This is a genomic window from Idiomarina aminovorans (assembly GCF_023155095.1).
In the GTDB taxonomy this organism is placed as follows: Bacteria; Pseudomonadota; Gammaproteobacteria; order Enterobacterales; family Alteromonadaceae; genus Idiomarina; species Idiomarina aminovorans.
In genome coordinates this window covers 630062-745404 of the sequence record NZ_JAKNDA010000001.1, presented here as the reverse complement: position 1 = coordinate 745404, position 115343 = coordinate 630062, and the positions used below count along the sequence as shown (strand labels likewise).

The following is a 115343-nucleotide window of genomic DNA, read 5'->3' as shown; positions in this document are numbered from 1 at the left end:
AAATGAAACCGGTACCGGGTTCCGTTATCCAACGTTTCCCAGCGCTTCGCCAGAGCCGGAATAAACTGTTGTTGTTCGGCATCATAATCAATTAAGCGGTCGTAGAGTTGGGCGGCCGTGGCATCAACGGTGGTGCCAGAAGTCACTAGTTGGGGATTAAATGTGTCCGGGTTTCCTTCCGAGCAGTATATAATTCCGTTAGCCAATGGGGCAGGCTCGGGCTCTTCCGACTGACAGCCAGATACCAGCAATGCAGAAATTGCTGCTATAGTGACGTATGCTTTAATCATTAGCCGCTGAAGCCCCTTCCAATAACTGATACTTTTTTAAGTAACCTCGTAACTGATGATAAGTCAGCCCAAGAAAGTTTGCCGTTTTCTTCTGATTAAACTGACACAAACGCAATGCTTGTGACAAGACATCGACTTCATACTCTTGAGACTTTTGCTTGAAGTCTATTGGCTGGTCAGCGTTGAGCTGAGGTCTATCGAGAGACTCGCTGCTATCAGTAGTGTTCTGTTCGTTCTGAATCGGTTCTGGCATAGCGACATTGGTAACGGATGTTTTTGGCCGGAACGGACTGTTGAACGGGTCAAGCACAATATCATGGATGGGAACATGACCACTCCCCAATCTATACAAACTGCGCTCGACGGTATTTTTTAGTTCGCGTACGTTACCAGGCCAATGGTAGTCCAGCAATGTCTTACGCGCTTTTTCAGAAAAGCCACTAAACAATTCCAGTTCCATCTCCCGAGCCATGGCAATCGCAAAGTGTTCAGCCAGTAACATGATGTCTTCGCGGCGCTCGCGTAACGGAGGTAAGGTAATAACATCAAAGGCAAGGCGATCGAGTAAATCCCAACGAAATTGACCGCTGGCAGCAAGAGAAGGAAGATCTTCGTTAGTGGCGGCAATGAGTCGGGTATCCACTTTTACCGGGTGACGGCCACCAACGCGTTCAAACTCTCCATATTCAATAACGCGCAGCAGCTTTTCCTGAACCCGCAGCGAGGTATTTGCTAATTCATCCAGAAACAATGAGCCGCCGTCGGCGCGTTCAAAGCGACCTTCGTGTTTTTTAGCGGCACCAGTGAAGGCCCCGGCTTCGTGTCCAAAAAGCTCACTGTCCAGCAGGTTCTCATTCAGAGCTGCGCAGTTGAGAGTTATATATTGTTGTTGCCAGCGTTTAGAAAGGTAATGACAACGCGCGGCGATAAGCTCTTTACCGGTACCCCGTTCCCCAATTATCAAAACGGGCTTATTGAGCGGCGCAATTTGCGAAACTTGTTCCAGCACATCGGAAAAACTATTAGATTGTCCAATGAGATTATCGGGTTTTCGCTCAGGGCGCATGGGGAATGCCTTATATTATAGTTATTTTTGCTAATTATTAGTTTATTTTACGAACGCGTGCAAGAGCTAAAAGAGCGTAAAATCAAAAAAACTTTTATAAAACAGCTTGTTGTAAAACAAATAAAAGTTGGCTCGATACTTGAATGATAAATAACTGAATCGTTTATTAAACCAGTATGAGGTTATTATTATGGGTATTTTTTCACGTTTTAGCGATATCGTGAACTCCAATATCAACTCTTTATTGGATAAAGCAGAAGATCCGCAGAAAATGGTACGCCTGATTATCCAGGAAATGGAAGATACGTTGGTAGAAGTGCGTTCCACTTCAGCGCGCTTGTTAGCTGAAAAGAAAGACATTCAGCGTCAGCAGCAACGCATGAAGAACGACGTTGAGGAATGGGAAAACAAAGCTGAGCTGGCGTTAACCAAAGAGCGTGAAGATTTAGCCCGCCAGGCATTGATTGAAAAGCAAAAAGCACAGCAGGGGGTTGATGCGTTACAGCAAGAAATGGATCGCGTTAATGAGAATCTGGACAAACTCAATGACGAAATTGGCCAGCTGCAGGAAAAACTGGCCGACGCCAAGTCCCGTCAAAAAGCCATTCTTATGCGCCAGAAAACAGCAAACAGCCGTTTGCAGGTTAAGCAACAAGTCGATAATGGCAAAGTGGATGACGCCATGCAACGTTTCGACCGTTATGAAGCGAAAATTGATGATTTGGAAGCCCAGGTTGAATCTTATGATATGGGTAAAAGAACCTTGCGCGATGAATTTGCAGAGCTTGAAAACGAGAGTAAAGTTAATGACGAGCTGGAAGCGTTGCGCGCTCGTATGAGTAAAAAAACCAAACAAGACTCTTAAAGCAGGCTGAACACAATGGATATGGAAGCAATTTTAGGGATGTTGATGGCGCCTATTATTCTGTTTGTTTTGGTGGTCGCGCCTATCTGGATCATCCTTCATTATCGCAGTAAACGACAAATGAATCAGGGACTGAATCAAGATGAACGGGAGTCTTTGGCGTTACTGGCCGATCAGGCCAAACGGATACGTGAGCGCGTGCAGACACTGGAACGTATTCTGGATGCTGACGATCCGGGCTGGAGGGACAGACAATGAGTGTACAATTTCCAAAGCGGGAACTACGTCGCGACTCAGAACGAGGCAAAATTGCCGGCGTTTGCGCCGGGCTTGGTGACTACCTGAACCTGGAACCCTGGTTGGTTCGGGTGGTATTTTTCACTGGACTCATTTTTTCCAGCGGCTTTTTTTTCGTGCTTTATATGGCTGGGTGGTTAATTTTGGATAAAAAGCCAGCTAATAGTGGTCACCACAACGTTGATGTAAAAACCAAGGTCTGGCAAGGCGGAGAGCCGCCAAGAGAGGCTTTCCGTGATATTAAGCGCGAGTTTGATGAGTTGGAAGAACAGTTGCAATCAATGGAAAAATACGTAACCTCGAACCACTATAATCTTCAACGAGAATTCAATCGTCTGTGAGCCGTTTTCAAAAGCTACAACATCAAACCCGCGATGTTATTCACCGCGGGTTTGATCGCCATATTCGTCTTGCGGTAACGGGGCTCAGTGGTGCCGGTAAAACGGCATTAATTACCGGTATACTGGAGCAACTGCTTTACGCGAATGAAACACAGCAGCTGCCTTATTTTAAAGTAAGACAGCAACAACGGCTGAACGGCTGTCGATTACACACCAGCAGTAACTGGCAGGTGTCACGCTTTGACTACGAAGGATCTATAGACTGTTTAACCGGGGAAACATCAAAGTGGCCGCAGTCCACCCGAGATGTCAGTGAAATACGCGTAGAAATAAAATATCAGCCACGCCGGGGCTTGGCCAGACGCGTTCTTGATACCCGCCGTTTAACGCTGGATTTAATTGATTATCCTGGTGAATGGTTGTTGGACTTACCGTTGTTGCAACTGAGTTACGACCAATGGAGTCGGCAACAACAGCGTTTATTGAAAGCGGAATTGCGGCATAAATTGGCAAGCGCCTGGCTGGATCAAGTTGAAGCTACGGCAAAGGTAGCGTCAGAAGAGAAAGCTGAGCAGCAGTTACGTGACTTAGCTGTTGGTTACCGTTGTTTTTTACGTCAGTGCAGAGAACGCAAGTTACTGATATTGCAGCCGGGCAGAATGGTGTTACCTGGCGAGCTTGAAGGGGCTCCGGCTCTTGAGTTTTTCCCCTGGCCGCTATCAGAGAAAATTCCTGAGGCCTGGGCGAAACGTCTGCAGGAGAAATATCGTTACTATCAGCAGTCTGTTATTGCTCCATTTTATCAAAAATATTTTAAGCATTTTAATCGTCAGCTGGTTTTGGTTGACGTGTTGCAGGCTTTACAAAATGGTGAACATCACTTTGCCGAGTTACAGTTGGCGATTAACGAACTGATGAAGAGTTTCTCTTATGGTAATAACAGCTTACTCAAGCGCTTGCTGTCGCCCGTTATCGATAAAGTAGCTCTGGTTGCCACCAAAGCAGACAATATTGCTCCACAAGATCATCAAAAACTGACTCAGCTGTTGCAATTAATGACACAAAAGCAACGCCAGGAGTTGCAGTTTGACCAAATTCCGCATCAGGTGTTTAGCGTTGCCGGTATTGCGACCAGCCAAATTAAAAAACTGAATGACGGTACCAAGGTACTGGATGGAGTGAATGAGCATCGGGAGTTTGTTCGGGTTGGTGCGCCTGATGTACCGGAAAGGATACCTTCCTCCACAGACTGGCAACGCGGTTATGTTTATCCGAAATTTCAGCCTGATTTTAATTTGCAGGACTCGCCGCTGCCGCATATTAGATTGGATCAGCTACTTGAATACGTATTGGGAGACAAACTGAAGTGACTGATTCGCGTAAGTTAACCTATTATTCTATGGATGAACCGGCGGTTGAAGTTTCAGATAATAAAGAAGCTTCTGAGGTACCCGGGCATGAAACCGATTCTTCGCAACGAACGGCTAGGGTAAAGTCAGGGCGTTGGGGCAAGTGGCTGGTACTTGGTTTGGTTTTTGCCTTATCGGCTGCGGTTATTGAGTCGGTATTGATAGTGGCTGAACGGTTTCAGCAAAACATTTTTTTAGGCAGTTTATGGGCTCTTGGCTTCGGGATAATTGCGCTGGCATTCTTGAGTTTCATGGTGCGCGAAATCTGGCTACTACAAAAGTTAAAAAGGCGCTGGAAGAAACAAGCCGGGGAGCCAAAGCCTGAACAACAATTGAAACTTCTGCAACACCCGGATTTAGAACACCGCTGGCAACAAATAAAGCAACCCTACTGGTCTGCGGATGAAGAGCGTGAACGCTTTGAGGTGGATGTTTTAAGCCGGGTTGATCAGCAGGCCACGCGAGTTATCAGTCGCTGGTCAGCAGAAGCAGCAGCCATGGTAGCGGTTAGCCCATTTGCCTTGCTGGATATGCTGATTTTGGTGTGGCGTAACCAACGCATGATATCGCGCATAGCTGAGCTTTATGGCGTCAAACTCGGCTATTGGGCCAGAGTGCGTTTATGGCGCCAGGTATTTGCGAATATTGTTTATGCCGGACTGAGTGAAGTTGCCGTTGATTTGGGCGCACAGTGGGTGAGTGCTGAATTATTAACCCGTTTATCAACCCGCGCGGGGCAGGGTTTAGGTGCCGGTTTGCTTACTGCGCGGTTAGGCTATCAAGTGATAGAATTGTGCCGACCCATGCCCTTTGAAAAAGTAAAAAAGCCGGGTTATTTAAAACTGCAAAAAGATTTACTGAGCCAATTAAAAAACGTTTTACCTTTTGTCTATAAGTCTCGTCAGGCAAAGGCTAAAGCAGCTACGGAACAAGAAGTGGAAAACTAGCGTTACAGCTCCCCCTAACGTTGACGCAGCGCAAATATTGCTAATGAAGGTAAGCTCGTTGCACTCTGTTACTCGTTAACAAAATTCTGACAAACGAGCAAAATTGTATGTCTTCTGATCGAAAAGCACATAACAAAAACAATTGGCAGTCAGCTACTCAGGTGATTCATGCCGGTTCATTGCATGATGACCCTCATGGTGCGTTAACAACGCCGCTTTATCAGACATCGACGTTTTGTTTTTCTTCTGCTGAGCAGGGGAGTCGCCGTTTTGCCGGCGAAGAAGAGGGCTATATTTACAGCCGTTTAGGGAACCCAACTACCGCAGAGCTTGAGCGCCGTATGGCTACCCTTGAAGGTTATGATGCAGCGGCTGCAGCTGCAACCGGTATGGGAGCTATTGCCGCTGCGACTATGGCCTTTGTGCGAAGTGGTGACCATATTGTAGTGTCCGATGCTATTTATGGCTGTAGTTTTGCGTTATTCAGTGAGCTGTTTGAACGCTTTGGTGTAGAAGCTGACTTTATCGATTTAAATGAAGACGGTCTGCTGGAAAAAACGTTAAGAGAAAATACCCGTCTGGTATTTCTTGAGACCCCGGCTAACCCGCAATTAAAAGTCGTGAATATTGAGAAAATTCATGCGGTAATCGTTGATCGAAATATCCGTCTGGTGGTTGATAATACCTTTATGACACCATTAATGCAGCAGCCCAAACGTCATGGCGCTGATATTGTTGTGCACAGCGCGACTAAATTTCTTAATGGCCATGGTGATGTGGTAGCCGGTATTATTTGCGGTAGTGAAGACGATATAAATACCATTAAAAGTACAACCTTAAAAGACATGGGCGCGACCATCAGTCCGCACGATGCGTGGTTAATACTACGCGGGCTAAAAACGTTGCATGTTCGTATGCAGCGCCACTGTGAAAACGCGGACACGGTTTACCAATTTCTGGCCGGGCGCAGTGATATTAAAACGATCTACTATCCGGGCGCACCGGACCATGAAGCGCAAGCTTTAATGGGTAAGCAGATGAGTCGTCATGGTGCAATTATTGCGTTTGAACTGGAAGGCGATGAAGCAAAAGCGCGTTATTTTTTGAATCAGTTACGCATGATTGCTTTGGCAGTCAGTTTGGGCGATGCTGAAACCTTGATCCAGCATCCGGCCTCAATGACGCACTCTCCCTATACACCTGAAGCAAGAGCTGAAGCCGGAATTTCTGATACTTTAATCCGAGTTGCTGTCGGTTTAGAGGCAGCAGACGATATTGTAGCGGATCTTGAACAAGCGTTGGAAGCGTGTCGCGTGCAGTGGCAGCAATCTGCGTAATTTGAACGAATAATAACAATAACGATCTTACACTAATGAGAAAGTAACAAGGCTGAATTATGGGTAAACAAAGTCAATACGTATCAAAGCAACCGGATGAAAACGGCATTATTCACTGGAGTGACGAAGAAAACCAAATCTGGAAAGACTTGGTCGAGCGTCAACTGGAATGCATACCAGGTAAAGCTTGCGATGAGTATATGAAGGGACTGGAATTACTCGACTTGCCGAAGGACCGCTTGCCACAAATGCATGAAGTCAACGATGTATTGGAACGTGAAACCGGATGGCAGATGGCAGCTGTTCCTGCATTAATTCCGTTTGATGAATTTTTCCGTTTACTGGCAAACAAGCAATTTCCAGTCGCTACTTTTATTCGCACGCAGGAAGAGTTTGATTACTTGCAGGAACCGGATATTTTCCACGAAATATTTGGGCATTGCCCGTTATTAACCAACCCGGCATTTGCACACTTTACGCACCAATACGGTAAATTAGGCTATGCGGCAACGCCAAAAGAACGGGTGTATCTGGCTCGTTTATACTGGTTTACTGTAGAGTTTGGGTTGTTAAAAACCGAAGAGGGCATCCGCATTTATGGCGGCGGCATTTTATCGTCACCTGCGGAAACCGAATATGCTGTTAATAGTGATACGCCAGAGCGGAAACCGCTGAAAGCACTAGATGCACTGCGTACACCTTATCGAATTGATATCATTCAACCTATCTACTACACCATAGAGAGTGTGGACGAACTGTTCCAGATATCCGATATGGATATTATGGCATTGGTTCACGAAGCCATGGAGCTAGGGTTGTTTGAACCGAAATTTCCACCAAAAGATGCAGCTTAAGGCAAAGGAGTATTAAAATATGTCAAACTTGGAAAATGCACGTTGTGAAGCGTGCCATGCTGACGCACCACAAGTCAGCGACGACGAATTAAAAGAATTGATGCGTGAAATCCCGGACTGGACGCCGGTGACAAAAGGTAGCGTTATGATGCTACAGCGCGAGTTTAAGTTTAAGAACTTTAAACAAGCGTTGGCTTTTACCAACCGCGTTGGGGAGATTGCTGAAGAAGAAAAGCATCACCCTGAAATGACTACCGAATGGGGGAAAGTAACAGTCACATGGTGGACTCACGCCATTGATGGTCTGCATAAAAATGACTTTATTATGGCGGCAAAAACTGACGGCGTGCTTGACGCATAACTGGCTTTTTGTCGATGAACACCATAAAACCCCGGTCTGCTGACTGGGGTTTTTGTTTTGTCAGCGATAACAATGGTGTATTATTTGCTTTACATTTAGTTCGAAGCAGTTGGGTTTATGCGACTTGAGATAACGTGTGATGACCGCTTGGGTATCTGTCAGGATGTTCTGCAAATTTTACGAGATCACGAAATTGATTTGCGTGGTATTGAAGTCGATCCTGCCGGTAAAATCTTTCTCAACTTTCCCGAGGTTGCTTTTGACGACTTTCGGCATTTAATGCCTCAAATTCGTCGCATCCCTAATATTATTGATGTTAAAACCATTCCCTACATGCCGTTTGAGCGTGAGCATTACGAGTTCAGTTTGCTATTGAGTACCTTACCGGACCCGGTGTTGTCAATTGACAATAAAGGTTACATTGACATCATTAATGACGCAGGATTCCGCTTGCTGGCTGGACACGAGGACAGTTTAAAAGGTGAACCTTTGATGCATTATGTACATGGTATCTCTTTGCAGCGATGGCTGGATAAAAAACCTCAGGACCCAATTTATGAAGCGGTCACTATTGGTAATTCTGAATATTATGCCCAGCTTTTGCCTATTTGGGTGAATGACGAAGTGGGCAGTACTGCGTTTGCAGGTGCTGTAATGACCTGTAAATCAGAGCCGGTTACGGCAACCTGGCAGAGTCAAAGTAATGAAAAAGCCTTTGAACGCTTATTGACTGACAACAGCACCATGAAACGGGTTATTAAAGATGCGCAACGCATGGCGGAGCTTGATGCACCGCTTTTGATTGAAGGCGAAACCGGTGTTGGAAAAGAACTATTAGCAAAAGCTTGTCACTTAGCCAGTCTGCGTAAAGACAAGCCTTTCTTGGCGATAAATTGTGCAGCACTGCCGGATAATGTTGCTGAAAGCGAATTATTTGGCCACGGAGAAGGGAGCTTAAGCGCACAAAATACTCGTAAAACCGGTGTTCTGGAGCAGTCTGCAGGCGGTACCGTGTTATTAGATTCGGTCAGTGAAATGTCGATTGGCTTGCAGGCAAAATTGCTTCGTTTTCTTGAAGACGGTGTTTTTCGCCGTATTGGCGAAGAGCTCGAAGTCAGTGTGGATGTGCGGGTTATTTGTACGGCACAGGGCAATTTGTATGAACTGGTTGAAAATGGCGAGTTTCGTGAAGATTTGTATTACCGCTTGAATGTGTTGGCGCTTAGTGTCCCTCCGCTGCGTGAGCGGCAAAGCGATATTCTGTTGCTGGCAGAGTATTTTATCGGGCAGGCTTGTAAGAAACTGGGACGCAGTATGGTGAGCTTAAGCCGGGCGGCAAAAGAACGACTAAAGCGTTATCAGTGGCCGGGTAATGTGCGCCAGTTGGAAAACACCATGTTCCGTTCTGTCTCTATGATTGAAGGCTATACTTTGGAGCCAGCGGATATACGCTTACCTGAGTTGAATCAGGAAGATGATCAACTGGCACTGGATATCGACGATATGAGCCTGGATGATGCCGTACGTCGTTTTGAAAGCCATGTTTTACGTCGACTTTACCCAAGCTTTCCGAGCACTCGTCAGTTAGCTAAACGTTTAGAGCTTTCACATACTGCGGTTGCTAATAAACTGCGCGATTATGGTATTGGCAAGCAACGCAAAGGACATATTCGTAAAGCAGAGCGGACAAAAAAATAACTTTGTAACAGAAAATTTACACTTAATAGGGGCTGTACCTTGATTCAAAGCAAGCATGCAGCCTGTATCATTAACTTTACGTTTACATGATAAATTTCACCGTTACCTATCTTCTGTTCAGATTCGCCTTTTACCCACAAGTACCGCTACAGTCATGGTGTTAATAACCGAATAATAAGAGGAAATAACCATGACAGATAAAATGACTAATCCGTTAAATACAGACGGTTTTGAATTTGTCGAATACACCGCTCCAGATCAAAATGGCATTGATGCTTTGAAAGATTTGTTCGACAAGCTCGGTTTTACCGAAGTGGCTAAGCACAAAAGCAAACAAGCCTGGTTATACAAACAAAATGACATTAATTTCATCATTAATGCTGAGCCGGGCGGTCAGGCAGAAGAATTCGCTAAAGATCACGGGCCGAGCGTTTGCGGTATGGCATGGCGGGTTGAAGACGCAGCTCATGCGTTACAGCATTCGCTCGAGAATGGCGCTAAAGCTTTTCCGGCCGATAAAGGTGTTGCGGAGGACGTATCAGCTGTATTTGGTATTGGCGAAAGTGCTCTGTACTTTGTCGATAATTACGAAAACCATGAAATTTATAATCAGCATTTCAATTTTTACGAAAATTGGGAAGCGAAAATGGGCGACCACGCGGCCGGACTTTTTGAAATTGACCACCTGACGCACAACGTATTCCGCGGCAACATGGATACCTGGGCTGGCTTTTATGAGCGTATCGGCAACTTCCGCGAAATTCGTTACTTTGATATTGAAGGCAAGCTAACCGGCTTACTAAGTCGGGCTATGACAGCTCCTTGCGGTAAAATTAAGATTCCAATTAACGAATCTCATGATGAAAAATCGCAAATTGAAGAGTATCTGAAAGAATATAAAGGCGAGGGCATACAGCACATTGCCTTGACCAGTGACAATATTTACAAAACTGTAAAAGACCTTCGCTCTATCGGTATGGATTTCATGGAAACACCAGAAACGTACTACGAGAAAGTGAATGACCGTGTTGAAGGCCATCAGGAAGACTTAGAGGCACTGCGCGAACAACGCATTCTGATTGATGGCGCGCCGACAAAAGATGGTATTTTGCTGCAAATTTTCACGCAAACGGTAATTGGTCCGGTATTCTTTGAAATTATTCAGCGTAAAGGCAATGAAGGTTTCGGCGAAGGCAACTTCAAAGCGTTATTTGAAAGCATTGAAGAAGACCAAATTCGCCGGGGAGTGTTAAGCGATGCGTAAATGGATCAGCTTTCCGAAGCAGGTGGGTAAGTCTTCCCGACAAGCTCACGCTGACTTTCCGGAGCAAGCCATTTATGAACGTGAAGCTGGCCGTAGTGGCTTTTTTGGCCCGGCCACGCATTTTCACCATCAGCATGCTCCGACCGGTTGGTCGGAGTGGCGTGGGCCGTTGCGCCCACGGGCTTTTGACTTTAATAAGCTAGAAGCCATAGCTCCGGGAAATCCCTGGTTAACACCGGATTTACTGCACAACAATAACTGCCGTTTTCGGTTATGGCACTGCCATAGCAAAATGGACTATCTAGTGCGTAACGCCGACGGCGACGATCTGCTTTTTGTGCATGAAGGCAGCGGCCATTTGTATTGTGATTACGGCCATATTCATTTAGTTAAAGGGGACTATTTTCTGATCCCCCGTTCTACGAATTGGCGCCTCGAGCCGGATGAAACCATGCAATTACTGATGATTGAAGCAACCAATGGTTCTTACGGTTTGCCAGAGAAAGGTTTGGTCGGTAACCATGCCATTTTTGACCCCGCTGTACTGGACACGCCAGATATCGATGAGGCGTTCCAGGCGCAATACAGCGAGGATCAATGGCAGGTGTATGTAAAACGTCACCAGCAAGTGTCGGTCATTACCTACCCCTACAATCCGTTGGATGCCATTGGCTGGCACGGTGAACTGGCACCGGTTCGTCTCAATTGGCGCGACATCAGGCCGCTGATGAGCCATCGTTATCATTTACCACCGTCGGCGCACACGACTTTTGTTGCCGAGCGTTTTGTAGTTTGTACGTTTGTACCGCGTCCTATTGAATCGGATCCGGGAGCTTTAAAAGTACCGTTCTACCATAATAACGACGATTACGACGAAGTCTTGTTCTATCACGAAGGAGACTTTTTCAGTCGTGATAATATTGACCGCGGTATGGTAACCTTCCATCCGGCAGGCTTTACTCATGGTCCACACCCGAAAGCGTTTAAAGCCGGGCGTGAACACAAAAAGAAATTCACTGACGAAGTTGCGGTTATGCTTGATACTCGCGATGCCTTACAAGCAAGTGACGAGGCATTAGCGGTTGAAAACCCGGACTACGTTTACAGTTGGCAGGAGAAATAACAACTTATGAAACTCGCCACTTATAGAAATGGTACTCGTGACGGCCAATTAATGGTTGTCAGCAAAAACTTAAGTTTAGCAGTAGCCGTTCCGGCTATCGCTTCCTGTATGCAGGAGCTGCTGGATGACTGGGAAGGCATTGCCCCTAAACTGGAAAAAATCTATCAGCAACTTAATGATAGCGGTATTGATGGCAGCGTTCAGTTTGATGAAGCCTTATGTGAATCACCTTTACCGCGTGCTTATCAGTGGGCCGACGGCAGTGCCTATGTGAACCATGTTGAGTTGGTTCGTCGCGCGCGAGGCGCTGAAATACCAGCCAGCTTTTGGGAAGATCCTTTAATGTATCAGGGCGGTTCGGATGACTTTTTAGCCCCGTATGATGACATTGAAATGGCCAGCCCCGATTGGGGCATCGATTTTGAAGGCGAAGTTGCCATTATTACTGATGATGTGCCCATGGGCGTTGACGCTAAAAGTGCCGGCCAGCATATTAAATTACTGATGTTGGTCAACGATGTGTCATTGCGAGGTTTAATTCCGGGCGAACTGGGTAAAGGCTTTGGCTTTTTCCAGAGTAAGCCATCGTCTTCTTTCTCGCCGGTAGCGGTAACACCGGATGAGCTGGGCGATGCCTGGAAGGCGAATAAAGTCCATTTACCGTTATTGTCAGAATACAACGGCAAGACGTTCGGCAAACCAAACGCTGGTGAAGACATGACCTTTGACTTCAGTCAGTTGGTGGCTCACGCGGCGAAGACTCGTCACTTAGGTGCCGGGGCTGTTATTGGCTCAGGTACAGTGTCTAATAAGCAAGGTACTGACCACGGAACGTCAATTGATGAGGGTGGTGTCGGCTATAGCTGTATTGCTGAAGTTCGTATGATAGAAACCATTCGTGATGGCAAGCCAGCAACTCAGTTTATGCAATTTGGTGATACCATCAAAATGGAAATGAAAGATGACGGCGGCCAGTCAATATTCGGTGCCATTCATCAAAAAGTTGTTCAATACGAAGGTTCAGACAAGTGATGAAACTTTACGGCTACTGGCGCTCAAGCGCCAGTTACCGGGTTCGTACTGCTTTAAATTTAAAGGGCTTATCTTACCAGTATGAACCCGTTCATTTAGTGAAAGATGGCGGGCAACAGCACAGTGAAGCTTATCGTAAGCTTAATCCTGCACGGCTGGTTCCTACGTTTTTAGATGGCGATGTTAAGTTAAATCAGTCATTAGCCATTATTGAATACCTGGAAGAGTGCTATCCGGAAAAACCTTTACTGCCCAACGACCCCGTTGATAAAGCACGAGTCAGAGCATTGTCTTATGACTTAGCCTGTGAGCTGCAACCGGTTACCAATTTAAGAGTATTGCAGTATTTAACCGGTGAGCTCAATTGCAGTGACGAGCAACGCTTAGAATGGATTGCTAACTGGGTTGAGCGAAGCTTCACCGCATTTGAACAGCGGCTGACCGAATATGCAGGTGATTATTGCTACGGTAATTCGGTAACATTGGCGGATATCTGTTTGATACCTCAGGTGTACAATGCGCAGCGCTTTAATTTGAATATATCGCCTTATCCAACATTGGTGGCAGTGTACGAACGTTTGCAAGCGCTTGACGCGGTACAGCAATCACGGCCTGAAAATCAAGCGGATGCACAATAATTCAGGACTCCTAAAAAGGAAAATAATAATATGGTGAAATCACGTCTGGTGATGGCCATTGGGGCGACATTGTTTGTCGCCTCTTGCGCATCGACCTCTCCTCAGAACACAACAGCTACCAACACGCAGAAAAACACAGCAACCTTACAAGCGGACTCTCTTGCCAGCGCGCAAGGAACAGCCGAATTAACCATGGAACAAATCATGGCTGATCCGGACTGGATGGGGCGCTTTCCGGAACGAGCGTTTTGGAGCATGGACGGCGACGATGTTCTTTTTTATCAAAAGCGCGAAGGCAGTGACATTCGTGATTTAATGATGCTGGAAAACGGTGTCGGTGAACCACAAAAAGTCGCCGTAGAAAACCTGCACCAGTATGTTGCCGATGAAAAAGTGCATGCTGCTGATGACACTTTTTTAGCTTATACCTTTGAAGGCAATGTTTTTGTTCGCTTTAATGACGGGACTGTTCGCCAGTTAACTCGTGATGACGCTAAACAACATAATTTACAACCGATGACTAATGGTCGGTTGAGCTACCAGCAGGGCCATAACTTTTTTGTTATCGATGTGAACTCCGGCTTAAGCCGTCAGGTCGCAGCTTTAGCTTTTAAAGACCAGCCTAAAGCAAATGAAGAACCAAAGGATTATTTAGCGCGAGAAGAGCAACAGTTAATTCAGTATGTTCAAAAGCAGCGGAAGGCGTCAGAAGAGCGCTTTGCCGAGCGCTCTGAATTACAAAATCGAAACTCTACCCTTGCGCCAGAGCCGTTTTACTTGCCCGAAAATAAAGAGCTGGTATCGGCGAGTTTGTCACCAAAAGGTGACTTTCTGTTAGTAGCTATCACCGATCCACAAAGCTGGCGTGACGAAGGCGATATTATGCCGAATTACATCAGCGAAGACGGGCGCGTAAAAAGTGAAAATGTCCGGCGCCGTGTGGCCGATGCTAAGCCAGTGGAACATCAGCTGGTACTGTTAAATTTAGCCGACGGCAGTCAGTCGACGCTGACCTACAATACTTTACCGGGTTGGAACGAAGATGTCCTGGCTGAGGTAAAACGTGAAAACTATGAAGCGCGTGGTGAAACTTATAGCTCTGAAGAAAAACCACGTGCAATTACGCTAATGGCTGACTGGGGCTGGGATAACGGCGCTATTCAGTGGAATGCAGAAGGTAGTGAAGTTGCAGTAATGCTGGAAGCCTGGGACAACAAAGATCGTTGGCTGGTCACTGTTGATACCGCCGCTAAAAAGCTGGTTTCACAGGATCGCTTACACGATGATGCGTGGATCAATTATACCCACAATGAATTTGGCTGGTTAAATAGCAGTGAATTGTGGTTTATGTCAGAAGCCGATGGCTATTCTCAGCTGTATGCAAAGAGTATTGAAGGCAATAGGCGGCAACTAACCCAAGGCAGTTATGTTGTCGAATCGGCTAAATTAAATAGTAGCGGCGATTATTTATATTTTCAGGCGAATATCGAACACCCGGGAATATACGAAGTATATCGGGTGAAAACCGATGGTCGTGGTGAACCGGAAACGTTGACCGATCTTGATGGCATGACAGCATTTGCGTTAAATCCAGAAGATAACGAGTTATTATTGACTCATTCAACGCCGCTTATGCCGCCAGAGCTTTACCATAAGGCGGTTGGATCTTCTGACACGGCAAAACGTCTGACTCATACCGTTTCGGAAAAATTCCTGAGCATTGACTGGACTGCGCCTGAATTGGTTGGTGTTGATTCTTCGCACGTTGATGAGCCAATTTATACGCGTATCTATAAGCCTGAAGGTTTTGATGAGAGCAGAGCCAAAGAATACCCGGCGGTTGTGTTCATTCATGGCGCAGGTTATTTGCAGAATGCGCACATGGGGTGGTCAGGCTACTTCCGGGAGTTTATGTTCCATAGCTTGCTGAATAAACACGGTTACGTTGTGGCGGACTTAGACTATCGCGGTTCCAAAGGTTACGGACGTGACTGGCGCACAGCTGTTTACCGTCAAATGGGAACGCCGGAAGTTGAAGATCTGGTCGATGTTGCCGGTTATTTAGAGAGTGACTTAAATGTCGATGGCGACAAACTGGGTACTTATGGTGGTTCTTATGGTGGTTTCCTGACCTTTATGTCGTTGTTTAAAGAGCCCGGATTATTTGAAGCCGGTTCGGCTTTGCGTCCGGTTACCGACTGGGCTCATTACAACACCGGTTACACTTCGAATATTCTGAATCTGCCACAAGATGACGCCATTGCGTATCGTCGCAGTTCACCTATCTACTTTGCGGAAGGCTTAGAAGATGCGTTACTGATCAATTCACCAATGGTTGATGACAATGTTTTCTTTCAGGACAGCGTGCGCCTTGTGCAACGCTTAATAGAGCTGAAGAAAGAAGACTGGGAAACAGCGGTTTATCCGGTGGAGCCGCACGGTTTTCGCCAGCCAGAAAGCTGGCTGAACGAATACCGTCGCATTTTTAAGTTATTTGAAGAAAACCTGAAATAAAGGTTATTTCGATTCACCATCAATAACGGCGTCGCTAATGCGGCGCCGTTCCAATTTATAAAGCGCTAACGAACTGAGCAAGCCTGCGGCATGAATGTAGCTGACATGCTCACCGATAAAATGCGCCGGTTGCCAGCCCACCAACTCAACAACCACTTTTGCGATAAGGGCCGCCAGTATTAACCACATCCACTTTTTACCTGAGCGAATATCCTTAATAAGACAATAAGCCAGCAATCCGTGTAAAACGCCTGATAAACCGACAAAACTCAAATTGACGGGAATGATCCAGAGAGCGACGGATGTTAGGACGCCGCTTATTAATAAAGCGTTTACCAGCCAACGTGTGCTCCAGTATTCCCGCCAAATGAGAACAACAAGTGCCAAACCGATAAAATTAAACAGCGCGTGCCACCAGTCTAAATGAATAAAGTGGGTACTGATTAGTGGCCAACCTTCAGCCATGACATTGCTTGAATTAAAAGTCAGCAGGGGGTGCCATTGAGGCATCAGTTGCAGAAATGCCGAGAGCATCAGAACCAGAATAAGCCCTGCCCAGTATCGATTAAACCTCTCCATTCGGGATCCTTTTCATTGCGTCATTGGTTTGTGCTTCGTATGATAGGGTAAATTGTTCCTAATATGAATGAGGCCTTATGAAGTTCTGGCTACCCACAATAATTGCTGCAGGCGTACTGAGTGCATGCTCTCCTGTTTCAGAACAAGAAGTTCGTGAACCCGAAGCAGCGACCGGATTTTCTGATAAAGCCGCTGTTACCACCAATAAATTTATGGTTGCTGCGGCTAACCCGCATGCGGTTGACGCGGGCTATGAGGTCTTAAAACGCGGTGGTTCGGCCGTTGATGCAGCAATTGCTGTGCAGGCGATGTTGGGGTTAGTTGAACCTCAGTCATCAGGGCCTGGCGGCGGCGCTTTTATTCTGTACTGGGATAACGATGATAAAAAGTTATACAGCGTAGATGCGCGGGAAACCGCCCCGATGGCTGCAACAGAAAAACTTTTTTTAGACGAAAAAGGCAATGCACCTCAGTGGATTGATGCTGTAGTCGGTGGTCGTTCGGTAGGAACTCCGGGCGTGTTACGGGGATTAGAACTGGCGCATAAGCGTTGGGGTAAAGCAGATTGGGAGTCACTTTTTAGTAACGCTATAGCGTTGTCAAAGCAGGGCTTCGAAGTGTCTTCGCGACTGGCTAAGCTGGTTGAAATGGAGATTAACCCCGGGGTCAGGAAAATGCCGGCTGCCAGTAATTACTTCTTCCCTGATGGCGAGCCGCTTCAGGCGGGAAGCCTGCTAAAGAATCCGGAATATGCAAAAAGCCTGAGCTTAATTGCGGAGCAAGGTGCGGATGCTTTATACACCGGTGAATTGGCAGATAAAATTGTCAATGCCGTGCAAAACAGCGCTATTGAACCAGGAGTATTAAGCCTTAAAGATTTAAGTCAGTACCAGGCGAAGTTGCGCAAGCCCGTCTGTAATGGTTATCGCGAATATCAAGTGTGTGGTATGGGTCCTCCGAGCTCTGGTGGTATTACTACCTTGCAAACCTTAGGTATATTAGAAAACTTTGATTTAAGTGAGCTTGAACCAAATTCAGAACAGTTTGCCCATCTATTCAGCCAGGCGTCACGATTGGCTTACGCCGACAGGAACCAATGGATAGCAGACCCTGACTTTGTCGGCATACCGGTTGAAGCCATGCTGAAAAAAGCGTATTTATCGAGTCGGGCAAACGAAATTTCTGATAACGACATGGGTAAAGCCCAGCCCGGTATTCAGTTACAACCAGAGTATGAACAAGATATTGCTTATGAGCTGCCGAATACCAGCCATGTTTCCATTGTCGATGCTGACGGTAACGTATTGTCTATGACAACCAGTATTGAAATGGGCTTTGGTTCGACTGTTATGGTTGGCGGTTTTCTGCTTAATAATCAGCTGACCGATTTTTCTCTGGCGCCGGGTAATGGTAAGGAAAAATTTGCTAACAGAGTAGAGCCGGGAAAACGGCCTCGTAGCTCAATGGCTCCGGCTATTGTACTGAATGAAAGTGGCGAACAGGTTCTGCACGCAGTGGGCTCTCCCGGTGGTAGCCGTATTATTAATTATGTGACCCAGACGCTGATTGGTTTGCTGGACTGGAACCTTAACGTGCAAGAAGCGATTAACCTTGGTCATGTGACCAACAGAAACGATTATACGTCGCTGGAAAAGGGTCGGGAAATAAGTGAACTTAAAGTTAAACTGGAAAAGCGAGGGCATGAGGTAAAAGTTATCAATTTAAACAGTGGTTTACACGGAGTAAGTATCAATCCTGACGGCATCTTAATTGGTGGCGCTGACCCACGTCGTGAAGGCGTGGCAAAAGGAGAATAAAGGATTATGGTAATAGTAAGGATGTTTTTGTTGGTTTTGGTGGCGGCAGCTGTTTCAGCCTGTGGCAGTGAAGATCCGACTGACTTTTCAAACGCAAAGCCTGCTGAGATTGTCACTAGTTTTTACAATGCTGTGTACGAACAAGATGACTTAGACAAAGCCAAACAACTCTCTTCAACCCGAATGGCTAATTTAATTACGCATTATGGTGCAGTCAGTCAGGTACAACGCTATGTTCTTGGACGTTATTTTGACACGGTTGAAATTGAAGTAGCCAGTGATTCCCTGACTGACTACTTAAACAATTCGAATGAATTACGGGCGACGGTTATTTTCGAAGGAACTTACAACGGAGATAACATTAAGGACCGCCGCGACGTGGTACTTATTCAGCAGGACGGTCGCTGGGTTGTCGATAAAATTCTTGATGCCAGGTACCGCCCTTAATTATTCAGACTTGTTTTAATTTATCCGTATAAGGTGGCCAACCGAGCTTTTTACCAGCCAATACGTGCAGGTGAATGTGATACACGCTCTGGCCACCGTATTCGTTACAGTTCATAACCAACCGATAGCCGTCCTCAGCAAAGTTATGTTCAACGGCTAATTTAGCCGCTATTACATACAAGTGACCGACCAAAGCTGCGTTGTCTTCGTTAATATCGTTTGCCGTTGCAATGGGGTCTTTGGGAATAACCAAACAGTGGAACGGGGCTTGCGGATTAATGTCTTTAAACGCCAGCGCCTGGTCATCCTCGTAGATAATCTCTGCGGGAATATCACGGTTTATAATTTTGGTGAAAATTGTTTCTTCTGCCATTTTCGATCCCTCATTGTATGGTTCTATTCTATGGTAACCATAGTAACGGGTATCGGCAAATTTAGTTAAGATTCTCTGACAGCTTATATTGACTGGCTGACTTTCCTGAAAACAGCAAGTCGATCATAGGGTGCTGAATTTCTTGTTCTGAAAAGTCGGCTTCTAAACTGCTTTCACTGACATAAGTCTGAATGGACGAGTTATTGACGAGAATATGGTACCAAGGCTGGTCTTTCGCCGGCTTAGAGGTTGCCATTTTGTCGTACCAACTGTCAGACAATGTGAAGCAGGGGTCAGCATCAATAATTACACCACGATAACCGTAAAGACTGTGAGTAATAAGTTGACCTATTGAAAATTTAGCTTCTACCATGACGACGGTTCCTTGTTATCCGATACTGTTTTTTTATCGGCCAAGACGTGCTAAAACTGAAGTAATATTTACACTTTATAAGAAAAATAGAGGGCAACATGCTGGAATCGCCAGAAAATCGACACTTTATGCGAATGGCTGTTAATGCGGAGGTAAAAGTTACTCTGAAAAGTGATAAGGGTAAACAGCAATTGGCCGGTGTGTGCCAGGACTTAAGCGCAGAAGGCGTTTCGTTGCAGTTGCCTGAACGTTTAGAGACAGGCGATAAGCTGTTTGTCGAAATTCTCTCGTCGGGTTCAGTTGCACCGTTAAAAATAGACGCTGAAGTCGTTCACAGTCAGCGACTGGACGACAACAGCGGAAATTCTATTTTAGGCTGTCGTATTATTTCAATGGACTGACAGCCTGGCCATTACATAATTCGCATGCCCGGTTTTGCTCCGTCGTGTGGGTTCAGAATATAAATTTCATCTTTACCCGGGCCCGCCGCAAGCACCATGCCCTCGGATAACCCAAAGCGCATTTTACGAGGAGCTAAGTTTGCCACCATAACGGTTAACTGACCTTTTAAGGTTTCAGGGTCATAGGCTGATTTTATACCAGCAAATACCTGACGGGTCTGACCACCAATATCTAGTGTCAGTTTCAGTAATTTATCTGCACCTTCAACATGCTCTGCATTAGCAATCAGAGCGACCCGTAAGTCGACTTTAGCAAAGTCATCAAAGTTGATTTGCTCTGCAATGGGCTCTTTTTTCAATTCATCATTGGCTTCGACAGCAGGGGCTTGTGAAGCTTGTTCTTCTTTTGAAGCGTCAATCATGGCGTTTACATCATCCATTTCAACACGCTGCATCAGCGCTTTGAATTTGTTGATTGGGTGATTGGTTAGAGCGGTTTTATGGCTTTCCCAGGTAAAGGTGTCGTTCAGAAAGTGCTGCACTTCTTCGGTCAGCTTAGGTACGACCGGCGCTAAATACACCATTAAAGTCCGGAACAGGTTGATACCCAGTGAGCAAATTTCATGGACTTCCTGTTCACTGCCTTCTTGCTTTATTAACTGCCACGGTTCTTTATCGGCAATGTATTGGTTTGCCCTATCAGCCAACGCCATAATGTCGCGCGTAGCCCGGGAGAACTCACGTTTCTCATAAAGCTCGGCGATATTATCACCAGCTAACTGAAAGTCCTCCAATAAAGCGGAGTCTGCGATATTAGCTGAAAGTTTGCCATCGAATTTTTTCTGAATAAAACCGGCGCAACGGCTGGCAATATTAATGACTTTACCAACAAGATCAGAATTTACTCGCTGAGCAAAATCCGTCAGGTTCAAGTCCAGATCGTCGATGCGGCTGGTCAACTTAGCCGCAAAATAATAACGCAGATATTCTGGGTCAAGATGCTCAAGATAGGTACGAGCTTTAATGAATGTCCCTTTGGACTTGGACATTTTAGTACCATTCACCGTAATAAACCCGTGTGCCCAAACATTGGTCGGCTGGCGGAAGTTTGCGCCTTTTAACATGGCAGGCCAGAACAAACTGTGAAAGTAGATAATATCCTTACCAATAAAATGATAAAGTTCAGCTTCACTATTGCCTTGCCAGTATGTATCCCAGTCGGCTTTTCCGGTGGTCTCGCAATAGTTTTTAAAGCTACTCATATAACCGATTGGAGCATCCAGCCAGACATAAAAATATTTGTTTTCAGCGCCAGGAATTTTAAAGCCAAAATAAGGCGCGTCGCGAGAAATATCCCAGCGCTGCAAGCCTTGCTCAAACCATTCGTTAAGCTTGTTTGCCATTTCATTTTGTAATGACCCCGAACGAGTCCAGCTTTTGAGCATGTCGCCAAATGCCGGCAGGTCAAAGAAATAATGTTCTGACTCCCGCAATTCCGGTTCAGCGCCAGAGACGACCGACCTTGGATTTTTTAGATCGGTAGGCGCATAAGTTGCACCACAAACGTCACAGTTGTCGCCGTATTGGTCTTCTGCGCCACAATCCGGACACTCGCCTTTAACGAAGCGGTCCGGCAGAAACATTTCTTTTTGCGGGTCGTAAAGTTGTTCGATAACTTTGGTTTTAATGTGTCCGGCTTTATCAAGACGCGTGTATATTGTCTCAGCCAGCTCTTTGTTCTCGTCACTGTGGGTGCTGTAATAGTGGTCAAAACCCACTAAAAAGTCGCTGAAGTCGGCTTCGTGTGACTGCTGCATGTCGCCAATCATTTGCTCCGGTGTTATGCCCAGCTGTTGGGCTTTCAGCATAATGGGCGTGCCGTGAGCGTCGTCGGCGCAAACGAAGTGGCATTCGTTACCACGCAGCTTTTGAAAGCGTACCCATATATCGGCTTGAATGTAACCGAGCATATGACCGATATGGATAGGACCATTAGCGTATGGTAATGCGTTAGTAACCAGTATTTTACGTGCGGATTGGCTCATGCGAAAATCTGCTTCCGTTTGGTTGATAAATTGGATCTAAATCCCAAAGTTTTATGTGGGCCATGTTAGCATAGGTGTTGGCTGATACACAGATCCCAGAGGTTGATGATGACAGATTTTACTCACGCCTTATTGCCCCATGGCATTCCCGATGACTGGGTAACAGGTTCCGGTAAACAACGAGTACTAAACTTGCCATTCACGGCGGGTGAAAGCCTGCTTGAAGCTATTCGGAAGGATGCTGAACTAGGGCAGTTTGATTGGCAGCTTAATTGTCAGGTTAAAAAGTTAAAAAATTCTCAGCCCGAATTGCCGCTAACGACCGGTAACGTGATTGTGGTTTCGTCCGGAAAAGGCGGCGTCGGTAAGTCTTCGGTGAGTGTCAATTTAGCCTTAGCGCTGTCTCAGTCAGGAGCCCGGGCCGGATTACTCGATGCGGACATTTACGGGCCGTCTATTCCGACCATGCTGGGTGGCAGCGATTTGCCAATGGAGCTGACCAAAAACAATAAAATGCAGCCTTTACAGCGCCATGGGCTTTATGTGCACTCGCTCGGTTATTTAGTCGACGATAACGACGCAACCATATGGCGGGGACCCATGGCCAGTGGCGCTTTGCAGCAACTTTATAACGACACGGCCTGGCCGGCTCTGGACTACCTTATTGTTGATATGCCGCCCGGCACCGGCGATATTCAACTGACCATGGCACAAAAGCTACCAGTTACCGGCGCAGTGGTTGTTACCACACCACAAACCGTGGCGCTTAAGGACGCAGAAAAAGGTGTTGCCATGTTTGAAAAACTGAATATTCCGCTGGTTGGTATATTGGAGAACATGAGCTATTACCAGTGTCCATCCTGTGGGTATGAGGATTCAGTTTTTGGTAAGAACGGTGGCGCTGTTATGGCAGCAGAGCATAACTTGCCGTTACTCGGCCAATGGCCTTTAAACAGCGAGTTACGCGAAAGCCTCGATGGTGATACGCCGCTGTTATTAGCGCAGCCACAACACCCGTTAAGTCAGCTGATTTTAAATTCAGCGCAACAGGTTGCTGCAAACCTTTATTATCAGCAGAAAAATTCGTTATAGTACGGACAAATGACAACACGGAGATTGAAAAATAATGCGCCTAAACGACACTGAAATAGAACAACACTTGAAAGACGGAATTATAGGTGTCGAACCTGCACCCAAAACCAGCAATATTTCTGGCGTTACGCTGGATATTCACCTGGGCAATGATTTTCGTGTTTTGCAGGACCATGCGGTGCCTTTCATCGACATAAGTGGTTCTCGTGAGGCTATCGAAGAAGCGATTCGAGAGGTAATGAGCGATGAAATTGTACTGAAGGACGATCAGGCACTTTTCATTCATCCCGGAGAGTTTGCTTTAGCGGTAACCCACGAGTCTATTACTTTGCCCGCCGATATAGTCGGCTGGTTAGATGGCCGTTCATCTCTGGCGCGTTTAGGTCTGATGGTACATGTGACAGCCCATAGAATTGACCCGGGCTGGTCGGGGCAAATTGTTCTGGAGTTTTATAACAGTGGGAAACTACCATTAGCACTGAGAGCGGGTATGAAAATTGGTGCTATCAGTTTTGAAAAGCTCAGCAGTCCTTGTGCAAGACCCTATAATAAACGTGAAGATGCAAAATATCGGGATCAACACAGCGTGGTTGCTTCACGTATTTCAGCGGACGGCGGCTAAGCGCTTTCAATTAAGAGCTGGTTTGTTGCCTGTTCCAGTTTCGCCAATAAGTTATTTGTGTTATGGCGGTAGTAGATCTCTTTATCGCTCTCCAGGCCGCCAATAACCGGTAACTTTAGGTTTTTTTCCTGCTTATTACTGAGTACTAAATCGACAATCTGCTGTCCTAATTGCTGCTCTATAAAGGCAACTTTGTCTGCGAGGGTCAGTTCACCGGCTGGACCATTTTCGTCCACCATATTATCAATAAAAACCACTTTGGCCTGAGTTGTCAGTAAAGCATCGCGAATACCATTGACCAGCAAAGGTGGCATCACCGAGGTCAGGAAACTGCCTGGACCCAATAAAATTAACTGGCTATTTTGAATGTGGCGTATGGCTTCTGGTGTTGCGGTTACCGTACCCGACAAATAGAGTTTGCGGGGCATAATGGGCAGTTTATCAATGCGTATTTCACCGTGGCACTGGATGCCATCATTGGTGGTAGCGATAAGATCGGTCGGGCATTCGGACATCGGCAGAATGCGGTTGTCGACATTTAATAAGCGACTGAGAAGTTGAATGCCATCTAACGGCCGAGCGCTGAGCTGATCCAGTGTGTATAGCAATAAGTTGCCAAAATTGTGACCATGCAGTGATGAAGAGCAGTCAAATCGATAGTTTAATACTTCGGCGGCAAGTGGTTGTTCAACAAGCTGTGACAGGCAATTGCGAATATCGCCCCAGGCAATGCAATGCTGAGACTCCCGTAACAGGCCGGTAGCACCGCCATTATCTGTGGTTGCTACAATACCAACTAACTTATGTTTCATAAACGACAGAGTCGACAGTACTCGACCGAGTCCGTGACCACCGCCTATTGCGGTGATACGTCGTAGCGAATGCAGTTGCATGCGGCTTCCTTTGCTGCCAAAGACCAAACGTTGCGACCTTAGCTGATTTATTATGAGTTATGCAAGCCTCGCTGACTGTGTAACAATCTAAATAACAGGAGGATGTATGCCAATAAATTTTGATAACCGCTTTGCCCGTAAGTTCCCGGAAATAATAACCCATCAACCGATACAGCCCGACGGTAAAGTAAAACTGTTGTGGTTAAATACCGATTTATGGGCTGAGTTGTCAGCGGGTGAACAACCACCGGATAACCTCGCTGACTGGCTTGGCGGCTTAGAGCCGTGGCCAGGTGCAGAGCCGATTGCACAAAAATATGCGGGTCACCAGTTCGGGCATTTTAATCCATATTTAGGGGATGGCCGCGGGCTCTTAATGGGGCAGGTCGCAGTAGGCGATAAATTACAGGATATTCACGTAAAAGGGGCCGGGCCAACGCCCTACAGTCGGGGCGCTGATGGTCGAGCCGTATTGCGCTCATCGATTCGTGAGTTGCTGGCGAGTGAAGCCTTGCACGCACTTGGCATTCCCACAACCCGGGCCCTGGCGCTGATTAAGACAGAAGGCAAAATACAGCGGGAGCGGGTTGAGCCTGGCGCAATGCTGGCCCGTACTGCCGCTACGCACGTTCGCTTCGGTCACTTTGAACACTGCTTTCATCGTGGCCTGGAAGAGACCATGAAGAACCTATGGCAAGACACCATAGAAGTGGTTTGGCCACACTTAGCTGGCGCCAGTATTGCGGATCAGTTTTCTGCGGTGGTTAAAAGCACGGCTGAAATGATAGCGGCCTGGCAGGCTTATGGCTTTATTCACGGCGTGATGAATACCGATAATTTGAGTTTAGCAGGAGAGACCTTTGATTTTGGGCCTTACGCATTTTTGGATGAGTATGAGCCGGAGAAAATTTTTAATCATACTGACGCGGGTGGACGCTATGGCTTTTTGCAGCAGCCGGGCGTAGGACTCTGGAACTTGAGGAAACTGGCTCAGGCTATTAGTCCGTTAACTAAAGCCGGCGAGCTTCAACCCGCACTGGATAATTATGAAGCAGAGCTTCGAAGTGCCTATTTAAATTTGATGGCCAAGCGTCTGGGGATACCGTCTGTACCGGCCGATCAGAGAATGTCTTTAATTGGCGGTTGGTTGAGCTTGCTCGAGGTCAATAATGCCGATTATCAATTGTCGTTCCGTGATCTTATCGACTCTATTGAATCAGGAGAGCCTAAAGGCCTGCTGTCTAATAGTGGCGAAAGCTGGTGGCAAGAATACAAAGCCGCGATTGGAGAAAATAGTGAAGTGACCCTTATGAAACAGGTGAACCCCTGGGTGATTGTCAGAAACCATCATGCACAACAGGTTATAGAAGCTTCTGAAGCGGGAAACGATGATTTACTGCGTGATTATATTGCTGCGTTATTCAATCCATTTTCGGACAGCTTACGTGAAAGCCGATGGGCTAAGCCGCCCGCAGCTGAGGAAAAAGTGTCACAGCTGTCCTGCTCTAGCTGAGGTTTAAATTGCGATTTCCCGCTGGATAGGACAAAATCGGAGACAGTGATTATGACAAGGTTAATCTAATGAAGCATCAACGACTTTTTATCCTGTTAAGTGTCATATCTTTTAGTGGTGTAGCTCAGCAATGGAATGTCCCTGAGCCACAGGAATTCGATAAAACCGAAGTTTGCCTGGGAGATATTCAGCAACCGTTGAAGGTTGAGCTGGCTGATTCTCAAGCGCAGCAGGCACGGGGGTTAATGCAACGTGAATCGCTGGGTGCCTACGAAGGTATGTGGTTTCGATACGGTAATGAGCGCCCTGGCTACAGTGGTTTCTGGATGTATCAGACCTTGATGCCGTTAGATATTGCTTACCTTGATAAAAATCGCCGTATTGTTAAAACTTTTACGATGCGTCCGTGCAAAAGTGAAGATCCGCGCAATTGCCGAAGCTATTCTCCGGGGAAAAGCTATTGGAGTGTGCTTGAAGTTAACGCGGGATTTTTCGCGGAAAATGAAATTCGTATGGGTGATCAGTTAAGAAAAGCAGAAAATGACAATTGCTCGCCAGCAAGCGACAAAAATAATAATAGATAAGAGGAGAGACCATGAAGTACGTCATGATAGGAGCACTTAGCTTAAGTGTTTTAGCGGCCTGTGGACCGGTAAATGATTCAAACAAGGAAGCGGATAAAGCCGTTGCTGACATAAAAGACTCAGCGTTTAACCCAAATTATCGGAACTACCTGAAAACGTTATCTGCTGATGAGTTTGAGGGACGAGCACCAGCATCGGCCGGTGGTGAGAAAACGGTGAGCTTTATCGAAAACCATTTTCGCGAGTGGGGGTTAAAACCGTACGATCAAGAGACTGACAGCTATCGTCAACCGGTACCCTTGGTTAAGTTAATGCCATATAAAGTGACGTCCTTAAACTTTAGCGGTGAGTCAGCTCCGGAGTCAATGGAATATCGCACTGAGATGATGGCCTGGACACCAAGAGTGGTCGACGAAGTAAAGCTTGAAAGTAGTGACGTTGTTTTTGTCGGGTACGGCATTGTTGCTCCAGAATACGACTGGAACGACTACCAGGGTCTGGATGTTGAAGGTAAGACGGTTGTTATGTTGGTCAATGACCCGGGCTACGCGACAGGCGACCCTGATTTATTTAATGGCAACGCAATGACTTACTACGGTCGTTGGACGTATAAGTTTGAAGAAGCTGCTCGTCAGGGAGCAGAGGCTGTTTTTGTGATACATGAGACAGGTCCCGCAGGTTATGGTTGGGGCGTGGTTGCAGGTGGCTCACCAGTGCGCTTTGATTTAAAGCGTGAAAATAAGAATATGGATCGCTCAGCTATTGAAGGTTGGGTGACTGAAGAGAGCGCCAATGCCTTATTTGCGACTGTGGGCAAAGATTTAGAACAAATGCGGGAACTGGCGCTAAGTGGAGAATTTAAGCCTGAACCGTTAGATATAAAGGCATCGTTAACGGTTAATAATAAGTTTGAATACTTAGATACCAACAATGTCATTGGTTATATCGAAGGCTCTAAATACCCGGAAGAACACGTTATTTATATGGCTCACCACGATCATCTGGGTACCGACCCGGTTCGTGAAGACGACCCTATTTATAACGGTGCACAAGATAATGCGTCAGGTACGGCAGCGTTAATGGCTATGGCCGAGCAGTTTGCCAAAGACCCGCAACCGGAACGTTCCATTGTCTTTGCCGCTGTAGGTGCTGAAGAGAGTGGTTTACTGGGTTCTGACTGGTATGCCGCGCATCCTATGTTGCCATTAGGTAAAGCGGTTGGTGGCATCAATATGGATGTCATGAACGTTTATGGCCCTATGAAAGACATGGTAGTGGTCGGTTATGGAAACTCAACCATGGAAAACTACTTGAAACGCTACGTAAAGGCCCAAGATCGTTATGTAGCAGCTGAACCGAATCCGGAAGTTGGATCTTTTTATCGCTCCGATCACTTTAATCTGGCGAAAAGAGGGGTGCCGATGCTGTATGCGAAAGGCGGCAATGACCACGTAGAGAAAGGCCGTGAATGGACGGAAAAACAGCGTGCGATATTCAATCGTGATGCGTATCACAAGCCAGCCGATGAATATAATGAAAACTGGGATCTACGTGGTGTACAGCAGGACATGTCAGTTTTTTATTCAATCGGCAAAGAGTTAGCAAATTCCCGCGACTGGCCTCAATGGGCTCCGGGAAATGAGTTTGAAGCTGCCCGTAAGGCAACCGGGGATGTGCGTAAATAGAGGTTAAGATAACCCTGCCGGAACGGTCTGAGACCGATGTTGTCTTAACATTGTAGTCATTTTTTAGGAGCAGTTATGACTCATAAACGAGATAAAGTTTATGTCCGTTTTAATCAGGGTTCAGGTGCCGGGGGGAAATCCTCCGGCAATTGGCTCAGCCGATTGCTGGGCCTTTTTTTGTTGTTGGTCTTGGTTGGTTTAGGTTTAGCTTTTGGGATGGTTATTGCGGCGGTCTTAGTGCTGCTGGCAATTCCGATGCTATGGCGGCAACGGCATACCATTAAACAAGTTTGGCGTATGCGTAAACAGGCAAAGCAACACTATCAAGAGCAACAACGACAACATCAAAAACAACAAGAACACGATGAAAATACTCAGCAAGATAGTGGATCGGTTATTGATGGAGAATACGAGGTTAAAGAAGATCGGGATAAAAAACCTTAAAAAAGAAGGTTTAGTGCTTGAATGAAAAAAACCGGAGGTTTAAACCTCCGGTTTTTTTGTGTTTATTACTCTTCAGGTTGTTTGGGTGGGAAAATTCGACGCACCGCATAAAAGAACAGTGGAACAAAGAATATTGCCAGTACAGTACCGCCTATCATTCCGCCAATAACGCTGGTTCCGATGGCATTACGGCTTGCGGCGCCGGCACCGTCGCTTAACGCTAACGGCATAACCCCGAATACAAATGCTAATGATGTCATCAGAATAGGGCGTAAGCGCAAACGTACAGCTTCTAAAGTGGCTTCCAGCAGCTCTTTCCCCTGAGCTTGCAGGTCTTTTGCAAACTCGACGATGAGTATTGCATTTCGTGCTGACACACCGACGGTTGTTAACAGACCCACCTGGAAGTAAACATCATTAGAAATATCCCGAAGCATAACGGCAATAACCGCACCTAAAATACCTAAAGGTACAACCAACATGACAGAGAAAGGTATTGACCAACTCTCATAAAGTGCGGCAAGAAACAGGAACACAACAATTAGGGATACACTGTAAAGAATTGGCGCAAAGTTACCAGATTGACGCTCTTGTAGCGAAATACCGGTCCACTCAAAGCCTATTCCGGGTGGTAGCTGTTCGATCATTCGCTCCATTTCAAGCATCGCTTCACCGGTGCTAACGCCCGGGGCAGCTTGTCCCTGAATTTCCATTGCAGAAACGCCATTATAACTTTCAACTCGTTGCGGACCGTAAGTCCACTTCCAGCTTGAGAACGAACTGAAAGGCACCATGTCGCCCTGGTTATTTCTTACATACCATTCGTTAATATCTTCCGGAAGCATCCGCGATTCAGCTTCACCTTGAAGGTAGACTTTTTTCACTCTTCCGCGGTCAATAAAGTCATTGACATAAGAAGACCCCCAGGCGGTGCTTAAAGTGTCATTGATACTCGCAATGGTCAGTCCCTGAGCTTGTGCTTTTTCAAAATCAATATCAATGCGTAACTGTGGTGCGTCTTCCAGCCCGTTAGGACGGACCTGAACCAGTTTTTCATTCTGTGAAGCCATGCCGAGCAATTGATTTCGCGCCTCAACCAGTCCGGTATGGCCCAGGTTACCGCGATCCTGTAAGAACAGGTTAAAGCCACTGGACACCCCAAGCTCAGGTATGGGGGGAAGGTTAAAGGCAAAAACCATGGCTTCTTTGATGGTTGCAAAGAACCCAAAAGCTCTTCCAATAACCGCTTCAACACTTTGACTCTCGTCACGCTCTCCCCAGTCTTTTAACCGCACGAAAGCAATACCATTGGCCTGACTACGGCCGGAGAAGCTAAAGCCAACAACTGAGAATACGGACTGAACTGCATCTTCCTGATTCAGGTAGTAGTCCTCAATTTTATCCATCGTATTCACTGACTGCTCAATGGTCGAGCCAACCGGTAACTGCATCTGGGTTAGAAAGACACCGCGATCCTCATCAGGTAAGAAAGCTGACGGGAGTTGGGTAAATAAATAAGCAAGTACACCTATGATACCCAAATAGAGTAAACCGAAGCGGACAGTACGGCGCAATATTGAGTGAATGGAGTGAGTGTACTTAACCGTCCATTTTTCAAGTGTCCGGTTAAACCAACCCAGCGGCCCCCAGCCATCGTTTTTATCATGCTTAACTGGCTTGAGCAGGGTAGCGCACAATGCCGGTGAAAAAATAATAGCGACCAGAACCGACAGACCCATAGAGGTAATAATGGTTAACGAGAACTGTCTGTAAACGGCGCCGGTAGAGCCGGGGAAGAACGCCATAGGAGCAAATACCGCAGCCATAACGACACCAATGGCAACCAGAGCCCCGGTTATTTGTCCCATCGATTTAATGGTTGCCTGTTTGGGCGATAAACCCTCCTCAGACATTAAACGTTCAACGTTCTCGACCACCACAATGGCATCATCAACCAGCAAGCCTATCGAGAGCACCATACCAAACATGGTTAAGGTGTTAATCGAGAACCCGGCTAACGACATAACGCCCATAGTCCCTAAAATAACGACCGGAATTGCCAGCGTCGGTATTAGGGTGGCGCGCAAGTTCTGTAAGAAAACAAACATTAACAGGAAGACCAGAATAATGGCCTCAATCAGAACCTGAGCAACTTCTGAAATTGAAATTTTAATAAATGGCGTGGTGTCATAAGCCGTCACCAATTCTATTCCATCCGGGAAAAACTCTTCCAGCTCAGCCATACGTGCTTTTACAGCATCCGCGGTTTCAAGCGCATTAGCTCCCGTTTGCAGGTTAACCGCAAGGCCCGTCGCAGGTTTACCATTGTAATTGGCCCGTACTGAGTAGTTTTCAGCACCCTTTTCAACCTCAGCAACGTCTTTAAGGCGCACTTGCGAACCGTCAGGCATCACTTTCAATGTAATATTTTCAAATTCTGACGGATTTGACATGCGTGTTTGCGCAATAATTGTCGAGTTAAGGCGTTGTCCGTCAACCGCTGGCGTACCGCCAAGCTCACCGGCAGCAACCTGAGCATTTTGTGCCCGAATGGCTTGTTTGATATCAGCCATTGTCATGCCGTAGTTAACCAACGAAGACGGATCTACCCAAATTCGCATGGCATAGGGAGAACCAAATAGCTGCACATTACCAACACCGGTAGTGCGCGCTATCGGATCCTGGATGTTAGACGCTATATAATCACTTAAATCGGTTTGGGAGTAACGGTCATCTGTCGCGACAAGTGCCGCAACCATCAGAAATGAGCTGCTTGATTTACTGACCGTAATGCCTTGCGCCTGAACCTCCTGTGGCAACTGCGGGGTTGCCTGAGAAAGCTTATTCTGAACCTGTACCTGCGCAATGTCGGGATCGGTGCCGGAAGCAAAAGTCAGGCTGATAGTGGCATTACCAAAATTACTTTGAGACGAGAAGTAAATCAGGTTATCAATACCCGTCATGTTCTGTTCAATAACTTTGGTCACGGTATTAGAAACCGTTTCGGCGTTCGCGCCGGGATAGTTTACCTGAATTTCAACAGCTGGCGGAGCGATAGTCGGGTACTGTGCTATGGGTAACTGCAACATAGCAATAGCACCAGCCATCATTGTCAGCAGGGCGATAACCCAGGCAAAGATAGGGCGATTAATAAAAAACTTAGCCATGACTGACTTTCCTTACTGCTGCTGTGCGGAGTTAGACGAGTCTATAGTGACGCTGTCGCCCGGGCGAATCTTCTGTAAACCCGAAGTGACTATGGTGTTGCCTTTTTCAAGACCATCAGCTACTAACCAGTTGCTACCCAACGCCCGATCAGTGGTTATCATGCGCTGTTCCACTTTGTTGTCATCAGTAACCAACATCACGTAAGGGCGTCCTCTTGGGTCGCGGGTTACTGCTTTTTGTGGTATCTGAATAGCATCCCGAATGGTTCCTTCACTCACCTCAGCTCGCACGAACATGCCCGGGTAAAGAGTTTTATCTGGATTAGGAAACTCCGCACGTAGTAAAATTGCGCCCGTGTCCTGGTCAACACTCACTTCGGAGAAAAGTAACTCACCTTTCTGATCGTAGTTTAAACCGTTGAGCTTCAGTCGAACTGGCGCGTTACCTTTTTCGTTGGCTTGTATACGACCCGACTTTATATCCGCTTGTAACTTCATAAACTGTTTGCTGGATTGATTAATATCGACATAGATAGGATCTAACTGATTAATACTGACCAGAGATTCAGCTTGTGAAGCGGTAAGTAAGGCACCTTCAGTGAAGTTTGAACGACCAATAATGCCGTTGATAGGTGCATTGACTTTGGTGTATTCCAAGTTGATTCGTGCGTTTTTGAGTTTAGCTTCGGCCAGTGATACCGCCGCTTTATTCTGGTAAAACGTCGCTTCTGCACTGTCAAACTCGTCCTGGCTTACTGCGTTTTCCTCTAAGAGTTCTTGAAAACGCTCGTAGCGTAATCTGGAGCTGTGCAATATCGCTTTGGCGCTTTCGACTTCAGCTTCAGCGCTAGCCAGTTCAGCTTCATAAACAGCCGGGTCAATTTGGTAAAGTTGTTGGCCTTTTTCAACGAAAGTGCCTTCTTCAAACGTTCGTTTCAATAACACGCCACTGACCTGAGGACGAACCTGTGCAACCCGGTACGCCGCTGTACGACCTGGTAAGTCTGCACTTAAACTAATTGATTCCGGCGTTACGGTAATAACTTCAACTTGAGCCGCTTGTTGTTGCCCTTGTTGCTGTTGTGCCGGGTCGCTGCAGGCGGTTAGTGCTCCGGCTAACAGAAAACTCACCGCAAAAATGGGAGTAAACCTTAAACGCGTGTTCATTAAATTACCTCTGGCCTATTAATTAATATCGGAATTATACATACATCCATGTATGTTTGTAAAACGAATCGGCAGCAGTTAAGGCAATTTTTCTATTGGTCTTTTTACTTCTTCAATAACCGTAAAATGGTCATTAAGAAGAAAAACCGGCCTGTTCGAGGTTATTGGCGAAGGCTTCTAGTGCCGGTAATCCCTGAACATCCTCTTCCAGCAAATAAAGGGAGTAATTTGGCCAGGCGTCAAAGCGTTTTGTTATGTCTTCTAAATAAGACTTTTCCTGCGTACGCCGTTTAGCAAGGAAGCTTCCATCGGCTTGTTCGGGCAAAATGCGGTTAATGATCACGCCACCTACCGGTAAATTTTCTGCCGTTAAGGACTGCAGTGCTCGAGCGGTTTCTTGTATCGGCAGGCGCTCTGGCGTTAGCACAAATAGAATCGAGGTGTAGTTATTATCCTGCAATAGCCGTCGGGTTCTCTGAAACAGCCTTTGTCGTTTTAGCAATTGTTCGGTAATTGCCTTGGTCCGGTCAGTCATGCCGTCACTTGCGTTCTCTTTAGGATCTGCCATGGGGTTGTTAATATCTTTACCCGACTTGGGCGATAAATGCTCCAGTACCGAGTCAAAATCTTGCGAGCGTTTTTGCGATCGCAACATTCCTTGTGTCCAGGCGGCCATAGCCTCTGGCAAGGTCAATAGACGTAAAGTATGACCCGTGGGCGCGGTATCAAAAATCAATAAATCATAATCGTTTTCTGCTTCGTCTATGATATTGCAGATTCTCTCTAAAAGCGCCGCTTCCTGAGCTCCTGGAGATTGCTGTGTTAAACGCATTTGACGTTCGATTTCAGGAAAGAGATCGGGGTTGGTAAAACGTTTCATTTGTGAACTGACCCGATCAATATGTTCTTTGACCTCGTGGTCAGGGTCAATTTCTAATGCGGTTAAGTTTTCACGCATCAGTGTTTTGCGGTCTCCAATTTTTTGATCAAATACATCGGCACAGACTGTGCGCCGGATCGGTTGACACTAACAAAACTTTTTTACCATTACGGGCGGCAAGAACCGCTAAAGCAGAAGAGACCGTTGTTTTACCGACACCGCCTTTACCACCAATGAGTAGAACTTTTTTATCGCTTAATAACATGAAAAATGAGCTCTGTTTTTGCGGGCGTTGCAATTAGCAACAGCGGAAATGATCGAGCGGTGAGTGCTCCATTCCCATGCGCTGATGCCACTCGTGGAAACGTTCTAACATCAGCGGTTGAAGTTCCAGCGTGTAATAGGCGGCCGGATTCGGCACGCCCATCATTTCAGAAAAAACCAGTAGCATGAACAAATCGTCTTCATCGCGCTTTGCCCGGGCAATAGCTGAGCGGTAGGGCGCATTGTAAAATTCATTGGCTAAGTCACTTGCCCGACTGAACCAACGGCGAATTGACTGAATGTTCATGCTACTCACTCCTGTTTACTCTTGTTTCTGGGCTTTTTGCGCTTTGCGGAGTTTCGTCAGACCCGCACTGGCTTCTAGTGCAATCCATATAGCGGCAACCAATACCACTAAATCCAGGCCCATTAAGAACCAGTCGCCGCTATCGTAGAAACCTTTCAGCTGCACAATAAGCGCAAATACGGTCATTATCAGCAAGAAGATTAAAGGTAACAGGGTGTAATACATTGGACGACCTAAGCGTACCAGCATTACGGTAATAACCAGCAGCGTTAAACCGGCCAACAACTGATTTGTGGTACCAAATAAAGGCCAGATAACTAAGCCGCCGGCACCGTCTGCGCCACCGGCACCGAAGGCTAATAACAAACAGCTAGCAACCGCTAGCAGAGTTGCTGGTAAGGCCTTCTGCATCCAGTTAATGTTATACAGGTTTCCCCACTCCTGAAAAATGTAACGCTGTAAGCGCAGGCCTGTATCCATAGTTGTGCCGGCAAAAAGCACCGCCATGACCGTAAGCAGGGTTTCTGAAATACCAACATCCAGACCAATACCCTGGCTAATAATATTTGCACCACCCTGGACGAACGCAGAGACGCCCCCTTGCCCGAAAGAAGAATACACTGCTTGCCAATCTGCCAGCGTTGCAAAGCCGGCCGTTGCCGCAATAATAGTTGCCAGAGATAAAGAGCCTTCGCCAATGGCACCAAAGTAACCAACGAAGCGTGCATCGGTTTCTTTATCCAATTGTTTAGAGGTTGTACCGGATGCGACCAACCCGTGGAAACCTGAAATAGCGCCACAAGCTATGGTTACGAATAGCAGAGGTATCATGGAAGGAGTGCCTTCAGGGACGTCACTGTTGAAGGCCGGAGCTGATATTTCGGGAGCCAGTAAAAAAGTCGCTCCGTAAAGCAGAATAAGACCAATAAATAGCTGAAGACCGTTAATGTAATCGCGGGGCTGTAAAAGCACCCAGACCGGCAGTAATGAAGCGATGGCTGCGTAGCCGAATAAAATGAGAACCCATTGAGCGTTATCGCTAACACCCATAACGGTCTCAGGTAACTGGACAGGGAATGACGGGCCGACCCATATAAGGGCATAAAGTGCGAGAACACCAATGATGGATATCACTCCGAGACCCAGCCATTTACGGAAAATAATTTGGCCGATAATAAGTGCGACAAATATGGCGCCCCAAACGGGTACAACCGAGCCTGAGAATTTAATGAGTAAGCCGGAGATGGCTGTGGCAAAAACGGCATTAACCATTAACAGAACAAGGAAAATGACGATCATGAAAAGCGTTTGAGAGCGCTTGCCAACGACATCGCCGGTGAGGTTACCGATTGATTTTGCTTTATTACGGTTACTGGCCCAAATAGCGCCAGCATCATGCACGCCCGCAAAAAAGATGGTTCCGAAGATGACCCATAAAAAAGCCGGCACCCAGCCCCAGATAACTGCGATAGCAGGGCCTATAATGGGTGCTGCGCCAGCAACAGAAGTAAAGTGGTGACCCCAGAGAACGTATTTATTGGTAGGGACGAAGTCAACGCCGTCTTCGAGTTCATGAGCGGGTGTTCTGAAGTTCGGATCGAGCTTAAATATTTTCTCAGCAATGAATTTTGAATAAAAGACATAACCGAGAAACATAGCGCCTAAACCCAGAACCATCATTGCAATTGCGTTCATGGCATGAGCCTCATTGTTGTAGTGTTAGACAGATAACAGAATAATACGAGTTATTGTAGCGTAGATTCAATAACCGATGGCATACGACCAATGTCTAATACCGATTAAGGCTAGTGCCTTTTACCGCCCTGTAATAAGCGAACAACCAGAGAAACTGCGAAAAGAATAATAAAGATCCTAGAAGATAATTTTAGCGATTTCTGCCGCGGCACCAGCTATACCGCTGAATCCCAGAATAGCGGCAATTACTGCAACGACGAGAAAAGTAAGAACCCAACGTAACATATGTACCTCACTGATTATTGATAAGTTTCAATAAGTAAGCTAGATCATGATTGAAGGAATAACCAGTATTTAGAAGTGTAAAAAACTGCTAAGACTTTTTCGTCTTAGCAGTTTGTTGTTGGTTGCATATTAGCAATTAATGGGCTTCAGCTGCCGCATCTGCCGCTGCTTTATCGTCCAGTTTTTTTGCGTAAACCTGAATACGAGGAGCCAGGTAAATTGCGTTACTGAGCAGTTTTGCCGTTCCCCAGAAGTAAGCACGGAAATTTATGTTATCCGCAAACCCAATAACCTGACCGTCGCCGAGGCGGTGTGCGGCAATATTGGTTTTGCCTTTTAATATTTCCCGGTTGCGTTTATCGGTATAACCACTCATAAGCGGTTGTTCTGAATAACGGGCAACCGAAACAAAAGGTGATTCAGGCTCTTCCATGGCTGCCGTTGAGTTTTTAAACACCGGCATTTGCTCACGAGGGAAGCCAAAAAACAGTGGGTGAGAGGTATCTACATCCATTGAAAATATGGCTCCGGCAATACGTTGCTCGGAATAAAAGTCGTCGCGGTCATCGTAGCTTAAACGATTTTTAGCAAACGCATCCTCAAAGACGCTGTCATCGATGAAATGCGTGCGCAGAATTTCATTCTCTGCCAGCCACTCAGCTGCGCCACGTTGGCCAATGATAGTTCCACCTTGATAAACCCATTGTTGGATTTTATTACGCAGCTTTTTATCAATATTACGGTAATGGCCGTCAACCATAATAATATGGCTGTAACGCGTTAAGTCAGCTCTTGCCAGGCGCTCGGTATCGACCATAGAAAGTGGAATGCCTACATGGCGGTCAAGGTAGTACCAGGTTTCGCCTGCTTCATAAAGATTTACCCCTGAGCCGGTTAGCATCATGACACTGGGTTCTTCTACCGGCTGAATATTGCGGCTACCCAGGTCAACGCCCCCGGGTGTTAAACCGGTTTCAATTGAGGTTACGTGAATGCCTTTGGCTTTAGCGGCAGTTGCAAGACGACGCTGTACCTCGTGCCAGTTATGTTGCTGATACGCTTTCGGCACAATAATAGAGCCGGCGGCGAACTGTTGACGACCTTGCTCTGCTTGCACAGTGAAAGGTTTAGTGGTTTGACGAACGTGAATATCTTGTTCTAACAGCTCCTGTAACAGGCCTGGCGCATGGTAATCGTTCCAGTTAAATGCGTAAGCATAGGCGTCGGTTAATGCGGATGTCTTACGTTTTGGCGCATTCCAGGCATTATCAGCGATTTGAATGCGTCCACGGTGAGTCTCAAAGGGCACATTGAACGCCAGTGGCAGAGTCCAGCCTGATACATCATAGAAGGTGTTATTGGGAAAGTTCTTGCGGGTACTGAAAATACCCTGAATCAGGCCATATTGTGGTTGCGCCAAAGGCACGTAATAGCTGCTGCCGGCCTCAAATTGAGTACCATTTTTTTCAATATCTTTCTCTACTCGGTAGGCTTTAATGCCGTGCTGTTTAAATATTTCCAGTAAACCTTCGACCCGGGAGGGATCGCTTGAATCGCCAATTAGGTAGCCTTCAAAGTTGGCTGCTTTAGCGGCTTCCATCCCCTGGTCATAGGCACTTTCCTGAAACTCAATAAAACGGCTCTTGTTTTTATGCGTGCCATAAATAGTACTGAGTGAGGCGACAAACTGGTTACGGATAGTAAACGGGAAGCTGACCTCGCCGTTAACGGAATCCTGTAAGTGTCCGCGGCTGGAAGCTTGTTCGAATAATATGCCGACGGCCCCCTGAATGTCAGGATAAGTGGAGCCTTTGCCGTAGTAAAAGTCATCAAATGATTCTTCGGTGTAATATAGGCTGCCAATATCATCCAGCGAATCAGCGTGTTCAGCGGCTAAAATTTCGGTTAAACGCACGTTTTCATCCGGTGTTAACGGGTTTTTGCGCGAAGGAATGCCGGGCTGAAAGAAATAGGTGCTGTTGGTTCCCATTTCGTGGTAATCGGTCAGTACGTTTGGTTTCCATTTCTGAAAGTTAGCAATACGGGCACGTGATTCTGGGTGCTGCAATAACAACCAGTCACGGTTCATATCAAACCAGTAATGGTTAACCCGACCACGGGTAAAAGGCTGTACGTGCTCACGATGTTGAGGGTCGGCAACCAGGTTTTGACTGCGATGCTGGTTTGCCCATTGTGCAAAGCGGGCTAAACCGTCCGGGTTAAACGCCGGGTCTAGCAAAATAACTGAGTCAGTTAAAAGCTCATCAATGGCTTCGCCTTGAGCAGCCGCAAGGTAGTAAGCGAAAAGTATCGCAGCATTACTGCCACTGGATTCATCACCATGAATGCTGTAACCCATGTACATAACTACCGGCGTGTTGTCCGGGTCAGCATCGCGACTTGGATCGGCAGCCGCCAGGTGACGTTCGCGCACATCATCAATATTGTTATGATTATCTTCGGACGTTACCGTCAGCAGTAACAGTGGGCGTTGCTCATGCGTACGACCTGTCATTTCTAATGTAATGCGGTCTGACTCTTCGGCCAGAACTTCCATATATTTCACAATTTGTTCAGGACGGGCGTGCCACTGACCAACCTGGTAACCGAGTACATCTTTGGGTTTGGTAATTTCAGGGTTGTAACTGACATCTTGTGGCAGGTAATACGACAGGTCTTGTGTTGCTGCCAGAGAGGGCAGTGCAACGGCGACCAATGCGGCCGCGGTAATGCGGCTTAACATTCGCTTCAACATAGATAAATCCTCTTGGTGTTATTATTCCATCACCATAACAAAAGGTGCGCAGGATGACTGTAGTTTTCGGCAAGTCGCAGATTTTTAGCGATGCTTATCGCTTTTTCATTTGGTAGTCGTACATAGGGTCGTAGTAGTCGACCAGTAACCCTTCTATCCATTGTTTATGGAGCGCCTGACTGTTGTGCTTTAAGGCTTGCTGGAGCTTGCTGAATAGCTGGCGGAAACGAAGGTCACCTAAACGTTTACGGGTGCGGCTTAAACTGTCTAATAAGTAGTGCTCGAATTGTTCGCGTGATGGATAGCGGTTCTCTGTTTCAACAACATATTCCTGAAAAATAACGTCAACACGTTGTTCCAGAGTTGACTCAATGGGGTGACGTTCGGCTTTTTGAGTCGCCTGCTGTAAACATTCAGGAATGGAGACAGACCCTATGTGACTGCCTTCATCTTCGATATAAACGGTATTGGCACCCTGAGCTTTGAGTTTGAGAAGTTCAACTGCCAACTGGTTTTCGAAGTCAATCTGGGTCGGTTGTGGCTCGGGGTGCCGTCCGAACGCTGAGCCTCTGTGGTGCGCTAGCCCCTCTAAATCAATGGAGTGAGATTTGCGCTTAATGAATTGCGTTTTTTGACAGCCGGTACGACCGCTAACCACAATCCAGTGAAAACTGCGAACCAGCTTTTCGGTACGTTGAATCAGGTGTTGCCTCAGGGCTTTATACCCGCTTTCAACACGGGGCCGTTCAACGCCTTCGTCGTGTAACCACTGTTGTACTATCTGAGAACGTAGACCGCCCCGAAAACAATAGATTACGCCTTTAGGATGAGTTACAAAAAAAGCTTTCCAGTCATCTATTCTCTGTTGCTTAGTGTCGCCACTGACCAGCTCATGACCCAAAGCAATAGCTGCTTTCTGGCCATGTTGTTTGTAGCAGGTCCCGACTTTTGCGCGCTCGTCATCTGTCATTAAAGGTTTATTGACGGCTGAATGAAAGGCGCCTTTTTTAAACTCTGAAGGCGCCCTCAAGTCAAGCAACGGGGTATTGTCGATAAAAAGTTGGTCAAATTGTGATTGAGTTATCCACTGGTTCGTCATTTATTCAACGACCACCCGATGTTGTTGTGATTCGTGCTGAGATAGCTCACCAATAACGTAAACAGGTTGATTGTGTTCACGGCAAACTTGATAAAGCGTTTCGACGTCTTCTTTAGCAACACTAATGAGTAGACCGCCGGAGGTTTGTGGGTCACAGAGCAGGTTGCGCTGGTGTTCAGGTACCGGCCCAATATGCTGTCCGTAACTGTCGAAATTACGCAAGCTACCGCCGGGAATACACCCCTGGCGCAGGTAATCATGAACATGAGGTAAAGTCGGGATATCATCGAATTGAACGGTTGCATAAAGGTCTGCACCTTCAGCCATTTCAATTAAATGCCCGGCCAAACCAAAGCCGGTGACATCGGTCATGGCATGAACACCGTCTAAATCAGCGAAGACACTGCCAATATGGTTCAGTTGGCACATTGTTTCAATTGCGATGCCGCTATGTTCGGGTAAGAGCTTTTTCTGCTTCTGTGCGGTCGTCAGAATACCAACACCGAGAGGTTTGGTCAGCATGAGTACATCGCCGGCGCGGGCCGTATCATTTTGTTTGAGTTTTTGTTTCTCGACCTGTCCGGTTACTGCCAGTCCGAAAATGGGTTCGGGTGCATCAATACTGTGTCCGCCGGCAAGCATAATGCCGGCATCGGCGCAGGCCTGCCGACCGCCATCAATAACTTGTTGCGCGACTTCGGCTGGCAGTTTGTTGATTGGCCAGCCGAAAATGGCGATAGCCATTAACGGCTTTCCGCCCATGGCGTAAATGTCGCTAATGGCATTGGTTGCAGCGATGCGGCCAAAATCAAACGGGTCGTCACAAATGGGCATAAAAAAGTCAGTGGTACTTAATACCACCTGATTATTACCCATGTCGTACGCAGCCGCATCGTCACGGGTGCTGTTGCCTACTAATAATTTCGGATCGGGTGCTATGTCCAGTTTGCTTTGCAAAATAGTGGATAACACCTGCGGCGATATTTTACAGCCGCAGCCGGCACTGTGGCTGTATTCAGTTAACTTAATGTTGTGACTCATGGTTGTATGTCTCTGTTAATGGGCTGCTGCAATGAAATGAGCGTTTCTGTCGATTGTATTTCATCAATAGCCTGAATTCGGTTAATCAGTGTATGTTGTAATTCGTTAATTGACGGCGTCATAATTTTAATAAAGACATTGTATTGTCCCGTCGTGTAATAGGCTTCTATGACCTCTTCCAGCCTCTCCAGCTTTTCGATTGCGGTTGGGTAATCCCCCGCGCTTTTTAAGGTAATGCCAATAAAGCAACAAACATCGTAGCCTAAGCGTTTGGCGTTTATCTGTAAACGCGTGCCATCAATAATCCCCGTGCGTTTCATCTTTTCAACGCGAACGTGGATGGTTGCAGGGCTTACCTTATAGCGTTTAGCAAGTTCTGCATAGGGAGTACGGGCATCCTCCATTAAGCTCTGGAGTATTGAACGATCTAGATCATCGATTTGATAATTTTCAGGCGATTTTTTCATGTTTTATTAAAGCTTTATTAAATAATGTTCCTATAAACTAACGAAAAACAATAATGAAAGCTATTTTTGTTAAAGCTTATTGAATAAAAAGTCGTTTAAGGTGTTAATTGAATAGTATTTTTCGCTTTTTATTAATGATTGGAGTACTTATGAAATCACAGTACATGTTACAGCAGCAAAAAATTCAATGTGTCAAAAACAGCTTTACCGAAGAGTTGCAGCTGCAACTGGGGCTTATTGAAGTGCAGTCACCACTACTTAGTGAACATGGCAGTGGCGTTCAGGATGATTTGTCGGGCTGGGAAAAAGCGGTTGCGGTTAACGTGAAAGCGGTTCCCGGCAAGAAATATGAAGTGGTGCACTCGTTAGCCAAATGGAAGCGTTACACCCTGGGGCGTTATGGTTTTGGTGCCGGTGAAGGCATCGTTACCCAGATGAAAGCACTGAGACCGGACGAGGAAGATCTGAGTCCTGTGCATTCGGTGTATGTTGACCAGTGGGATTGGGAAAAGGTAATAACCCAACAACAGCGCTCGCTGGAATTTCTAATTCAGACCGTTGAACGCATTTATTCGGCTCTGCAGCAAACCGAGCAGCAGTATATTGAACAATACGGTGGCGCATGCAACTTGCCAGACACAATTAAGGTGGTTCATGCAGAGGACTTGATAAAGGCTTACCCTACGCTGAGCGCCAAACAACGTGAGCGTGAAGTCGTTAAACAGTATGGCGCCGTATTTTTGGTCGGCATTGGCGGGGAGCTCAGTCATGGTTATGCACACGATGTCAGAGCACCGGATTATGATGACTGGAGTTCAGTCAACGAGCAGGGCAGTACCGGACTCAATGGCGATATTCTTGTCTGGCACCCGGCATTAGGTGACGCGCTGGAGCTGTCATCAATGGGCATTCGTGTGAACCAGCAAGCATTAAAGCATCAGTTGGCTATTTGTCAGCAAGAAGAGAAGCTTCAACTACCTTGGCATCAATCATTATTAGCGGGAGAGTTGCCCTTAACCATTGGCGGAGGAATAGGGCAGTCGCGTGTGGTTATGCAAATACTGCAAAGTGACCATATTGCTAAGGTTCAATGCAGCGTCTGGCCGGAACCTATTGCGGAAGCGTTATAATAAGGCCTTAACGGTTTAACTTGAACTTTCTAGACGACTGGTCTAATATTGGCGACATGACAAAGAACGACACACGACAACATATCATTGCAATTGGTGCTGACCTTATCTCAATACACGGGTTCGGCAGCACCGGGCTGAATAAAATCCTAAGCGAAGCACAGGTGCCTAAAGGATCTTTTTATCATTACTTCAAAAGTAAAAATGATTTTGGTCTGGCGGTGATTGAAACTTACGCTCAGGACTATGAAGCGCGCATGAGTGAAACGTTGGCAAACGAAGAACTACAGCCCGTTGATCGTCTGCGTAATTATTTACGCCGCTCGGTTGAGGATTTGAAGTCGTGTGATTTTTCTAAGGGCTGCCTGATAGGCAACCTAGGTCAGGAAATGGCGTCGCAAAGTGCGCTTTTTCGCGAACGGTTAGATGCTATTTTTTCTGACTGGGAACAACGTATTGCACGGTGTCTGAAAGCCGCGCAAGAAGCGGGACAAATTGGGCAGAATGTTGACACCGATCAGATGGGCGCATTTATCCTTTCTGGTTGGCAGGGTTCATTGCTGCGAGCCAAAGTACAACGTTCTATGTTGCCACTATTGCGCTTTGAAGAAATGATTTTAAAGCAGTTAGGGGCAGCTGACTAATAATAGTAACCGGAGATAAAATTATGTCAGAAGTACAAGATAAAGTCGTCATTATTACAGGTGCAAGCAGTGGTCTGGGTGAAGAAACCGCACGTATGCTTGCAGCAAAAGGCGCGAAATTGATGTTAGCGGCACGCCGCGAAGATCGTTTAAAAGAGCTTACCGATTCAATTAATAAAGAGGGCGGACAGGCAGCCTACAGGATTGTAGATGTGACCGATAAAGCCGCTGTTCAGAAATTGACTGATGACACTAAAGCTGAATTCGGTCGCATTGATGTGTTAATCAATAACGCCGGGCTAATGCCGCTGGCGCCGCTCGATGCTCTGAAAGTGGACGAATGGGACACCATGATTGACGTGAACATTAAAGGTGTACTTTATGGCGTGGCGGCGGTGTTACCGACCATGCGTGAACAGCATGTGGGTCATATTATCAACTTGTCATCGGTTGCTGGTCACAAAGTCTTTGCCGGCGGAACGGTTTATTGTGCGACTAAGTTCGCTGTAAAAGCTATTTCTGAAGGTATCCGTCAGGAGTCAAATGGTGAAATTCGTGCAACCAATATTTCTCCCGGCGCTGTTGCTACCGAGCTGACTGATCATATTAGCGACAAAGATGCTAAAGCCATGGCTGATGATATTTATTCTGACGCCATTGACTCAGCAGCAATTGCCCGCGCAATTACTTTTGCCATTGAGCAACCTCAGCAAGTTGATGTGAATGAACTGATCATTCGCCCAACAAAGCAAGAGATGTAATTAGCGATAAAGTATTCGATTCTCGATTTAGCGCCTGTCACGGAAGGCGGGACTTTGGGGAGTCATTGCTTCTGCCGCTACTGCGGCTGCACTCCTTTGAGGTTGCGGCTGAGGTATTACGTGAAAATTAAAATGCCTTTGCTAAAAGACTGACTGTTTGTTCTGAACACGTTAGAATATCGGCATCTTAGACAAGCTGTTTGGTAGTATACTTATGAGAGTGATAATTCGTTATTTTTTCCGTACTTTGCGGCTGGTTTTAACGCCCATTGTTTTGCTGGTTGAAAAATTGACTACGCCAAAAGGGCAAAGTCGTTCTGACGAAGCACAACAAAAAGTGGACGAAGCATGTAAGTCGCTTACTCTGTATCAATTCGCTGCGTGTCCTTTTTGCGTAAAAGTTCGTAAAGAAATAGCCCGCCTTAATTTGAACCTTGAATTGAAAGACGCGAAGAATAATGAACAGCACAGACAAGAGCTGTTAGATGGTGGTGGCAGAGTTAAAGTGCCATGTTTACGGATAAAGCAGGGCGATAACGTGCAATGGATGTACGAATCTGACGACATTAATCAGTATTTACAAAAGCATTTTGCTTAATTCAGTTTAGGCCGATCATTTCCCATCCACTTATCTAAAATACGCTGGAAGTCAGGGTCGGCCTTTAGTTGCTCAATAACTTCATTCATTTTTTTGACAGCATTGTGGCCCCATTGGTTGTTGCTGCAACCAACCGCTCCTTCAATGAGCAAACCGCTGTATTCCTCTATTGGCAAAAAAACTAAACCACTGTCTTCAAACTCTGCTTTAGTTTCGTTGTAGTAAGTCATGATGGCTCTATAGTCAATCGTATAGTCTATGCGATCGTTAACTATCATGGTTAATAGATTAACGTGAGCGTTTTCTCCGCTAATAAAGCTGAAGTTTTCAGAGTCAATAAGGTGTGTCTCAATCAAACTTTGTAACTGCCCGTAACGTCGTTCTGCGGGTTGCGCAAAGCGTAAATCAGAATTTTTAACTAAGGCTAAAAACTTGACGGGTTCACCGTACTTTTCAATGATTTCTGCGGCTATATTCGTGCGGGTGATGATGCCATGAGGCTCATAAAGATGGGTTGTTTCTGTGTAATTGAAGTCAGAATTGTAACTGGTTTTTTTTATTAAACAGGGGAAGCAGAGGTTTTTATTTTTCTTCATTATCATGGTAATGCGGCGCGAAGGTAGTTTTCTTATGCGATGAGACAACTCGGGTAGCTGGCGCTGAAAACTGCTGACTAACGCATCGCAAAAGCCCTGTTCTTTATAGTCTCCATAATAGATGTGAAAAGGCGGCGATGAATTGACTCCCCAGATAATGTCTTCGTCTTCAGCAAAACTGGTTGTGCAAAATAATAGAGCGGTAAACAACCCAACAAGTTGGGTTTTTAAAGTATTCAGGTCTGTTCTCATTGTTCTGACTCACTGAGTTTTGGTCTGTCATTACCTAACCAATAGTCGAGACTCTGCTGAAAGTCATTGTTATTTCGAATATCTGTAATGACTCGATCAATAAGTCGGGTTGCGTTTTTACCCCATTCATTATTACTGCAACCAATAGCTCCCCGAATTCTTTTTCCTTCATATTCTGTTATTGGAATAAAAGCCAGAGATTCGTCGTTTTCGAAATCCTCCTTGTTACGTTCATATGATGGGATCATCATTTCGTAGTCAATGGTATAATCAACTCTGTCAATTTGAATAATTTGCTGAGTATTTGGTAATTCGGCCTGAATAGTTTTTACTAATACATCACAGAATCCATTATTAGCTTCATCGCCTTGAGTAATATGAAAGGGGGGAGATGTATTAACACCAAAAATCAGTGGTGCCGATAGCTCCTCTTCCTGAGCTAGTGTGTTTCCACTCAATAACAAAAAACAGATAATCAGTTTTATGTTGATTGGTTTTACTATCATGGTATTTGTTAACATTATTACCTGATGTTTAACATTTATACTCAATCTATCTAAGCAAAGAACAATAGGCAATTGCTAAATGCAGGTTATTTTTAATCACGGTAAAGAAAGTGGTCCCTGGGGCACAAAGATCAAAGTATTAGCGAAAAGTGCGAACGATCTGGGTATGCAAGTTAATAGTATTGATTATCAGGGAATGAGCGACCCGGATACGCGTGTAGAAAAGTTATTGGAATACGTTAAGCCGTTATCAGAACCCTTTTTGTTGGTTGGCTCTAGCATGGGGGGCTATGTTGCGACAGTCGCGGCCGAACAAAAAGTCTGCAAAGGGTTGTTCTTAATGGCTCCGGCGTTCTACTTGGGTGGCCAGGCTGATTTCGATGCAATAACCCCAGAATGCAAAATACAAATTGTTCACGGGTGGAGAGATACCATTGTGCCGGTTGAAAACAGCTGGCGTTATGCCAAACGAACTCATTCCCAGTTAGATGTGCTGGATGATGATCACCGTTTAGTTGACAGCCTGGACCAAACTAACGCACTGTTTAAAGAGTTTCTTCAAACGTATTAAAGGTAGGTTGTTATGGAATTCAAGTTAGCTCCAGAATTGGCCAGAGACAGTTACCATTTAACAGACTGGCCATTATGTGGGGTCAGAGTCATGAATGATAGACAATTCCCTTGGTTTTTGTTGGTTCCGAAAGTTGCGGACGTGAGGGAAATTATCGACCTTACCGAAGACAATCAATTGCAGCTATTAAATGAGAGTCGCTTTTTAAGCCATTGGTTAAAGGCTGAATATCAGCCTGATAAACTCAATATTGCGGCGCTGGGAAATCACGTGCCGCAACTGCATGTGCATCATCTGGCTCGTTTTCAAACAGATGTAGCCTGGCCTGCGCCGGTCTGGGGAAAGCAGCCGATGCAACCGCTTGAAGAGAGTGAAGTTGCCAGGCTGCAGTCATTATTTGCCGATATTACGTTTTGAATTGCTCAAGCTGACTGCGTAAGCTATCGGCAAGTGATGACATTTGATCACATTCGTTATGACTACTTTTAACCGCCGTTGATACCTGACTAGAGAAGTCAGCAATAGCCTGAATGTTTTTAGCGACGTCCTGACTGACAGAGGCTTGTTCTTCAGTTGCTGTCGCAATTTGAGTGCTCATATCAGCAGTGTCCTGAATTAAGACGACGAGATCATTGAGCTTTTCATTCGCCGATCGAATACGTTCGCTGGTATTTCCCGCTTGAGTGCGATTGGTCTCCATGGCTGATACGGCAGCTTTGGAGCCTTGTTGTAAACGTGAAATTTTCTGACGAATCTCTTCAGTTGACTGGCTTGTGCGCTGAGACAGTGTACGCACTTCATCAGCGACAACGGCAAAACCTCGCCCGGCTTCACCTGCCCGGGCAGACTCAATTGCCGCATTTAATGCCAGTAAGTTGGTCTGTTCTGAAATGCCTTCAATGGTATCGATAACGGTCACTATACTGGCAACCTCGCTGCCAACTTCGGCTGATAATTGGCGGAAGTCTGACAGGCGAGGATGGATTTGAATACGCCCCTCTGCGTCGACCAAATAGGCTACGCCATTCTCGCCGACATTAAAGTCAGAGATGGCGTTCTGCAGCGCCTCAAGACTTTTTCCTATACCGGCGACGCCAAGCATACGCCCGTTATCGCTAATACGAACGTTGATAAATACGGTCGGTATGCCGGATTGTTCATCAATGTCAAAGTTAAGCTCTTGCTCGACATCATTTTTTACAAAATCGAAGAACCACTGATCTTTCTCTTCGTTAGAAGAAACGGTTTTAAACAGACCATCAGCCGTGTAATAGTTGTTACTTTCTGCACTAACAGTAAAGGCTGCAACGGCATTTCTGTGTTGATATATTCGATTAAGAAAACGAACTATCTCATTTTGAGCAGTGGCGGATTCTCCACTTTTAAGAGCATCAATTAAATATTGGTTATTGGCGAGTTCTTGTGAAACTAACATTGGTGTCGCGATGAGTTGACCGACTTCACCACGAATTTCGCCCAGAGTAGCAGGTAACTCTTGCTTCGTTACGCGTTCTTCTATTAAGGAACGCATCATAAAGGTTGATATACCCAAGGCTATGACAAGTAAAGTCGTTAGCGCAATAGCCATACTGAGAGTTAATTTATTCTGTAAATTCATGAGAACCTTAAATAGTTACCGGACCGGTTAGATATGCGTTAAGCTGATAGTTGTTGTATCGGCCTAAAGCTTAAAAATATTAGAATAAATAATGGAGAGTAACCCCATGGTTACTAATGAATAATGGCAGCACCTGATTATTCGATTACCAGTCGATGCGTTAATTTAGTGGCGCAAATTAGTACCGACTTCGGACAATGGTTAGGGTACTTAGAATCTGATAGCAGCAATTTATCAGCCTTTAAAGCCCAACAGATGCCAGTCAAGGTTCTTGCATCTGTCGGTTTTGAAGAACAGCCAGAACAGTTACAAAAAGTTCGTTTAGAAGAGGCTTACCGAAAACTGGGCGAATGGCGGTTTGGTTCGGAAAGTGATTTAAAACATGCTCATCAGCTAATTTGCGCTGCAGTAACCTCCAGTGCAGGGGATTATCGGGCAACAGGAATGGGTGTCTACCGGAACAATAAACTGGTTCATATGACGGCACCTGCAGGCCAGGCCGGAAAGTCAGTCCGGGCATTACTTGCATGGCTACAACAAAGTCATGAACATCCTTTACTAAAAGCTTCCATTTTTCTTCAACAGTTTGAGTTTATCCAGCCGTTTTCAGTTGCCAATGGTTGCATTGGCCGACTCTGGCTCAGTCTCATTCTGGCTGAATGGCACCCGGCTATTGCCTGGTTAACCTTTGAGGAAGCGTTTAAAGCTAATAAAGATGAGTATCTTGATTGCTTACGGCGCTCAATTAGCGAAAACGACAGAGTTCCTATGGTGGAGTTTATTCTTCACTGTCTGCAATTGACGATTTCTCAGACATTAGAAGAGGAAAAAAACACGGCCCGGGCCAGTGTCGCAGAAGCTGGTTCTGATACTTCAACGAATAGACAAGAGTTAGGTTCGGTAAAAAGTTCGTTATTAGGTTCGGTTAATGGTTCGGATAAGAAGGTTTTTTCGGGAATTAGTACGCGAAAGATGGTTCTTCGACTGTTAAATGAACAACCAGACTGGAGTGCTGCAAAAGTAGCGGAGGTGATTAATATTTCTTCCCGGGCCGTCGAAAAGCACATTTCCAAATTGAAGGAACAAGGGCTATTAATTCGAGAAGGCTCTGCCAGAGGAGGTTACTGGAGAGTAACTACTGAAATAGGGGAACAGTTGAGTTTGCCCGAGTAGCGCTAAATGCTACTTTGCCAGGAATTGAGAGAGTAAAGAATTGGTCGGCGTGAGAGGATTTGAACCTCCGACCCCTGACACCCCATGACAGTGCGCTACCAAGCTGCGCCACACGCCGACCGAGGACTGCTATGTTACTCGATTAGCCTCAATTAGCAAGCAGGAACACGCTTTAAAGCGCTTAACTGCTGCTATTTTCAACAATTAGTTGTTTTCTTCAGTATTACTAAAGCGTTTTAAATCTTTAAGTGCGTCAATAAGCACCGGAACCGGCGGCTCTGCCTGTTTCTTTAACTTAAAATCAGAACTGCTATACACACTAAACTGTCCGCTGTTGTCCAAAATAGTAATTTCTTTTTCATCGTAAATCACAATATAAGGACTGTAAGTTTCAACTAACGGCCAGCGACGTTTGAGCGTTTGTAAATTCTCACCATTAGTATAATTTTTATGAGAACCGGCGCAGGAAATTCGACTTTCAAGCATGGTCGGAATGATATCCATAAGCCCGGCAATAGGTTGGCTCGCCAGTTGGTAATGACGCTGCCAAAGTGGCACCTGCATATTATTAAGGGCAAACTGCTTATTTCCCAGTAACCCATCACTTTGTGCCGGAGACAAGGAGGTTAATAGTAACTGGTGCTGTTCAGTTTGCTGAAGCACAGAACTTAGGGCCGAAATGTCATTTTCAGTGATGAAAACAATATTAATTTGATTTTGGTTACTTGCGCTAAATTCGCTTAGGTTTTCACTGTTCCAGTCACGATTGAATTGAGTCAGGCTTAACGCGTTGTCCCAGCCATCGCTGTGATACCAGCGTACATCAAAATTGAAATCACTAAGCGGCTTAAGGTAGGCCGGCTTTAACTGCTGTCGTTCAATAGACTCCTGATAAAAATCGGGGAGTCCGTAAAGAACCTGAAATAGCCCGCCATCGCGGCTGGGGTGAGCCAACAGTTGCAGTTTAGTTTTTTCTAATTGATGGTTACCGGCTAACTGCTTCAATTCTTGTTGAATGGTTGTGCTGCCACGGTCAAATAAAATAAGCGTAGTGGACTGTTGCGAATCTGTTTTTGAGCACAATAACGGTTGCTGTGGGTACTTAAGTTTTATCTGATCGGTAGCCATTAGCATTTGCTGTCTGGCCTGATAAGTTTCAACGTCAATAACCCCATGCTTTGCCATTAATGTCTTGGCCGTTGTAGGGTAGGACAATGGAAACATGTCGTCCTGTTGCGTGATGGGGTCATACAGTGCAGCATCGGCCCAGACGTGGAGGCTATGACTGATTAAAAAACATAAAACAAACAGACTGGTAACGGGAGCCCCGAATTTTCGATGCTGCAAGTCTTCAAGACGCTTCCAGGCCAAGTTTGCAAGAATCAGTTGCAGCCCAAAAATTAGCAGGAAACCTAAAAGAATAGCGGAAATAATGACAAAGCTGGCACCGGTGAAAACGGCTTCTGCGTCGCGGGTCATTTGTGCCAGAGAATACGTATTTAAATGATACCCATACTGTCGGAAAAACAGGGCATCAGCGATAAGCGCTATAAAACCGAAAGAGGCAATTAAAGCGGCAAACCCACGAAGTATTTTTGAGTAATGAACAATCAGACAAAATGGGAATATCAGAATAATGAAGAACACGAAAGGCAGAAATGCAAAATGACCAATCCAACTGATTAGCATATAAATATTGCCAATGGCTGTTGGTGGTTTGGGAGCCGCCTCAATATATAAAAGACCAATAAATAAGCAAAGGATGATATTGGCGAAGGTAAACCAATGCCCCCAACTTATTAATCGGGCGATTTTATCTCTACGTTGGTACTTTCCCATTGTTCATCAGTCTCGTGTTACAATACCAACATAGTAACACAGCAAAACAGCAAGGATAGTCCCCGTTATGCAATTGCGCATAGAAGAAAGCATTATTCACCAGTTTTATCAGAGTGACGGGCAGGTCGGTCTGCGATTGGCTCCCTCAGCGTTAACCGAAGATGCTCAGTTACATGACCTGTTAGTTGAACTGACCGACGTTTACACCAGTAAACCCGCGAAAGGTTATGCCAGTTTTCTTAAAGATGGAGAAGAAGGTGAACCTGGTCCTTTCCCTGAACAGCTGAGTTCCTGGTATAACGGGCAGTTAGAGTTTGTTGAGTTTAGCCAGCAATCAGCAAAATTACTGCTGGAAGAGCTGCAAAATTATAATTTGCTGGAAGCTGGCTTCTTGTTGGTGACTCGCTACCAACATACCAGTACCGAGTATTTGTTGGTGTGCTTTTTGCCGGTAAAAGAAGGGGTCACAATTAACCCTGATCTTGCGGTTGACCGTTCTTCTCAGTTAGATATTACCAAGGTGCAACTGGCAGCTCGAATCGATTTAACCGAATGGAAAACATCACCCGAAAGTGAAAGGTACATTTCTTTTATTAAAGGCCGTGCCGGGCGTAAGGTGTCAGATTTCTTTCTTGATTTTCTGGGTTGCACTGAGCGCTTGAACTCAAAGGCGCATACCCAACAGCTGGTTGATTCTGTTCAAGAGTATGCAAAACAATCGGAACTGGAAAATGAGCAGCGACAAGCTTTGAATAAAGCGGCTTATGAGTACTGTGATGATCAATGGAAGCAGGGTGATACGGTAAAAATTAAAGATCTTTCAGAACAGTTTGCCGAACAATACCCCGCAGAAAAAAGCTTTGAAAATTTTTCTAAAGATTTTGCCGAACAAAACTCTCGCGAATTAGTTGATGATTTTCCGGCGGATAAGTCGACGTTACGTAAGTTGGTTAAGTTTCAGGGGCAAGGCGGAGGCGTTAGTGTTGGGTTTGATCACACCGCATTAGGTGAACGCGTTCAATACGATGCTGCGACGGATACCTTAACCATTAATGGAACACCACCAAATTTACGTGATCAATTACGGCGTTATTTGGGTATAGATAGTTAAGCGATGTGGTTAAGTAAATTAAAACGCCGGGTAACCGGCGTTTTAAAAATACTTAAATTGTTTGGTTTAGCCGATATTATTTATCGGCAGCACCGGGAACAATGTTGTTGGCATGCAAACCTTTGGGGCCTTCTTCAAGTTCAAACTCCACAGGCTGACCTGCTTTAAGAGTGCGATAGCCTTCCATATCAATGGTTGAATAGTGGGCGAAAATATCGCCCTCGCGGTTCTCGCTTTCGATAAAGCCAAAGCCTTTCGAATTATTGAACCATTTGACTTTTCCGGTAGCCATACTTCTACATCCTTCTTTTGCAACAGATAGTTTATTATTATTAGGTGCTTTGGCTTGAAAAATCACCGTTTTAGCACCATGTTTAACTCTAGGTGACGTGAGTGATTAGTCAAGCCCCAAAGCTTAAAAAACAACCTACCTTGTTAATGTTTTGGTTGTTTTTTAATGTTTTAGTGCAAATTTAAAACTATTATTATGACAGGTTGTTAATAAATGAGTCAGTTTGACCACCAGCACCTTAGCGACACAGAGGAAAAGCAGGAGCTCAAGCCACCCTCCATGTATAAAGTCATCATCAATAATGATGACTACACGCCCATGGATTTTGTGATTGAAGTATTGATGAGATTTTTTAAGATGGATCAGGAGCGCGCCACAGACACCATGTTACAGGTGCATTATAAAGGGAAAGCCGTTTGTGGTGTATATTCTGCGGAAATCGCCGAAACTAAAGTTGTACAGGTAAACCAATATGCCCGGGAAAATCAGCATCCATTGTTGTGCACCATGGAGCAAGAATAACCCGAGTTGGCTGGTAAGGAGTGGTCTATGTTGAATAAAGCCCTTGAATTAACGCTAAACGATGCGTTTCGGCTAGCGCGCGAACGTAATCATGAATTGATGACAGTGGAACATTTATTGGTCGCATTACTGGATAACCCAGATGCGTCCGAAGCGCTTCGGGCTTGTGGGGCAAACTTTCAACAACTGAAAGAAGAACTGCTCAGTTATATTGACCGGAGTACGCCATTATTTGGCCCGGAAGAGGAAAGTCCGGATACTCAACCAACGCTTGGGTTTCAGAGAGTGTTACAGCGGGCGGTATTCCACGTTCAGTCATCGGGTAACGCCGAGGTTACAGGTGCAAATGTTCTTGTCGCTATTTTTAGTGAACAAGAATCTCAGGCTGTTTATTTATTGAATAAAAACGATATTACTCGTCTTGATATTGTTAACTTTATTTCTCATGGTATTTCTCGTATTGATGATGAAGAACCTATCGATGAAGAAATGGGCGAAGAGGAAACTATAAAAGGGACAGAGGAGCAAAAAAGCTATTTACAACGCTTTTGTGTCAATCTTAATGCACAGGCCAAAAAAGGTAAGATTGATCCTTTAATAGGTCGCGATTTTGAGCTCGAACGCTGTGCTCAAATCCTTTGCCGCCGACGTAAAAATAACCCACTGCTGGTAGGCGAAGCAGGCGTTGGGAAAACGGCTATTGCCGAGGGCTTAGCGTATCGAATCGTTGAAGGTGAAGTACCGGAAATTTTGGCGGATGCAACTATCTATTCTCTGGATATGGGCGATTTACTCGCGGGTACAAAATATCGGGGAGATTTTGAAAAACGCTTTAAAATGTTACTCAAGGAAATGCAGGAAAAAGAGCACGCTATTCTGTTTATTGATGAAATTCATACCATTATTGGTGCCGGTGCAGCCAGTGGCGGTGTTTTAGATGCATCTAACTTGATCAAACCTTTACTTTCCAGTGGCAAGTTAAAATGCATTGGCTCAACGACCTACAATGAATTTAAAAACGTTTTTGAAAAAGACAGAGCTTTGGTTCGTCGCTTCCAGAAAGTTGACGTAATTGAACCTTCAGTTGAAGATACAACTAAGATTTTAATGGGCCTTAAAGAGCGTTACGAGAGTCACCATAGTATTCGCTATACACAGCCAGCAATTAAAGCGGCGGCAGAACTGTCTGCCAAGTATATTAATGATCGACACCTGCCTGATAAAGCGATAGATGTGATGGACGAAGCGGGGGCGTCTCAACGTTTACTGCCGCCCTCCAAGCGCCGCAAAACCGTTGGTGTATCCGATATTGAAACCATTATTGCAAAAATTGCCCGTATTCCTGAACAGTCGGTTTCACGTTCCGATCAAGACTTGCTGAAACAACTGGATCGTAATTTGAAAATGGTGGTATTTGGTCAGGATGAGGCAATTGATAAACTCACTGCCGCAATTCGTTTGTCGCGTTCAGGTCTTGCCAACGACAATCAGCCTATTGGTTCCTTTATATTTGCCGGCCCAACAGGTGTTGGTAAAACAGAGGTAACACAACAATTAGCCAAAGCCATGGGCATTGAGCTGGTGCGCTTTGATATGTCGGAGTATATGGAGCGTCATGCGGTCAGTCGTTTAATTGGCGCACCGCCTGGGTATGTTGGCTATGAACAGGGCGGATTATTAACCGACGCTGTTATTAAACAACCGCATTGTGTGTTGCTGCTGGATGAGCTGGAAAAAGCTCATAATGATGTCTTTAACATACTGCTGCAGGTGATGGATAACGGTACGCTGACCGACAATAATGGCCGCAAAGCTGATTTTCGCAATGTGATTATTGTTATGACCACAAACGCGGGTGTTCGCGAAACCGTGCGTAAATCCATCGGCTTTAAGCAACAGGATCACAGCTTTGATGCGCTGGCAGAAATTAACAATACTTTCACGCCGGAGTTTCGTAACCGACTGGATGGCATTGTCTGGTTTAACCATCTGACGGCAAACGTGCTTGAGCAGGTTGTTGATAAATTTATTTGTGAACTGCAGGCTCAGCTGGATAAAAAAGGCGTTTCATTAGAGGTTGACCCATCAGCTCACAGCTGGATTGCTGAAAAAGGCTATGATAAAGAAATGGGCGCGCGTCCAATGAGCCGTGTTATTCAGGAACATGTGAAGAAAACGTTAGCGAATGAGATTTTGTTTGGAAAGTTAGCTCGCGGCGGCAGCGTAAAAGTTAGCGTTGACGATGACGACGGATTGCAGTTTGACTACGACAGCAAGAACGAAACTGTCGAAGGTTGATTCGACGTTTTCCGTAAATGAAAAAACCGGCCTCATTAAATAAGGCCGGTTTTTTTAATCCTCTGTGCGGATTAACGTGCGCGGAAGACGATGCGGCCTTTTGTTAGGTCGTAAGGAGTTAACTGCACAGTCACGGTATCGCCAGTCAGGATACGAATATAGTGCTTACGCATTTTTCCTGAAATATGAGCAGTAACTACGTGACCATTTTCCAATTCTACTCGGAACATAGTGTTAGGAAGGGTATCCAGAACCGTTCCCTGCATCTCAATATTGTCTTCTTTCGCCATTAAAATCCTCTAATATTCGGTTTAAGCTTAAAGTAAGTGCGATTTTAGCTCTTTTTTCCAATGATTGCCAACCAGTCGTTCATATGGCGCAAATCGAGCTTTATAATTCATCTTTTTACAGCCATCAATTTGATATCCCAGATAGAGTCTGGAAATATTCCTTTGTTGCGCCAGACGAATCATTTCTAATACTGCGTAAGTTCCCGGTGAGCGCCTGGCATGTTCAGGGTGGAAAAAGGTATAGACGGCTGACATGGCGTCAGGAGTGGGGTCTACGACAGATACTATCAATAGCTCGCCTTTTTCGTTACGCCATTCCAGCAGCTCAGGCCTAAGCCAGTCACAGGAAACCCAGTCCCAGAACTTATCCGCGTCGGGCGGGTACATCTCACCATCAGAGTGTCGTTTTTCAATAAAGTGTGAGAACAGTTCGCTGTACTCAGTTTCTGGCTTTTGTTCAATGCTTAGCTTTAAATCGGCATTCTTCTTTATAATTCTTTTTTGGTTTTTACTAAAATGAAATTCTGGCACCACCACGCGAAGCGACTGGCAGGCACTGCATAATTGGCAGTGTGGACGGTAGACATCATTATGACTGCGACGAAAACCGTACTGCATTAATTGCTGGTATGCGTCCGCGTTGAGTGATTCAAACTGCTCCGGCAGGACGACTGCGAGCCGTTCTTGTTGTTCACTTAAATAGTGACACTGGCTTTCCTTCGTCACCCCAAATTGCACGGCAACTCTCCAGAAGGCGTAATTTCTTGAGTATTCCAAAAAGTATCTGGCATTGCTTGTTGTTGTGCAATATTGAGGTTCATTAAAAAGCGTTCTCTGTGCAGGTTAACAGCGCCTAATGAAAATAAATGGGGGTTGCCTACTTGGCAATCAATTAATTGCCCGCCATTTTGCTTAAAATATTTGGCAAAACGTAATAACCCGATTTTGGATGCATCGGTTTTGTGATGAAACATACTTTCGCCACAAAATGCCCGACCTGCAGAAACGCCATACAAGCCGCCGACGAGTGTGTTATCGAACCAAACCTCGACCGAATGCGCATAACCCAATTTATGCAGTTTGCAGTAAGCCTCAATCATTTCTTCTGTGATCCAAGTGCCTTCTTTATCGGCACGCTGGTCAGCGCAGGCACGAATGACATCCACAAAACAGCGATTAATACTCACTCGCCAGTTTAGCTTGCGGTTTACCTTAGCCAGAGAACGGCTGATATGGATGTTATCCGGGGAAAAAACAGCTCTGGGGTCAGGAGACCACCAAAGAATGGGATCGTTTTCTGAAAACCAGGGGAATATGCCTTGCTGGTAAGCGTGTATCAGACGATCCGGCGACAAATCACCACCAACAGCAAGTAACCCATTCGGTTCATGTAAAGCGGTTGCTGCTGGTGGAAAACTGATTGACGCCGGACTGAGCTGAACTATCACTGTCAACGACTAAGACTTGGTCAGTGCGTCTAAATAGCGTTCCGCATCAAGTGCAGCCATGCAACCGGTGCCGGCCGAAGTAACAGCCTGACGATAAACATGATCCATAACATCGCCTGCAGCAAACACACCCGGAACACTGGTTGCTGTAGCATTGCCCTTTAGTCCACTTTGAACCTGAATATAGCCGTTTTGCATTTCTAACTCACCGTCAAAAATGCCGGTATTTGGCTGGTGTCCAATGGCAATAAAGCAACCAGAGACTTCCATCTCTTCGGTACTGCCATTTTGAGTATCTTTAATACGAACCCCGGTAACACCCGCATCATCACCCAGAACTTCATCTAAGGTTTTGTTCAGATGAAAGGTAATATTGCCGTTCTGTTCTTTTTCGTTCAGGCGGTCAACCAGAATTTTCTCGGCACGGAAGGTGTCACGACGATGGATAACGTGAACTTCGCTGGCAATATTAGAGAGGTAAAGTGCTTCTTCAACCGCTGTATTCCCGCCACCGACAACACAAACCTTTTGTTTTTTATAGAAAAAGCCGTCGCAGGTTGCGCAAGCTGATACACCTTTACCCATAAAAGCTTCTTCAGAGGGAAGCCCCAGGTATTTAGCCGATGCGCCAGTAGTGACGATGACAGAATCGGCAGTGTACTCGCCTACGTCACCCTTTAACTGAAAAGGGCGCTTGGAAAAGTCGACGCTGCTAATATGGTCAAACACAATTTCTGTATCAAAACGCTCTGCGTGCTTTTGCATGCGTACCATAAGATCCGGGCCGGTTAGCCCCTCTGCATCGCCTGGCCAGTTTTCAACATCGGTGGTGGTGGTTAACTGACCCCCTTGTTGCATACCGGTTACCATAACCGGGTCTAAATTAGCGCGCGCTGCGTAAACTGCAGCTGTATAGCCAGCTGGGCCTGAACCCAGAATAAGTAATTTGCAGTGCTTGGCTTCAGCCATTAGGAAAACTCCGTTAATTCGTTTTTGATTGTTTGTTCTTAAGCTATGGGGGTTGATTGTAGGGTTTACAAGCTTGGTCGACAACAACTGAAACAAAAAAGCCCGCAAACTTTTGTTCACGGGCTTTTATTGAAGCTGAGTTAATTATTAACCTTGCAGTGCTTCTCGTGCATCTTGGTAATCCAGGCCAAGCTCTTCGCCGAGATCATCATGAATGGCTTTATAGGTGATTTTTCCTTTGTGCATGTTCAGACCCCCTAATAAGTGCTCATTTTCTAACATGGCTTTTACGCCCTTGTTCGCCAGTGCAATACCGTATGGCAAGGTGGCATTATTCAGCGCGATGGTAGAGGTGCGGGCAACACCACCTGGCATGTTAGCGACACAGTAGTGAACTACGTCGTCAATGATGTAAACAGGGTCTTGATGCGTGGTGGCTTTTGACGTTTCAAAGCAACCGCCTTGATCAATAGCAACGTCAACCAAGACTGAACCTGGTTTCATCTTGCTGATGTTTTCACGGGTCAGCAATTTAGGCGCTGCAGCGCCCGGAATAAGAACCGCACCAACCACTAAATCGGCTTCCTGAGAATACTTGTCGATAGCATCAACGGTAGAGTAGACGGTTTTAACACGACCCGCGAAGATATCATCTAGCTCACGTAAACGAGGCAGAGAGCGGTCTAAGATAATAACTTCGGCGCCGAGGCCAATAGCCATTTTAGCCGCGTTAGTACCGACAACACCGCCGCCGATAATCAGTACTTTGCCCGGTGCTACACCCGGAACGCCACCTAATAAGGTACCGCTGCCGCCGTGTGCTTTTTCTAAATAATGTGCACCTGCCTGAATCGACATACGGCCAGCAACTTCGCTCATTGGCGCCAGCAGAGGCAAACCGTTACGGTCATCAGTGACGGTTTCATAAGCAATAGCAGTACAACCTGCTTTACCCAATAATTCAGTTTGAGTGGGGTCTGGAGCTAAATGAAGGAAAGTATAGAGAATTTGGCCTTCGCGCAGCATTTTACATTCGTTTGGCTGCGGCTCTTTTACCTTAACAATCATATCAGCGCGTTCAAAAATCTCTTCTGGTGTATCAATGATACTGGCGCCGGCTTCTATATACTGCTCGTTTGTGAAACCAATAGCAGCACCGCCGTTATTTTCGACGATGACATCATGGCCATTTTCCACGTACTCGCGCACAGCCGAGGGCGTTAAGCCGATACGGTATTCATGGTTTTTAATTTCTTTTGGTACACCAATTAACATTGTCTGCCTCTTACAATTTGCGTGTTTTAAGGGGAATTATTTGGCGCAAATTATAGACCTAAACCATAGTGCATGACCTACTTTTTTTAAGTTATTTTTTGGTGTGATATACTGATAAAAGTTAATTTTTTAGAGATTTGTTATGTTTAATGCCGAGTACCCCGCAGAAGTCACTGTTGATAAAACCGACCGAAAGATCCTCCGGCTGTTACAAGACGATGGACGTATGTCAAACGTGGAACTGGCAAGACGCGTAGGCCTTAGCCAGACGGCGTGTCTCGAACGAGTGCGCAAGTTAGAGCGAGAGCAAATCATTGAAAGTTACCACGCAAAGATTAATCCTGCTAAATTAGGCGCTAATCTGATGGTTTTCGTTGAAATTACGCTAACACGAACCTCAGCCGACGCTTTTGCGGAGTTTAGCAATGCCGCGCGCAAAACCGATGAAATTCTCGAATGCCACCTGGTCGCCGGTGACTTTGACTTTCTGATAAAAGCGCGGGTTCCGGACATGCGCGCCTACCGGAAACTATTAGGGGAAACGCTATTAATGATGCCCGGCGTTGATGAATCACGAACTTATGTGGTCATGGAAGAAGTAAAACAAGAAAATAAAGTATTAGTAAAAGGGTAACATTAGGGCTGACATTCGCTACAATCATGCGGATACTAATACATATGGATTTTGAACGAATAATAATATCAACAAAGGCGCTGCAACAAGATAATGACAGGTGTACAAAGAGTTTTAGAAGCAGGGTTGCTGATAAGTGGTGCGTTAGCCATTTTCATTTTTTTGTCATTGGTGAGCTTTAATCCCGCAGACCCCAGTTGGTCTCAGACCGGTTATGAAGGAAGCATACACAATGCGGGCGGGGCCGTAGGTGCATGGGTGGCTGATGTGCTGCTGTTCGCCTTTGGCTTTGTCGCCTACCTCATTCCTTTTGGTTTTGTCGGTTTGGGCTACTTATTGTTCCGGAAAACCTATCATTTACTGGAAATGGATTATCTTGCTGTCAGCTTACGCATGATTGGCGCGCTGCTCGCGCTTATTGGTGCCTCTGCACTGTCCTCAATTAACTTCGATGACATCTATTACTTTTCAGCGGGGGGTGTTATCGGAAGCGTTATTGCCGCATCTCTGCTGCCTTATCTGAATTTTGTCGGAACCACGTTGTTATTATTAACCTTCTTTTTTACCGGCGTCACTTTAGTCACCGGAATCAGTTGGCTGCAGGTGGCTGATAAGCTGGGAGAATGGGTGATAGATGGCGTTCTTTGGTTCATAGAGAAAGCGACAATACTCTGGCAAAGCCGTGATAATTCAGCTGTAGAAAGCGAAAAATCAGAACCCAGCTCATTTGATGAAACTGATTCAGAGCCAGTGCTGGAGGAAAAAGAGTCATCAACTTTAACCCGTGACTTATTCGGTTCGGGCAAACAGGAGCCCGTTTTAAACTTGCCTTCGATGAACTCCGTGGATAGTGAGAACGAAACGAACATTGATATGTCGCGGTTTAGTAGGCCCGATGAAAAGAAACAAGAAACTAACAAGCAATCTTCACCTGAGTCGAAAACAGAATCGACCAAGCCTGAGGAAATAAAAGAAGAGCGTACCGGCGAAGGGGAGCTGCTGCCGCCGTTGCCGTCAATAGAACTTCTTGACCGGCCCAATAAAAAGGAACACCCGGTCACACAGGAAGAACTTGACCAAGTATCACACACGGTTGAAGTGGTACTGAAAGAATTCGGCGTAGAAGTTCGCGTCGCGCATGTTCAGCCTGGTCCCGTAATTACGCGTTTTGAGCTCGATTTAGCGCCTGGTGTTAAGGTCTCTAAAATTTCCAACCTGGCAAAAGATATTGCCCGTACCTTGTCGGCGGTAGCTGTCCGTGTGGTCGAGGTTATTCCGGGAAAATCTTATGTTGGTCTGGAGCTACCGAATAAACACCGTGAGATAGTGCAACTGAGTGAAGTTATTAACAGTGAGCCGTTTACCAACAGCGATTCGCCACTGACCATGATTTTGGGTAAGAACATAGCAGGCACGCCAGTGGTGGTGGATCTGGCGAAAATGCCTCATTTGCTGGTTGCTGGTACCACAGGCTCGGGCAAGTCAGTCGGCGTAAATGTGATGATTCTGAGTTTGTTGTATAAGAGCACACCAGAAGATGTGCGGCTTATTATGATTGACCCTAAAATGCTGGAATTGTCTGTTTACGAAGGCATTCCGCATTTATTGACTGAAGTTGTTACTGATATGAAAGACGCCGCCAATGCGTTGCGCTGGTGTGTCGGAGAAATGGAACGCCGCTACAAGTTAATGTCGGCTTTAGGCGTACGCAATTTAAAAGGTTATAACGCTAAGGTTAAGGCAGCTGAAGAAGCCGGTGAGCCGCTTCGCGATCCGATATGGAAACCGGGGGACTCGATGGATGAGTTGCCTCCGGTGCTAGAAAAACTGCCTAATATTGTGGTTGTGATCGATGAATTTGCCGACATGATGATGATTGTCGGTAAGAAAGTCGAAGAACTGATTGCCCGTATTGCACAGAAAGCCCGTGCGGCCGGTATTCACTTAATTTTGGCGACTCAACGGCCGTCGGTTGATGTCATTACCGGTTTAATTAAAGCCAATATTCCCACCCGAATTGCATTCCAGGTATCATCAAAAGTGGATTCAAGAACCATTCTGGATCAGCCCGGAGCCGACCAGTTATTAGGGATGGGTGATATGCTCTATTTACCGCCGGGAAGTGGCTCGCCGGTGCGAGTTCACGGTGCTTTTGTGGATGATCATGAAGTGCATGCTGTGGTTAAAGACTGGAAAAAGCGTGGTCGCCCGAATTATCTCCAAGAAATTTTATCGGGTGATCAGGGCGAAGAGGGATTGTTACCGGGTGAGCAGCAAGGGTCGGATGATGCAGAATCTGATCCTCTGTACGATGAAGCCGTGGCTTTTATAACCGAAACCCAGCGCGTTTCAGTATCCAGTGTACAGCGTAAGTTCCGAATTGGTTATAATCGGGCGGCGCGTATTGTCGAACAAATGCAAGTGAGTGGTGTCGTAACCAGTGCCGGTAATAACGGTCAGCGCGAGGTGCTGGCCCCTAGACCCCCAAGGGATTAATTCATGAAAGCAGTTGTATTTGTCATAGTTATGGCCGTTTCTTTTAATGTGTTTGCATATGACGGCAAGTCGGATAAGCAAGCTCTGAAATACTTACTCAAACAGACTCAAAGCCTTTCAGCCGAGTTTGAGCAGCAGGTGAAAGACGAGCAGGGCGGGGTATTACAAACCTTAAGTGGCACATTAAAGCTAAAGCGGCCTGCTAGTCTCTACTGGCATACGAAAAAGCCGGATGAAAGTGTCATGGTCGCTAACGGGAATAAGGTCTGGTACTACAACCCTTTTGTCGAACAAGTTACCGTTTACGCCCAACGTGACATGGTTGATGACAGTCCTTTATTACTGGTGTTAGACAGTCATGGCAACCAATGGCAGAACTATAATGTGAGCTCAGACAACAATCGTTATTTTGTTGAGCATGACACTAACGGCAGCCAGCTCGAGCTTGCATTTACCGATGAAAAGTTAACCGAAATCACCCTGGTTCAGGCTCAGGGCGAACGCACTGAGTTGATGCTGAGTAACGTGGTGTTAAATGAATCCATAAATGACGAGCAGTTCGCTTTTGAAGTGCCTGCCGGCGTTGATGTTGACGACCAGAGCTAATTGTTGTGACAGGTCTGGACTTAGATTTTCAACCCGATTTTAAACCGCTGGCCGCGAGGATGCGGCCCCGGACCGTGGATGAGTATGTCGGCCAGCAGCATTTACTGGCAACGGGTAAGCCTCTGCGGGTAGCGGTCGAGCAGGGCCATTTACACTCAATGATTTTATGGGGCCCTCCCGGCACCGGTAAAACGACCTTAGCTGAATTAATCGCGACTCAGGCAAACGCAACTGTCAGTCGTATTAGCGCTGTAACCTCCGGTGTTAAAGACATTAGAAAAGCCATTGAAGAAGCAAAGTTACTGGCGCAACAACAGGGCCGCCGCACCATTTTGTTTGTCGACGAGGTGCATCGGTTTAACAAAAGCCAGCAGGATGCTTTTTTACCGCATATTGAAGACGGCACCATTGTTTTTATCGGTGCGACGACTGAAAATCCCGGTTTTGAATTAAACAATGCGTTACTTTCACGAGCCCGGGTATATCGGCTGCAAACACTTTCTAAGAATGATCTTGAAGTGGCCCTGGAGCGTGCGTTAACCGATTCGGAACGCGGTCTGGGTCAACGGCAATTGCAGCTTGAAGGTGAAGCAAGAACCAAATTGTTGGATCTGTCTGGTGGTGACGCCCGGCGGCTGTTAAATTACCTTGAAGTGGTTGCAGACTTTGTCGAAAGTAACAGTCAGCCCATTACACCAGAATTGATTACCGCAGCCATTGGTGAAAAAGCCACCGCGTTTGATCATCAGGGGGACCATTATTACGATGTTTTATCGGCCTTTCATAAGTCGGTCCGTGGCTCATCGCCGGACGGAGCTTTGTATTGGTATGCGCGCTTATTAACCGGTGGTGGCGATGCCTTAGTCATTGCCCGTCGTTTATTGGCCATAGCTTCTGAAGATATCGGCAATGCTGACCCACGTGCGCTGCAATTGTGCTTAAACGCCTGGGACACCTACCATAGAGTAGGGCCTGCAGAAGGCGAACGCGCCATTGCTCAGGCGACTATTTATTGTGCCTGTGCCGCTAAGAGTAATGCCGTTTATAACGCCTTTAAGAGCGCACTACGAACGGCAAAAGAGCACAGCGACGCGCCGGTGCCGGAACATTTACGCAATGCGCCGACGAAAATTCACAAAGAGCAGGGTTATGGAGCGGACTACCAGTACGCGCATAACTACCCTAACGCGTATGTGCCGGGCGAACGCTACTTACCCTCGGAATTAGCCGATACCCGCTTTTATAATCCCGAGCCCCGTGGTTTAGAGATTAAGTTGCAGGAAAAGCTGCGTTGGCTGCAGGATATGGATTCAAAATCAGATTGGCAGAGAGCCCCCGATGAATAACCTGCTTATTCACTTCTTTTATGTTGCTGCTGGTGGGGCATTAGGTGCCTGCGGGCGGTTTGCTATTGGCCTGGCGATGCAATCATTTGGGCTTCGGGCATTCCCTTTTGCAACACTGACCGTTAACATATTAGGGTCATTTTTTCTGGGGTTATTGCTGGCTTATGCGCAGCAGCAACCGCTTTCTGAAACCACTCGTTTATTTTTAGGAGTGGGTTTACTGGGCGCTTTTACAACCTTTTCGACTTTCTCGGTTGAGGTTGTCGCCTTAGCCAGTGGGGGAGAGCTGTTTAAAGCTGCTTTGCACGTAGGCTTAAATGTAATTATTTGTATTGCTGCGGTGGTTGCAGCAATGATGTTGTACTCAACAACGGTTAAATAGGACACTCATGCTAGACGCAAAATACTTCCGTGAGGAATTAGACGAAACTGCAAAGAAGCTGGCTAAACGAGGCTTCGGGCTGGATGTTGCCAAATTGCAACAGCTGGAAGAGCAGCGCAAAGAAGTACAGGTGCGCACTGAGCAACTGCAGGCTGAGCGAAATAGCCGCTCTAAATCCATCGGCAAAGCAAAAGCTGCCGGCGAAGACATACAGCCATTGCTGGATGCGGTCAGCGACTTAGGTGAACAGCTCGATAGCGCGAAAGAAGAACTTAAGTCAATTCAAAATTCGCTTAACGATATTATCATGGGGGTTCCGAACTTACCGGCAGACGAAGTCCCGGAAGGTGAGGACGAAAGCGAAAACCAACAAGTTCTGACCTGGGGCGAGCCTAAGTCTTTTGATTTTGAGGTTAAAGATCATGTCGATTTAGGCGAAGCTTTAGCAAAAGGGATGGACTTTGAGGCGGCGGCAAAATTAACCGGTGCCCGGTTTGTGGTGATGCGCGGCGGAATTGCCCGTTTACACCGTGCCCTGACTCAGTTCATGCTGGACTTACACACCGAAGAGCACGGGTATATTGAAACTTACGTGCCTTATATGGTGAACCAGGATTCTCTATATGGTACCGGTCAGTTGCCTAAATTCGGTAAAGACTTATTCCATATTGAAGGTGAGTCGCAGGATCAAATTCCGATGTCACTCATTCCAACGGCTGAAGTACCGCTCACGAATTTATACCGTGACGAAATTGCTGATGAAGATGAATTGCCGTTGAAGTTTACCGCTCACACGCCGTGCTTCCGAAGTGAGGCGGGCTCGCATGGCCGTGATACCCGAGGGCTTATTCGTCAACATCAGTTTGATAAAGTGGAACTGGTTTGGTTGGTTAAGCCTGAACAGTCAATGGATGCGCTGGAACAACTCACCGGGCACGCTGAAATGGTACTGCAGAAACTTGAACTGCCGTATCGTAAAGTATTGCTTTGTACCGGCGACATGGGTTTTGGCGCAACCAAAACTTATGACCTGGAAGTGTGGTTGCCGGCACAAAGCGCGTATCGTGAAATCAGTTCTTGCTCAAATATGCAGGACTTTCAGGCGCGTCGCATGCAGGCCCGCTTCCGTCGCAAAGGGGCGAAAAAGCCAGAGTTGATGCATACATTAAACGGTTCGGGTTTGGCTGTTGGCCGTGCGTTGGTAGCTGTGCTGGAAAATTACCAACAGGAAGACGGCGCTATTGTCGTGCCGGAAGTTTTACGCCCTTATATGGGCGGCGTTAATTTTATTTCATAAAATAAGGGGTATTAACTATGCCGAATTTCAGTAATGTTCTTTACGTGGTTAATGCCCTTAACTTTAGTTGTACGGGCCTTTCTACTGCGATTAACTGGGCGCGTCAGTCCTGTGGGCGCTGCCGGGTAACAATCATTTATCCGCAATTTCCCCAATCCAAAGATCAGTTCTCATCAAATTTAGTTCAGGGTTTAGAAAGAGATTTTATCCATCGGGTTGAACGCTATTTGGATGAAAACGGTTTGTTTCAAACGGATTTAGTCGATATTGATATTATTACTCATGAAAAACCGGCCATGGCTGCGGTCGAACAGAGTTTGTTGAGTAAAGCTGACGTAATGATTAAATCAACGGAAGATGACTCTGCCGGCTTTAGAGCATTCGATAATACACTATTACGTAAAGCCAGTTGTCCGGTTTATCTTGTGCGTGAAGAGCCACCACAAGCGACCGGGAAATTAGCGGTCGCGATAAACGCTGCTTCAAATAATGAGGAAGAAAAGCAGTTATCGCTCAGACTCTTAAAAGTGTCGGCCGAATTAGCAGATAAAGCCTCTGTTCCTTTAAATATCATTTCCTGCTGGCAATTCGTTTTTGAGGACTTTATCAGTAGTAATGTCTGGTCAAAGCTCGACGACGCAGAGCAAATTACCTTACTAAGAGACTATGAAGAGAATAATCATGATAGCCTTGTGCAATTAATAGAACAAAGCGGCGTTAACCCTGAACAAGGCGTTATTATTCACCATAAACGCGGCGCTGTTGATGTATTGGTACCTTTAATGATTAAGAGCTTAGATATTGATACCTTGGTTATAGGTACATTGGCGCGCACGGGGTTTTCCGGCATGTTAATTGGCAATACTGCTGAGAACTTATTACAAAAAGTCGGTTGCTCAGTGGTAGCTTTTAAGCCTGAAGCCTTTCGGTCACCACTGGATAAACGCGTATAGCGGGAGTATTGAATGGAAGCCATTATTCACAGCAGCCCATTTTATGAGTTAGCGGCGCTTCTTGCTCTTGCTGCTCTTATCGGAATTATTGGTCAGTGGCTTCGACAGCCAATGGTCGTTTGTTTTATCGCGGTCGGTATTATTGCCGGCCCATCTGTATTGGACTTAGTTCAATCCCACGAAAACATAGAAATTTTAGCCGAATTAGGTATAGCCGTTCTGCTTTTCCTGGTAGGGCTAAAGCTCGATGTAAAACTGATTAAAACGCTGGGTATTGTATCGTTAGCAACTGGGCTCGGGCAGGTAGCGTTTACCGCTCTAATTGGTTTTGGCTTATCACTATTACTGGGGTTGTCACCGCTGTCATCACTCTATGTTGCTGTAGCACTCACCTTTTCCAGCACCATTATCATCGTTAAGCTGCTGTCCGATAAGCGTGAAGTCGATTCTTTGCACGGTAAAGTCGCTATAGGCTTCCTTATTGTTCAGGATTTGGCCGTAGTTTTGGCTATGGTTGTTCTTTCTTCGATGGGAATAGGTGAAAGCGAGGACACAGGCGTAACAGCTGTGCTTCAGGTGCTGTTCAATGCTGCCGTTATGCTAGGGCTTGTACTATTGTTTATCCGTTATATTGCAGAGCCTTTAGTCAGCCGCGTCGCAAAATCATCTGAACTGTTAGTGACCTTTACTATTGCCTGGGCAGGCTTATTAGCCGCATTAGGCCATTACTTTGGCTTCAGTATGGAGTTGGGAGGGTTACTGGCCGGTGTAGCTTTAGCCTCTACGCCATTCCGGGAATCGATTGTCGCTCGCCTGGCGCCGTTGAGAGACTTTTTACTGCTCTTTTTCTTTATTGCGCTAGGTACTCAGCTTGATTTAAGCTTGCTTGGCCAGCAGTTCTGGCCGGCTATGGTTTTATCGCTGTTTGTTTTAGTCGGCAACCCCCTCATTGTAATGATTATTATGGGAATAATGGGCTTTAGAAGAAGAACAGGGTTTCTTGCCGGTTTGACCGTTGCGCAAATTAGCGAATTTTCATTAATTTTTGTGGCGATGGGAATTACCATAGGGCACGTTGGAAAAAGCGAATTAGGATTAGTGACTCTGGTTGGTTTAATCACTATTGCTTTGTCTGTTTACATGATCACCTATTCACATCGACTGTACAGCTGGTTAGAGCCGTTACTCGGGATATTTGAACGCAAAATACCATACCGTGAGCAGCAGGCGCCAGATATTGAATTAGCAGCAGACTTCTACGACGTAGTTGTTGTTGGTCTGGGTCGTTATGGTCGAAATATGACACATTACCTCAAGCAAAAGGAATTGAAAGTTCTGGCGGTTGATTTTGATCCAGAACGAGTAAAGGAATTAAAAAGGCAAGGGCAGCACGCCATTTATGGCGACGTGAGTGATGCTGAGTTTGTATCCCATATGCCGTTGGGAGCTGCCTGGGTTATTGGCGCAATGCCTCAACACGATATTGGTGTTACTCATGAAGATCCACGAATAACGCTAATACAAGGTTTAAAAGAGCGTGGTTATACCGGGAAAGTGGCTGTGCCCGCCAATAATTTTGATGATGTAAAAGACCTGCATAAGCGTGGTGCGGACTTAGTACTTTTCCCATTTAAAGACGCAGCGGAACAGGCTGTGAACAGTATCATTGAGTTTGAGCAAATCAAAAAAGATAAAAACTCAGGTTGATTTAGATACACTTCGCCGGTTTAGGCAGGCCTGCAATGCGTGTAGCCTGTTTTGCCGGCCCTTTAGGGAATAGCTTGTAGAGGTAACGACTGTTCGCTTTTTCCTCACCTAATTGCTTTTTCATGGCTTTGACTAAAACACGCATGGCAGGGCTGGTATCAAATTCATGGTAAAAGCTCTGTACGAAGGTGACAACTTCCCAGTGCGCCGGAGTCATCTGAATGTTTTCCAGTTCGGCAATATGCACAGCTAACTCTTGGTTCCAGTCATTAATATTGGCTAAATACTCGTGCTTGTCGGTTTGGTAGGCTTTGCCGTTAAATTCAATCATGCTGTTTGTTTACCAGGTAATTTGTTGCTCAAAGCTGAGAACCAGCTCAACCCATTCTTCGTCTGATTTTAACACGACATAGTCGGGCACGGCAGTATCCAGAGATTTTGCTTCCTGCCTTCTGGCATAAATGAATTGAGTTACGGGATTTTGCTGTGGCAATGCATTGGTTTGCATTCCTGAAATGAACAGAGCGTCTTTATTACCCAGTAAGTGACTGTGCTTCGGCAGCCATTCCAATAGTGTCGTATTGCGTAACCAATGCAGCGTTGATCTCATGAGAATTGTAAGACCTCATCAAACTGGTTGAGATGTTCTTTCAGGTTTTCCGGCGGCAAAACTGAAGTCTCAACGGAAGAAGGTAGGGCGTTTTTATCGACAGAGCTATGCGAACTAATACCAATAGGCTCTGCATCAAGCAGCTCTAACATGCCATAACGCTTAGAAGGGTTATCCAGTAAACAACTGAAGGCATCACCTGAGAGTATCAGTTGAACCGGTTGATCAAAGCTGGCAAGCGATAAAGCCATATCAAGCGCTTCGGTTGCTGTGTCTGGCTCTGCACTGCATTGTAAAATCGCGATTTTTTTATTCATAAGGGTCATGGTTATTAAAACTGTAACGTTCGTTCACTGTTGGCAATCGCAGTAGCTAACGCAGTTAAGCCAGAGGGTTCAAAGCTTGGTTGAAACGATTCTATGCCTTTACGTTCCGCAACTGTATGGCAGACCACTAAAGGAACTTGATATTGATGGCTGAGTGCTTCCCATTGGGTTATTAAGTCTCTATTTTGGTCAGGTGTTGGTTGCAGAGCATGGTTTACTGCATTCCGGTAAAAAAAGACACAGGGAATCTCATGGCCGCTTTTTATCGCAGCGCGGGCAAAGGATAAGGCCTCTAAAGATTTGGGCTGGTCTTCAGCCGAACTTTGAATGATGAGCGTTATTTTAGCCATAAATATCCACTTAAAACAAAAGCGCCCCGCATTGCGGGGCGCTAATTATAACCTTATGAGCAGCTATTAATCATCGCCACCAAATGCCATTAATAACATCAGTATATTAACGAACAAGTTATAAATAGAAACATACAAAGTGACCGTGGCCATAATGTAGTTGCGCTCGCCACCTTTAATAATGTCGCTGGTCTGCCACATAATCAACATTGCCATAAGTGGAATCATTATCGCAGAAATAGCTAATTGCAGGGCGGGCAATTGGAAAAACAGGTTAGCCAACATTGCCACAACGACCATGATAATACCGGCAGTAACTAAGCCACCCAGTTTCGACATGTCTTTTTTCGTGGTTAAGACATAAGCCGAGGTTGCAAAGAAGGTTAGAGCCGTACCACCTAATGCAGTAGCAACCATCTCGCCACCACCAGGCATTGATAGTGCCATATTAATGATAGGGCCAAGGGTGTAACCTAAAAAGCCGGTTAGAGCAAAGGTGAGTACAATACCCATGCCGCTATCTTTAGTTTTGTGAACACCAAAAAGTAAGCCAAAGTAGGCAACTAACGTGATGATGAAGCCCGGATAAGGCAAATTCATCATGGTACTGATAGTAGCAACAATGGCACTAAAAGCTAATGTCATTGCCAGTAACGTATAAGTGTTACGTAATACCTTGTTAACGGCCAGCGTCGATTCGTTCTGACCGACATAAGTCTGACTATTATTGTTCATAGATTTCTCCGTGTTGAACTTCTGTCTGTTAAGACGTTTTTTTATTTAAAAAGTTCCTTAAATACTACAGCATTAATGGGGGACTTGGGTAGAGAATTGCACAGTAATTTTCAGTGAAAACTGTTCGGCTTGTGCAATAAACACCCAAACGGACACTTTGTTTAACTTTTTCCTTTACAAGCGTAATTTAGGTCTTTAATATTCGCATCGTTCTCAACGACAGGGTCGAAGAGAACAAACAATACGGAGAGGTGGCAGAGCTTGGTTTATTGCACCTGACTTGAAATCAGACGTGGGTTCACACCCACCGGGGGTTCGAATCCCTCCCTCTCCGCCAAATTTCAGAAAAAAGCCCCGCTCATTTGAGTGGGGCTTTTTTTATCGTTGTACTACTGACAGCATCGTTTGTCATTATGGTGATAATTGGTATTCTTAACGCTTGAGTTAAACGGACGTTTAAATAAGGAATGGCATGAATTTCCATAAAGCAATAGCGCAGATAACTGCGGATAAGAATAATCAAACGATAGAGTTACCTTCTGGCTGGGCTCAGGGGCGAGCGTTCTTTGGCGGCTTCAGCGCAGCACTGGCTGCTCAATTTATACTAAAACAGTTTCCGCTTAAATATCATCTTCGTTCTATGAGCATCTCTTTTGTCGCGCCGGCCGAACCGGGTGAAGCTGAGTTGAGTTATCGTATTTTGCGTGAAGGAAAATCGGTTATTCAGATAGCGGTTGAATTGCAACAACAGGGACAAGTAATGCTGTCTTGCCTGGCCAGCCTCGGTAAAGCCCGTAATTCAACAGTGAAAGTAACAGGCGAAGCGGCTCCTGATCTTAAAACCATTCATGACGGACCCGAGTTGCCAGAAGCCGACATCGTTCCGGAATTTGCTAAAAACTTCGATTATCGTATCACTTCCGGCGGAATGCCGTTTACTGGCCAACCCGGAAGAAGTTTTGGAGGTTGGATACGTTTTCGTGATGAGCAACAGCAACTGACAACGGCAACAATTCTAGCCTTGGTGGACGCCTGGCCGCCGGCGGTTTTACCTCATTTGAGCAGTCCCGCTCCGGCGTCATCGTTGACCTGGACCATTGAGTTTCCGGATACGCCCCTGCAAGATTTTAATAGCCATGACTGGTTTCAGTATGAAGCCTTTATTGAACAAGCGGAACATGGTTATGGGCATAGCCGTGCAGGGTTATGGAGTGATGAGGGCAAATTATTAGCGATTAGTCGACAAACCTTTACGGTATTCGCATAATAGACGTATGAAAACAACGCTTTAATCTATCCGACAGCAGCTAATCGATACTCAACCGGGTATCGATTGGCTGTTATTACAGTTACCTGACCTGTTCTTTGTGAGATATGCTGGATCAGGCCCGGCTTTGATTGGGGCATAAAAAAGCCCTTTCCCCCCTCAAAATAACCGTTATTTTTACACCTTTAACGTATCTTTTCAGAGTTTTTGTAAAGTTCTGTAAAAGGAACTTGTTATTGTCCTCAAAAGCTTAGAATATTCTATTCGAATTCGGGCACAGCGGTACGGATTTAACCTAATAAGGAAAATTGAAACAAGGTAGAAACATAAGGAATTTGAAAATATGAACCGTATTATTTTAGCTATCCCAAACCCTATAATCAGCGCCGGTATGGCCTCTGTTTTACAGAAACACTACAGTGATCAGATTCTCACAGTAACAAGAATTGCCGATTTACGTCGCGCTTGTTACGAGTATGAAGACGCCATTGTCGTTCTATGCAGTCAGTTAGGTGGTGCAGCAACCGTAGAACAATGGCGTCGGCTAAAACGTCGTCATTGCGACTTAAAATTGATTGTCTGGGGCAGTAATCAACAAGATATACTCGATTTTCAATGCGGTATTAGCGTTGTCGACGGATACTTACTGGACTCATGCGACAGCGCCGATTTAGTTCATGCCATTCGTTCATTGAAACAAGGTAACATATACGTTGCCGCTCCGGTTGCTGCTTATCTGGCACAAAACCCTCGTTCCAAGGAACAAAAAACGATGGTTGATATGCTAAGTGAACGGGAACTGCAAGTTGCCCAAATGCTCAGTCGCGGTATTCGCGTAAGAGAAATTGCCCGGCACTTATGCATAAGCAGTAAAACAATTAATACCTTTCGTTATCGGATTTTCTCTAAACTCAGCATCGATGGTGATGTACAATTATCCCATCTTGCAATTCAGTCGGGTCTTGTCGACTTAATTCAGTTTGAAGGTAGATGACCGAAGGTAATCAACAAAAACATTTTGACAGCGACAGCTTTCTTCGTCACCTGACTCATCAACCCGGCGTTTACCGGATGTACGATGATTCGGGTGACGTGATCTATGTCGGAAAAGCAAAAGATTTAAGAAAACGTGTGTCCAGCTACTTTCGGGAAAAAGTAGACCGAATGAAGACACAGGTTTTGGTTAAGCAAATTGCTACCATGGATGTCACCGTTACTAATACCGAGGCCGAAGCCTTAATATTAGAAAATTCTTTTATTAAGAAATACAGGCCGCGTTACAACGTACTGTTACGTGATGATAAATCTTACCCCTATATTATTTTAACAGCGCATCAACACCCCAGGTTGGGCTTTCATCGAGGAGCGCGCCGCACAAAAGGGGATTATTTCGGCCCGTTTCCTAACGGCTCTGCTGTACGAGAAAGCTTAAACTTGCTGCAGAAGCTGTTTCCAATTCGTCAGTGTCAGGACTCTTATTATCGAGCCCGCACGCGCCCTTGTTTGCAGTATCAGCTAAAACGCTGCCTTGCGCCCTGCGTTAATGTTTGTAGCGATGAGGAATATAGTGAACAAGTGATGCTGGCAAAACAGTTTTTACAAGGTAAAAATCAGCAGGTTATCGATGAACTGATGAGTAAAATGGAAAAGTCCAGTGAAAACCTGGACTTTGAGCGGGCCGCACGGTTCCGTGACCAAATTGCTGCGTTAAGAAAAACTCAGGAGCGTAATTCGGTTACTGGTAGCCAACAAGAGCTAGATGTTATTGGCTTGGCTCGGGATAACGGTATGACCACCGTACAAATGCTATTTATCAGAGATAACCATTTGCAGGGAAGTCGCAGCTACTTTCCTAAAGTTCCGGCAGATACCCCGAGTGATGAAGTGTTGAGAGCTTTTTTACTGCAATTTTACTTATCGGACACGGCGGGGCGTAAAATTCCAAAGGAAGTGGTCTTGCCAAGCGATATAGAGCCCGACCAGGTATTAGCCAAGGTAATGAGTGACGCGCTTTCGCAACCGGTTAAACTGCAAAGTAATGTGAGAGGGGACAAGCGTCAGTATCAGTCTCTTGCTCAGAAAAATGCAGTTAATGCGCTGGAAAGCAGACTGAATCAGCAAAGCACAATGAACCGTCGCACGCAGGCATTGCAGCAAGTACTGGATTTTGGTGTGCCAATACAACGGATGGAATGTTTTGATATTAGCCATACAATGGGTCAACAAACGGTGGCTTCTTGTGTTGTATTTGATCAAAACGGCCCTAAAAAGTCGGATTATCGCCGTTATAATATTACCGGTATAACTCCGGGGGATGACTATGCAGCAATGTCAAAAGCTCTGGCCAAACGTTATGACAATGCAAAAGAGCAGGGGAACTTGCCGGATATTTTGTTTATTGATGGTGGTAAAGGGCAATTAGCTCAGGCGGAGAACTATTTCAGTGACTGGGGCAAAGAAGCGCCGGTTTTAATTGGTGTGGCTAAAGGGGAGTCGCGTAAACCGGGACTCGAAACTTTAATAATGGCGGGTAGTCATGAAACCATTCCGCTCAGTAAAGATGCCAGTGCACTTCATTTAATTCAGCACATTCGCGATGAATCGCACCGCTTTGCTATAACCGGGCACCGACAAAAACGGGCAAAGGTAAAGAAAACCTCAACTCTGGAGCAGATTGAAGGGGTTGGTGCAAAGCGCCGGCAGACAATATTAAAAAATCTAGGTGGATTACAAGAGGTAAAAAACGCTAGTATTGAGACATTAGCCAGCGTACCTGGTATTAGCCGAGCATTGGCAGAGAAAATCTATTACTCATTTCGTGATGAGTAAAAACAATAAGGAATCAGCGGATAATGAAGTGGAATATCCCTAATATTTTAACCAGCTTTCGGATAGTACTTATTCCGGTATTTCTGGTGGTTTTCTATTTACCAATGATAGATGCCCGTTTTTGGGCGGCTTTTATTTTTTGGTTAGCAGCTATTACCGATGCGTTAGACGGTTATATTGCCCGGCGTTTTAATCAGTCCACTAAGTTTGGTGAGTTTCTTGACCCTGTAGCCGATAAAGCCATGGTGGTGGCGGCGTTAGTTGTTATTGTAGAAGACTACAACTCTGTTTTTATTACGATTCCGGCACTGACAATGATTTGCCGTGAGCTCATTGTGAGCGCGTTACGTGAATGGATGGCTCAAAGTGGTCACAGAGCAAAAGTGGCTGTTTCAAACTTGGGCAAATGGAAAACCGTCGCACAGATGATTGCATTGATTGGGTTACTCTGGAACGCCAATATTTATATTTATTGGCTATCGATGTTTTTATTCTACGCCGCTTTTGTTCTCACCCTTTGGTCAATGTGGGAATATTTGCGCGGGGCAAAGAGCGAATTGACCAGAAATTAACAGCTTTGCCGCAAATTTGTGCAAACAGTCACGAAATTGATAAAAAATCATTGACTGAAATCGATTAGACAGTAGAATGCCACGGCAGATGACGGTGCGGGAATAGCTCAGCTGGTAGAGCACAACCTTGCCAAGGTTGGGGTCGCGAGTTCGAATCTCGTTTCCCGCTCCAAATTCTGGCGGGTTGGCAGAATGGCTATGCAGCGGATTGCAAATCCGTGGATCTCGGTTCGACTCCGGGACCCGCCTCCATTATTCGAAAACACTTTTATTTAGTGCCCGGGTGGTGGAATTGGTAGACACAAGGGATTTAAAATCCCTCGAACGCAAGTTCGTGCCGGTTCAAGTCCGGCCCCGGGCACCAATTCCGATTTTACAGCAGTCTCCTAAAGTCTATAACTTCTTTAAAATAAAGGCCTTTGAGCCAAATCTAGTCTCTCCTGGTTTACTAATACCTATTGAAAAATACGACCACTTGGTGCTACTTTTGGTGCTATCTCAATTCGGTATACAGGATGTAGCACCATGCCCACAGAAAAGCCTGCAATAACAACACATAAGCAAGTTGAAGCATTAAAGCCTGGCGATAAAGATGAGTGGTATTCGATCGGCAGTGGCTTGCGGCTATTGGTGAAGAAGAATGGCAGCAAGTACTGGCGTTTAAAGTATCGCTTCAGCGGCAAGCAGAAAACGCTGGCGCTGGGTGTATTTCCTGATGTAAGTCTCAAAGAGGCAAAAGATGCAACAACCAGGGCAAAGGCTAAGCTGGCTGATGGCATTGATCCTACCGAAAAAACCTTTGCAAACGATAATGATAATAATTTACGGTTTTATGCTGCGAAATGGTTAGAGTATCAATCTCAGGCTACAGCCAGGGCTTGGTCTAAATCCCATAAAACCAGGGTATGGCAGCGGCTTGAAAAAGGAATTTTGAACAAGCTCGGAAATAAACAAATCACTGACGTCCGTAAAGAAGATGTAAGACGTTTAATTGAAAGCATCCAGGCGAAGGGGCATCATGAGACAGCTAAGCGAGTAGCGGATGATACACAGCGCTTGTTCGAATATGTAGTAGACCAGTATTCGCTTGAGGATGATGTCGACATTCGGTTGTTACGACCGGTCAAAGTTATTTCGAAGGCTGTCGTGCATAGAGAGGCGTTAGATATTAATAACCTTCCATTCTTTCTTTCTGATTTAGCCAAATATAAAGAGACGGGTAGGGAGCTTACAGCGTTAGCCATTGAACTGTTGATACTGACGTTTGTTCGTTCTGGAGAGCTAAGAGGCGCTAAGTGGGAAGAGTTTGACTTTGATAACAAGGTTTGGTCTATTCCTGCAGAGCGTATGAAGATGAAGCGGCCACATGACGTTCCGTTATCAGCCCAGGCCCTTGAGGTAATTAAACGCATCAAACGCATTACCGGTCACGATGAGTTGCTATTCCCGTCTGAGACAAAGCCCGATGAGCCTATGTCCGACAATACAATGCGCCAGGCAATGTTCAAAATGGGCTACTTTCCCAAAGCTAAGGATACAAAAGACGGTAAGATTGCTAAAACCTACCTCAAATACCAGGATAATGCTCATTACCCCGATGGACGCTTGAAGGAGAAAGCTGTGCCGCATGGCTTTAGAACTATGGCATCGTCAACTTTGCATGAGAGCGATCAGAAGTTTCGCTCTGATGCCATTGAGCGCCAATTAGCACACGTTGAACAGAACAAGGTGAAGGGCGCTTATTCACATAAGGCTGAGTACTGGGATGAACGAGTTGAGATGATGGAGTGGTGGGGGAGTCAAAAAAATACAGCTAGTTTTTAGGGCGTGTTGATCTTTCCTGTACATATTTTGTTCAGCAATACATCGGTAGCCACATCAATGAAAATGCCAGTGACACCATACTGGCATAATTTCTCGCTAACTTTTCATACCTGGTTGATATTGAACGATAATGTTTTATTCGTGCGAACGCATTTTCAACTAAATGCCTATATTTATATAGGCACCAATCGACACTGTCTTTGTCTATATCCTGGCCATAATTACGTTTGGGTATGACTGAAGTCCCTCCTTTGACTTCAACATATTTCCTCAATGCGTCACTATCGTATCCTTTGTCGCCTACGAAAATGTTTACTTCCCTCAAATGGTCTACCAGACTTTGAGCCCGAGCTATGTCATTTCTCTGGCCTTCTGATAGTTCAAAATAAATAGGAAGGCCGCCACTATCCACGGCTAAATGAATTTTTGTAGAGTTACCACCTCGGCTCTTTCCAATGCACTCATTATCCACGGTAGCCGCTCCGGTACTATGCTGATGAGCTTTAACAATAGAGCCGTCAGCAAAGACCCAATCGTAATCAGATAGTTTTGCTAACTCATTGAATAACATATTTAATAAACCTTTCTTCGACCACAAATTGAACCGGCGATAAACCGCGCTCCAATCACCAAATTCCGATGGCAAGTCACGCCACGGAATTCCGGTTCTCAGCCGGAATAATATCCCTTCAAACGTCATTCTGTGTTCTGGTTTATTGTAAATGCGGCCTGTGCTCTTCATTACTTGAAGTAGCTTTTTCCACCGCTTATCAGTTAGCATTAGTCTCGGCATGGTATTGAGTTGTTAGTTTATTTTTGGCGAAACAAATTATAACTCTTTACCATGCCGCTCAAAAACTAATCACGAAAGATCAACACGCCCTAGGCGTTTCTCTAGAAGAGGTAACTAGCCTGAAGTGTCACGACACGCGGCGCTAAGTATTGTGCACTGGTGACTCCTACACCGTATGTATCGGTATGAACAGAGGCAACAGAGTCGTCGTCGAATAAGTTACGCACATTCAGCTCTAAATCCCAATTACCATGTGAAGGAATGTAATTCACATTTAAATGGGCGATATCATAGCTTTCTACGACATCACGTTCAGGAGAATTAAACACTCGAGCAAAATAGTCACCTCGGTGTGTATAGCCCAATGATGATCTTAAAGTAGCCCCATTATTAAGTTGATGTGTATAGCTTAATCGGATATTAGCGACTAAATCTGGCGTTTTCGCTAATTCGTTACCCGTTAAGTTAACAGCAGTTGCCTCGCGGGCGGCGTTAATCGCCTCGGTTGGGGCTCCATCTAAGATCAATCCGACTGAAGCATTTTCAGCTTCTGCTCTATCGATTGCATCGCGTCCTTCAATGACCTCTGACTCCATCCAGGTTAAGTTGGTATCTAAACGCCAACCTTTACCGAGGTTTGCCTGAGCCTCAATTTCTAAGCCATAGACTTCTGCTTCAGGCAAGTTTGATGCGCCTGAGTTAAAGCGTTCAATACCACTTGATTCAAATAAATAGTCACTGTAATCATAATAGAAAGCGGCGGTATTTAAACGTAACCGGTTATCAAATAAATCATTTTTGAGACCAAGTTCGTAAGCGATGATTTCTTCCTGATCAAATTTTTCAGGGAAAAAGCGCGTGTCGCTCGAGCTATTTGAGCCTGCTGGTTTTACGCCACTTGCAACAGATGCGTAACCCATAGTGTGCTCTGTAAACTGATAATCCAGGGCAAATTTTCCTGTCACATTATCGGTTTCATCAGATGGTGTACTGGTAATAAGAGAGCGAGTGGGAACACAGTTTAAACTGCAACGCTCATCAGAAAACTCGTTATTAGTATAACGTAAGCCAGTCGTAACACGCAGTGCGTCTGTTAACGCATAACTTACTTGGCCAAAAACTGAATACGATTGAAAATTACGGAAGTCAGAGTTTATGAAATCAATATCCGCATTATTGTCGAACACATTGGGTCCTGCAACAACTTCACTGACTGGGTTGCCATCTCTGCCGCCGTCGTAAAAGTTACGTGTATTTGAGAAAATTTCAGTATCAAGGTAAAAAGCACCAACTAACCATGTTAAGTCAGCCGTTGCATCAGGTGATATCAAGTTGATTTCAGCCGTATAGGACTCATCTTCCTGTCGCAAATTACCGATAAATTCCGGTATAGGAACTTCTCCTAAACTTGTCGGCTCTTCACCATCAGACAAAGGAAATGGTGCTGGATCATTGGCAGTCAAACTGCTTCTATCCATATCCAGGCGACGGCGCATGTCGTAGTTTTGCTGGCTGAATATACCGCGTAACTGAGCCCAGTCCATAGCATAATTCAGATGCAAGCTGGTCATATCCATGTCTAATTTATAGTATTCACGGGTATCGTGGTAAATCACGCGAGGATCATCGCTAATTAAGTCAAAATTGCCTTTCAGCGCAGGGCCATTCGTATCTGAGCTGAATTGCATATGCTGAAGCTGGATATCGAAGTCTTGAGTGGGTTGCCAACGCAATTGTGCTCTAACTGTCGTGTCATTTTTATCATCTAAACGATAATCATGCGTAAGCGCTCTATTTTCTGTGAAGCCGTCATGCTCTCGGTGAGATCCAGAAAACCGTACTGCCAAATTGTCGTCTAACTTCAATGTTGTAGCACCACGAAAGTTCATCGTGTCGTACTGACCCATTGTCGCTGATAATGAGCCATCACCATTTATAAAGTCAGGCTTTTTGGTGTGCACGTTAATGGCTCCGCCTGTCGAACTATTTCCATAAATGGTTCCGTCGGGGCCCCGGGTGACCTCAACACGATCAATATCAACCAAGTCAGCCCAAAGTGCATAATCATTGGCCATGAATACGCCATCAATATGATATGCCACAGCTTGCTTGGTTCCAGCGTTATCAGGTATTTCATTGCCGACGCCTCTAATTGATACAGAGGGGCGATAGCCTTGCACGCTCGATACCACAAGTCCGGGTACTTGATCGCTCAAGTCAAATATATTTGCAACATTCAGTTGATCCAGTGCGCTTCCTTCGACAACAGAGACTGCGTCGGGCACTTCTTGAAGGCTTTGCTCTGACTTTTGCGCTGTCACAATAATGGTTTCAAGCTGATCTGTTTGTTCTTGGGCGTTTACGGTGAAGGAGGTCCCAAGTAACAGGGCGCTTGTTACTGCAAAAGATAACGCGTTTGGTCGAAACACTAACATTAATTATTCTCCCTGAAGCAGGTTGTTTTACGATTTAATGAATTGTAAAGGCGGGCGAGAGAGTAATAACTTAATATGACATTTAACGTATGCTTTTGCGTCATTTTGATGACATATTTAAGTCACAGGCAATGTATTCTTACTGTCATATTAATGCGGTTTAATAGAGCAAAGCTTAATCCCCTTAATTAAAAGGAGTGCACTTTGAAAACGTTGCGCCACCTGTTTATCTTACATTCATTATTTTTTAGTTTGCTACTGGTAAGCACTGATGCTTTCTCCTACGCTAAGGACGTAATTCAGGTAGCGCCACTTGAACTGCATAAGAATAGCCCGTTTGATCGAGCCTACACTCTTGCTCCTATTTCTGATAGAACCGGGAATATTAAAATACAATGGCCCGATAACTGGCCATCAAAGAAACCATCGGAACAGTTAAAACTGCGAGTTCTCCACATTAATGATTTACACAACAAACACATAATAGAAAAAGACGATGGCAGTGCTCGCTTTGTGACTGGCCTTATGGCTGCCCATGTTAACAAGGCTCGTTGTGAGGCAAGTTCAAAAAACGAGCATGTATTATTTTTATCCGCCGGCGATGATCACACCGGTGCCGTATATGATGAATTGCTCGGTTACAATCCAGGATCTTTCAAAAAAAGCTTGGCCTATCACGCTTATTCATCAGCAGGTCTTGATGTCGCAGTATTGGGTAATCACGAGTTTGATCGCGGCACTCAAATCCTAAAGGAAGCCATTAACGCTGATGCCAATTTCCCACTACTGAGTTCAAATCTTGTTGCGTCTAAAAATTTAGATGCTGGCGATTACGCTTCTGCGCTACTTGGAATAATTAATGGGTGGCGAATTGCGATAGTCGGGCAAACATCATCAGAAGACACGAAAAGTAACCTGGCTGACGATCCGCAATTAAAGGTTGCTCCGCAACTGCAAAGCATGAGCCAAGTACTAACCGCAGTTGAAGGTAAAGTTGATGTCATTATCGCACTGACACATATTGGCTATCAACAAAGCGGAAAAGTTGGCGATCAAGACATCGCAGAGCTATTAGCAAAAGCGTCGGTTCCCGCTATTGTCATCGGCGGTCATTCGCACGATATACTGCATAAGTCAGGAATTAATAAAGAGCACATTTACAGCGGAGTTCCGGTATTTCAGGCTGGACAGTGGGGCGATTACATTGGCGATATTCAACTGAACTTGCGACATGACTCAAAAGAAGTCGTAATATCTAACAACACCGTTTTGCATTCTTTAGAGCAAAACAGCTCCTCGCTTATAAGCTTTAGTGAGGATTTTTATAAAACCTCTATTGCTCCTGTCATTAGCGATTTTGACGATGTGTTAAATGAGCCGTTAGGGCGCATCCCTGATGACTCAGCACTAACAAAACATGCGATACTGGTTGACCGTTATACTGCAGAGCTTGCAGTTGCAAACTTTATAACGGATGCTGTTATGCAAACGGTTAATACAGATAATGAAATCGCTGATTTGGCAGCAATCAACGCATCAAGTATTGTTAACGGCTTTGAGCCGGGCGAAATGGCGACTTTTTCTGATTGGTATAATGTTATTCCCTATGCAGACACGCTTCAATTAATTGAGCTTACGCCTAATCAACTTATAGAGCTTATAAAGTCAAACGCTCAACGCCTGGTTATGCCATCAGAGCAAGAGAGTCTCGATTTAACCGGCTTTATTAACCAAGGTTTTTTACACTTTTCTGGTGCGTTACGTTACGAAATAAAATACGGACAAGATAAACGACCTCAGGCAAAAAATATTCAGCTAAATGGAGAGCTTTTAGAACACTATGAAAGTCAAACAATTACCCTTCTGGTTGGAGATTATATTGCTTCTGGAAATTTGGGATGGCGGGGGCAAACCATACAGTTCCCCAATGGTGAGAAAGTAAAAGGCTTTAATATTAAGTCGCTGCCGATAAAACCTACAAGTTACAAGCTTCGCGAAAGCGTTTTAAAATATTTACGTCAACCTCGTCAGAAAATCATTGATATCCGCAAAGATGGGAGAATTAAATTACGTCATTAACTGAGCAGGATTGATTACTTTGATTAACTCATTATTTTTCGGTGCTTACTTAAAGGTTTCCTCGAGGGAGTCTATCTATGGTGAAGCCGGAAAAAGTAATTACCATGAATGGTAATTTGATGATTATTTAGACTCTTTAGTTTATTAGGAGCGTTACTAAGGCGTGTTGATCTTTCCTGATTAGATTTTGTTCCTTCTGGCGGCGTTTTGATCGCGAAACGAGGAATGAAGTTTAATTATTCTAAATAAGCGACGAGTGACAAAGAGCAAAGTGCCGCCAGACGAACCCTTCGGGCAGCACTTGGCTGACATTTCTACGGCGTTATCGCTTGTTCATGTAGAATAACGACACATCACAAGCTCTGCCTTGTATAAATATCAGCCAAGCTGCTGAAAAAGCAGTCAGCAAAGATCAACACGCCCTAAGGCGTGTTGATCTTCCCGACGCTCATTTTCTTCTGATTGTGTCTGGGGTTTGTTGACCTGATCAAATAATGAGGAGGGCACTTCAGAGATAGCATTGCCGTTTTCCATGTCGTCAGAAATAAGATCAAAAAACTGGCTTTCTGCTTGAATATCTTGTCTTGAGTCAGCTAGGCGTGTAACTTTAACCATTGTTTGTACTGTTCCAGAGTCTACTAACTTTAGCCAAGCGCTCAATAAAGCTTATTAACTGTGTGGAATTGATAGCGTTAGCTCAGAAACAACTGGAGTTCGTGAAGTCGTTTTTGAATAATCGATATTAATCCAAACAAAACATTCAAGAGGCTTTAGAATATGCCGATAATTGAATGAACTCATTGATTTAACGCATCAAGCTTTTGCTGCATTTAAGAGGTTTTTAATGATTTTTAGAAAACAAAAACAACGCCGCCAATTAGCAGAGGCTATGTCCAGCAGTGTTTTTGGCGTTATCAATATTGACGAAAACAATTTGATTACGTTTTTTAATGATTCGGCGGAAAAGCTCTGGGGCTATTCAGCGAGCGAAGTCATTGGTAAGAATGTGGCCATACTGATGCATGACGATGTTGCTGCCGGTCATGATGACTTAGTCAATCGCCATCGTAGAACGGACCAGGATCGTATTGTCAACTCCACCCGCGAAGTCCCAATTAAGAAAAAAGATGGTAGCACCGTGTATGCGGAGCTCTCGTTAAGCAAGGTGGTTATCGATGGTAAAAAACACTACACCGCATTTGCGCGCGATGTCGGCGAAGATCGTCAAAACCGAGCGATTTTAAATCAAGCCTTTGAGCAAACGCTGGATGCTGTGGTTATCATCGATGATAAAAACAACGTGATAACCTTTAATAAAGCAGCTGAGGACTTGTGGGGCTATTCCAGAGACAAGGTGCTTGGCAATAACGTTAAAATGTTGGTCCCCCGTAGTGAACAAGATAAACATGATGGCTATGTTAACCGGAATCGGCGCACCGGAGAGAACAGACTTATCGGGCGCGCTGTCGAGATAGAAGTTCCCAGAGCTGATGGCTCAACCATCTGGACCTCAGTAACTATTTCAAAAGTTGACCTGGGTGAGGGTAAATTATTTTATGTCGCGTTTTTCCGTGATATTCACGAAGAGGTGAAGCGTCGTAAAGAGATTGAAATGCTATCACTGGTTGCTAATGAGACGGATAATGCGGTCGTAATAACTGACGACATTGGACGTATAGAATATGTGAACAATGGTTTCACGAAAATGACCGGTTACGAATTACACGAAGTAAAGAACAAAAAACCGGGCGACTTTCTACAGGGTAAAAAAACAGACCCTGACACAGTGGCCCGACTCGGTCAGGCTATCGCGTCAAACGAGGTCGTTTATGAAGAAATCCTTAACTACGACAAACATGGCAACGCATATTGGATCAGTTTATCGATAAGTCCGGTATTTGAGCAGGGTAAAATCTCCCGTTACATCTCAATACAAACAGACATTACGGAAAACAAACTCGCGCGCGATGAATACTATGCAAAAACCGATGCAATGGCATCAGCTCTTGTTACGATTGAGTATTCCGCAGATGGAACGCCTCTGGACTTAAATCAATTATTCAAAGACTCATGCAAAAGCGATGCGGAGGAAGCCGCAAAGAACCTTTGGTCAAAAATCGACGTGGAGATTGTTAAATCAAGTATTGACAATGGATTGGCTCAACAAAAAGTTCAGTTCACAGAGCCGGGCGGCTTAAAGCGGTCAATTGACGGTCGCCTTTGCCGTATTAATGATCGTGATGGCAATATTTCCAAATTAGTCTTTTTTGGCGTTGATATTACTGAACGGCAGATAGCACAGGAAAAAACCAAAGACACCTCAAATCAATTAGTCGAGTCAACACAACGCATCACAAAATTCGTTACTACTATCAATGGGCTGTCTGACCAAACGAACCTGTTGGCTCTGAACGCGGCTATAGAAGCAGCAAGAGCCGGCGATGCCGGACGAGGGTTTAGTGTCGTTGCGGATGAAGTCAGAGCGCTTGCAAACAGTTCATCGAAAGCTGCTTCTGAAATTAATACCGTTATTCAAGACAGCGACGCCTTGATTGATGAGCTTGTCACTGCATTGTCTCGGCTTGATTAAGAAAGCGGCATTAACTTAGTCGCTACTGTATACCGGTAAACACGCGATATAGTGTGTCTTTTAGCTAAAGTATGAACTTGTTAAAAAGTGCTGAAATCTACCTCGGGGAGTGTCTCGAAACCTGGATGTGAAAAAAAGTATCCTTGCATTAAACTGACACCACGAGACTTAAAATAATTAAGCTCCTCAATGGTTTCGATTCCTTCAGCTAATGGTTTAACTTCAAGGCGAATACACATGGTAATAAGTGCATCAACGATAATTTGTTTGACCGGTGAGGTGTCAATATCGCGAATCAGCTCCATATCGAGCTTCATGACATGCGGTTGAAAGCTAGCCAACAGATTAAGACCTGCATGTCCTGCACCAAAGTCATCGAGTGCTGTAATAAAACCTTGCTCAGCATAACTTTTAAAAATTTTGGTGAGGTGGTTTGGTTCATAGACCTGTTCAGATTCAGTGATTTCAAACATCAAGTTTTCAATAGGGAAGTTAGCTTGGTTAGCGGCTAATAATGTGCTGCGAATACAATGTGCAGGTTCATATACTGCGTTCGGTAAAAAATTTATACTCAGCACTGATTGAATTCCTAGCGCTGCTGCAAGCCTGATTGCCGTCACACGGCAGGCCTGATCAAACATATACCGATTTTTATCGTTGACTTGAGACAATATTGACCAGGCAGAGCTTTCATCTTTACCGCGCACAAGCGCCTCATAACCAAATATCGTTTTTTGGTTAACATCTACTATTGGTTGAAACGCAAAAGTAAATTCAAATGGAAGCTCTGTAGAGCACTTTTCGCAACCAATAATAGGCGTCATGTCGTCGGGAAACTGAGTATTCACGGTTTAATCTCGCTGTTGAATAATGTGCTTAAAATGCAAGGCGCAACTGATCTTTGCCAGTTGAAATAATAACCAGCATGAAGATAAGGTTTCATGGATTTCGTCGAAAAAACGAAAACCAACACCTACATTCTAATACAAATTCTAACAGATAAAGCATGGAATGTCTTATTCAGGATCATGTATCTTAGCCGACGGTAGGACAACAAACCAATGCCCTAAAAACGACACGGCAGAATACGCAATGGGAGTAATAAGCAAAGCTTAGCTCATACATCTTTATGTTCCACTTGACCGCCGGTGGGGTTCTACCCAGATTTTACGGACACATCCATAAAGAGGCATAATGTGCCCATAAGGAGTGTTCATGACCAAACGAAGAAAATACAGTACAGAATTTAAACGTGAAGCGGTAGAGCAGACACGTCAGCCCGGCGTTAGCTGTCGGCAGATTGCACTGGAAATTGGTGTTAATCCGAATATGCTCTCCCGTTGGAAGCGTGAATTAGAAGAAGCGCCCGGTAATGCTCACAAGGGCTCAGGAACGCCGCGTGATGAAGAAGTTGCCCGACTTAAGCGCGAATTGGCCCGGATAAAAAAGGAGCGTGATTTTTTGCGCGAAGCGGCAACGTTCTTCGCAAAAGAGTCGTCCTGAGATATCAGGCGATCGAACGTTGTCGCGAACTGTTTCCGATACGCTTAATGTGCCGTTGTATGAAGGTCTCAGCCAGCGGCTATTATGACTGGGTGAATCGCCAACCCTCGCGTCGTGCCGTTGATAATGAACGATTGCTGACGCGTATTAAAGAGATCCATGAAGATAGTGGCTGTATCACTGGTGCGCCACGCATGCATGAAGACCTCAGAGAAGAAAAAGAAACGGCGAGCCTGAATCGCGTAGCGCGATTGATGGCACTGCATGGGCTTCAAGGCTGGCCGCGTAAAAAAGGGCGTGGCCGCAAGGCACCGTCGCAGCGTCCGGATGGTATTAAAAACCACCTGGGTCGAGACTTCAAAGCCTTTGAGCCCAATACCAAGTGGGTGACTGACATAACAGAAATCAAGACTGACGAGGGGAAGCTTTTCCTGTGCGTTGTCCTGGATCTGTTCAACAATGTCGTTGTGGGCTGGTCAATGCATCACCGGCAGGATAGAAAGATGGTGCTGCGAGCAGTGGAGATGGCCGTCTGGCAACGCCCTGAGTCGACACAGGCAATATTGCACTCAGATCGCGGAACGCAATTTACCAGCGGTGATTATCAACGCTACTTAAAGAGCAATGACCTGCTGGGAAGCATGAGTGCTGTGGGTCATTGTGCCGATAATGCGGCTTGTGAAGGCTTTTTCGGTATGCTCAAACGAGAGCGCGTGAATCACCGCAAATACCGAACCAGAGATGAGGCCCGTGCCGACATATTTTTTTATATCGAGCGGTTTCATAATCCGAGAATGCGACGTAGAGTAGCGAATCAAGACAGGAAGTTTACAAACGTTTTAAACCGTCCGTAATAACGGGGTAGAACCCGTGGAGCAACTACTACTTAGGGCCTCTTCGGTTACTCCAACGTCTCTGGCTTTGCTAAACACTTTTTACAGCTTCCGGGTTATCCCCTTCATCCGTTTCTTCGCTCCCAGTCTCTAAGGGCTCACCATCTTCATCTTGAAGTTGATAATCAAACGCTGCTTGAAGACCGGTTTCTTCTTCAGGCATCTCAATATCATGTTCGATATGGCGTGGGTAAAGCGGCGATAAGAGGGTAATTAAAATCCCTGTCGCTGCGAAAATGGAGAAGCTGTCGGCATAGCCAAATTCACTGACCAGGAAGCCTATAACAGGCGAGCCTACGGCTTGTCCCAAGGCACAAGCGATAAAAGGTAAGACTGGCCCGATGGATAAACGTCCTGACAATAAGCGAATGCCTGTCATTAAGTAAAGCCCGGTTGAGCTCATGTAGGCCAAGCCAAAGACCAAAGCGGAAAAAACCGCGAGATAAATTTGACTCGGGCTGGCGGCTAACAAGGTCAGGCTGGTAGCCAACATCATTAGCATCAGTGCGTGGGTGATGGCCGGGTTATTGCGATCGGCTAAATCACTGATAATGGCACCACCCAGGCCTGCAATGCCCACGGCTAACCACAACCAACCACTTTGTCCAGAAGATAATGAACCTAAATTGGTGACTAAGTCAGGCCCGAACGTCCAGTAAGCTGAGGCAATAAAGCCCATAGCAAAAGCAAACAAGGACAGTTTCAGCAGCCGCAACCATTGCTGACCAGTAATTTTGGGAGGAGGCGCTGCATTTGAGGGGGTGATCCTGGAAACCGACGGGATTAAATACCAGGCGAGCATAACGCCAATGATGGCCAAAAACGTGAATGATAAATAGGCATGACGCCATGCTCCAACCAAAAATAATACCGCTGGAACAGAAAGGGCAACACCAATGCTGGTACCGGCATTCATTACTGAGCTGACGCGGCCGTGGATGGAACGGTCTACCAAAGCTTGCATGGCAGACGTTAAAGCCGGCATCATTAAGCCAGTGCAGATACCGCAGGCCAGCACACCTAGGCTGAGGCTAATGGGCCCTGTCGCCTGACTCATCAGAGCTAAACCGAAAACACCAAATAAAGCCGACAACACTGTGGTGTTACGGGCACCAAAGTATTTTGTAATTAAAGGAGCAACGAGACTGACATAGAGGATCCCATCGCTTATCATAAGTCCCCAATGAATGCGGATAACTGAGGTGCGCGCCGACTGGACTTAATGATTCGCTCTGTATATGGTTGACCAACATCAGAAATATCCAAACTGACGTTATAAGGGGTTGCAGATAAGGCCACGCCTATCCTTTTTAAATTATCGTTATGAAAAGCAACATTCTGATATCATCTATTACTGTGTGTTGCTTTACTTTTACACGAAGCAGGTATTTAAGCGAGTCGCAGAAGAAGCCAATTAAGGCTTTTTCTTCCATTGTCCATCGAGTTTAACGTAATGACCCGTTTGAGTGCGTTCAATGGCACGCTTCCCGGCTAGCAATTCAACATCAGCCACCGCAATATCATTTGCTTCAGCAATACGAACGTATTCTTTACGTCGCGCTTCGTTAATTCTCTCTGCAATTTTCTTCGCCTGGAGAGGTGGCTTTATCGCGCCTAAATAACCATTAGGTTGTTCACCGACCCAACCTTTGTCTTTTGCCTCTGAAAGCTTGTCCATGGCTTGCTGCAAGGTCAGTTCTTGTGCGTAGCTTACCGTTGGTGTTGTCATGCCTGCTATCGAGAGCAGAGCAACAAAAGCACTTATTGTCAGTTTTTTCATGTCACAATCCTTTGAAATTAAAATAAACCGCTAGATTCAGAAATTACGTCATCGAGCGCCTTGTCCACTTTGACGTAAATTTCATGTTTAATTTTAACGTTTAAATTGATAGTAATGGGTTCTTTAGGTGCAGCGAGCTGAACCGTCGGAGTACACCCGCAAAGGGCTAAAGGTACGCCTATGAGTAAAAACAAATGCTTCATATCATCCCCTGACTAATTAATTTTCTGCTGTACCCGTTTGCGGATAACGTCGTTCAAACTGTTGCTAAGCGTCAGTCCTTTTATCAGCGCAGGTAAGTATTCCTCTAAATTTACGTTAAGTTCAACCGGGCGTCCATTTTCAACTTCAGGATTAGACCCTTTTAACTGTATTGCTAAGGTTAATTTACCCTTTTGATTATAGTCGATAACCGTGGACAGTTGTTGGTAATAAAAATTGTTTAAAACGCCTGCCAGAGTCTTTAAACTGGGATTACTGCCTGCGGCTGACATTAACGCCGATGAATTTACCTGTAAATGACCGCCGGGAGCGAGCGCGGTTACATAGCCACGTTCAATGGTTAACTGCTTTGGGTCCCAGTGAGCGGGGATGGTTCCTGAAACTTCTCCGTCTATCGAAATTTTGTGGCTTGGATATTGACGCATAAGCTCGCCGAGCGAAATGTTTTCGAACACAACGGGTAGTGCGAAACTGTTGGCTAATGAATAACTTTGATTGGGAATGGTGATGTTACCACCCAGGCCTTTTACGGTATGGCGGGTTAAAGTCAGTGTGGACTGCAGCGGGTTTTGAAAGGGCAGTTGCCCCCCAAATTCAGCAGTAACAGGTCCTAATGTAAACCCTTGTTGAACACTGCCCATGTAAAGTTGCGCGTTATTAATGTTAAGCCGTTTATTATTGGCGTTGAATTCAAACTCCAGGTTGCTGTCAATCACTGACAAGGTATCTGCCACCCAATCACTTTTCTGAATTTTCACTAAACCGTTATTAAGTTGCCAAAGGCCGCCATTCCAAAAGAAACTCACGTTTGTCTGACCGCTAATTGTCGCCGTATTGATAACAAGTTGAGGTGCGAGTCGTTGCAGTAACTTGTTCCGTTCTGGAGTTTGTTGCCAGTCAAACTTATTAACCTTAACCTTTGCTTTTTATCCGACTGGCGTTAATTTGGGTGTGGTGTTGAACACTAATATGATCACCAAGTAACAACATTCCATCACCAACAAGCTCCTGTTGTTGATAACGAAACTGACTGTTGAAAGCGGCTTTAATACGGGGCAACGGCTCGTAATTAATAGAATTGGTATGAATGTTAAGACCAAATTCCGCAAATACATTGTGAGGTTCTGAGTAGGGATAATTCACATTGAAGGAATCTATGACTGCAGTAGCAGTGTTGTTTAAAAGATTAAGCTCAATATGTGCGGGTGTAATACTTTGCAGCTCTGCAGAACTGGCTGAAAATTTGCCGGAAAACCGTGAAGAAATGCTGATATTTTCGTTTTTACTGCCTTTTGCAGCAATGTCCAAACGAATAGGCCAGTAAATGTCATTCACTGCCTGTTGAGCATTTAGCAATGACAGTTCCGGTTGCTCAGTACTGTTCAATTGCCAGGACAAAGAGGTTAATTGTACCGGGAGCTCTGACTCTGTTAATGATATTAAGTTTTTAGTATCACCTTCTAACTCCAGTCGGTAAGAGTTAATAATGCCATTGTTCAAATCCAGCTTAAGTTGGCCTTTAGCCATTGTGGAACTGTCGTCAATCTCTATTTCTGCGTTTTTCTCTACCGATAGTAAAAGTTGGCCGGATATCGCTGACGAAATACTTTCAAAGCTGACTGAGTTGATGTTGGTCGATAAGTTTCCTCGCCACTGTGCTTTAACCGGAAGCGGCTTTGTGCTTACGTTATCAGCAAAGTGCTGTGCCGGGAGTAAGTAGCTGGCATCGGCTTTGAGTTGCCCTGAACGATAATTATAATTCGCATCCAGAACGTTGCTGTCGTAATGAGCTTTGAGTTTGATGGCAGCGTCGTCCCGTATAATTTCCAGATTCGCGGTAATAGGTTGGTGACTGTTAATTTTTAACGACAGTTGTTTTTGGTTTAGCAGTTTAATCGTTGCTGAAACTTTGTCGGGTAATAACGTACCCTTAAGCTGTAACGATTTAATATCAATCCGTTCGGGCAGTAGGGGGGAAATTTCAAATGAGAAGATCTTTGTAAGGTTTAGATTGGTCGCAGGTTCTTTCCCTGGGCGCGCAGGTAAGGAGTCTATTGTTACTTCCAGTCGTTTTACAATAATGTGACTGATTGTTACGCGTTCAAATGCAATACTCCAGTCAGTAACTCCGAAAGACTTAAGCTGCTGGTTTAAATAGGAGTAGCCGGCCCAGCCTAAAGCAAACGCAACAAGTAATAGGGTAAGCAGCGCAGAGCTGCTTACTGTTAGTAAGCGCCATCGTTTCATTCAGCTATCAGTCCCTTTTATTTTCTCTGTTGCGCAGGCCAACAAGGCTCGTAAAACTCTAACTCCGGCGAACGCTGCCAATTGATGTAAAGCGAGAGAGTACGATATTTTTAATTATATGAAACAGTTAACTACTGCAAGTTAGTCAGCCTGACGTATGGTTAAATTAACCCGGCAGCGTCCGGTCGTAGGGTGAACACCCTCTTTAAGCTGCTGCACACCATGATACCTGAGCCTGTCTTTACCTCCCCAAACAAGAGCGTCAGCGTGTTGCAAAGTTATTTTCTGGTATTTATCAGAGCGCTTAAAGCCCCCCCAGAGAAAATCAACCGGCAGTCCAAATGAGAAGGAAACGATAGGTTTTGTAAAATCAGATTCATCTTTATCCTGATGCAACCCCATTTTAGCGCCCGGCAGATAGACGTTTATAAGACAAGAGTCGGGCTGAAAACTTTCAAATCCAGCAAGTCGGGCAACTTCAACCGCTTTTACTGAAAGGTTAGCCGGCATTTGTGGCCATGGCTTGCTGGTAACCGGATCAATTTCCTGGTATCGGTATCCCTGTTTATCGGTTAACCATCCGTAATGCCCGCAGTTGCTGCTTTTAACTGACATCTTATGCCCCGATGGCGTATAGAGATGACGTAGTGGCGATACCTTTAAAACCTCACGAACGTTGCTCAGTATTGTTTCATCAGTGTTACCGAGGAATTGATGAAATAATATGGCCTGTTCTCCAATTGCTGTATGCATTGGTTCGGCAAAGTCGTTGGCGAACAGATCAAAAGAAGACATTATCAGAGTTTCGTTAGTAATAACGTCATTAGCAAGCGATCTTCACTGGGACCTAAGTAATCGGTCAGCATTTTAGTTGGTTTAAAGCCAAAGTTTTCGTAAAGCGCAATGGCTGATTTGTTATCTGGAGATACACTGAGTTCCAGCTGCTGATAGCTTAGTGAACGTGCAACTACGATGGATTGTTGCAGTAGCTGCTTGCCTAAACCTCTGCCTTGAAATAACTTGCCAATTAACAGCGACATAAGAGATAAAGATGAGCCGGAAATGGGAACCATAAGGCTATATCCGGCAGTCCTTTCATCATCTTTTATGGTTAAAAAGGTTGCTGGCCATTGCTGCAGAGCTTGATAGAAAAAAAGAACCGGATACGCTTGCTTCCCATAAAACTGCTTTTCCAGAAACGCAACTCTGGCAATGTCAGCAGAAACGGTATGGGCTATGGAAAACTTATTCTGGTCGTCATTTTCTGCTGCCAGAGAACCGACGCATAAACGGCAATCCTGTTCTGCAGGCTGAGAAGCTTCAACATAACGCAATTTATGTGAGGGTTTTTCACGGTTACTCGATACTTGATAAACTCGGTTTCGTTGTTGCTTTTCTTCAGTCATGGCGCTTAATCCGGCGTTTACCGCTAATCATAGGACGAATGAGCTCTATTTTACCAACATACGCAGTAATAACGACTGCAAAGATGTGAATAATCACAAGAGAAAAAATAATATCAGCTGAAATGGAATGAACCGAGGTTAATAAGCTATCTCCGTATAGGGCGTCTATTTCCTCGCGGAGAAAGCCGGTAATGGCCTGTAATAAAAATAGAGCTAATATAAGAAACACCATTAGCCCACCAAGAGAATTGTGTCCCTGGTCTTGTCTTACTTTTCTTTGGCGAAGTTCTGAAAAATGCTCTTTAATGCCGGAAACAGAAGGGAGAAAGCTATTGAATCGCGCATTATCTGGACCAACAAAGCCCCATATAATTCGCATTAAAACTAAGATTGCAGCACTGTAACCAATAGCTTGATGAATACTGCTTCCGGGCTCCAGCCAAAAATAGTTAAAACAAAAGCACAGTACCAATAACCAATGAAAAACTCTTACAAACTTATCCCAAATGATCATCGGTACTGCCCTTTGTATTCGCCTATTCGTTTTCTTGCTTAACGATACTGCCATCGACAGGGTTAAAATAGATTTCAACTTTTTGCTTGTTTTGATTAAAGCCGTAAATTTCGTAACAGTTGCCATCGGTTACTTTAAACTCGTTTATCTCGTAACCTTGTTCTGTAAGAGACTGTTGAAACTGCTCTTGATCCAACCAGTTTTCCTGAGGCTCCATTGTGCACTGTGTCATTCCTGACTCAGGGCTGCCACAGGCTGTGACGAAAAAAGCACTTGCAGCAATTGCCGATAATTTAAGGAATTGGCTTTTCATTTAACCTCCAGTTTAAGTGAAATTCAGAACTTAATATAGCAACTTCAGCTAAATAACGCTAATGAATTAACTTATTCAAATGGCAAAACCCAACTCATCAGCTAACTGATTGCGCGTTTTTTAGTCTTTATTCAAGAAACAATCATTTGTAACCATTTTATAAAGGCGACTAAGGCTACTGGTTGTCTCTGCCGTTTACGATAATAGAGACTCAATGGATACTGACAGGGCAGTGCAGAGTCGTTATAAGCCCGAAGGTTTGAAAGCCCCGGAGTGATAAGGCTGCTGTCTAGTAACGCAACGGCCTGTTCCGCTGAGGATAAATCCAGTGACATTTGCACATCGTTACAATGAATTAAACGTGTCGACTTCAATTCCTGACTGTAAGTTTTTAACATTGCTTGATGATCGGGGTTTTCGGGGTTAACCAGCCAGGGCCGTTGAAAAGGGGAGTCGTTAACCTGAATAGCTGAAACCGGAACCATCTGATTTTTCTTTAAGACAAGAGATTGAATGTGTTTGTCCGTTATTTTTCCGTAGCCAATCGCTAAATCCCAGCTTTGATGCTGTATTGCTGACGTCATTTCGGCGGCACTTTCATTCATAAAATACTCGTTACAACGGCTAAAGCTCAGCTGAATGTGAGGGTACAGAGAGTGAAAGTCGGTAAGCTTAGCTGCCAGCCAAAAACGCAACCGCTCGGAACTGATTGCGACAGTAAGCTGCGTTGTTGTATTGTCACTAAGGTTTCTGGTGCGCTCAATGGTACGCTCAAGCTGTTCAAATATTTGTTCAATTTGAGGAGCAAGCTCAAGACCAACCGGAGTGAGTGAGTGAACGCGGTTATCGCGCTGAAATAAACGAACTTCAAGTTGCTCTTCCAGAGTTTGTATTTGCCGGGTTACCGCAGACTGAGTGACACCAAGCTCCTGCGAAGCTTGTTTAAATGAGCCACTACGAGCTGCGACATCAAACACTCTTAGTGCATTCAGAGAAGGTAATTTGGGGTTTTTCATGTTGATTAATAGTAATCTGTAATTGACAAAAAGTAATTTTGATTCTGTCAGTTAAAGTGTAACTACGCAATAAGGAGTTTGTGTTGTCGTACTGGAGTGAGTTTTTAACCATTGCCCTGATTCATTTGTTTGCAGTTGCAAGCCCAGGGCCGGATTTTGCGGTTGTGTCGCGTTATAGTCTGAGCTTTGGACGTAAAGCAGGTTACTGGGTAAGTCTGGGCGTAGCTGCCGGAGTTATTGTTCACGTGACTTATTCACTTGTTGGCGTAGCGCTAATCATTCACCAAACCGACTGGCTGTATCAAACGTTGCTTTGTGCCGGAGCGCTTTATTTGGGTTTTATCGGAATTCAGGCTATTAAAGCGAAACCAAGAAAGAATATGTCAGACAGTGAGCTTACTGCCACTCAGCCTCGTAAGCGTAAGGCTTTCATTGTTGGCTTTATTACCAACGGGTTGAACGTAAAGGCAACTATTTTCTTTTTAACCTTGTTTACCACCATTATTGCGCCTCAAACGCCGTTTGCTATTCAATTTGGTTATGGTGTGTACCTTATTGTCGCGACCGGTCTTTGGTTTTTGTTTTTAACCTGGTTACTGACTCAACCCCGAATCTTTAAAACACTCTGGCATTACAGTCATTGGGTCGATCGCACTATGGGAGTTGCATTAATTTTACTTTCATTGAAATTATTATGGGAGTGGGCCAACCTGATTGAGCTTATCGGATAAGGTGTTTCAGGTTATACTGGTGGTAGTTATTAAAGAACAGATGAGAAAAGCTCACTATGCAGTTATTTGTGAATGATTTAACCGTTATCGATTGCTCGTATCTATGCCCTGAAAGAGGAATAGTCGGTGAAAGCTGGATTGTTGATATTGTGCTTGATGGTGCGCTGAATGAGCAGTCGATGGTGCTGGATTTCGGACGGGTAAAAAAGCAAATTAAAGCTATTATTGATAATTCGGTTGATCATAAGCTGGTTGTGCCGGCCGAGCACTCGTACACAAAAGTGACGCATAACTCAGACGACAGTGCTAATTGGGTTGATTTTTTACGTCCTGATAATCGATCAATTCATTTGTTTTGTCCTGCTGATGCTTTTGCTTTTATTGATGCTAATGTGGTTTCAGTCGAAACCGTAACGGACTACCTCAAAGCGGTTATAAAACGAGAACTTCCCGGTAATGTTGAAGGTCTGCGTTTAATGTTGCGGCCAGAGAGTATCGATGGTTTTTATTATCATTACACTCATGGGCTTAAGAAGCATGACGGAAATTGCCAACGCATTGCTCACGGACACCGTTCAAAATTACAGCTTAAGCTGGATAATATTCGCCAGCCGGTATTGGAAAAAGAATGGTCCGATAAGTGGGAAGATATCTACTTAGGTACAACGGAAGATATCCATTCTCACACTGAACTGACATTGTCCGGCGCGGCGAAGTCCGCAACCACTGAGTCCACTCATACTTGTTACAGCTATACCGCCGATCAAGGGCTGTTTGAACTCGTGGTTCCCCATACAGAGAACTTTGTTATCGATACGGACTCAACCGTCGAGTGTATTGCTGATTATCTGGCTACAGTCACTAAATTAGAAAACCCTGATAAGAAAGTGGAAGTTCGCGCCTTTGAAGGGGTTGGCAAAGGAGCTATAGCCTATGCGTAAAATAGCCTGTGCTGCGGTATTATTGCTGAGTTGGACAAGTACGGTATTGGCGGATGAAGTGCTGCCTTTGGAAATAAAAGGCCCGTTAACTCAGGGAGCATTGATTCTGGCAAAGACTGAACTGGGTGTCAGTGCAACTTTAAATGGGGAAGAACTTCAGGTTACTGAGCAAGGTTACATTGTTTTTGGTTTTCCCAGGAAAGCTCCTTTAGAAAACACCTTAGTCATTAAAAAAGGCGAGCAGACAATAACAAGAGAGCTCATCCTGAAGCCTCGGGAATATAAGATCGACCGCGTCGATGGCGTGCCACAAAAAACCGTAACACCCGATCCTGAGCAAGTGAAACGTGCGAAAAAAGAAGCGGGGAAAGTTTGGTTAGCCAGGCAAAAAGAAACCACGCGAACTGATTTTTTAACACCAGTAACTAAGCCTGCTGAGGGCCGTATTAGCGGTGTCTATGGTAGTCAGCGGATTTTCAATGGTGAACCGCGTAACCCGCATTACGGTGAAGATATTGCCGGACCAACCGGAACTCCGGTTCATGCACCATGGTCGGGTGACGTTGTTCTGGCCGAGCCTGACTTGTTTTATTCAGGCGGCACCATAATCATCGAGCACGGCTATAAAGTAACGACAACCTATTTGCACTTAAGTGAGTTGCACGTTGAGGTTGGCGACAAAGTAGAGCAGGGTGACTCGATAGGTGCCATTGGTGCGACAGGTCGTGCGACGGGTCCTCACCTTGACTGGCGGGTTAACTGGGGAAATGAACGACTGGATCCAGCGTTACTTCCCCAGCTTTATCAGGACTAACCGGAAGGGGTTAACCAACCTTTCAGTTTATCGGGCTCCTCCACGCTTAAAAGGTAGTTGCTTTTAGCGGGTTCCAGCCAGGTAAGCTCCAGTGTCATGAGTTCATCACGACGAAAGGCATGAACCACTACCGTTTCGCCGGGAAGGTAACGCTCCAGAATCGATTTAACGGACTGATCGGTTATCTGTAAATGGTCAATGGCAATAATCCGGTCGCCAGCCGATAAACCGGCTTGATAGGCGCTTTCATCATGATAGACGTTAATAAGCTCAAGGCCTTGCGGTGAAGCTTTATATTTGGCTCCGAAATTAACTTTAGCAGGCTGTTCCGAGGCTTTCCCGCCGGTACTGTTGTCATCGCCGGGCACCTGCTTTTCAACGGTTACCCCAAAGTTCTCTAATAACTCGACCAGTGGCAGTGAAACTTTGTCGTATAACGCGTCTTTTAGAAAATCTGAAACATCAATGCCGGGGTAATGATTTAGCCAACTCAGGACAGTATCATCCGCTGTACCAACGGCGGTTTTACCGAACTCATGCCAAAGTTCCTTCATGACTCTTGCCAAAGTTAATTTATGCCCGGACTGAAGACGCAACATTAAATCCAGACTCAGTGCAATGAGCGCACCTTTAGCATAGTAACTGACAATACTGTTCGCGGCGTTTTCGTTTTGCTGGTAGAACTTAGTCCATGTCAGAAAACTTGATTCTGTCACGCTCTGTTGAAATTGCCCCGTACCGCGCTCAACGCGGGCTATGGTATTGCCTAGTAATTTTAAATAACGCTCGTGACTGATAATACCGCTTGCATGCAGCAGGTAGTCATCAAAGTAAGATGTCATCCCCTCATAGAACCAAAGTTGTTCAGTATAAGACTCTTGTTCTAGTTGATAAGGAATAAAAGTCCGGGGTTTTAAGGTTTTTATATTCCAGCTGTGAAAGTACTCATGACAGCAGAGACTGAGGAAGTTTTGATAGTCATCGTTCATGTCATATTGATGCGCGCTGATTAAATCTTTGCGGCTACACAACAGCGCTGTGGAGTTTCTGTGTTCCAGTCCGCCAAAACCGTCACCGACGACCATTGTTAAAAAGGTGTACGACTGAAAAGGCGCTTCCTCAAACAAGCTTAACTGAGTTTCACAAATACGGGCGAGATCGGCGGTTATGCGCGCGATATCTGCAAAATGCCGTCCACTCAACACCAGAGAATGCTTGATGCCATGAGCAATAAATTCTTCAACGGTTAGGTCACCCATTAAGAAAGGGTAATCAATCAGTGCATCGTAGTTGTCTGCCTGGAAGGTTCCCCATGAGTGAGATTTTCCGGTTTTTCTCGGCATGCCGGTTGCTACTTGCCACTCCGGTGCCTGGGGTGGTGCATGCAGGTGAAGTTCGCAGGGCACTTCGGTCTGGTCTTCGACAGCCAGACACAAGCTGGTGTTATTAAAAAAGCCTTGAAATTGATCAAGGTAGGCTGAGCGAACCGATAAATCCCAGGCATAAACCTGATAATGGACAGTAACCGGGTGTCTTGAAGATTCGAGTTGCCATCGGTTTTTTGCTATTTGCTTAACCGTTAACGGACGTCCATTGCTTTCGGCGTGTAAGCCGATAATGTGTTTACTGAAATCCCGTATTAAATAACTGCCGGGGATCCAGTTTGGCAACCATAATTCTTGCTTATCCATGGGTTGCTCAATGGTAAGAGAGACATTAAATAAATGCCCATTTAAATGGGTGGGTGTTATATCGTAAGCGACCAAGGAACTCTCCTTTGCTTGACACAGCCTGACAACTAGCGATCATAGTAACATATCGTTTCATTTCAAAGAGACCCTTATGTCCAGTAAAATTTCAGAGCTCGTTACCGGTCAAAAAATAGAAGTTCAACTGGCTAGCTCCAATGTCCCGGCTCGGTTTTATTCTGAGTTTATCGGCGCGGTAAAAGACCGTTGGGTTATTGTGAATATGCCCGATGCTAAAAAATACAATAGTGCGCGAGAGCTTTTAGACGAAAAAACGCCGGTTATTGTTCGTTTTGTACTGGAGAATGAAAGCGGCGAGATTTGTGCGTTTCGCAGTGAGGTCAATTATGTCATTTCCCATCCCACAAAAATGCTTTTTATTTTATGGCCAAGCAAGGTAGAGCATCGGGTCATCAGGAAAGGGCGTCGCTTCGACGCATTTTTACCAACGTCAGTTTCGGGTCAGTCGGTAAAAGGTGAAGAGAAAACGTTTAAAGGCCATGTATTGGATGTTTCGGAAAGTGGCTGTCGTCTAAAGCATGAAAAGTTAGACGAAGAAGTGGACGAACTTTGGGAAAATGGCAGCAAAATCACGCTTAATATAGAGCAGAGAAACAATGGTGAATTAACCCTTAAGGCTATGGTTCGGCAAATAAAAGAGGTGGATGACCAGATTGAGCTCGGCGTTCAGTTTATGGGAAATCAAAAAGAACAGGTGAAGTCGCTATTTTCAGGCAGCTTAGTCGATATTGAAGAGTTATCTCGACTCGAGTCGCCGAGATAAAAATGAAAAAACCAATTAAAACGCAATGGCAATTGTTAATGGATAATCGCAACCGATTTTTCTGGTTGCTACAGGCCGGTGGTTGGGTTGGGTATGCATTAGTGAATTATATAGGTTCGTTGATGCATGAAATGCGCGATATCTACACGCTTATTATTATCCTGGGAGCCTATGCCGGTTTTTTAATTACCATTCCCCTTCGGTACCTGTATCGCAGGATATGGGAAATACCACCTCCGCTTATGGTATTAATTGCAATTGTCGCTTCCTACGTTAGCGCGGTGGCCTGGGCTGTCGTCGATAATGCGACGTACTGGGAGATTTATAAGTTTGGTTTTCGCCCTGACAGTCTGTTTTTCTATTTAAAAAATAGTCTGGCTAAATTCTATATCATTCTCAGTTGGAGCGGATTATATTTTGGCATTAAGTACTACCAGATGCTGCAAGAGGAGAAGCAAAAGGCATTATTAGCCTCTTCTATGGCTCATCAGGCTCAGTTGAAAATGTTGAGATACCAGCTTAATCCGCATTTTTTATTTAATACACTCAATGCAATATCCACTCTTATCTTATTGAAAGATAACGAAAAAGCTAATTTGATGGTGAATAAGCTGAGCCACTTTTTACGTTTCTCATTGGATAACGAGCCGATAAAAAAAGTGACTCTTGAGAAAGAGGTAGATACGCTGCTTTTGTATTTGGACATAGAAAAAGTGCGTTTTGACGAACAACTTGAAATTGATATTCAGTTGTCAGATGAAACAAAAAAAGCCTTAGTACCCAGCCTTATTTGCCAACCGCTAATTGAAAATTCGATAAAGTACGCAATTTCGAATGTTGAAGGTATTGGCAAAATAAAAGTCCGCTCCTGGTCAGAAATGAGTAATCTGGTATTAGAGGTTTGTGATAATGGTCCCAAAATACAAACTGATCCTGAAAAGCTCTTTCGCAAAGACGGTGTTGGACTTAATAACACTCGGCAAAGACTTAAATCTTTATACGGTAAACAGTATCGGTTTGAGATGTTAAAAGGCGAAGAAAGTGGTTTGTGTATTCGCCTTACTCTGCCGCTGGAAATGTTGGAGAATCAGCAATGAATCGATTGAAAACCCTGGTTGTTGATGATGAGTCACTTGCCAGAAAAGGTTTGGCTATCCGCCTGCAGGTATTCGACGAACTGCAGCTGATGGCTGAGTGTAAAAGTAGTCGGGAGGCAGTCGAGGTCATTATAGAGCAAAAACCTGATTTAATTTTTCTTGATATACAAATGCCAGGCTTAAATGGCTTTGAAGTGTTAAAAGCGGTTCAGGAGCAAAAGCAAAAGTTGCCGATCGTGGTTTTTGTTACAGCTTATGATACCTATGCAATAAAAGCATTTGAGGTGAGAGCACTCGATTACCTATTAAAACCCGTTGATGATGCGCGTTTAGCTGAATGTGTAAAGCGTGTGATCAACGAACACCAAAACATTAGCGATGAACAACAAAGTAAACTTATCAGCCTCGTAGCTGGAGTAACCGGACAGAATGCCAATACATTACTTGAGAAACTGGCCGCCGGAGAAAATATAACAGCAGATGAATACCCCGATTATATAGCGATAAAAGACAGTGGCGAGATAACTCGTGTCGCTGTCAATGATATTAAGTGGGTTGATGCCGCCGGAGATTATATGTGTATTCATGCTGGCGACGAGACTCATATTTTGCGCAGGACCATGAAAGAACTTGAGCAAGACCTTAACCCCAAGCTCTTTCAGCGTGTGCATCGTTCCGCCATCGTCAATATCAAGCAAGTTGAAAAGCTTTGTAATCAACAAAATGGCGAGTACCATTTAGAATTAAAAAATGGTCAAAAACTGAAAGTAAGCCGTAGTTATAAAGATCGTATTAAACAACTGATTCTGAGCTGAGCATGTATCGATTGATAGGTGTATTTACCGCTTTTGTTTTTATTGCAGGTTGCACAGCCAACATAGGCTATCAATTTGCCGATACTCTGGTGGAATGGAAAGTCAATGACTATGTCGACTTAAACGACAAGCAAGAAGAGTTACTGTCGGAAAAAGTGGATAGAATGCACTTATGGCACGCACAAACACAGCTTCCTCTGTATAGGGAAGAGTTAAAAAGCTTGCGGGACAAAGTCGAAAAAAAATCATTAACACACGAAGACATTTCAGCTTTTGAAGATAGTCTTTGGACGTTTTGGAATAATGTTTTAATACAAGTTGAAGCTGAAGCCGATTTACTGGCTACATTAACCCTGGAACAACGTGAACAGCTTATTAACCGTTTAGAAGAAGCTCAACAACAGCGTTATCAGCGGTTGCATAAAGATAAAAAACAAAATCCTATTTTACGCCAGCTTGACCGTATTACTGACGTTGAGGAAGATTTAGAAGATATTCTGGGGGACTTAACGCCAGAACAAGATAAATTACTGCGAAGCTGGGTAAAAGATTCCCCCGAACTGCGTGAACAATGGTTAAGTTATCGAGATAGCTGGCTGACCGAATTTGAAAAGGCACTGCTGAGCCAGCCCGTTGATAAAAAGCGGCTATCTTCTTTAATTCTTGATCCGAAACAACTTAGAATTGATGAGTTTCAGCAACAAGCCCAGCAAAGTAGTGAGTTGCGAAAAAAATTCCTGTGGGGCATGTATCAAAGCCTGAATCAAGAACAGCGGAAGAAGGTCATAAAAAAGGCCGATGAATACATCGACCTTCTGGACTCATTAATTAGTGACTTTAGCCGTTAATGAACTTCGATAATTTTACAGGTGTTGCTTGAACCAACCGTTTCCATGACATCACCGTGAGTTAAGATCACTAAATCTCCCGTTTTAATATGTCCGTTATTTTTAACCACCTTGATGGCCTCTGTTATTGGATTGTCAATACGGGTCGAATCAAAATCAATGGGGTAAACACCTCGGTAAAGTGCTGATTTATCACGGCTTTGTGGATGGCGCGACAACGAGAATATGGGCAGGTGAGAGGTGATTCTGGACATCAATTTGGCCGTAAAGCCAGATTCTGTTAGAGCGATGATGGCCGTGACTCCATTAAGGTGGGTCGCAGCGTACATGGCTGACATGGCAGTAGCTTCTGTAATGCTGGAGAACATCTCTTCAAGATCTTGATGATGCAACTGAGCTGATGGATGAGTTTCAGCACCCAGACAGATATCAGCCATGGCTTTTACCGTTGCTACAGGGTGGTTGCCTGCGGCTGTTTCTGCCGATAGCATTACTGAATCCGTGCCATCCAGTACTGCATTAGCGACATCCATTACCTCTGCACGGGTGGGCATGGGGTTCTCAATCATCGACTCCATCATCTGAGTTGCAGTAATAACAACCCGGTTTAATTGGCGGGCGCGCGAGATAATTTGTTTTTGTTTACCGACTAATTGCGCATCACCAATTTCGACACCTAAATCGCCCCGGGCCACCATAACCGCATCGGACGCTCTGATAATGTCATCCAGCGCGTGTTCACTGGCAACGGCTTCTGCCCGTTCTATTTTTGCACACAATACACCTTGGCCACCGGCTTCCCGGAGTAAATGACGTGCCCGATTGATGTCGTCGCCGGAGCGGGGGAAAGAAACGGCGAGATAGTCGACGTCAATTTCGGCGGCCAATTTAATGTCTGTGTAATCTTTTTCAGTTAATGCCGCGGCTGATAAACCGCCACCCTGACGGTTAATACCTTTATTGTCAGAAAGCAGACCACCGATGGTGACTTCTGTTTTCACCTGGCTTCCGCTAATTGCTTCAACTTTTAACTGAATACGTCCATCATCCAGTAATAAAATATCGCCAGGGTTAACGTCTGTCGGTAGATCTTTATAATCCAGACCAACTCGGCTTTGATCACCACTGTCTTTTTCCAGTTCAGCGTCTAAAATGAACGTATCGCCAACCGATAACGTAATTTCATGTTGCTGAAAACGCGCGACGCGAATTTTAGGACCTTGCAAGTCACCCAAAATAGCGACATGAGCCTTTAGTTCGCGGGCTATTTTTCTAACCATAGAAGCGCGTTGCTTGTGGTCGTCACCATTGCCGTGAGAGAAATTCAGACGAACAACATTCGCACCGGTTTTTATCAGCTCTCTGAGTATTTCTTCAGAGTCGGTAGCCGGTCCGAGAGTAGTCACAATTTTGGTACGACGAAGCATTAAAAACCTCAGCAAAAATTAACCTTAAATATTGACTTAAGTTTAGCACAGTCACTGTTACAGTAGTACGACATTTGATTGAAAGATAAGGGAGTTAACTGAGTATGAATGAAAATGAATGGGGTAGTAAAACGGAAGACGAATGGCGTAAGCAACTGGGAGATGAAGCGTATTACGTGTTAAGGAAAAAGGGCACAGAACGACCCTTTTCCGGTAAATATTTAAGCTGTGATAAAGAGGGCGTTTATCGTTGTGCTGGTTGTGGTCAAAAATTGTTTGAGGCTGATCACCAATTTGATGCCCATTGCGGGTGGCCAAGTTTTGATAAAGCGATAAAAGGAGCTGTTGATTATGTTGAGGACTCAAGCCATGGCATGGCGCGTACAGAAATAGTGTGCAGCCGGTGCAGAGGGCATTTGGGCCATGTTTTTGACGATGGCCCCACGCAAACCGGACAGCGTTACTGCGTTAACTCGCTTTCTATGCGTCATGAAGAGGACGAATGATAGCCACGGAAATTACCGCTTTTAATTTTATCGACGATAGATTCCGCGCGTTCATCCCACTGTTCGTATTGCGTATCGCTGGCGTTGATAATATTTTTCATACTGTTTTTTTCAAGGTTGTCCTGACCAAATTGCCAGGCAACCTGAGACCAGACATAGGCTTCAGAACTATTACCTTGTTTGAGATACATAGAAACCAACGTTGATGGTATTTCAGGGTTAATGCGATCACCCGGACCATAAAGCCTGAGAGCGCTGTAAAGAAGCTCGAATGTTTTTTGCGAGTTATGCTTAGTGTAGTAGGTCGCTAATGCCAGTTTGAGTTCAGGTTTTTCTAGCTTAGCGGTTCCTTCTAAAGCAAGCAGTTCCTGCAGCGCTTCCTCATTACCCCGGTTCGACCAGTGCCAATACAGCCAAAGCGGGTGTTCGGAGTCAGCGGTTTTATCGGCGAGTTGTTTAATATTTTTCTGTGAGTTAATAAAAGCTTCAATGCGGTTTGACTGTTTTTGCTTTAGTTTTTTATGCTCAATTGTTGAGGCTAACTCTATGCATTGAGCATATTCCTGTAAGTCTCGCATTAAAAAATACTGGGTTTCGTTCGTATCGTTTTGTTGACGCTCATAACGACTGAAAACAAGTTGCCGACGCTCTGAATTGCACCAGTTGTCGTCGTTTAAGTCATTACACAAAGCGGGCGAAGACTCGCAGATCTGCCGCACCGTCAGTTTGCTTTCAATACAGCCGGTTAAGGCAACAACAGCACTTGCAAAAATAATTTTCTTTAACATAGGCATCAACATTTTTGGTGAAATTCAATTATTTCTTAAAATTGGCTTCATGCCAAGCTTTTCAGTACAATATCGCGGTTTTCAAAGCGTAGCACTTTATTAGCTCACTGACATTAGCACAGAGGACAGGGCTCATTATGAACTCTAATCAGCAAGATCCTACCTTATCAAGTTGGCAAGAACGCCAGGAATTCGCGGAGCAAATGCAACCTTTGCTTGGCAAGCTGTATCGAAACTTCGGTGTCGAAATTTTGGTTTACGGACGTTCATTATTGAACGTATCGACCATCAACATTATTAAGGCACACCGTCTTATTCTTCGCCACGAGGGACAAAAGGTTCGCTTACGCGAAAGTTTTCCTTTCCTGCAAGCTATGGCAGAACTGAAACTTTCGCCGGCTCGTGTTGATTTGGGCAAATTAGCTTATGGTTACTTGTTTGAAGATAAAGCCGATAACTTATCAGTCACAGACTATGTGAAACGTGAGTTGGCTGACATTATCGATACAGAAGACAACATTGAACCGCGTGATATTGTTTTGTATGGTTTTGGCCGTATCGGGCGCTTATTGGCGCGTCAGTTAATCGAGCGGAATGGCGCTAACAATAAAATGCGTTTACGTGCAATTGTGGTCCGTGGTGGGCGAGACGGTGACCTGGAAAAACGGGCGAGTTTGTTGCGTCGTGACTCCATTCACGGGCTATTTAACGGCTCTATCACCGTTGATGAAGAAAACCAGTGTATAAAAGCCAACGGCACTAATATTCAAGTCATTTACTCAGACGGTCCGGACCAGGTGGATTACACTCAATACGGTATTGATAACGCAATTGTCATTGATAATACCGGTATATGGAAAGACGAAGCGGGTTTAGGTCTGCATCTCAAATCAACAGGTGTTAACAAAGTATTGCTGACGGCACCATCGAAAGGTGAGATTAAAAATATCGTTTTTGGTGTTAACGATAATATGATTGAAGATAGTGACCGCATTGTTTCTGCAGCAAGCTGTACAACCAATGCAATCACCCCGGTACTGAAAGTATTAGATGAGCACTTCGGTATTAGTAATGGTCATGTGGAAACAATACACTCTTACACCAACGATCAAAACTTAATTGATAACTATCACAAGGCAGACCGTCGTGGACGTTCAGCACCGTTGAATATGGTGATCACCTCTACCGGTGCCGCCAAGGCCGTATCAAAAGCGCTTCCAGAAATGGAAGGTAAGCTAACGGGTAATGCTATCCGCGTGCCAACACCGAACGTTTCCATGGCCATAATGAACTTAAATCTTGAGAAGTCTACAAACCGTGATGAATTGAATGATTATTTGCGCCAGGTTGCTCTGCATTCTGACTTAGTCAATCAGATTGGCTATACCGCTTCTACGGAAATTGTTTCTTCAGATTTAGTGGGCTCACGCCACCCCGGAGTGGTTGACTCTGAGGCAACTATTGTTGAAGACAACCGGGCAGTGCTTTACGTTTGGTATGACAACGAATTTGGTTATAGCACTCAGGTAATTAGTGTGGCTGAAGCGATGGCCGGACTTAAAGTTCCAAATTTACCGAAATAATTGGAAAGCGCCTGTTGGGCGCTTTTTTCTACCATTTTTCTCAGACATAAAAAGGTGAAGTATGCATATTAGTGCAAACTTTGACAGTGGCAATATTCAGGTTATCAGCGCTAACGACACAGATGACATCCGTTTAGCTATTGAAAAAGATCATCAATCCGATTTTTACCAGTGGTTTCACTTTAAGCTATTTGCTGAAGCGGGCGAAGAGCATGTAATGACTATCGAAAATGCCTCTGGCTCGGCATACTCTGACGGTTGGAAAGATTATCAGGCGCTGGCCTCTTATGACCGTGAAACCTGGTTCCGTGTACCAACCGAGTATAACGACAAAGAGCTGACTATCCGCCACACCCCGGAACAGGAAAGTGTCTACTATGCCTATTTCATACCGTATTCTTATGAACGCCACCAGGACCTTGTTCAGTCCGCGCAACAGTCAATAGATTGCTATCATGAGTTGCTGGGAGAAACCATCGACGGCCGTGAGTTAAACTTACTGGTCATTGGTGAACCGGCTGAGCACAAAAACACCATTTGGGTAACCGCTCGACAGCACCCCGGTGAGTCTATGGCAGAGTGGTTTATGGAAGGACTTATTACTCGTCTGTTAGATGACGAAGATGGCGTAGCTCGTAAGTTACTTGATGAGAACGTGTTTTACGTTGTGCCAAATATGAACCCCGATGGCAGTGTTCGAGGTCATTTGCGGACAAATGCGGTAGGTACAAACTTAAACCGCGAGTGGGCTGAACCCAGCCTGGAGAAAAGCCCGGAAGTGTTCTATGTGTTAAAACGTATGCAGGAAACCGGCGTTGATATGTTCCTGGACGTACACGGCGATGAAAACTTACCGTATAACTTTGTTGCTGGTTGTGAGGGTATTCCTTGCTACGACGAGCGGCTTAAAGACTTAGAAAATACCTTTAAAGCTTCGTTTCTAGCCGCCACGCCTGAATTCCAGACTGAATATGGCTATGAACGTGACGAGCCGGGTCAGGCTAACATGACGGTCGCTAATTCCGCTGTCGGCGAGCGTTTCAAATGTTTGTCTTACACTCTGGAGATGCCGTTTAAAGACAATGCAAACTTACCTGACCAAGATTTTGGCTGGTCAGTGGCTCGTTGTCAGCGCTTAGGCGAAGACGTATTAACAGCAATGTTGGCAGTCTCACCTAAATTGCGTTAAAACTAGAGTTGTATCATAAAATAATAACAACAAAGGGGGTCTTCCTTGGAAGCGCTCAACAATTTTTTGCTTTGGATTGATGGATTCTTAGGTTCTGCAACTTACTTTCCATTTCTTTTGCTCGGTGTGGGCTTATTTTTCACCTTGTATCTTGGTTTTCCCCAGGTGCGCTATTTCAGGCACGCGTGGAGAGTATTAGCAGGAAAATTTGATAAGAAAGACTCGCAAGGGGACACCAGTCACTTCCAGGCTCTGTCGACCGCGTTATCCGGTACTGTCGGTACCGGTAATATTGGTGGTGTGGCACTGGCCATCTTTTTAGGCGGCCCAGCGGCTATTTTCTGGATGTGGATGACGGCATTCCTCGGTATGACAACCAAATTTGTCGAAGTTACTCTGTCGCACAAATACCGCGTAAAAACTGAAGATGGCTCCATGGCTGGCGGACCCATGTATTACATGGATCGCCGTCTCAATATGAAATGGTTAGCGGTCATCTTTGCTATTGCAACTATTATTAGTTCGTTTGGCACCGGAAATATGCCGCAAATTAATAACATTGCCCAGTCAATGGAACAGACCTTTTCGATTGACTCTGTCTGGACCGGAGCTATCCTCTCTATTCTATTAGCAATGGTTATTATTGGTGGTATTAAGCGAATAGCGGCGGTTACCTCTAAAATTGTTCCGATAATGGGCGTTGTTTATGTCATCGGTTCTTTAAGCGTTATCTTTTTTAATATAGACAATATTGGCTCATCTTTCGTTTCCATTTTCAGTGATGCCTTCACCGGTTCCGCCGCAGCAGGTGGTTTCCTGGGAGCCAGCTTTGCTTATGCGTTTAACCGTGGTGTAAACCGTGGTTTATTCTCTAACGAAGCAGGTCAGGGGTCCGCACCAATTGCGCACGCTTCAGCAAAAGCGAAAGATCCTGTTGCTGAAGGTTTGGTCTCAATTCTGGAACCATTCCTGGATACCATTTTAATTTGTACCTTAACCGGTCTGGTTATTTTGTCTTCCGGGGTATGGACTGAAAAATTTGAGAACAGCTTCGCCAGAAGTGATCTGAACTTCGTTGTGGGTGAATACAATGACGTTGAGAGCGAAGACCGGCAAGAATTGTATAAATACTTAAACGGCTTTAACGATACGGAAATTAAGCATTATTCAGGCACACTCGACGTTGTAGACGGCAAGGCGCAGACCAATGGTGAAATAACCATCTTGCATGCCCGTTCAGTAGCTGAAGATGTGCGTTTTGTTATTGCCGGAGAAGATGCCTACAGCGGTCAGGTTAAAATTGAAAATGGCAACCTGATTAAAGAAGATATTGAAGTGGTGGGTAAATCGCTGGTACATTCTGCCGCATTAACTTCGTTAGCTTTTGCTAATGGTTACTTCGGTGATTATGGTCAGTACATTATTCCCATTACCTTGCTTATGTTTGCTTTTTCGACAGCTATAGCCTGGTCGTATTACGGTGACAGGGCGGTTGTCTATCTGGTTGGACAGAAGGGGGTTATGCCTTATCGCATACTTTATGTGGCTGGCTTCTTCTGGGCATCGTTTGCTGATACCACATTGGTATGGACCGCTTCGTACATTGCCATTGTGTTAATGACGTTACCCAACTTACTGGGTATGATTTTGCTTCGCAGAGAAATGAAATCAACGGTTAAGTCTTACTGGAAAGACTTTGGCGATGCCGATAAAAAAAAGTAAGATAATTTGTCTCAGTTAAACCAAAACGGTCAACCTAAAGTTGGCCGTTTTTTCTTTTATTCAGTGACAATGCTTGAAATTAAGAGCAAAAGCCTTATATTGCAAGGACTGCATAAGAGATAGGTAGTTTATGGCGTTAACACAATGTCCTTCGTGTAATAAACGAATTTCAAGCAAAGTAAAAGAATGTCCACATTGTCAGTTTGTACTGGCTGGTCAGTCTAAAGAAGAAATGGAGCGAGAGGGGTTCAGGATAAAGCAAGAAAAATCCGATAAGCTCTTGTCTCGCTCAATGCTTGCCTTACTGATAGCTATCGCTGCTTTTACTTATTTATTTCTTCAGCAACCAATACCGGGTACCTGGCAATATGGTATGTCCATTGGTGCAATGGTAGCTGGGGTGATTTGGTTTTTGATAAACCGCGTGCAACTTCTCTTCTTGAAAAAGAAAAAGCAATAGTATTATGCAATTTGACGATTTAATTGAAAGTATGAATCAAGACGTCTATGAACGTCTGGTTCAGGCGGTTGAGACGGGCAAGTGGCCGGACGGTAACCGCTTGTCCCATGAACAACGCGAAAATTCAATTCAACTGGTCATGGCTTATCAGGCCCGTTATGTTAGTAGTGACGAAGCTTTCACTATAAACGCAAATGGTGAAATCGTTACAAAAACCAAACGTGAATTAAAAGAACAGTTTAAAACAGATGCCGGCGAGCAAATTGCTCGTTTTAAACTCGATCAAGAAAAAGGCGAACTATGAGTTCTCAGTTGTACTCCGATTTATTAGCCCAAAGTAAGGCTTTAACAGAAGATGAGCCTGATTTAATTGCAAATCTTGCGAATATATCTGCGCTACTTTATGAACATATTGATGATATTAACTGGTTAGGTTTCTATTTAACCCGTTCTGAAAATGAATTGGTATTAGGCCCGTTTCAGGGGCGTGTTGCTTGTGTCCGGATCCCTTTTGGTAAAGGGGTTTGTGGTGTAGCTGCAGAATCGCAGGAATGTCAACGAGTCGAGGACGTTCACCAGTTTTCTGGCCACATTGCTTGCGACTCAGCCTCTAATAGTGAAGTGGTTGCGCCTATTGTCGTTAACGGTAAAACCGTTGCTGTGCTGGATATCGACAGCCCTTCAATTGGTCGTTTTAATGAGACTGATGCAAAAGGCATTATGGCAATTGCTGAATATTGTCAAACTCTCAACTGGCCGGGACTACAGAGCTAGAATGTTTGTTGAATTTGATATCCATAGCTATTTAGTCACCAAACAAGATGCTATTTTTTTTGAAGAGCAGGAAGAAGAAGCTGCTGACAAAATCAATGAAATGCTGCATCACATTAATGCATTACGTGAGGATGATGATACAACAGAGCAGTTGGAGGAAATGGTTCGTCGTACGCTGTATGACTGGATTGAAGAACCCGCATTGTTGGATTTGTCATTTGATGAAATGGACGACTACGTTCGAAACTTAATGAAAGTTGTCCGCGAACAGGAAGAAGAATGGAATGAGTGAACCTGAAAAGCTGACGAAAAGTAAAGATGTTATTGCCTATTTAACTGAGCAATTTCCTCAATGTTTTAGTGTTAAAGGCGATGCAAAGCCTTTAAAAATCGGCGTTTTTGAAGATCTGGCGAAACGTCTTGAAGGTGACGAAAAAGTTAGCAAAACACGTTTGCGGACAGCTTTACGCCATTACACCAACAGTTGGCGTTACCTTTATAGTGTAAAAGTTGGTGTGCAACGTGTTGATCTGGATGGTCATGACGTTGAAGCTGTGACTGAAGAACACCAACAGCACGCTCAGGAAACCTTGAAAGAGTCGAAAGCTAAAGTTGCTGAAAAGAATAAAGCTGCGGCTAAGGCTTCTGTGAAAAAGGTGCCGAGCAAAGATAAAAGCGCTGACTCAACTCAATCAAAACCCAAAGCTAAATCAGCAAAGAAACCCAACAAAGCTCAAGTTAAATTGACTGATGTGGAACTCAATAAGCTTTCTGTTGGTCAACAAGTACAGGTAAAAGCGGGGAACACCCCAATGGCAGCAACAATTTTGGAGCTGGACAAAGACGATGTTCAGGTTCAGTTGCAAAACGGTTTAACCATGAAAGTTAAAGCAGATAAGATTTTTCTGCGTGCGTAGGAGTAGTCAATGAAACACTGGGCTGTAAAAAAATGTGCATTGGCACTGATGTGTGTGGTCCCCACAGCGGTTGCAGTACCACCGGAACACAAAATCAGTGAATTACCAGAACTGGAGCAAGAAGCCCAACATGATACAGCCAGTGAGCGTATAACCTCTTATTTTACCCGTTATCACTTCAGCAGTTTAACGTTAGATAATGAGTTATCTGAAAAAATTCATGAACGGTATTTTGAGCTGCTAGATTACAGCAAAATGTTTTTACTAAAGAAAGACATTGAAGCGGCTGATGAATATCGTCATTTATTCGATGATATGTTGAAACGGGGCGAGCTTAATGTTGCCTTCAATATTTATCGCAAAAGTTTAGAACGCCGCTTTCAACGTTATGAGTATGCCTTGTCTTTACTGGATGAAGAAAAGCCCATGGACTTTTCGGCTGAAGACGATAAATACTACTATGATCGCGAAGATGCCAAATGGGCTGAATCGCAGGATGAGCTTAATGAACTTTGGCAGAGTCGGGTCAAATACGATGCTCTCAACTTAAAACTTGCTGGCAAAGAGTGGCCGGAAATTGTTGAGACACTGGGCAAACGCTATAACAGCGCCTTAAATCGCCTGACAAAATCTAAAAGTGAAGATGTATTTCAAACAGTCATGAACGCTTTTGCCCGTTCAGTTGAAGCCCATACCAGCTATCTGTCTCCGTCGAACTCAGAACGTTTCCAGCAAAATATGAACCTTGAACTGGAAGGTATTGGTGCGGTTTTGCAGTCCGAATACGATTACACGATAATTCGTAGCTTAGTTCCCGGCGGACCGGCAGACAAAACCGGTGAACTTTCACCGGAAGATAAAATTATCGCTGTCGGTCAGGGTAACGGCGAAGACGAGGAAGAATTCGTTGATATTATAGGCATGCGCCTGGATGACGTAGTGGAATTAATTAAAGGGCCTAAAGGAACAAGTGTCAGACTGCAGGTGCTAAAAGCAAGCCAGGGTGCCGGCGGTACGCCCAGCGAAGTCGAGATTACCCGCGATAAAGTCAAACTGGAAGATCGCGCAGCAAAAGCAGAAGTTAAAGAGTTTAAGGAAGGTCCTTATAAAGGTCGTCGTCTGGGGGTTATTGAAATCCCGGGTTTTTACAACAATCTAACTGCTGATGTAAAAAAACTGATTGAAGATTTGGAAAACAAAGAGGTCGAAGGCCTTGTGGTAGATTTACGCGGTAATGGTGGCGGGGCGTTGACCGAGGCAATTAATTTAAGTGGTTTGTTTATCGATAAGGGACCTGTGGTTCAGGTTAGCGATGGTCGCGGCCGGGTTGATGTCAGTAGAGATAAAGACGGCAAGACTTATTATGAAGGGCCGTTGTTTGTCATGGTCGATCGTTACAGTGCATCGGCATCTGAGATATTCGCTGCAGCGATGCAAGACTACGAACGAGCGCTGATTATTGGTGAAAATACCTTTGGTAAAGGTACTGTACAGCAGCATCGTGGGTTGACTCGTCGTTTTGACTTCTATGATAAACCCCTTGGAAGCGTGCAGTATACCATTGCGAAGTTCTACCGTATCAATGGTGGGAGCACGCAATTAAAAGGTGTGCAGCCGGATGTTGTCTTCCCTTCTTTTGTGGAACCCTCTGAGTGGGGCGAGAGCAAAGAAGATAATGCCTTACCTTGGGATAAAATTGCTAAGGCCGATTATAGTCAAGTGGGCGAAATCAATAACGCTAAAATAAAAGAGCTACAGCAACACCTAAATCAAAGGATTGAAGATGACCCTGAGTTTTCTTATATCTTTGAAGAAATAGAGAGATTTAGAGAAGAAAAAGATAAGACTTGGGTCAGTCTTGTGTTAACTGAGCGAGAGCAGAAACAAGAGCGACAAAAAGCACGACAGCTTGAGCGTATTAATGAACGTTTGAAGCGGGCTGATAAAGAACCTGTAGAAAGCGTTGAGGATGCGCCGGACGAGCTTATGGAGGTTGATCCTCACCTTGACCAGGCTGCTTTAGTTGCATTTGACTTTATTGATCAAAATCAACTTGTTTCAAATTAGTATGACTTCTTTAAAAGTACCGCCTTTACGGCGGTATTTTTTTGTGTACTTGTCATAGACCTACTTTTTGTGGTCATATAGCGCGGTAATAAACACAAACGATTAATAATAATGACAACAAATAATCAGACAATATCAAGTCGGTGGTCGAGCCGTTTGAGTTTTATCTTAGCATCTTCTGCTGCCGCTGTTGGCTTGGGAAATATTTGGAAGTTTCCCTATGTTATGGGCGAAAATGGCGGCGGGGCATTTGTACTCGTTTATCTTCTTTGTATTCTGGCCATTGGTATTCCCATTATGATGGCAGAAGTGATTATCGGTCGTCGGGGCCGCCATTCTCCTGGCTACGCCGCTAAATCAGTTGCTCTGGAGTCGGGTAAGCATACCGCGTGGCAAGCCGCCGGTTGGCTTGGCATGCTGACCGGTTATTTAGTTTTAAGTTTCTATGCTGTCATAGCAGGCTGGGCATTGGCTTATGTATTT

General features: G+C 45.1%; 115 protein-coding genes, 5 tRNA genes and 2 pseudogenes (2 of these 122 running past the window's edge). 71 read left to right on the top strand and 51 right to left on the bottom strand.

All coding sequences use genetic code 11. The annotated features are described in order from the left end of the window. Together L8G48_RS03740 and pspF are read right to left on the bottom strand one after the other, a co-directional pair. Window positions 1-290 carry the beginning of an ABC transporter substrate-binding protein gene (locus L8G48_RS03740; protein ID WP_248263260.1) on the bottom strand. 1339 nt of this gene lie to the left of the window's left edge, so the window shows 290 of its 1629 coding nt (coding positions 1-290); its start codon is at window positions 288-290; its stop codon lies beyond the left edge, outside the window. Beyond that, window positions 283-1356, bottom strand: coding sequence for a phage shock protein operon transcriptional activator (gene pspF, locus L8G48_RS03735; RefSeq protein ID WP_248263259.1), 1074 nt, complete (start codon window positions 1354-1356; stop codon window positions 283-285). The genes L8G48_RS03740 and pspF overlap by 8 nt, the downstream gene beginning before the upstream one ends. A gap of 190 nt (window positions 1357-1546) precedes the next feature. Between pspF and pspA the strand changes: the two genes are divergently transcribed. From pspA to L8G48_RS03665, 14 genes are all read left to right on the top strand, one after another. After that, window positions 1547-2221, top strand: coding sequence for a phage shock protein PspA (gene pspA, locus L8G48_RS03730; RefSeq protein WP_248263258.1), 675 nt, complete (start codon window positions 1547-1549; stop codon window positions 2219-2221). A 15-nt stretch (window positions 2222-2236) separates the two neighbouring features. Continuing rightward, window positions 2237-2479 carry an envelope stress response membrane protein PspB gene (gene pspB, locus L8G48_RS03725; protein ID WP_248263257.1) on the top strand — a complete coding sequence of 81 codons (243 nt, stop codon included), beginning with the start codon at window positions 2237-2239 and terminating at the stop codon, window positions 2477-2479. After that, a complete protein-coding gene (gene pspC, locus L8G48_RS03720; protein ID WP_248263256.1) occupies window positions 2476-2859 on the top strand; it encodes an envelope stress response membrane protein PspC in 384 nt (127 codons plus the stop codon). Before pspB ends, pspC begins: the two co-directional genes overlap by 4 nt. Then, the gene (locus L8G48_RS03715; RefSeq protein WP_248263255.1) at window positions 2856-4229 is read left to right on the top strand and encodes a YcjX family GTP-binding protein; all 1374 of its coding nucleotides are present in this window, start codon (window positions 2856-2858) and stop codon (window positions 4227-4229) included. Before pspC ends, L8G48_RS03715 begins: the two co-directional genes overlap by 4 nt. After that, a complete protein-coding gene (locus L8G48_RS03710) occupies window positions 4226-5215 on the top strand; it encodes a TIGR01620 family protein (protein WP_248263254.1) in 990 nt (329 codons plus the stop codon). Before L8G48_RS03715 ends, L8G48_RS03710 begins: the two co-directional genes overlap by 4 nt. A 107-nt stretch (window positions 5216-5322) precedes the next feature. Then, window positions 5323-6552, top strand: a complete 1230-nt coding sequence (locus tag L8G48_RS03705; RefSeq protein WP_248263253.1) for a trans-sulfuration enzyme family protein — start codon at window positions 5323-5325, stop codon at window positions 6550-6552. Window positions 6553-6611: 59 nt separating this feature from the next. After that, window positions 6612-7406 (top strand): phenylalanine 4-monooxygenase, encoded by a 795-nt coding sequence (gene phhA / locus L8G48_RS03700; protein WP_248263252.1) that lies wholly within the window; start codon window positions 6612-6614, stop codon window positions 7404-7406. Window positions 7407-7425: 19 nt separating this feature from the next. Continuing rightward, the gene (locus tag L8G48_RS03695) at window positions 7426-7767 is read left to right on the top strand and encodes a 4a-hydroxytetrahydrobiopterin dehydratase (RefSeq protein WP_248263251.1); all 342 of its coding nucleotides are present in this window, start codon (window positions 7426-7428) and stop codon (window positions 7765-7767) included. Window positions 7768-7884: 117 nt separating this feature from the next. Beyond that, window positions 7885-9465: a transcriptional regulator TyrR gene (gene tyrR / locus L8G48_RS03690; protein WP_248263250.1), complete on the top strand. Its 1581-nt coding sequence runs from the start codon at window positions 7885-7887 to the stop codon at window positions 9463-9465. A gap of 190 nt (window positions 9466-9655) precedes the next feature. Beyond that, entirely contained in the window at window positions 9656-10729 is a 1074-nt protein-coding gene (gene hppD, locus L8G48_RS03685) for a 4-hydroxyphenylpyruvate dioxygenase (protein ID WP_248263249.1), read from the top strand. Then, on the top strand, window positions 10722-11852 hold the full coding sequence (locus tag L8G48_RS03680; protein ID WP_248263248.1) for a homogentisate 1,2-dioxygenase: 1131 nt from the start codon (window positions 10722-10724) through the stop codon (window positions 11850-11852). Before hppD ends, L8G48_RS03680 begins: the two co-directional genes overlap by 8 nt. Window positions 11853-11858: 6 nt before the next feature. Then, on the top strand, window positions 11859-12884 hold the full coding sequence (locus L8G48_RS03675) for a fumarylacetoacetate hydrolase family protein (protein WP_248263247.1): 1026 nt from the start codon (window positions 11859-11861) through the stop codon (window positions 12882-12884). Further along, the gene (gene maiA, locus L8G48_RS03670; RefSeq protein WP_248263333.1) at window positions 12884-13522 is read left to right on the top strand and encodes a maleylacetoacetate isomerase; all 639 of its coding nucleotides are present in this window, start codon (window positions 12884-12886) and stop codon (window positions 13520-13522) included. Before L8G48_RS03675 ends, maiA begins: the two co-directional genes overlap by 1 nt. A gap of 30 nt (window positions 13523-13552) precedes the next feature. Beyond that, window positions 13553-16036 (top strand): S9 family peptidase, encoded by a 2484-nt coding sequence (locus tag L8G48_RS03665; protein ID WP_248263246.1) that lies wholly within the window; start codon window positions 13553-13555, stop codon window positions 16034-16036. 3 nt (window positions 16037-16039) lie between these two features. Here L8G48_RS03665 and rrtA read toward each other — a convergent pair whose 3' ends face one another. Continuing rightward, window positions 16040-16615, bottom strand: coding sequence for a rhombosortase (gene rrtA, locus L8G48_RS03660; protein WP_248263245.1), 576 nt, complete (start codon window positions 16613-16615; stop codon window positions 16040-16042). Window positions 16616-16692: 77 nt separating this feature from the next. Here rrtA and ggt point away from each other — a divergent pair, with 77 nt between their 5' ends. Beyond that, window positions 16693-18432, top strand: a complete 1740-nt coding sequence (ggt, locus tag L8G48_RS03655; RefSeq protein ID WP_248263244.1) for a gamma-glutamyltransferase — start codon at window positions 16693-16695, stop codon at window positions 18430-18432. 6 nt (window positions 18433-18438) lie between these two features. Further along, window positions 18439-18879 (top strand): hypothetical protein, encoded by a 441-nt coding sequence (locus L8G48_RS03650; RefSeq protein ID WP_248263243.1) that lies wholly within the window; start codon window positions 18439-18441, stop codon window positions 18877-18879. A gap of 4 nt (window positions 18880-18883) precedes the next feature. Here the strand turns inward: L8G48_RS03650 and L8G48_RS03645 are convergent, their stop codons facing one another. Continuing rightward, complete coding sequence (locus L8G48_RS03645) at window positions 18884-19252, bottom strand: histidine triad nucleotide-binding protein (protein ID WP_248263242.1); 369 nt, start codon at window positions 19250-19252, stop codon at window positions 18884-18886. Between the two features lie 61 nt (window positions 19253-19313). Further along, window positions 19314-19625 (bottom strand): heat shock protein HspQ, encoded by a 312-nt coding sequence (gene hspQ / locus L8G48_RS03640; protein WP_248263241.1) that lies wholly within the window; start codon window positions 19623-19625, stop codon window positions 19314-19316. Window positions 19626-19723: 98 nt separating this feature from the next. On the opposite strand from hspQ, the gene L8G48_RS03635 reads away from it, so the two are divergent. Then, window positions 19724-20026: a PilZ domain-containing protein gene (locus L8G48_RS03635; protein WP_248263240.1), complete on the top strand. Its 303-nt coding sequence runs from the start codon at window positions 19724-19726 to the stop codon at window positions 20024-20026. An 11-nt stretch (window positions 20027-20037) separates the two neighbouring features. On the opposite strand, the gene metG is transcribed toward L8G48_RS03635, so the two are convergent. Continuing rightward, the gene (gene metG / locus L8G48_RS03630; RefSeq protein ID WP_248263239.1) at window positions 20038-22071 is read right to left on the bottom strand and encodes a methionine--tRNA ligase; all 2034 of its coding nucleotides are present in this window, start codon (window positions 22069-22071) and stop codon (window positions 20038-20040) included. Between the two features lie 105 nt (window positions 22072-22176). Between metG and apbC the strand changes: the two genes are divergently transcribed. Together apbC and dcd are read left to right on the top strand one after the other, a co-directional pair. Then, on the top strand, window positions 22177-23163 hold the full coding sequence (gene apbC, locus L8G48_RS03625; protein ID WP_248263238.1) for an iron-sulfur cluster carrier protein ApbC: 987 nt from the start codon (window positions 22177-22179) through the stop codon (window positions 23161-23163). Window positions 23164-23197: 34 nt separating this feature from the next. After that, complete coding sequence (gene dcd, locus L8G48_RS03620; RefSeq protein ID WP_248263237.1) at window positions 23198-23785, top strand: dCTP deaminase; 588 nt, start codon at window positions 23198-23200, stop codon at window positions 23783-23785. On the opposite strand, the gene L8G48_RS03615 is transcribed toward dcd, so the two are convergent. Then, window positions 23782-24678, bottom strand: coding sequence for a gluconeogenesis factor YvcK family protein (locus L8G48_RS03615; RefSeq protein ID WP_248263236.1), 897 nt, complete (start codon window positions 24676-24678; stop codon window positions 23782-23784). The two genes, dcd and L8G48_RS03615, sit on opposite strands and share 4 nt — an antisense overlap. 106 nt (window positions 24679-24784) lie before the next feature. Here L8G48_RS03615 and L8G48_RS03610 point away from each other — a divergent pair, with 106 nt between their 5' ends. The 4 genes from L8G48_RS03610 to L8G48_RS03595 all read left to right on the top strand — a co-directional run bounded on the left by L8G48_RS03610 (window position 24785) and on the right by L8G48_RS03595 (window position 28904). Continuing rightward, window positions 24785-26191, top strand: coding sequence for a protein adenylyltransferase SelO (locus L8G48_RS03610; protein WP_248263235.1), 1407 nt, complete (start codon window positions 24785-24787; stop codon window positions 26189-26191). A 68-nt stretch (window positions 26192-26259) separates the two neighbouring features. Next, window positions 26260-26775 (top strand): DUF192 domain-containing protein, encoded by a 516-nt coding sequence (locus L8G48_RS03605; protein WP_248263234.1) that lies wholly within the window; start codon window positions 26260-26262, stop codon window positions 26773-26775. 11 nt (window positions 26776-26786) lie between these two features. Continuing rightward, window positions 26787-28460 carry a M28 family metallopeptidase gene (locus L8G48_RS03600; protein WP_248263233.1) on the top strand — a complete coding sequence of 558 codons (1674 nt, stop codon included), beginning with the start codon at window positions 26787-26789 and terminating at the stop codon, window positions 28458-28460. 75 nt (window positions 28461-28535) lie between these two features. Further along, window positions 28536-28904: a hypothetical protein gene (locus L8G48_RS03595; protein WP_248263232.1), complete on the top strand. Its 369-nt coding sequence runs from the start codon at window positions 28536-28538 to the stop codon at window positions 28902-28904. Between the two features lie 65 nt (window positions 28905-28969). Here L8G48_RS03595 and L8G48_RS03590 read toward each other — a convergent pair whose 3' ends face one another. From L8G48_RS03590 to asnC, 11 genes and pseudogenes are all read right to left on the bottom strand, one after another. Next, the gene (locus L8G48_RS03590; protein WP_248263231.1) at window positions 28970-32071 is read right to left on the bottom strand and encodes an efflux RND transporter permease subunit; all 3102 of its coding nucleotides are present in this window, start codon (window positions 32069-32071) and stop codon (window positions 28970-28972) included. Between the two features lie 12 nt (window positions 32072-32083). Next, complete coding sequence (locus tag L8G48_RS03585; protein WP_248263230.1) at window positions 32084-33238, bottom strand: efflux RND transporter periplasmic adaptor subunit; 1155 nt, start codon at window positions 33236-33238, stop codon at window positions 32084-32086. Window positions 33239-33371: 133 nt separating this feature from the next. After that, window positions 33372-34196 (bottom strand): ArsA family ATPase, encoded by an 825-nt coding sequence (locus L8G48_RS03580; protein ID WP_282444577.1) that lies wholly within the window; start codon window positions 34194-34196, stop codon window positions 33372-33374. A gap of 28 nt (window positions 34197-34224) precedes the next feature. Further along, window positions 34225-34383 carry an ArsA-related P-loop ATPase gene (locus L8G48_RS13465; protein WP_282444576.1) on the bottom strand — a complete coding sequence of 53 codons (159 nt, stop codon included), beginning with the start codon at window positions 34381-34383 and terminating at the stop codon, window positions 34225-34227. Window positions 34384-34416: 33 nt separating this feature from the next. Then, window positions 34417-34689, bottom strand: a complete 273-nt coding sequence (locus tag L8G48_RS03575; RefSeq protein ID WP_248263229.1) for a cory-CC-star protein — start codon at window positions 34687-34689, stop codon at window positions 34417-34419. A 15-nt stretch (window positions 34690-34704) separates the two neighbouring features. Beyond that, window positions 34705-36384, bottom strand: a complete 1680-nt coding sequence (locus tag L8G48_RS03570; RefSeq protein ID WP_248263228.1) for a carbon starvation CstA family protein — start codon at window positions 36382-36384, stop codon at window positions 34705-34707. Between the two features lie 110 nt (window positions 36385-36494). Next, window positions 36495-36669 (bottom strand): annotated as a pseudogene (locus tag L8G48_RS03565) (DUF1328 family protein). A 136-nt stretch (window positions 36670-36805) separates the two neighbouring features. After that, window positions 36806-39424 (bottom strand): M14 metallopeptidase family protein, encoded by a 2619-nt coding sequence (locus tag L8G48_RS03560; RefSeq protein WP_248263227.1) that lies wholly within the window; start codon window positions 39422-39424, stop codon window positions 36806-36808. A 94-nt stretch (window positions 39425-39518) separates the two neighbouring features. Next, a complete protein-coding gene (mnmH, locus tag L8G48_RS03555; protein WP_248263226.1) occupies window positions 39519-40523 on the bottom strand; it encodes a tRNA 2-selenouridine(34) synthase MnmH in 1005 nt (334 codons plus the stop codon). Continuing rightward, window positions 40524-41564, bottom strand: coding sequence for a selenide, water dikinase SelD (gene selD, locus L8G48_RS03550; protein ID WP_248263225.1), 1041 nt, complete (start codon window positions 41562-41564; stop codon window positions 40524-40526). Next, window positions 41561-42031 carry a transcriptional regulator AsnC gene (gene asnC / locus L8G48_RS03545; RefSeq protein ID WP_248263224.1) on the bottom strand — a complete coding sequence of 157 codons (471 nt, stop codon included), beginning with the start codon at window positions 42029-42031 and terminating at the stop codon, window positions 41561-41563. The genes selD and asnC overlap by 4 nt, the downstream gene beginning before the upstream one ends. Window positions 42032-42180: 149 nt before the next feature. On the opposite strand from asnC, the gene asnA reads away from it, so the two are divergent. From asnA to L8G48_RS03525, 4 genes are all read left to right on the top strand, one after another. Beyond that, window positions 42181-43161 (top strand): aspartate--ammonia ligase, encoded by a 981-nt coding sequence (asnA, locus tag L8G48_RS03540; protein ID WP_248263223.1) that lies wholly within the window; start codon window positions 42181-42183, stop codon window positions 43159-43161. Between the two features lie 20 nt (window positions 43162-43181). Continuing rightward, window positions 43182-43805, top strand: coding sequence for a TetR/AcrR family transcriptional regulator (locus tag L8G48_RS03535; RefSeq protein ID WP_248263222.1), 624 nt, complete (start codon window positions 43182-43184; stop codon window positions 43803-43805). Window positions 43806-43828: 23 nt separating this feature from the next. Then, window positions 43829-44566, top strand: a complete 738-nt coding sequence (locus L8G48_RS03530) for an SDR family oxidoreductase (protein ID WP_248263221.1) — start codon at window positions 43829-43831, stop codon at window positions 44564-44566. A gap of 214 nt (window positions 44567-44780) precedes the next feature. Next, a complete protein-coding gene (locus tag L8G48_RS03525) occupies window positions 44781-45164 on the top strand; it encodes a glutathione S-transferase N-terminal domain-containing protein (RefSeq protein ID WP_248263220.1) in 384 nt (127 codons plus the stop codon). On the opposite strand, the gene L8G48_RS03520 is transcribed toward L8G48_RS03525, so the two are convergent. Beyond that, window positions 45161-46012 carry a hypothetical protein gene (locus L8G48_RS03520; protein WP_248263219.1) on the bottom strand — a complete coding sequence of 284 codons (852 nt, stop codon included), beginning with the start codon at window positions 46010-46012 and terminating at the stop codon, window positions 45161-45163. The two genes, L8G48_RS03525 and L8G48_RS03520, sit on opposite strands and share 4 nt — an antisense overlap. Next, the gene (locus L8G48_RS03515; RefSeq protein WP_248263218.1) at window positions 46009-46533 is read right to left on the bottom strand and encodes a hypothetical protein; all 525 of its coding nucleotides are present in this window, start codon (window positions 46531-46533) and stop codon (window positions 46009-46011) included. The genes L8G48_RS03520 and L8G48_RS03515 overlap by 4 nt, the downstream gene beginning before the upstream one ends. Window positions 46534-46597: 64 nt before the next feature. Here L8G48_RS03515 and L8G48_RS03510 point away from each other — a divergent pair, with 64 nt between their 5' ends. Both L8G48_RS03510 and L8G48_RS03505 read left to right on the top strand, forming a co-directional pair. Then, window positions 46598-47089, top strand: a complete 492-nt coding sequence (locus L8G48_RS03510; RefSeq protein ID WP_248263217.1) for an alpha/beta fold hydrolase — start codon at window positions 46598-46600, stop codon at window positions 47087-47089. A 12-nt stretch (window positions 47090-47101) separates the two neighbouring features. Next, window positions 47102-47506: an HIT family protein gene (locus tag L8G48_RS03505; protein WP_248263216.1), complete on the top strand. Its 405-nt coding sequence runs from the start codon at window positions 47102-47104 to the stop codon at window positions 47504-47506. Here L8G48_RS03505 and L8G48_RS03500 read toward each other — a convergent pair. After that, on the bottom strand, window positions 47496-48707 hold the full coding sequence (locus L8G48_RS03500) for a methyl-accepting chemotaxis protein (RefSeq protein WP_248263215.1): 1212 nt from the start codon (window positions 48705-48707) through the stop codon (window positions 47496-47498). The genes L8G48_RS03505 and L8G48_RS03500 overlap by 11 nt on opposite strands. Before the next feature lie 123 nt (window positions 48708-48830). Here L8G48_RS03500 and L8G48_RS03495 point away from each other — a divergent pair, with 123 nt between their 5' ends. Further along, a complete protein-coding gene (locus tag L8G48_RS03495; protein ID WP_248263214.1) occupies window positions 48831-49880 on the top strand; it encodes a Fic family protein in 1050 nt (349 codons plus the stop codon). A 41-nt stretch (window positions 49881-49921) separates the two neighbouring features. On the opposite strand, the gene L8G48_RS03490 is transcribed toward L8G48_RS03495, so the two are convergent. After that, window positions 49922-49998 (bottom strand) — tRNA-Pro (locus L8G48_RS03490). Between the two features lie 86 nt (window positions 49999-50084). Then, entirely contained in the window at window positions 50085-51719 is a 1635-nt protein-coding gene (locus L8G48_RS03485) for a DUF3413 domain-containing protein (RefSeq protein WP_248263213.1), read from the bottom strand. Between the two features lie 67 nt (window positions 51720-51786). Between L8G48_RS03485 and yejK the strand changes: the two genes are divergently transcribed. Beyond that, entirely contained in the window at window positions 51787-52830 is a 1044-nt protein-coding gene (yejK, locus tag L8G48_RS03480; RefSeq protein ID WP_248263212.1) for a nucleoid-associated protein YejK, read from the top strand. Between the two features lie 76 nt (window positions 52831-52906). On the opposite strand, the gene cspD is transcribed toward yejK, so the two are convergent. Beyond that, a complete protein-coding gene (gene cspD, locus L8G48_RS03475; RefSeq protein ID WP_248263211.1) occupies window positions 52907-53122 on the bottom strand; it encodes a cold shock domain-containing protein CspD in 216 nt (71 codons plus the stop codon). Window positions 53123-53335: 213 nt separating this feature from the next. Here cspD and clpS point away from each other — a divergent pair, with 213 nt between their 5' ends. Together clpS and clpA are read left to right on the top strand one after the other, a co-directional pair. Beyond that, window positions 53336-53644 carry an ATP-dependent Clp protease adapter ClpS gene (gene clpS, locus L8G48_RS03470; RefSeq protein WP_011233927.1) on the top strand — a complete coding sequence of 103 codons (309 nt, stop codon included), beginning with the start codon at window positions 53336-53338 and terminating at the stop codon, window positions 53642-53644. 27 nt (window positions 53645-53671) lie between these two features. Beyond that, entirely contained in the window at window positions 53672-55942 is a 2271-nt protein-coding gene (clpA, locus tag L8G48_RS03465) for an ATP-dependent Clp protease ATP-binding subunit ClpA (RefSeq protein WP_248263210.1), read from the top strand. Window positions 55943-56013: 71 nt separating this feature from the next. Here the strand turns inward: clpA and infA are convergent, their stop codons facing one another. The 5 genes from infA to ald form a co-directional block, all read right to left on the bottom strand. Further along, the gene (gene infA, locus L8G48_RS03460; protein WP_248263209.1) at window positions 56014-56232 is read right to left on the bottom strand and encodes a translation initiation factor IF-1; all 219 of its coding nucleotides are present in this window, start codon (window positions 56230-56232) and stop codon (window positions 56014-56016) included. A gap of 27 nt (window positions 56233-56259) precedes the next feature. Next, the gene (locus tag L8G48_RS03455) at window positions 56260-56970 is read right to left on the bottom strand and encodes an arginyltransferase (protein WP_248263208.1); all 711 of its coding nucleotides are present in this window, start codon (window positions 56968-56970) and stop codon (window positions 56260-56262) included. Beyond that, on the bottom strand, window positions 56955-57680 hold the full coding sequence (gene aat, locus L8G48_RS03450; protein WP_248263332.1) for a leucyl/phenylalanyl-tRNA--protein transferase: 726 nt from the start codon (window positions 57678-57680) through the stop codon (window positions 56955-56957). The genes L8G48_RS03455 and aat overlap by 16 nt, the downstream gene beginning before the upstream one ends. Before the next feature lie 9 nt (window positions 57681-57689). Further along, complete coding sequence (trxB, locus tag L8G48_RS03445) at window positions 57690-58649, bottom strand: thioredoxin-disulfide reductase (RefSeq protein ID WP_248263207.1); 960 nt, start codon at window positions 58647-58649, stop codon at window positions 57690-57692. A gap of 147 nt (window positions 58650-58796) precedes the next feature. Next, window positions 58797-59924 (bottom strand): alanine dehydrogenase, encoded by a 1128-nt coding sequence (gene ald / locus L8G48_RS03440; RefSeq protein WP_248263206.1) that lies wholly within the window; start codon window positions 59922-59924, stop codon window positions 58797-58799. A gap of 142 nt (window positions 59925-60066) precedes the next feature. On the opposite strand from ald, the gene lrp reads away from it, so the two are divergent. The 8 genes from lrp (at window position 60067) to L8G48_RS03400 (ending at window position 69345) form a co-directional block, all read left to right on the top strand. After that, a complete protein-coding gene (lrp, locus tag L8G48_RS03435; RefSeq protein WP_248263205.1) occupies window positions 60067-60558 on the top strand; it encodes a leucine-responsive transcriptional regulator Lrp in 492 nt (163 codons plus the stop codon). 93 nt (window positions 60559-60651) lie between these two features. Continuing rightward, entirely contained in the window at window positions 60652-63054 is a 2403-nt protein-coding gene (locus tag L8G48_RS03430) for a DNA translocase FtsK (protein ID WP_248263204.1), read from the top strand. Window positions 63055-63057: 3 nt separating this feature from the next. Further along, window positions 63058-63660 carry an outer membrane lipoprotein periplasmic chaperone LolA gene (gene lolA / locus L8G48_RS03425; RefSeq protein ID WP_248263203.1) on the top strand — a complete coding sequence of 201 codons (603 nt, stop codon included), beginning with the start codon at window positions 63058-63060 and terminating at the stop codon, window positions 63658-63660. Between the two features lie 59 nt (window positions 63661-63719). Further along, the gene (locus L8G48_RS03420) at window positions 63720-65006 is read left to right on the top strand and encodes a replication-associated recombination protein A (RefSeq protein WP_282444573.1); all 1287 of its coding nucleotides are present in this window, start codon (window positions 63720-63722) and stop codon (window positions 65004-65006) included. After that, window positions 64999-65388: a fluoride efflux transporter CrcB gene (gene crcB, locus L8G48_RS03415; protein ID WP_248263201.1), complete on the top strand. Its 390-nt coding sequence runs from the start codon at window positions 64999-65001 to the stop codon at window positions 65386-65388. The genes L8G48_RS03420 and crcB overlap by 8 nt, the downstream gene beginning before the upstream one ends. 7 nt (window positions 65389-65395) lie before the next feature. Then, the gene (serS, locus tag L8G48_RS03410; protein ID WP_248263200.1) at window positions 65396-66685 is read left to right on the top strand and encodes a serine--tRNA ligase; all 1290 of its coding nucleotides are present in this window, start codon (window positions 65396-65398) and stop codon (window positions 66683-66685) included. A 17-nt stretch (window positions 66686-66702) separates the two neighbouring features. Continuing rightward, window positions 66703-67638 (top strand): universal stress protein, encoded by a 936-nt coding sequence (locus tag L8G48_RS03405; protein WP_248263199.1) that lies wholly within the window; start codon window positions 66703-66705, stop codon window positions 67636-67638. A gap of 12 nt (window positions 67639-67650) precedes the next feature. After that, window positions 67651-69345, top strand: coding sequence for a cation:proton antiporter (locus L8G48_RS03400; protein ID WP_248263198.1), 1695 nt, complete (start codon window positions 67651-67653; stop codon window positions 69343-69345). Between the two features lies 1 nt (window position 69346). On the opposite strand, the gene L8G48_RS03395 is transcribed toward L8G48_RS03400, so the two are convergent. The 5 genes from L8G48_RS03395 to L8G48_RS03375 form a co-directional block, all read right to left on the bottom strand. Beyond that, complete coding sequence (locus L8G48_RS03395; protein ID WP_248263197.1) at window positions 69347-69676, bottom strand: TusE/DsrC/DsvC family sulfur relay protein; 330 nt, start codon at window positions 69674-69676, stop codon at window positions 69347-69349. Window positions 69677-69685: 9 nt separating this feature from the next. Beyond that, a complete protein-coding gene (locus L8G48_RS03390; RefSeq protein WP_248263196.1) occupies window positions 69686-69955 on the bottom strand; it encodes a hypothetical protein in 270 nt (89 codons plus the stop codon). Further along, a complete protein-coding gene (locus L8G48_RS03385) occupies window positions 69952-70272 on the bottom strand; it encodes a DsrE family protein (RefSeq protein WP_248263195.1) in 321 nt (106 codons plus the stop codon). Before L8G48_RS03385 ends, L8G48_RS03390 begins: the two co-directional genes overlap by 4 nt. 14 nt (window positions 70273-70286) lie before the next feature. Further along, the gene (tusD, locus tag L8G48_RS03380; RefSeq protein ID WP_248263194.1) at window positions 70287-70631 is read right to left on the bottom strand and encodes a sulfurtransferase complex subunit TusD; all 345 of its coding nucleotides are present in this window, start codon (window positions 70629-70631) and stop codon (window positions 70287-70289) included. A gap of 66 nt (window positions 70632-70697) precedes the next feature. Then, window positions 70698-71366: a Bax inhibitor-1/YccA family protein gene (locus L8G48_RS03375; RefSeq protein ID WP_248263193.1), complete on the bottom strand. Its 669-nt coding sequence runs from the start codon at window positions 71364-71366 to the stop codon at window positions 70698-70700. Window positions 71367-71611: 245 nt separating this feature from the next. Here L8G48_RS03375 and L8G48_RS03370 point away from each other — a divergent pair. The 9 genes from L8G48_RS03370 to L8G48_RS03330 all read left to right on the top strand — a co-directional run bounded on the left by L8G48_RS03370 (window position 71612) and on the right by L8G48_RS03330 (window position 77858). Beyond that, window positions 71612-71703 (top strand) — tRNA-Ser (locus L8G48_RS03370). 135 nt (window positions 71704-71838) lie between these two features. Beyond that, window positions 71839-72633, top strand: a complete 795-nt coding sequence (locus L8G48_RS03365; RefSeq protein WP_248263192.1) for a thioesterase family protein — start codon at window positions 71839-71841, stop codon at window positions 72631-72633. Between the two features lie 343 nt (window positions 72634-72976). After that, window positions 72977-73627 carry a LuxR C-terminal-related transcriptional regulator gene (locus L8G48_RS03360; RefSeq protein ID WP_248263191.1) on the top strand — a complete coding sequence of 217 codons (651 nt, stop codon included), beginning with the start codon at window positions 72977-72979 and terminating at the stop codon, window positions 73625-73627. Continuing rightward, window positions 73624-75462 (top strand): excinuclease ABC subunit UvrC, encoded by a 1839-nt coding sequence (uvrC, locus tag L8G48_RS03355; protein WP_248263190.1) that lies wholly within the window; start codon window positions 73624-73626, stop codon window positions 75460-75462. Before L8G48_RS03360 ends, uvrC begins: the two co-directional genes overlap by 4 nt. 23 nt (window positions 75463-75485) lie before the next feature. Next, window positions 75486-76034, top strand: a complete 549-nt coding sequence (gene pgsA / locus L8G48_RS03350; protein WP_248263189.1) for a CDP-diacylglycerol--glycerol-3-phosphate 3-phosphatidyltransferase — start codon at window positions 75486-75488, stop codon at window positions 76032-76034. Window positions 76035-76130: 96 nt separating this feature from the next. Beyond that, window positions 76131-76206 (top strand) — tRNA-Gly (locus tag L8G48_RS03345). Window positions 76207-76212: 6 nt separating this feature from the next. Next, window positions 76213-76286: transfer RNA gene (locus L8G48_RS03340), tRNA-Cys, on the top strand. A 25-nt stretch (window positions 76287-76311) separates the two neighbouring features. Beyond that, window positions 76312-76398 (top strand) — tRNA-Leu (locus tag L8G48_RS03335). Between the two features lie 161 nt (window positions 76399-76559). Further along, on the top strand, window positions 76560-77858 hold the full coding sequence (locus tag L8G48_RS03330; protein WP_248263188.1) for a tyrosine-type recombinase/integrase: 1299 nt from the start codon (window positions 76560-76562) through the stop codon (window positions 77856-77858). A 31-nt stretch (window positions 77859-77889) separates the two neighbouring features. Here L8G48_RS03330 and L8G48_RS03325 read toward each other — a convergent pair whose 3' ends face one another. Together L8G48_RS03325 and L8G48_RS03320 are read right to left on the bottom strand one after the other, a co-directional pair. Next, window positions 77890-78651: an IS5 family transposase gene (locus tag L8G48_RS03325; protein WP_248263187.1), complete on the bottom strand. Its 762-nt coding sequence runs from the start codon at window positions 78649-78651 to the stop codon at window positions 77890-77892. Between the two features lie 101 nt (window positions 78652-78752). After that, window positions 78753-81086: a TonB-dependent receptor gene (locus L8G48_RS03320; RefSeq protein WP_248263186.1), complete on the bottom strand. Its 2334-nt coding sequence runs from the start codon at window positions 81084-81086 to the stop codon at window positions 78753-78755. A 204-nt stretch (window positions 81087-81290) separates the two neighbouring features. On the opposite strand from L8G48_RS03320, the gene L8G48_RS03315 reads away from it, so the two are divergent. Next, complete coding sequence (locus tag L8G48_RS03315; RefSeq protein ID WP_248263185.1) at window positions 81291-83165, top strand: bifunctional metallophosphatase/5'-nucleotidase; 1875 nt, start codon at window positions 81291-81293, stop codon at window positions 83163-83165. A 402-nt stretch (window positions 83166-83567) separates the two neighbouring features. On the opposite strand, the gene L8G48_RS03310 is transcribed toward L8G48_RS03315, so the two are convergent. Further along, window positions 83568-83780 carry a hypothetical protein gene (locus tag L8G48_RS03310; protein WP_248263184.1) on the bottom strand — a complete coding sequence of 71 codons (213 nt, stop codon included), beginning with the start codon at window positions 83778-83780 and terminating at the stop codon, window positions 83568-83570. Between the two features lie 229 nt (window positions 83781-84009). On the opposite strand from L8G48_RS03310, the gene L8G48_RS13460 reads away from it, so the two are divergent. Next, window positions 84010-85755 (top strand): PAS domain S-box protein, encoded by a 1746-nt coding sequence (locus L8G48_RS13460; RefSeq protein WP_282444572.1) that lies wholly within the window; start codon window positions 84010-84012, stop codon window positions 85753-85755. 80 nt (window positions 85756-85835) lie between these two features. Here the strand turns inward: L8G48_RS13460 and L8G48_RS03295 are convergent, their stop codons facing one another. Then, window positions 85836-86603, bottom strand: a complete 768-nt coding sequence (locus L8G48_RS03295; RefSeq protein ID WP_443986705.1) for an EAL domain-containing protein — start codon at window positions 86601-86603, stop codon at window positions 85836-85838. Between the two features lie 367 nt (window positions 86604-86970). Here L8G48_RS03295 and L8G48_RS03290 point away from each other — a divergent pair. Beyond that, window positions 86971-88123, top strand: a pseudogene (locus tag L8G48_RS03290) (IS3 family transposase). Window positions 88124-88182: 59 nt separating this feature from the next. Here L8G48_RS03290 and L8G48_RS03285 read toward each other — a convergent pair. The 10 genes from L8G48_RS03285 to L8G48_RS03240 all read right to left on the bottom strand — a co-directional run bounded on the left by L8G48_RS03285 (window position 88183) and on the right by L8G48_RS03240 (window position 95649). After that, window positions 88183-89325 (bottom strand): MFS transporter, encoded by a 1143-nt coding sequence (locus L8G48_RS03285; RefSeq protein ID WP_248263183.1) that lies wholly within the window; start codon window positions 89323-89325, stop codon window positions 88183-88185. A 240-nt stretch (window positions 89326-89565) separates the two neighbouring features. After that, window positions 89566-89931 carry a YdbL family probable chaperone protein gene (locus L8G48_RS03280; RefSeq protein WP_248263182.1) on the bottom strand — a complete coding sequence of 122 codons (366 nt, stop codon included), beginning with the start codon at window positions 89929-89931 and terminating at the stop codon, window positions 89566-89568. Window positions 89932-89948: 17 nt separating this feature from the next. Next, window positions 89949-90134 (bottom strand): YnbE family lipoprotein, encoded by a 186-nt coding sequence (locus tag L8G48_RS03275; RefSeq protein ID WP_248263181.1) that lies wholly within the window; start codon window positions 90132-90134, stop codon window positions 89949-89951. Window positions 90135-90146: 12 nt separating this feature from the next. Next, complete coding sequence (locus tag L8G48_RS03270) at window positions 90147-90977, bottom strand: intermembrane phospholipid transport YdbH family protein (protein WP_443986708.1); 831 nt, start codon at window positions 90975-90977, stop codon at window positions 90147-90149. Between the two features lie 88 nt (window positions 90978-91065). Beyond that, a complete protein-coding gene (locus tag L8G48_RS03265; RefSeq protein ID WP_248263179.1) occupies window positions 91066-92400 on the bottom strand; it encodes a hypothetical protein in 1335 nt (444 codons plus the stop codon). Window positions 92401-92541: 141 nt separating this feature from the next. After that, the gene (alkB, locus tag L8G48_RS03260) at window positions 92542-93195 is read right to left on the bottom strand and encodes a DNA oxidative demethylase AlkB (RefSeq protein ID WP_248263178.1); all 654 of its coding nucleotides are present in this window, start codon (window positions 93193-93195) and stop codon (window positions 92542-92544) included. A gap of 2 nt (window positions 93196-93197) precedes the next feature. Further along, a complete protein-coding gene (locus L8G48_RS03255) occupies window positions 93198-93806 on the bottom strand; it encodes a GNAT family N-acetyltransferase (RefSeq protein WP_248263177.1) in 609 nt (202 codons plus the stop codon). Next, entirely contained in the window at window positions 93799-94320 is a 522-nt protein-coding gene (locus L8G48_RS03250) for a cytochrome b/b6 domain-containing protein (RefSeq protein ID WP_248263176.1), read from the bottom strand. The genes L8G48_RS03255 and L8G48_RS03250 overlap by 8 nt, the downstream gene beginning before the upstream one ends. A 22-nt stretch (window positions 94321-94342) precedes the next feature. Further along, window positions 94343-94633 (bottom strand): PepSY domain-containing protein, encoded by a 291-nt coding sequence (locus L8G48_RS03245; protein ID WP_248263175.1) that lies wholly within the window; start codon window positions 94631-94633, stop codon window positions 94343-94345. A gap of 131 nt (window positions 94634-94764) precedes the next feature. Then, complete coding sequence (locus tag L8G48_RS03240) at window positions 94765-95649, bottom strand: LysR family transcriptional regulator (protein ID WP_248263174.1); 885 nt, start codon at window positions 95647-95649, stop codon at window positions 94765-94767. 80 nt (window positions 95650-95729) lie between these two features. Here L8G48_RS03240 and L8G48_RS03235 point away from each other — a divergent pair, with 80 nt between their 5' ends. The 3 genes from L8G48_RS03235 to L8G48_RS03225 are packed head-to-tail and all read left to right on the top strand — an operon-like array spanning window position 95730 to window position 98135. Continuing rightward, a complete protein-coding gene (locus L8G48_RS03235; RefSeq protein ID WP_248263173.1) occupies window positions 95730-96380 on the top strand; it encodes a LysE family translocator in 651 nt (216 codons plus the stop codon). Window positions 96381-96436: 56 nt separating this feature from the next. Then, window positions 96437-97321 carry a 6-carboxytetrahydropterin synthase gene (locus L8G48_RS03230; RefSeq protein WP_248263172.1) on the top strand — a complete coding sequence of 295 codons (885 nt, stop codon included), beginning with the start codon at window positions 96437-96439 and terminating at the stop codon, window positions 97319-97321. Then, window positions 97314-98135, top strand: a complete 822-nt coding sequence (locus tag L8G48_RS03225; RefSeq protein ID WP_248263171.1) for a M23 family metallopeptidase — start codon at window positions 97314-97316, stop codon at window positions 98133-98135. Before L8G48_RS03230 ends, L8G48_RS03225 begins: the two co-directional genes overlap by 8 nt. Here L8G48_RS03225 and L8G48_RS03220 read toward each other — a convergent pair. Next, window positions 98132-99901, bottom strand: a complete 1770-nt coding sequence (locus tag L8G48_RS03220; RefSeq protein WP_248263170.1) for a M61 family metallopeptidase — start codon at window positions 99899-99901, stop codon at window positions 98132-98134. The two genes, L8G48_RS03225 and L8G48_RS03220, sit on opposite strands and share 4 nt — an antisense overlap. Before the next feature lie 76 nt (window positions 99902-99977). On the opposite strand from L8G48_RS03220, the gene L8G48_RS03215 reads away from it, so the two are divergent. The 4 genes from L8G48_RS03215 to L8G48_RS03200 are packed head-to-tail and all read left to right on the top strand — an operon-like array spanning window position 99978 to window position 103427. Then, window positions 99978-100667: a flagellar brake domain-containing protein gene (locus tag L8G48_RS03215; protein ID WP_248263169.1), complete on the top strand. Its 690-nt coding sequence runs from the start codon at window positions 99978-99980 to the stop codon at window positions 100665-100667. 2 nt (window positions 100668-100669) lie between these two features. Then, window positions 100670-101764, top strand: a complete 1095-nt coding sequence (locus tag L8G48_RS03210; protein ID WP_248263168.1) for a sensor histidine kinase — start codon at window positions 100670-100672, stop codon at window positions 101762-101764. Then, the gene (locus L8G48_RS03205) at window positions 101761-102579 is read left to right on the top strand and encodes a LytR/AlgR family response regulator transcription factor (protein ID WP_248263167.1); all 819 of its coding nucleotides are present in this window, start codon (window positions 101761-101763) and stop codon (window positions 102577-102579) included. The genes L8G48_RS03210 and L8G48_RS03205 overlap by 4 nt, the downstream gene beginning before the upstream one ends. A gap of 2 nt (window positions 102580-102581) precedes the next feature. Further along, complete coding sequence (locus tag L8G48_RS03200; RefSeq protein WP_248263166.1) at window positions 102582-103427, top strand: DUF6279 family lipoprotein; 846 nt, start codon at window positions 102582-102584, stop codon at window positions 103425-103427. Here the strand turns inward: L8G48_RS03200 and pyk are convergent. Further along, the gene (gene pyk / locus L8G48_RS03195; protein ID WP_248263165.1) at window positions 103424-104854 is read right to left on the bottom strand and encodes a pyruvate kinase; all 1431 of its coding nucleotides are present in this window, start codon (window positions 104852-104854) and stop codon (window positions 103424-103426) included. The two genes, L8G48_RS03200 and pyk, sit on opposite strands and share 4 nt — an antisense overlap. Window positions 104855-104958: 104 nt before the next feature. Here pyk and msrB point away from each other — a divergent pair, with 104 nt between their 5' ends. Next, window positions 104959-105360 (top strand): peptide-methionine (R)-S-oxide reductase MsrB, encoded by a 402-nt coding sequence (msrB, locus tag L8G48_RS03190; RefSeq protein WP_248263164.1) that lies wholly within the window; start codon window positions 104959-104961, stop codon window positions 105358-105360. Here the strand turns inward: msrB and L8G48_RS03185 are convergent. Continuing rightward, a complete protein-coding gene (locus L8G48_RS03185; protein WP_248263163.1) occupies window positions 105342-106148 on the bottom strand; it encodes a DUF2989 domain-containing protein in 807 nt (268 codons plus the stop codon). The two genes, msrB and L8G48_RS03185, sit on opposite strands and share 19 nt — an antisense overlap. 137 nt (window positions 106149-106285) lie before the next feature. Between L8G48_RS03185 and L8G48_RS03180 the strand changes: the two genes are divergently transcribed. The 10 genes from L8G48_RS03180 to L8G48_RS03135 form a co-directional block, all read left to right on the top strand. Further along, window positions 106286-107731 (top strand): glyceraldehyde-3-phosphate dehydrogenase, encoded by a 1446-nt coding sequence (locus tag L8G48_RS03180; RefSeq protein ID WP_248263162.1) that lies wholly within the window; start codon window positions 106286-106288, stop codon window positions 107729-107731. A gap of 61 nt (window positions 107732-107792) precedes the next feature. Continuing rightward, window positions 107793-108920: a M14 family metallopeptidase gene (locus L8G48_RS03175; RefSeq protein WP_248263161.1), complete on the top strand. Its 1128-nt coding sequence runs from the start codon at window positions 107793-107795 to the stop codon at window positions 108918-108920. A 45-nt stretch (window positions 108921-108965) separates the two neighbouring features. Beyond that, entirely contained in the window at window positions 108966-110642 is a 1677-nt protein-coding gene (locus L8G48_RS03170) for an alanine/glycine:cation symporter family protein (RefSeq protein WP_248263160.1), read from the top strand. Between the two features lie 130 nt (window positions 110643-110772). Beyond that, on the top strand, window positions 110773-111102 hold the full coding sequence (locus L8G48_RS03165) for an eL43 family ribosomal protein (RefSeq protein WP_248263159.1): 330 nt from the start codon (window positions 110773-110775) through the stop codon (window positions 111100-111102). A gap of 4 nt (window positions 111103-111106) precedes the next feature. Beyond that, window positions 111107-111406, top strand: a complete 300-nt coding sequence (locus L8G48_RS03160; protein ID WP_248263158.1) for a YeaC family protein — start codon at window positions 111107-111109, stop codon at window positions 111404-111406. Beyond that, the gene (msrC, locus tag L8G48_RS03155) at window positions 111403-111876 is read left to right on the top strand and encodes a free L-methionine (R)-S-oxide reductase MsrC (RefSeq protein WP_248263157.1); all 474 of its coding nucleotides are present in this window, start codon (window positions 111403-111405) and stop codon (window positions 111874-111876) included. Before L8G48_RS03160 ends, msrC begins: the two co-directional genes overlap by 4 nt. 1 nt (window position 111877) lies before the next feature. Continuing rightward, window positions 111878-112168 (top strand): hypothetical protein, encoded by a 291-nt coding sequence (locus tag L8G48_RS03150; RefSeq protein WP_248263156.1) that lies wholly within the window; start codon window positions 111878-111880, stop codon window positions 112166-112168. Next, complete coding sequence (gene proQ / locus L8G48_RS03145; protein ID WP_248263155.1) at window positions 112161-112793, top strand: RNA chaperone ProQ; 633 nt, start codon at window positions 112161-112163, stop codon at window positions 112791-112793. The genes L8G48_RS03150 and proQ overlap by 8 nt, the downstream gene beginning before the upstream one ends. 9 nt (window positions 112794-112802) lie before the next feature. Further along, window positions 112803-114860: a carboxy terminal-processing peptidase gene (gene prc / locus L8G48_RS03140; protein ID WP_248263154.1), complete on the top strand. Its 2058-nt coding sequence runs from the start codon at window positions 112803-112805 to the stop codon at window positions 114858-114860. A gap of 111 nt (window positions 114861-114971) precedes the next feature. Continuing rightward, on the top strand, window positions 114972-115343 hold the beginning of the coding sequence (locus L8G48_RS03135) for a sodium-dependent transporter (RefSeq protein WP_248263153.1). The gene runs 1014 nt beyond the window's last position; the window shows 372 of its 1386 coding nt (coding positions 1-372); its start codon is at window positions 114972-114974; its stop codon lies beyond the right edge, outside the window.

Bases quoted from the DNA above. Each gene is read 5' to 3' on its own strand.
- pspF (WP_248263259.1), bottom strand. From the start codon at position 1,356: ATGCGCCCTGAGCGAAAACCCGATAATCTCATTGGACAATCTAATAGT.
- pspA (WP_248263258.1), top strand. From the start codon at position 1,547: ATGGGTATTTTTTCACGTTTTAGCGATATCGTGAACTCCAATATCAAC.
- pspB (WP_248263257.1), top strand. From the start codon at position 2,237: ATGGATATGGAAGCAATTTTAGGGATGTTGATGGCGCCTATTATTCTG.
- pspC (WP_248263256.1), top strand. From the start codon at position 2,476: ATGAGTGTACAATTTCCAAAGCGGGAACTACGTCGCGACTCAGAACGA.
- L8G48_RS03705 (WP_248263253.1), top strand. From the start codon at position 5,323: ATGTCTTCTGATCGAAAAGCACATAACAAAAACAATTGGCAGTCAGCT.
- phhA (WP_248263252.1), top strand. From the start codon at position 6,612: ATGGGTAAACAAAGTCAATACGTATCAAAGCAACCGGATGAAAACGGC.
- L8G48_RS03695 (WP_248263251.1), top strand. From the start codon at position 7,426: ATGTCAAACTTGGAAAATGCACGTTGTGAAGCGTGCCATGCTGACGCA.
- tyrR (WP_248263250.1), top strand. From the start codon at position 7,885: ATGCGACTTGAGATAACGTGTGATGACCGCTTGGGTATCTGTCAGGAT.
- hppD (WP_248263249.1), top strand. From the start codon at position 9,656: ATGACAGATAAAATGACTAATCCGTTAAATACAGACGGTTTTGAATTT.
- L8G48_RS03680 (WP_248263248.1), top strand. From the start codon at position 10,722: ATGCGTAAATGGATCAGCTTTCCGAAGCAGGTGGGTAAGTCTTCCCGA.
- L8G48_RS03675 (WP_248263247.1), top strand. From the start codon at position 11,859: ATGAAACTCGCCACTTATAGAAATGGTACTCGTGACGGCCAATTAATG.
- maiA (WP_248263333.1), top strand. From the start codon at position 12,884: ATGAAACTTTACGGCTACTGGCGCTCAAGCGCCAGTTACCGGGTTCGT.
- L8G48_RS03665 (WP_248263246.1), top strand. From the start codon at position 13,553: ATGGTGAAATCACGTCTGGTGATGGCCATTGGGGCGACATTGTTTGTC.
- rrtA (WP_248263245.1), bottom strand. From the start codon at position 16,615: ATGGAGAGGTTTAATCGATACTGGGCAGGGCTTATTCTGGTTCTGATG.
- ggt (WP_248263244.1), top strand. From the start codon at position 16,693: ATGAAGTTCTGGCTACCCACAATAATTGCTGCAGGCGTACTGAGTGCA.
- L8G48_RS03650 (WP_248263243.1), top strand. From the start codon at position 18,439: ATGGTAATAGTAAGGATGTTTTTGTTGGTTTTGGTGGCGGCAGCTGTT.
- L8G48_RS03645 (WP_248263242.1), bottom strand. From the start codon at position 19,252: ATGGCAGAAGAAACAATTTTCACCAAAATTATAAACCGTGATATTCCC.
- hspQ (WP_248263241.1), bottom strand. From the start codon at position 19,625: ATGGTAGAAGCTAAATTTTCAATAGGTCAACTTATTACTCACAGTCTT.
- L8G48_RS03635 (WP_248263240.1), top strand. From the start codon at position 19,724: ATGCTGGAATCGCCAGAAAATCGACACTTTATGCGAATGGCTGTTAAT.
- metG (WP_248263239.1), bottom strand. From the start codon at position 22,071: ATGAGCCAATCCGCACGTAAAATACTGGTTACTAACGCATTACCATAC.
- apbC (WP_248263238.1), top strand. From the start codon at position 22,177: ATGATGACAGATTTTACTCACGCCTTATTGCCCCATGGCATTCCCGAT.
- dcd (WP_248263237.1), top strand. From the start codon at position 23,198: ATGCGCCTAAACGACACTGAAATAGAACAACACTTGAAAGACGGAATT.
- L8G48_RS03615 (WP_248263236.1), bottom strand. From the start codon at position 24,678: ATGCAACTGCATTCGCTACGACGTATCACCGCAATAGGCGGTGGTCAC.
- L8G48_RS03610 (WP_248263235.1), top strand. From the start codon at position 24,785: ATGCCAATAAATTTTGATAACCGCTTTGCCCGTAAGTTCCCGGAAATA.
- L8G48_RS03605 (WP_248263234.1), top strand. From the start codon at position 26,260: ATGAAGCATCAACGACTTTTTATCCTGTTAAGTGTCATATCTTTTAGT.
- L8G48_RS03600 (WP_248263233.1), top strand. From the start codon at position 26,787: ATGAAGTACGTCATGATAGGAGCACTTAGCTTAAGTGTTTTAGCGGCC.
- L8G48_RS03595 (WP_248263232.1), top strand. From the start codon at position 28,536: ATGACTCATAAACGAGATAAAGTTTATGTCCGTTTTAATCAGGGTTCA.
- L8G48_RS03590 (WP_248263231.1), bottom strand. From the start codon at position 32,071: ATGGCTAAGTTTTTTATTAATCGCCCTATCTTTGCCTGGGTTATCGCC.
- L8G48_RS03585 (WP_248263230.1), bottom strand. From the start codon at position 33,238: ATGAACACGCGTTTAAGGTTTACTCCCATTTTTGCGGTGAGTTTTCTG.
- L8G48_RS03580 (WP_282444577.1), bottom strand. From the start codon at position 34,196: ATGCGTGAAAACTTAACCGCATTAGAAATTGACCCTGACCACGAGGTC.
- L8G48_RS13465 (WP_282444576.1), bottom strand. From the start codon at position 34,383: ATGTTATTAAGCGATAAAAAAGTTCTACTCATTGGTGGTAAAGGCGGT.
- L8G48_RS03575 (WP_248263229.1), bottom strand. From the start codon at position 34,689: ATGAACATTCAGTCAATTCGCCGTTGGTTCAGTCGGGCAAGTGACTTA.
- L8G48_RS03570 (WP_248263228.1), bottom strand. From the start codon at position 36,384: ATGAACGCAATTGCAATGATGGTTCTGGGTTTAGGCGCTATGTTTCTC.
- L8G48_RS03560 (WP_248263227.1), bottom strand. From the start codon at position 39,424: ATGTTGAAGCGAATGTTAAGCCGCATTACCGCGGCCGCATTGGTCGCC.
- mnmH (WP_248263226.1), bottom strand. From the start codon at position 40,523: ATGACGAACCAGTGGATAACTCAATCACAATTTGACCAACTTTTTATC.
- selD (WP_248263225.1), bottom strand. From the start codon at position 41,564: ATGAGTCACAACATTAAGTTAACTGAATACAGCCACAGTGCCGGCTGC.
- asnC (WP_248263224.1), bottom strand. From the start codon at position 42,031: ATGAAAAAATCGCCTGAAAATTATCAAATCGATGATCTAGATCGTTCA.
- asnA (WP_248263223.1), top strand. From the start codon at position 42,181: ATGAAATCACAGTACATGTTACAGCAGCAAAAAATTCAATGTGTCAAA.
- L8G48_RS03530 (WP_248263221.1), top strand. From the start codon at position 43,829: ATGTCAGAAGTACAAGATAAAGTCGTCATTATTACAGGTGCAAGCAGT.
- L8G48_RS03525 (WP_248263220.1), top strand. From the start codon at position 44,781: ATGAGAGTGATAATTCGTTATTTTTTCCGTACTTTGCGGCTGGTTTTA.
- L8G48_RS03520 (WP_248263219.1), bottom strand. From the start codon at position 46,012: ATGAGAACAGACCTGAATACTTTAAAAACCCAACTTGTTGGGTTGTTT.
- L8G48_RS03515 (WP_248263218.1), bottom strand. From the start codon at position 46,533: ATGTTAACAAATACCATGATAGTAAAACCAATCAACATAAAACTGATT.
- L8G48_RS03510 (WP_248263217.1), top strand. From the start codon at position 46,598: ATGCAGGTTATTTTTAATCACGGTAAAGAAAGTGGTCCCTGGGGCACA.
- L8G48_RS03505 (WP_248263216.1), top strand. From the start codon at position 47,102: ATGGAATTCAAGTTAGCTCCAGAATTGGCCAGAGACAGTTACCATTTA.
- L8G48_RS03500 (WP_248263215.1), bottom strand. From the start codon at position 48,707: ATGAATTTACAGAATAAATTAACTCTCAGTATGGCTATTGCGCTAACG.
- L8G48_RS03495 (WP_248263214.1), top strand. From the start codon at position 48,831: ATGGCAGCACCTGATTATTCGATTACCAGTCGATGCGTTAATTTAGTG.
- L8G48_RS03485 (WP_248263213.1), bottom strand. From the start codon at position 51,719: ATGGGAAAGTACCAACGTAGAGATAAAATCGCCCGATTAATAAGTTGG.
- yejK (WP_248263212.1), top strand. From the start codon at position 51,787: ATGCAATTGCGCATAGAAGAAAGCATTATTCACCAGTTTTATCAGAGT.
- cspD (WP_248263211.1), bottom strand. From the start codon at position 53,122: ATGGCTACCGGAAAAGTCAAATGGTTCAATAATTCGAAAGGCTTTGGC.
- clpS (WP_011233927.1), top strand. From the start codon at position 53,336: ATGAGTCAGTTTGACCACCAGCACCTTAGCGACACAGAGGAAAAGCAG.
- clpA (WP_248263210.1), top strand. From the start codon at position 53,672: ATGTTGAATAAAGCCCTTGAATTAACGCTAAACGATGCGTTTCGGCTA.
- infA (WP_248263209.1), bottom strand. From the start codon at position 56,232: ATGGCGAAAGAAGACAATATTGAGATGCAGGGAACGGTTCTGGATACC.
- trxB (WP_248263207.1), bottom strand. From the start codon at position 58,649: ATGGCTGAAGCCAAGCACTGCAAATTACTTATTCTGGGTTCAGGCCCA.
- ald (WP_248263206.1), bottom strand. From the start codon at position 59,924: ATGTTAATTGGTGTACCAAAAGAAATTAAAAACCATGAATACCGTATC.
- lrp (WP_248263205.1), top strand. From the start codon at position 60,067: ATGTTTAATGCCGAGTACCCCGCAGAAGTCACTGTTGATAAAACCGAC.
- L8G48_RS03430 (WP_248263204.1), top strand. From the start codon at position 60,652: ATGACAGGTGTACAAAGAGTTTTAGAAGCAGGGTTGCTGATAAGTGGT.
- lolA (WP_248263203.1), top strand. From the start codon at position 63,058: ATGAAAGCAGTTGTATTTGTCATAGTTATGGCCGTTTCTTTTAATGTG.
- L8G48_RS03420 (WP_282444573.1), top strand. From the start codon at position 63,720: ATGCGGCCCCGGACCGTGGATGAGTATGTCGGCCAGCAGCATTTACTG.
- crcB (WP_248263201.1), top strand. From the start codon at position 64,999: ATGAATAACCTGCTTATTCACTTCTTTTATGTTGCTGCTGGTGGGGCA.
- serS (WP_248263200.1), top strand. From the start codon at position 65,396: ATGCTAGACGCAAAATACTTCCGTGAGGAATTAGACGAAACTGCAAAG.
- L8G48_RS03405 (WP_248263199.1), top strand. From the start codon at position 66,703: ATGCCGAATTTCAGTAATGTTCTTTACGTGGTTAATGCCCTTAACTTT.
- L8G48_RS03400 (WP_248263198.1), top strand. From the start codon at position 67,651: ATGGAAGCCATTATTCACAGCAGCCCATTTTATGAGTTAGCGGCGCTT.
- L8G48_RS03395 (WP_248263197.1), bottom strand. From the start codon at position 69,676: ATGATTGAATTTAACGGCAAAGCCTACCAAACCGACAAGCACGAGTAT.
- L8G48_RS03390 (WP_248263196.1), bottom strand. From the start codon at position 69,955: ATGAGATCAACGCTGCATTGGTTACGCAATACGACACTATTGGAATGG.
- L8G48_RS03385 (WP_248263195.1), bottom strand. From the start codon at position 70,272: ATGAATAAAAAAATCGCGATTTTACAATGCAGTGCAGAGCCAGACACA.
- tusD (WP_248263194.1), bottom strand. From the start codon at position 70,631: ATGGCTAAAATAACGCTCATCATTCAAAGTTCGGCTGAAGACCAGCCC.
- L8G48_RS03375 (WP_248263193.1), bottom strand. From the start codon at position 71,366: ATGAACAATAATAGTCAGACTTATGTCGGTCAGAACGAATCGACGCTG.
- L8G48_RS03365 (WP_248263192.1), top strand. From the start codon at position 71,839: ATGAATTTCCATAAAGCAATAGCGCAGATAACTGCGGATAAGAATAAT.
- L8G48_RS03360 (WP_248263191.1), top strand. From the start codon at position 72,977: ATGAACCGTATTATTTTAGCTATCCCAAACCCTATAATCAGCGCCGGT.
- uvrC (WP_248263190.1), top strand. From the start codon at position 73,624: ATGACCGAAGGTAATCAACAAAAACATTTTGACAGCGACAGCTTTCTT.
- pgsA (WP_248263189.1), top strand. From the start codon at position 75,486: ATGAAGTGGAATATCCCTAATATTTTAACCAGCTTTCGGATAGTACTT.
- L8G48_RS03330 (WP_248263188.1), top strand. From the start codon at position 76,560: ATGCCCACAGAAAAGCCTGCAATAACAACACATAAGCAAGTTGAAGCA.
- L8G48_RS03325 (WP_248263187.1), bottom strand. From the start codon at position 78,651: ATGCCGAGACTAATGCTAACTGATAAGCGGTGGAAAAAGCTACTTCAA.
- L8G48_RS03320 (WP_248263186.1), bottom strand. From the start codon at position 81,086: ATGTTAGTGTTTCGACCAAACGCGTTATCTTTTGCAGTAACAAGCGCC.
- L8G48_RS03310 (WP_248263184.1), bottom strand. From the start codon at position 83,780: ATGGTTAAAGTTACACGCCTAGCTGACTCAAGACAAGATATTCAAGCA.
- L8G48_RS13460 (WP_282444572.1), top strand. From the start codon at position 84,010: ATGATTTTTAGAAAACAAAAACAACGCCGCCAATTAGCAGAGGCTATG.
- L8G48_RS03285 (WP_248263183.1), bottom strand. From the start codon at position 89,325: ATGATAAGCGATGGGATCCTCTATGTCAGTCTCGTTGCTCCTTTAATT.
- L8G48_RS03280 (WP_248263182.1), bottom strand. From the start codon at position 89,931: ATGAAAAAACTGACAATAAGTGCTTTTGTTGCTCTGCTCTCGATAGCA.
- L8G48_RS03275 (WP_248263181.1), bottom strand. From the start codon at position 90,134: ATGAAGCATTTGTTTTTACTCATAGGCGTACCTTTAGCCCTTTGCGGG.
- L8G48_RS03265 (WP_248263179.1), bottom strand. From the start codon at position 92,400: ATGAAACGATGGCGCTTACTAACAGTAAGCAGCTCTGCGCTGCTTACC.
- alkB (WP_248263178.1), bottom strand. From the start codon at position 93,195: ATGTCTTCTTTTGATCTGTTCGCCAACGACTTTGCCGAACCAATGCAT.
- L8G48_RS03255 (WP_248263177.1), bottom strand. From the start codon at position 93,806: ATGACTGAAGAAAAGCAACAACGAAACCGAGTTTATCAAGTATCGAGT.
- L8G48_RS03250 (WP_248263176.1), bottom strand. From the start codon at position 94,320: ATGATCATTTGGGATAAGTTTGTAAGAGTTTTTCATTGGTTATTGGTA.
- L8G48_RS03245 (WP_248263175.1), bottom strand. From the start codon at position 94,633: ATGAAAAGCCAATTCCTTAAATTATCGGCAATTGCTGCAAGTGCTTTT.
- L8G48_RS03240 (WP_248263174.1), bottom strand. From the start codon at position 95,649: ATGAAAAACCCCAAATTACCTTCTCTGAATGCACTAAGAGTGTTTGAT.
- L8G48_RS03230 (WP_248263172.1), top strand. From the start codon at position 96,437: ATGCAGTTATTTGTGAATGATTTAACCGTTATCGATTGCTCGTATCTA.
- L8G48_RS03225 (WP_248263171.1), top strand. From the start codon at position 97,314: ATGCGTAAAATAGCCTGTGCTGCGGTATTATTGCTGAGTTGGACAAGT.
- L8G48_RS03215 (WP_248263169.1), top strand. From the start codon at position 99,978: ATGTCCAGTAAAATTTCAGAGCTCGTTACCGGTCAAAAAATAGAAGTT.
- L8G48_RS03210 (WP_248263168.1), top strand. From the start codon at position 100,670: ATGAAAAAACCAATTAAAACGCAATGGCAATTGTTAATGGATAATCGC.
- L8G48_RS03205 (WP_248263167.1), top strand. From the start codon at position 101,761: ATGAATCGATTGAAAACCCTGGTTGTTGATGATGAGTCACTTGCCAGA.
- L8G48_RS03200 (WP_248263166.1), top strand. From the start codon at position 102,582: ATGTATCGATTGATAGGTGTATTTACCGCTTTTGTTTTTATTGCAGGT.
- pyk (WP_248263165.1), bottom strand. From the start codon at position 104,854: ATGCTTCGTCGTACCAAAATTGTGACTACTCTCGGACCGGCTACCGAC.
- msrB (WP_248263164.1), top strand. From the start codon at position 104,959: ATGAATGAAAATGAATGGGGTAGTAAAACGGAAGACGAATGGCGTAAG.
- L8G48_RS03185 (WP_248263163.1), bottom strand. From the start codon at position 106,148: ATGTTAAAGAAAATTATTTTTGCAAGTGCTGTTGTTGCCTTAACCGGC.
- L8G48_RS03180 (WP_248263162.1), top strand. From the start codon at position 106,286: ATGAACTCTAATCAGCAAGATCCTACCTTATCAAGTTGGCAAGAACGC.
- L8G48_RS03175 (WP_248263161.1), top strand. From the start codon at position 107,793: ATGCATATTAGTGCAAACTTTGACAGTGGCAATATTCAGGTTATCAGC.
- L8G48_RS03165 (WP_248263159.1), top strand. From the start codon at position 110,773: ATGGCGTTAACACAATGTCCTTCGTGTAATAAACGAATTTCAAGCAAA.
- L8G48_RS03160 (WP_248263158.1), top strand. From the start codon at position 111,107: ATGCAATTTGACGATTTAATTGAAAGTATGAATCAAGACGTCTATGAA.
- msrC (WP_248263157.1), top strand. From the start codon at position 111,403: ATGAGTTCTCAGTTGTACTCCGATTTATTAGCCCAAAGTAAGGCTTTA.
- L8G48_RS03150 (WP_248263156.1), top strand. From the start codon at position 111,878: ATGTTTGTTGAATTTGATATCCATAGCTATTTAGTCACCAAACAAGAT.
- proQ (WP_248263155.1), top strand. From the start codon at position 112,161: ATGAGTGAACCTGAAAAGCTGACGAAAAGTAAAGATGTTATTGCCTAT.
- prc (WP_248263154.1), top strand. From the start codon at position 112,803: ATGAAACACTGGGCTGTAAAAAAATGTGCATTGGCACTGATGTGTGTG.